This window comes from Sediminivirga luteola (genome assembly GCF_014639315.1).
GTDB classification, from domain to species: Bacteria; Actinomycetota; Actinomycetes; order Actinomycetales; family Brevibacteriaceae; genus Sediminivirga; species Sediminivirga luteola.
The window spans coordinates 115,344-228,092 of sequence record NZ_BMFY01000002.1 but is presented as its reverse complement, the minus strand read 5'-3'; the positions used below and the strand labels follow the sequence as shown (position 1 = coordinate 228,092).

At 69.3% G+C, this 112,749-nt stretch carries 105 protein-coding genes, 1 tRNA gene and 1 riboswitch (1 of these 107 cut by a window edge); of the genes, 69 read left to right on the top strand and 37 right to left on the bottom strand.

All coding sequences use genetic code 11. The features are described 5' to 3' along the window. The 7 genes from IEW13_RS02830 to dctP form a co-directional block, all read right to left on the bottom strand. Positions 1-646: the 5' portion of a diacylglycerol/lipid kinase family protein gene (locus IEW13_RS02830; RefSeq protein WP_188549409.1), read on the bottom strand. The gene continues 497 nt to the left of window position 1, outside the view; the window shows 646 of its 1,143 coding nt (coding positions 1-646); it begins with the start codon at positions 644-646; its stop codon lies beyond the left edge, outside the window. Between the two features lie 135 nt (positions 647-781). Beyond that, positions 782-1,393, bottom strand: a complete 612-nt coding sequence (locus IEW13_RS02825) for a hypothetical protein (protein WP_188549408.1) — start codon at positions 1,391-1,393, stop codon at positions 782-784. Positions 1,394-1,714: 321 nt separating this feature from the next. Continuing rightward, on the bottom strand, positions 1,715-2,482 hold the full coding sequence (locus IEW13_RS02820; RefSeq protein WP_188549407.1) for an HpcH/HpaI aldolase family protein: 768 nt from the start codon (positions 2,480-2,482) through the stop codon (positions 1,715-1,717). Beyond that, entirely contained in the window at positions 2,479-3,864 is a 1,386-nt protein-coding gene (locus IEW13_RS02815) for an FGGY family carbohydrate kinase (RefSeq protein WP_188549406.1), read from the bottom strand. Before IEW13_RS02815 ends, IEW13_RS02820 begins: the two co-directional genes overlap by 4 nt. Further along, on the bottom strand, positions 3,861-5,138 hold the full coding sequence (locus IEW13_RS02810; RefSeq protein ID WP_188549405.1) for a TRAP transporter large permease: 1,278 nt from the start codon (positions 5,136-5,138) through the stop codon (positions 3,861-3,863). Before IEW13_RS02810 ends, IEW13_RS02815 begins: the two co-directional genes overlap by 4 nt. Continuing rightward, the gene (locus tag IEW13_RS02805; RefSeq protein ID WP_188549404.1) at positions 5,135-5,830 is read right to left on the bottom strand and encodes a TRAP transporter small permease; all 696 of its coding nucleotides are present in this window, start codon (positions 5,828-5,830) and stop codon (positions 5,135-5,137) included. The genes IEW13_RS02810 and IEW13_RS02805 overlap by 4 nt, the downstream gene beginning before the upstream one ends. A gap of 23 nt (positions 5,831-5,853) precedes the next feature. Further along, the gene (dctP, locus tag IEW13_RS02800; protein ID WP_188549403.1) at positions 5,854-6,861 is read right to left on the bottom strand and encodes a TRAP transporter substrate-binding protein DctP; all 1,008 of its coding nucleotides are present in this window, start codon (positions 6,859-6,861) and stop codon (positions 5,854-5,856) included. 218 nt (positions 6,862-7,079) lie between these two features. Here dctP and IEW13_RS02795 point away from each other — a divergent pair, with 218 nt between their 5' ends. Both IEW13_RS02795 and IEW13_RS02790 read left to right on the top strand, forming a co-directional pair. Continuing rightward, entirely contained in the window at positions 7,080-7,793 is a 714-nt protein-coding gene (locus tag IEW13_RS02795) for a FadR/GntR family transcriptional regulator (RefSeq protein ID WP_188549402.1), read from the top strand. A 243-nt stretch (positions 7,794-8,036) separates the two neighbouring features. Continuing rightward, the gene (locus IEW13_RS02790) at positions 8,037-9,617 is read left to right on the top strand and encodes an AbgT family transporter (RefSeq protein WP_188549401.1); all 1,581 of its coding nucleotides are present in this window, start codon (positions 8,037-8,039) and stop codon (positions 9,615-9,617) included. A 60-nt stretch (positions 9,618-9,677) separates the two neighbouring features. On the opposite strand, the gene IEW13_RS02785 is transcribed toward IEW13_RS02790, so the two are convergent. The 8 genes from IEW13_RS02785 to IEW13_RS02750 form a co-directional block, all read right to left on the bottom strand. Next, the gene (locus IEW13_RS02785) at positions 9,678-10,559 is read right to left on the bottom strand and encodes a metal ABC transporter permease (RefSeq protein WP_188549400.1); all 882 of its coding nucleotides are present in this window, start codon (positions 10,557-10,559) and stop codon (positions 9,678-9,680) included. Continuing rightward, positions 10,556-11,479 (bottom strand): metal ABC transporter permease, encoded by a 924-nt coding sequence (locus tag IEW13_RS02780; protein WP_188549399.1) that lies wholly within the window; start codon positions 11,477-11,479, stop codon positions 10,556-10,558. The genes IEW13_RS02785 and IEW13_RS02780 overlap by 4 nt, the downstream gene beginning before the upstream one ends. Beyond that, positions 11,476-12,234: a metal ABC transporter ATP-binding protein gene (locus tag IEW13_RS02775; RefSeq protein ID WP_188549398.1), complete on the bottom strand. Its 759-nt coding sequence runs from the start codon at positions 12,232-12,234 to the stop codon at positions 11,476-11,478. The genes IEW13_RS02780 and IEW13_RS02775 overlap by 4 nt, the downstream gene beginning before the upstream one ends. 36 nt (positions 12,235-12,270) lie before the next feature. After that, on the bottom strand, positions 12,271-13,197 hold the full coding sequence (locus tag IEW13_RS02770) for a metal ABC transporter solute-binding protein, Zn/Mn family (protein WP_188549397.1): 927 nt from the start codon (positions 13,195-13,197) through the stop codon (positions 12,271-12,273). Between the two features lie 568 nt (positions 13,198-13,765). Next, the gene (locus IEW13_RS02765) at positions 13,766-14,713 is read right to left on the bottom strand and encodes an arsenic resistance protein (RefSeq protein WP_188549396.1); all 948 of its coding nucleotides are present in this window, start codon (positions 14,711-14,713) and stop codon (positions 13,766-13,768) included. Between the two features lie 43 nt (positions 14,714-14,756). Further along, positions 14,757-15,482, bottom strand: coding sequence for a GntR family transcriptional regulator (locus IEW13_RS02760; protein ID WP_188549395.1), 726 nt, complete (start codon positions 15,480-15,482; stop codon positions 14,757-14,759). Between the two features lie 7 nt (positions 15,483-15,489). Beyond that, the gene (locus IEW13_RS02755) at positions 15,490-16,290 is read right to left on the bottom strand and encodes a carbon-nitrogen hydrolase family protein (RefSeq protein ID WP_188549394.1); all 801 of its coding nucleotides are present in this window, start codon (positions 16,288-16,290) and stop codon (positions 15,490-15,492) included. A 5-nt stretch (positions 16,291-16,295) separates the two neighbouring features. Beyond that, positions 16,296-16,952: an RraA family protein gene (locus IEW13_RS02750; RefSeq protein ID WP_188549393.1), complete on the bottom strand. Its 657-nt coding sequence runs from the start codon at positions 16,950-16,952 to the stop codon at positions 16,296-16,298. 349 nt (positions 16,953-17,301) lie between these two features. Here IEW13_RS02750 and IEW13_RS02745 point away from each other — a divergent pair, with 349 nt between their 5' ends. The 8 genes from IEW13_RS02745 (at position 17,302) to IEW13_RS02710 (ending at position 26,074) form a co-directional block, all read left to right on the top strand. Beyond that, the gene (locus IEW13_RS02745; RefSeq protein ID WP_188549392.1) at positions 17,302-18,357 is read left to right on the top strand and encodes an ABC transporter substrate-binding protein; all 1,056 of its coding nucleotides are present in this window, start codon (positions 17,302-17,304) and stop codon (positions 18,355-18,357) included. An 8-nt stretch (positions 18,358-18,365) separates the two neighbouring features. Next, entirely contained in the window at positions 18,366-19,493 is a 1,128-nt protein-coding gene (locus IEW13_RS02740) for an ABC transporter ATP-binding protein (RefSeq protein ID WP_188549391.1), read from the top strand. After that, a complete protein-coding gene (locus IEW13_RS02735) occupies positions 19,490-20,428 on the top strand; it encodes an ABC transporter permease (RefSeq protein ID WP_188549390.1) in 939 nt (312 codons plus the stop codon). Before IEW13_RS02740 ends, IEW13_RS02735 begins: the two co-directional genes overlap by 4 nt. An 11-nt stretch (positions 20,429-20,439) precedes the next feature. Continuing rightward, positions 20,440-21,222, top strand: a complete 783-nt coding sequence (locus IEW13_RS02730) for an ABC transporter permease (protein WP_188549389.1) — start codon at positions 20,440-20,442, stop codon at positions 21,220-21,222. Positions 21,223-21,502: 280 nt separating this feature from the next. Continuing rightward, positions 21,503-22,570 (top strand): class II glutamine amidotransferase domain-containing protein, encoded by a 1,068-nt coding sequence (locus tag IEW13_RS02725; RefSeq protein ID WP_188549388.1) that lies wholly within the window; start codon positions 21,503-21,505, stop codon positions 22,568-22,570. Beyond that, the gene (locus IEW13_RS02720; RefSeq protein ID WP_229744886.1) at positions 22,567-23,349 is read left to right on the top strand and encodes a GltB/FmdC/FwdC-like GXGXG domain-containing protein; all 783 of its coding nucleotides are present in this window, start codon (positions 22,567-22,569) and stop codon (positions 23,347-23,349) included. The genes IEW13_RS02725 and IEW13_RS02720 overlap by 4 nt, the downstream gene beginning before the upstream one ends. A gap of 114 nt (positions 23,350-23,463) precedes the next feature. Beyond that, positions 23,464-24,810, top strand: coding sequence for an FMN-binding glutamate synthase family protein (locus IEW13_RS02715; RefSeq protein ID WP_188549386.1), 1,347 nt, complete (start codon positions 23,464-23,466; stop codon positions 24,808-24,810). 118 nt (positions 24,811-24,928) lie between these two features. Beyond that, positions 24,929-26,074 carry an FAD-dependent oxidoreductase gene (locus tag IEW13_RS02710; protein WP_188549385.1) on the top strand — a complete coding sequence of 382 codons (1,146 nt, stop codon included), beginning with the start codon at positions 24,929-24,931 and terminating at the stop codon, positions 26,072-26,074. Here the strand turns inward: IEW13_RS02710 and IEW13_RS02705 are convergent. After that, positions 26,071-26,700, bottom strand: coding sequence for a TetR/AcrR family transcriptional regulator (locus IEW13_RS02705; protein WP_188549384.1), 630 nt, complete (start codon positions 26,698-26,700; stop codon positions 26,071-26,073). The genes IEW13_RS02710 and IEW13_RS02705 overlap by 4 nt on opposite strands. 152 nt (positions 26,701-26,852) lie before the next feature. Here IEW13_RS02705 and IEW13_RS02700 point away from each other — a divergent pair, with 152 nt between their 5' ends. Together IEW13_RS02700 and IEW13_RS02695 are read left to right on the top strand one after the other, a co-directional pair. Next, positions 26,853-28,163: an MFS transporter gene (locus IEW13_RS02700; protein ID WP_188549383.1), complete on the top strand. Its 1,311-nt coding sequence runs from the start codon at positions 26,853-26,855 to the stop codon at positions 28,161-28,163. Continuing rightward, positions 28,160-29,251 carry a class II histone deacetylase gene (locus tag IEW13_RS02695; RefSeq protein WP_188549382.1) on the top strand — a complete coding sequence of 364 codons (1,092 nt, stop codon included), beginning with the start codon at positions 28,160-28,162 and terminating at the stop codon, positions 29,249-29,251. Before IEW13_RS02700 ends, IEW13_RS02695 begins: the two co-directional genes overlap by 4 nt. A 40-nt stretch (positions 29,252-29,291) precedes the next feature. Here IEW13_RS02695 and IEW13_RS02690 read toward each other — a convergent pair whose 3' ends face one another. After that, positions 29,292-30,008 (bottom strand): TetR/AcrR family transcriptional regulator, encoded by a 717-nt coding sequence (locus tag IEW13_RS02690; RefSeq protein WP_188549381.1) that lies wholly within the window; start codon positions 30,006-30,008, stop codon positions 29,292-29,294. Between the two features lie 161 nt (positions 30,009-30,169). Between IEW13_RS02690 and IEW13_RS02685 the strand changes: the two genes are divergently transcribed. From IEW13_RS02685 to IEW13_RS02655, 7 genes are all read left to right on the top strand, one after another. After that, positions 30,170-31,210, top strand: a complete 1,041-nt coding sequence (locus tag IEW13_RS02685) for an ABC transporter substrate-binding protein (protein WP_188549380.1) — start codon at positions 30,170-30,172, stop codon at positions 31,208-31,210. Between the two features lie 83 nt (positions 31,211-31,293). Next, positions 31,294-32,136 (top strand): ABC transporter permease, encoded by an 843-nt coding sequence (locus IEW13_RS02680; RefSeq protein ID WP_188549379.1) that lies wholly within the window; start codon positions 31,294-31,296, stop codon positions 32,134-32,136. Then, positions 32,133-32,945: an ABC transporter permease gene (locus IEW13_RS02675; RefSeq protein WP_188549378.1), complete on the top strand. Its 813-nt coding sequence runs from the start codon at positions 32,133-32,135 to the stop codon at positions 32,943-32,945. Before IEW13_RS02680 ends, IEW13_RS02675 begins: the two co-directional genes overlap by 4 nt. Beyond that, entirely contained in the window at positions 32,942-34,027 is a 1,086-nt protein-coding gene (locus tag IEW13_RS02670; protein WP_188549377.1) for an ABC transporter ATP-binding protein, read from the top strand. Before IEW13_RS02675 ends, IEW13_RS02670 begins: the two co-directional genes overlap by 4 nt. A gap of 78 nt (positions 34,028-34,105) precedes the next feature. Continuing rightward, on the top strand, positions 34,106-34,507 hold the full coding sequence (locus IEW13_RS02665; protein WP_188549376.1) for a cupin domain-containing protein: 402 nt from the start codon (positions 34,106-34,108) through the stop codon (positions 34,505-34,507). 7 nt (positions 34,508-34,514) lie between these two features. Continuing rightward, positions 34,515-35,615: an arginase family protein gene (locus IEW13_RS02660; protein WP_188549375.1), complete on the top strand. Its 1,101-nt coding sequence runs from the start codon at positions 34,515-34,517 to the stop codon at positions 35,613-35,615. Between the two features lie 46 nt (positions 35,616-35,661). Further along, positions 35,662-36,816: a M24 family metallopeptidase gene (locus IEW13_RS02655; RefSeq protein ID WP_229744885.1), complete on the top strand. Its 1,155-nt coding sequence runs from the start codon at positions 35,662-35,664 to the stop codon at positions 36,814-36,816. A 140-nt stretch (positions 36,817-36,956) separates the two neighbouring features. Here the strand turns inward: IEW13_RS02655 and IEW13_RS02650 are convergent, their stop codons facing one another. Both IEW13_RS02650 and glnT read right to left on the bottom strand, forming a co-directional pair. After that, positions 36,957-37,613, bottom strand: a complete 657-nt coding sequence (locus tag IEW13_RS02650) for a helix-turn-helix domain-containing protein (protein ID WP_188549374.1) — start codon at positions 37,611-37,613, stop codon at positions 36,957-36,959. Between the two features lie 332 nt (positions 37,614-37,945). Continuing rightward, positions 37,946-39,298 carry a type III glutamate--ammonia ligase gene (glnT, locus tag IEW13_RS02645; RefSeq protein ID WP_188549373.1) on the bottom strand — a complete coding sequence of 451 codons (1,353 nt, stop codon included), beginning with the start codon at positions 39,296-39,298 and terminating at the stop codon, positions 37,946-37,948. A 283-nt stretch (positions 39,299-39,581) separates the two neighbouring features. Here glnT and IEW13_RS02640 point away from each other — a divergent pair, with 283 nt between their 5' ends. The 6 genes from IEW13_RS02640 to IEW13_RS02615 all read left to right on the top strand — a co-directional run bounded on the left by IEW13_RS02640 (position 39,582) and on the right by IEW13_RS02615 (position 45,255). Continuing rightward, on the top strand, positions 39,582-40,271 hold the full coding sequence (locus tag IEW13_RS02640; protein ID WP_188549372.1) for a dimethylamine monooxygenase subunit DmmA family protein: 690 nt from the start codon (positions 39,582-39,584) through the stop codon (positions 40,269-40,271). Then, positions 40,268-41,230, top strand: coding sequence for a PDR/VanB family oxidoreductase (locus tag IEW13_RS02635; RefSeq protein ID WP_229744884.1), 963 nt, complete (start codon positions 40,268-40,270; stop codon positions 41,228-41,230). The genes IEW13_RS02640 and IEW13_RS02635 overlap by 4 nt, the downstream gene beginning before the upstream one ends. Then, the gene (locus IEW13_RS02630; protein ID WP_188549371.1) at positions 41,227-42,237 is read left to right on the top strand and encodes a heme-dependent oxidative N-demethylase family protein; all 1,011 of its coding nucleotides are present in this window, start codon (positions 41,227-41,229) and stop codon (positions 42,235-42,237) included. Before IEW13_RS02635 ends, IEW13_RS02630 begins: the two co-directional genes overlap by 4 nt. A 10-nt stretch (positions 42,238-42,247) precedes the next feature. After that, a complete protein-coding gene (locus tag IEW13_RS02625) occupies positions 42,248-43,156 on the top strand; it encodes an inositol monophosphatase family protein (protein ID WP_188549370.1) in 909 nt (302 codons plus the stop codon). Positions 43,157-43,392: 236 nt separating this feature from the next. Beyond that, complete coding sequence (locus IEW13_RS02620; RefSeq protein ID WP_188549369.1) at positions 43,393-43,986, top strand: short chain dehydrogenase; 594 nt, start codon at positions 43,393-43,395, stop codon at positions 43,984-43,986. An 18-nt stretch (positions 43,987-44,004) separates the two neighbouring features. Continuing rightward, on the top strand, positions 44,005-45,255 hold the full coding sequence (locus tag IEW13_RS02615; protein ID WP_188549368.1) for an NAD(P)/FAD-dependent oxidoreductase: 1,251 nt from the start codon (positions 44,005-44,007) through the stop codon (positions 45,253-45,255). Between the two features lie 85 nt (positions 45,256-45,340). Here the strand turns inward: IEW13_RS02615 and IEW13_RS02610 are convergent, their stop codons facing one another. Continuing rightward, the gene (locus IEW13_RS02610) at positions 45,341-46,399 is read right to left on the bottom strand and encodes a LacI family DNA-binding transcriptional regulator (RefSeq protein ID WP_188549367.1); all 1,059 of its coding nucleotides are present in this window, start codon (positions 46,397-46,399) and stop codon (positions 45,341-45,343) included. A 117-nt stretch (positions 46,400-46,516) separates the two neighbouring features. Here IEW13_RS02610 and IEW13_RS02605 point away from each other — a divergent pair, with 117 nt between their 5' ends. The 4 genes from IEW13_RS02605 to IEW13_RS02590 all read left to right on the top strand — a co-directional run bounded on the left by IEW13_RS02605 (position 46,517) and on the right by IEW13_RS02590 (position 51,642). Next, a complete protein-coding gene (locus IEW13_RS02605) occupies positions 46,517-47,656 on the top strand; it encodes a sugar ABC transporter substrate-binding protein (protein WP_229744883.1) in 1,140 nt (379 codons plus the stop codon). Positions 47,657-47,682: 26 nt separating this feature from the next. Next, complete coding sequence (locus tag IEW13_RS02600) at positions 47,683-49,164, top strand: sugar ABC transporter ATP-binding protein (RefSeq protein WP_188549366.1); 1,482 nt, start codon at positions 47,683-47,685, stop codon at positions 49,162-49,164. Positions 49,165-49,247: 83 nt separating this feature from the next. Beyond that, the gene (locus IEW13_RS02595; protein ID WP_188549365.1) at positions 49,248-50,291 is read left to right on the top strand and encodes an ABC transporter permease; all 1,044 of its coding nucleotides are present in this window, start codon (positions 49,248-49,250) and stop codon (positions 50,289-50,291) included. Positions 50,292-50,523: 232 nt separating this feature from the next. Next, positions 50,524-51,642 (top strand): histone deacetylase-like amidohydrolase, encoded by a 1,119-nt coding sequence (locus IEW13_RS02590; RefSeq protein WP_188549364.1) that lies wholly within the window; start codon positions 50,524-50,526, stop codon positions 51,640-51,642. Between the two features lie 69 nt (positions 51,643-51,711). On the opposite strand, the gene IEW13_RS02585 is transcribed toward IEW13_RS02590, so the two are convergent. Beyond that, the gene (locus IEW13_RS02585) at positions 51,712-52,182 is read right to left on the bottom strand and encodes a PTS sugar transporter subunit IIA (RefSeq protein WP_188549363.1); all 471 of its coding nucleotides are present in this window, start codon (positions 52,180-52,182) and stop codon (positions 51,712-51,714) included. 148 nt (positions 52,183-52,330) lie between these two features. Between IEW13_RS02585 and IEW13_RS02580 the strand changes: the two genes are divergently transcribed. Together IEW13_RS02580 and IEW13_RS02575 are read left to right on the top strand one after the other, a co-directional pair. Then, complete coding sequence (locus tag IEW13_RS02580) at positions 52,331-52,612, top strand: PTS sugar transporter subunit IIB (protein WP_188549362.1); 282 nt, start codon at positions 52,331-52,333, stop codon at positions 52,610-52,612. A gap of 51 nt (positions 52,613-52,663) precedes the next feature. Continuing rightward, complete coding sequence (locus IEW13_RS02575; RefSeq protein WP_188549361.1) at positions 52,664-54,088, top strand: PTS galactitol transporter subunit IIC; 1,425 nt, start codon at positions 52,664-52,666, stop codon at positions 54,086-54,088. 95 nt (positions 54,089-54,183) lie between these two features. On the opposite strand, the gene IEW13_RS02570 is transcribed toward IEW13_RS02575, so the two are convergent. Further along, on the bottom strand, positions 54,184-54,870 hold the full coding sequence (locus IEW13_RS02570) for a GntR family transcriptional regulator (protein WP_188549360.1): 687 nt from the start codon (positions 54,868-54,870) through the stop codon (positions 54,184-54,186). Positions 54,871-54,992: 122 nt separating this feature from the next. On the opposite strand from IEW13_RS02570, the gene IEW13_RS02565 reads away from it, so the two are divergent. From IEW13_RS02565 to IEW13_RS02525, 9 genes are all read left to right on the top strand, one after another. Beyond that, on the top strand, positions 54,993-55,973 hold the full coding sequence (locus IEW13_RS02565) for a flavin reductase family protein (RefSeq protein WP_188549359.1): 981 nt from the start codon (positions 54,993-54,995) through the stop codon (positions 55,971-55,973). A 103-nt stretch (positions 55,974-56,076) separates the two neighbouring features. Beyond that, positions 56,077-57,135, top strand: coding sequence for an LLM class flavin-dependent oxidoreductase (locus IEW13_RS02560; RefSeq protein ID WP_188549358.1), 1,059 nt, complete (start codon positions 56,077-56,079; stop codon positions 57,133-57,135). Then, positions 57,125-57,901, top strand: coding sequence for an alpha/beta fold hydrolase (locus tag IEW13_RS02555; RefSeq protein ID WP_188549357.1), 777 nt, complete (start codon positions 57,125-57,127; stop codon positions 57,899-57,901). The genes IEW13_RS02560 and IEW13_RS02555 overlap by 11 nt, the downstream gene beginning before the upstream one ends. Beyond that, positions 57,885-58,298, top strand: coding sequence for a carboxymuconolactone decarboxylase family protein (locus IEW13_RS02550; protein WP_188549356.1), 414 nt, complete (start codon positions 57,885-57,887; stop codon positions 58,296-58,298). Before IEW13_RS02555 ends, IEW13_RS02550 begins: the two co-directional genes overlap by 17 nt. A gap of 78 nt (positions 58,299-58,376) precedes the next feature. Then, positions 58,377-59,426, top strand: coding sequence for an ABC transporter substrate-binding protein (locus tag IEW13_RS02545; RefSeq protein ID WP_188549355.1), 1,050 nt, complete (start codon positions 58,377-58,379; stop codon positions 59,424-59,426). Then, the gene (locus tag IEW13_RS02540) at positions 59,423-60,307 is read left to right on the top strand and encodes an ABC transporter permease (RefSeq protein ID WP_188549354.1); all 885 of its coding nucleotides are present in this window, start codon (positions 59,423-59,425) and stop codon (positions 60,305-60,307) included. Before IEW13_RS02545 ends, IEW13_RS02540 begins: the two co-directional genes overlap by 4 nt. Before the next feature lie 31 nt (positions 60,308-60,338). Further along, positions 60,339-61,118: an ABC transporter permease gene (locus IEW13_RS02535; protein ID WP_229744911.1), complete on the top strand. Its 780-nt coding sequence runs from the start codon at positions 60,339-60,341 to the stop codon at positions 61,116-61,118. Positions 61,119-61,173: 55 nt separating this feature from the next. Next, on the top strand, positions 61,174-62,274 hold the full coding sequence (locus IEW13_RS02530) for an ABC transporter ATP-binding protein (RefSeq protein WP_188549352.1): 1,101 nt from the start codon (positions 61,174-61,176) through the stop codon (positions 62,272-62,274). 62 nt (positions 62,275-62,336) lie between these two features. Next, positions 62,337-63,818 carry an aldehyde dehydrogenase family protein gene (locus IEW13_RS02525; protein WP_188549351.1) on the top strand — a complete coding sequence of 494 codons (1,482 nt, stop codon included), beginning with the start codon at positions 62,337-62,339 and terminating at the stop codon, positions 63,816-63,818. 44 nt (positions 63,819-63,862) lie between these two features. Here the strand turns inward: IEW13_RS02525 and IEW13_RS02520 are convergent, their stop codons facing one another. Next, positions 63,863-65,029, bottom strand: coding sequence for an ROK family transcriptional regulator (locus IEW13_RS02520; protein WP_188549350.1), 1,167 nt, complete (start codon positions 65,027-65,029; stop codon positions 63,863-63,865). Between the two features lie 130 nt (positions 65,030-65,159). On the opposite strand from IEW13_RS02520, the gene IEW13_RS02515 reads away from it, so the two are divergent. The 6 genes from IEW13_RS02515 to IEW13_RS02490 all read left to right on the top strand — a co-directional run bounded on the left by IEW13_RS02515 (position 65,160) and on the right by IEW13_RS02490 (position 70,039). Beyond that, a complete protein-coding gene (locus IEW13_RS02515) occupies positions 65,160-66,227 on the top strand; it encodes a substrate-binding domain-containing protein (protein WP_188549349.1) in 1,068 nt (355 codons plus the stop codon). Between the two features lie 37 nt (positions 66,228-66,264). Next, positions 66,265-67,263: an ABC transporter permease gene (locus IEW13_RS02510; protein WP_188549348.1), complete on the top strand. Its 999-nt coding sequence runs from the start codon at positions 66,265-66,267 to the stop codon at positions 67,261-67,263. Next, positions 67,260-68,006, top strand: coding sequence for an ATP-binding cassette domain-containing protein (locus tag IEW13_RS02505; protein ID WP_188549347.1), 747 nt, complete (start codon positions 67,260-67,262; stop codon positions 68,004-68,006). The genes IEW13_RS02510 and IEW13_RS02505 overlap by 4 nt, the downstream gene beginning before the upstream one ends. Before the next feature lie 55 nt (positions 68,007-68,061). Beyond that, a complete protein-coding gene (locus IEW13_RS02500; RefSeq protein WP_188549346.1) occupies positions 68,062-68,952 on the top strand; it encodes a sugar phosphate isomerase/epimerase family protein in 891 nt (296 codons plus the stop codon). A 2-nt stretch (positions 68,953-68,954) separates the two neighbouring features. After that, the gene (locus tag IEW13_RS02495; RefSeq protein ID WP_188549526.1) at positions 68,955-69,695 is read left to right on the top strand and encodes a nucleoside/nucleotide kinase family protein; all 741 of its coding nucleotides are present in this window, start codon (positions 68,955-68,957) and stop codon (positions 69,693-69,695) included. A gap of 256 nt (positions 69,696-69,951) precedes the next feature. Continuing rightward, positions 69,952-70,039: transfer RNA gene (locus IEW13_RS02490), tRNA-Ser, on the top strand. Between the two features lie 205 nt (positions 70,040-70,244). Here IEW13_RS02490 and IEW13_RS02485 read toward each other — a convergent pair. The 4 genes from IEW13_RS02485 to ribD all read right to left on the bottom strand — a co-directional run bounded on the left by IEW13_RS02485 (position 70,245) and on the right by ribD (position 74,460). Then, complete coding sequence (locus IEW13_RS02485) at positions 70,245-70,949, bottom strand: ABC transporter ATP-binding protein (RefSeq protein ID WP_188549345.1); 705 nt, start codon at positions 70,947-70,949, stop codon at positions 70,245-70,247. Then, positions 70,946-71,818 (bottom strand): ABC transporter substrate-binding protein, encoded by an 873-nt coding sequence (locus tag IEW13_RS02480; RefSeq protein WP_188549344.1) that lies wholly within the window; start codon positions 71,816-71,818, stop codon positions 70,946-70,948. Before IEW13_RS02480 ends, IEW13_RS02485 begins: the two co-directional genes overlap by 4 nt. Positions 71,819-72,187: 369 nt before the next feature. Further along, positions 72,188-73,000, bottom strand: a complete 813-nt coding sequence (locus tag IEW13_RS02475) for an ABC transporter permease (protein ID WP_188549343.1) — start codon at positions 72,998-73,000, stop codon at positions 72,188-72,190. Between the two features lie 56 nt (positions 73,001-73,056). After that, positions 73,057-73,162, bottom strand: a riboswitch (TPP riboswitch). A gap of 212 nt (positions 73,163-73,374) precedes the next feature. Next, positions 73,375-74,460 (bottom strand): bifunctional diaminohydroxyphosphoribosylaminopyrimidine deaminase/5-amino-6-(5-phosphoribosylamino)uracil reductase RibD, encoded by a 1,086-nt coding sequence (ribD, locus tag IEW13_RS02470; protein ID WP_188549342.1) that lies wholly within the window; start codon positions 74,458-74,460, stop codon positions 73,375-73,377. A gap of 143 nt (positions 74,461-74,603) precedes the next feature. On the opposite strand from ribD, the gene IEW13_RS02465 reads away from it, so the two are divergent. Genes IEW13_RS02465 through IEW13_RS02455 form a run of 3 tightly spaced genes read left to right on the top strand, consistent with a single transcriptional unit; the run spans position 74,604 to position 78,111 of the window. Beyond that, positions 74,604-75,899, top strand: a complete 1,296-nt coding sequence (locus tag IEW13_RS02465; RefSeq protein WP_188549341.1) for a sensor histidine kinase — start codon at positions 74,604-74,606, stop codon at positions 75,897-75,899. Beyond that, on the top strand, positions 75,887-76,531 hold the full coding sequence (locus IEW13_RS02460; protein ID WP_188549340.1) for a response regulator transcription factor: 645 nt from the start codon (positions 75,887-75,889) through the stop codon (positions 76,529-76,531). Before IEW13_RS02465 ends, IEW13_RS02460 begins: the two co-directional genes overlap by 13 nt. 17 nt (positions 76,532-76,548) lie before the next feature. Next, positions 76,549-78,111 (top strand): DUF4097 family beta strand repeat-containing protein, encoded by a 1,563-nt coding sequence (locus IEW13_RS02455; RefSeq protein ID WP_188549339.1) that lies wholly within the window; start codon positions 76,549-76,551, stop codon positions 78,109-78,111. A 35-nt stretch (positions 78,112-78,146) separates the two neighbouring features. Here IEW13_RS02455 and IEW13_RS02450 read toward each other — a convergent pair whose 3' ends face one another. Together IEW13_RS02450 and IEW13_RS02445 are read right to left on the bottom strand one after the other, a co-directional pair. Further along, positions 78,147-79,484 carry an MFS transporter gene (locus IEW13_RS02450; protein WP_188549338.1) on the bottom strand — a complete coding sequence of 446 codons (1,338 nt, stop codon included), beginning with the start codon at positions 79,482-79,484 and terminating at the stop codon, positions 78,147-78,149. A 68-nt stretch (positions 79,485-79,552) separates the two neighbouring features. Beyond that, positions 79,553-80,395, bottom strand: coding sequence for a hypothetical protein (locus IEW13_RS02445; RefSeq protein WP_188549337.1), 843 nt, complete (start codon positions 80,393-80,395; stop codon positions 79,553-79,555). A gap of 282 nt (positions 80,396-80,677) precedes the next feature. On the opposite strand from IEW13_RS02445, the gene IEW13_RS02440 reads away from it, so the two are divergent. Continuing rightward, positions 80,678-81,253 carry a nitroreductase family protein gene (locus tag IEW13_RS02440; RefSeq protein WP_229744882.1) on the top strand — a complete coding sequence of 192 codons (576 nt, stop codon included), beginning with the start codon at positions 80,678-80,680 and terminating at the stop codon, positions 81,251-81,253. A gap of 142 nt (positions 81,254-81,395) precedes the next feature. Here the strand turns inward: IEW13_RS02440 and IEW13_RS02435 are convergent, their stop codons facing one another. The 3 genes from IEW13_RS02435 to IEW13_RS02425 form a co-directional block, all read right to left on the bottom strand. Beyond that, entirely contained in the window at positions 81,396-82,505 is a 1,110-nt protein-coding gene (locus tag IEW13_RS02435; protein WP_188549335.1) for an alcohol dehydrogenase catalytic domain-containing protein, read from the bottom strand. A 27-nt stretch (positions 82,506-82,532) separates the two neighbouring features. Next, positions 82,533-82,772, bottom strand: coding sequence for a hypothetical protein (locus IEW13_RS02430; protein WP_188549334.1), 240 nt, complete (start codon positions 82,770-82,772; stop codon positions 82,533-82,535). Between the two features lie 236 nt (positions 82,773-83,008). After that, positions 83,009-84,478 (bottom strand): helix-turn-helix domain-containing protein, encoded by a 1,470-nt coding sequence (locus tag IEW13_RS02425; RefSeq protein ID WP_188549525.1) that lies wholly within the window; start codon positions 84,476-84,478, stop codon positions 83,009-83,011. Between the two features lie 259 nt (positions 84,479-84,737). Here IEW13_RS02425 and aceA point away from each other — a divergent pair, with 259 nt between their 5' ends. The 5 genes from aceA (at position 84,738) to IEW13_RS17635 (ending at position 91,837) form a co-directional block, all read left to right on the top strand. Next, positions 84,738-86,027: an isocitrate lyase gene (gene aceA / locus IEW13_RS02420; RefSeq protein ID WP_188549333.1), complete on the top strand. Its 1,290-nt coding sequence runs from the start codon at positions 84,738-84,740 to the stop codon at positions 86,025-86,027. A gap of 764 nt (positions 86,028-86,791) precedes the next feature. After that, positions 86,792-87,082: a hypothetical protein gene (locus tag IEW13_RS02415; protein WP_188549332.1), complete on the top strand. Its 291-nt coding sequence runs from the start codon at positions 86,792-86,794 to the stop codon at positions 87,080-87,082. A gap of 54 nt (positions 87,083-87,136) precedes the next feature. Then, complete coding sequence (locus IEW13_RS02410; protein WP_188549331.1) at positions 87,137-87,583, top strand: Dps family protein; 447 nt, start codon at positions 87,137-87,139, stop codon at positions 87,581-87,583. 323 nt (positions 87,584-87,906) lie between these two features. After that, positions 87,907-90,510 (top strand): ATP-dependent chaperone ClpB, encoded by a 2,604-nt coding sequence (gene clpB / locus IEW13_RS02405; protein WP_188549330.1) that lies wholly within the window; start codon positions 87,907-87,909, stop codon positions 90,508-90,510. Positions 90,511-90,772: 262 nt separating this feature from the next. Further along, on the top strand, positions 90,773-91,837 hold the full coding sequence (locus IEW13_RS17635) for a septum formation family protein (RefSeq protein ID WP_188549329.1): 1,065 nt from the start codon (positions 90,773-90,775) through the stop codon (positions 91,835-91,837). Between the two features lie 90 nt (positions 91,838-91,927). On the opposite strand, the gene IEW13_RS02395 is transcribed toward IEW13_RS17635, so the two are convergent. Next, on the bottom strand, positions 91,928-92,944 hold the full coding sequence (locus IEW13_RS02395) for a helix-turn-helix transcriptional regulator (protein WP_188549328.1): 1,017 nt from the start codon (positions 92,942-92,944) through the stop codon (positions 91,928-91,930). A 429-nt stretch (positions 92,945-93,373) separates the two neighbouring features. Between IEW13_RS02395 and IEW13_RS02390 the strand changes: the two genes are divergently transcribed. The 8 genes from IEW13_RS02390 (at position 93,374) to IEW13_RS02355 (ending at position 101,804) form a co-directional block, all read left to right on the top strand. Further along, positions 93,374-95,002, top strand: coding sequence for an ABC transporter substrate-binding protein (locus IEW13_RS02390; RefSeq protein ID WP_188549327.1), 1,629 nt, complete (start codon positions 93,374-93,376; stop codon positions 95,000-95,002). Between the two features lie 6 nt (positions 95,003-95,008). After that, entirely contained in the window at positions 95,009-95,971 is a 963-nt protein-coding gene (locus IEW13_RS02385) for an ABC transporter permease (protein WP_188549326.1), read from the top strand. Continuing rightward, positions 95,968-96,912: an ABC transporter permease gene (locus IEW13_RS02380; protein ID WP_188549325.1), complete on the top strand. Its 945-nt coding sequence runs from the start codon at positions 95,968-95,970 to the stop codon at positions 96,910-96,912. Before IEW13_RS02385 ends, IEW13_RS02380 begins: the two co-directional genes overlap by 4 nt. Before the next feature lie 85 nt (positions 96,913-96,997). Continuing rightward, positions 96,998-97,849 carry an ABC transporter ATP-binding protein gene (locus IEW13_RS02375; protein ID WP_188549324.1) on the top strand — a complete coding sequence of 284 codons (852 nt, stop codon included), beginning with the start codon at positions 96,998-97,000 and terminating at the stop codon, positions 97,847-97,849. Beyond that, on the top strand, positions 97,846-98,649 hold the full coding sequence (locus IEW13_RS02370) for an ATP-binding cassette domain-containing protein (RefSeq protein ID WP_188549323.1): 804 nt from the start codon (positions 97,846-97,848) through the stop codon (positions 98,647-98,649). The genes IEW13_RS02375 and IEW13_RS02370 overlap by 4 nt, the downstream gene beginning before the upstream one ends. 56 nt (positions 98,650-98,705) lie before the next feature. After that, a complete protein-coding gene (locus tag IEW13_RS02365) occupies positions 98,706-100,037 on the top strand; it encodes an amidase (RefSeq protein ID WP_188549322.1) in 1,332 nt (443 codons plus the stop codon). Between the two features lie 143 nt (positions 100,038-100,180). After that, on the top strand, positions 100,181-100,378 hold the full coding sequence (locus IEW13_RS02360) for a hypothetical protein (protein WP_188549321.1): 198 nt from the start codon (positions 100,181-100,183) through the stop codon (positions 100,376-100,378). A 7-nt stretch (positions 100,379-100,385) separates the two neighbouring features. Further along, complete coding sequence (locus tag IEW13_RS02355; protein ID WP_188549320.1) at positions 100,386-101,804, top strand: amidase; 1,419 nt, start codon at positions 100,386-100,388, stop codon at positions 101,802-101,804. A gap of 241 nt (positions 101,805-102,045) precedes the next feature. On the opposite strand, the gene IEW13_RS02350 is transcribed toward IEW13_RS02355, so the two are convergent. Then, positions 102,046-102,837: an exodeoxyribonuclease III gene (locus IEW13_RS02350; RefSeq protein ID WP_188549319.1), complete on the bottom strand. Its 792-nt coding sequence runs from the start codon at positions 102,835-102,837 to the stop codon at positions 102,046-102,048. A 125-nt stretch (positions 102,838-102,962) separates the two neighbouring features. Beyond that, a complete protein-coding gene (locus tag IEW13_RS02345; protein WP_188549318.1) occupies positions 102,963-103,721 on the bottom strand; it encodes an MOSC domain-containing protein in 759 nt (252 codons plus the stop codon). Positions 103,722-103,979: 258 nt separating this feature from the next. Here IEW13_RS02345 and IEW13_RS02340 point away from each other — a divergent pair, with 258 nt between their 5' ends. The 6 genes from IEW13_RS02340 (at position 103,980) to IEW13_RS02315 (ending at position 110,389) form a co-directional block, all read left to right on the top strand. Next, positions 103,980-104,804 (top strand): thioesterase family protein, encoded by an 825-nt coding sequence (locus IEW13_RS02340; RefSeq protein WP_188549317.1) that lies wholly within the window; start codon positions 103,980-103,982, stop codon positions 104,802-104,804. Next, positions 104,801-105,619 carry an SDR family NAD(P)-dependent oxidoreductase gene (locus IEW13_RS02335; protein ID WP_229744881.1) on the top strand — a complete coding sequence of 273 codons (819 nt, stop codon included), beginning with the start codon at positions 104,801-104,803 and terminating at the stop codon, positions 105,617-105,619. Before IEW13_RS02340 ends, IEW13_RS02335 begins: the two co-directional genes overlap by 4 nt. 461 nt (positions 105,620-106,080) lie before the next feature. Next, positions 106,081-106,659, top strand: coding sequence for an orotate phosphoribosyltransferase (gene pyrE / locus IEW13_RS02330; protein ID WP_373283531.1), 579 nt, complete (start codon positions 106,081-106,083; stop codon positions 106,657-106,659). 147 nt (positions 106,660-106,806) lie between these two features. Next, complete coding sequence (locus tag IEW13_RS02325) at positions 106,807-107,703, top strand: ABC transporter ATP-binding protein (RefSeq protein ID WP_188549315.1); 897 nt, start codon at positions 106,807-106,809, stop codon at positions 107,701-107,703. Next, a complete protein-coding gene (locus IEW13_RS02320; protein WP_188549314.1) occupies positions 107,703-109,616 on the top strand; it encodes an ABC transporter permease in 1,914 nt (637 codons plus the stop codon). The genes IEW13_RS02325 and IEW13_RS02320 overlap by 1 nt, the downstream gene beginning before the upstream one ends. Before the next feature lie 143 nt (positions 109,617-109,759). Then, positions 109,760-110,389: a TrmH family RNA methyltransferase gene (locus tag IEW13_RS02315; protein ID WP_188549523.1), complete on the top strand. Its 630-nt coding sequence runs from the start codon at positions 109,760-109,762 to the stop codon at positions 110,387-110,389. Between the two features lie 437 nt (positions 110,390-110,826). Here IEW13_RS02315 and ykgO read toward each other — a convergent pair whose 3' ends face one another. Both ykgO and IEW13_RS02305 read right to left on the bottom strand, forming a co-directional pair. After that, positions 110,827-110,949 (bottom strand): type B 50S ribosomal protein L36, encoded by a 123-nt coding sequence (ykgO, locus tag IEW13_RS02310; protein WP_188549313.1) that lies wholly within the window; start codon positions 110,947-110,949, stop codon positions 110,827-110,829. A 206-nt stretch (positions 110,950-111,155) separates the two neighbouring features. Continuing rightward, complete coding sequence (locus IEW13_RS02305) at positions 111,156-112,550, bottom strand: MFS transporter (protein WP_188549312.1); 1,395 nt, start codon at positions 112,548-112,550, stop codon at positions 111,156-111,158. Between the last annotated feature and the right edge of the window lie 199 nt (positions 112,551-112,749).

Below are 112,749 nucleotides of genomic sequence, written 5' to 3'. Positions count from 1 at the left end.
GCTCGGCGTCGGTGTTGGCCATGACATCGGCGTCGAAACCGAATCCCGCCATCACCAGGAACGCATGCACCTCGTCCGAGTCGTCGAGCGCCAGCTGGGCGATGTCGATCCGGCGGTTGCGCCCCCACAGCGCGGTGCGGATGGACTGGTCGCGACGTAGCCGGTGCTGATCGAGGTTGCGGGCCAGGAGGTTGCCGGTGCCCATGGGGACGATGCCGAGGGGCACGCCCGTGCCGGCCAGGACCTGCGCCGCCGCGCGCACGGTACCGTCGCCGCCGGCCGCGATCACGAGGTCCACGCCGGCGTCCAGGGCGGTCAGCGCCGCGGAGGTCCCGGCATCGTCGGCGTCGGTCTCCAGGACGAGCGGCGCCGCCCACCCCTCCTGACGCATGATCGCCTCTGCATCGGCGGGAAGCGTGCCGGCGCCCTCTTTGGTGGGGTTGACGATGAGCGCGGCGCGCGGCGGCGCAGCGGCTTCGGCCTGCGAGGCGTTGTAATGGCGCGCATCGGCCTGGGCCGCCTGGGTGGCCTCGCTGACCGCGCGCACACGGATGCGGCGGGCCAGCAGCGCGGTCGTGCCGGCGCCGAGACCGAAGACGAGCAGGCCGAGGAGGATGAGAAGGAGAAGATCCAGTTCGACGGCCATATGTCCAGAGTACTGGCCCAGGGCGCGGACGCCGGGGCTGACCTGGCGTGAAGGGGCCGGTGCGCCTGCCGTGCAGCGGGTCGCCTCGCTCAGCCCGGACCTTTGCGCCGCCGGGAGACGGTGCTGTGGCGCGGTTCAGATCTCGAAGTTCGCCAGGGCGCAGCGGATCGAGGAGTCGGTGATCTCCTCGTAGCGCAGCACGCTGTCCGAGCACGCCGCGGTGCGGTGCCGGGCGAAACCCGCCAGCCGCTTGAGCAGCACGGGCCGTTCGGCGCCCGGAGGCACCTCGATCGCGTTGACGTTGAGGTCGAGGGCGAAGTCCGCGGCGGCGTGGCTGCTGAACTGCGCGACGATCCGGTCCAGTGCCCTGCGCACCAGGGCACGGTCGCGGCGCCGGTTGCTGGAGCCGAAGGCGACCAGCAGGACGTTCGAGGGATTCGCCATCCCGGTCAGCAGCGAATCGATCAGCCGGGAGGTGTGCTCGGCGTGCTGCCACCACAGGCCGCGTTCGCAGCCCGGGTCGAAGGTCTCGGCGACGATGGCGCAGCTCACCGGTGCACCGGCCGCGCGGACCGCCTCGCGGATCGCCGACGTCTCCGGCGCCGCTCCGGGGACCCCCGGGGCGAGCCGCGTGGCGGCGCCGCCGTGGTCCTCGATGAAGAGGGCGACGGGTTCGAGCCGCTCGGCGGCGTCCCCCAGTAGCAGGAGGTGGGGATTCTGGATCTCAGTACGTTCGATGGTGTGCATAGGTCCTCGCCGGTCACCGCGTGGGCTCCCGATCCTCAGGTCGGCCGCCGGGTCTCGTCGGCCGCGTGCCAGTGTAGACCCGCTGTGCCGCCGATGCCAGCCCCGCCCTCGGCGCCGCTGCGGCGCACGGGTTGCCGCGGCTCGCGGCGGTTCACTTCAAAAGGTCGGGTTGCCCGTGAATTGACGGTCAACCTGTCCTTTTCGGTGTATCGAGCGGACCCAACCGGGCCCGTTATGCCGAGCGGACCCAGCTGGGCCTGCTGTGTCGAGTGGACTCAGCCGGCTCCGCTGCGTTGAGCGGACCCGGCGCCGGCCCGCGGATCAGGCCGTGCCGAGCTTCCGCTGCAGCGATGACAGCGCCGCACCGGCGCCCTTGATCAGGTGGCCGAGCTCGCTGTCGTAGCTCAGGACCCCCATGCCGAGTTCCGCGCCGCGGGACAGCAGTGCGGCGCTGGAGCTGATCACACCCGACTCCACGCCGGCCGACTGCGCGGCCTGGGCCACCGCTGCCATCGCCCGGTCCAGTACGGGATGGTCCAGCTGGCCCGGCGCGCCCTGGGACTGCAGGAAATCGTTCGGGCCCATGAACAGCCCGTGCACGCCGGGGACGGCGGCGATGGCGGCGGCCTCGGCCACGGCCTCGGCGGTCTCGATCTGGACGTAGAGCTTGGTGCGCGCGTTCGCCTCCTCCAGATACGCGGGAAGGTCACGTACGCCGTAGCCGGAGTGCGCCCGGGTGACCGAGACGCCCCGTTCCCCCAGCGGCCCGTACTTGGCCAGCCGGACCGCCTCGGCGGCCTGCTCGGCGGAGTTCACCATCGGCACCACGATGCCATCGGCGCCGAGGTCCAGGACCCGCCCGATGTGCTCCCGTGCGATGGCCGGAACCCGGACCAGGAGCTCGAAGTCCAGCTGCGCGGAGACCGCCGCCATCGTCGCCAGCTCACTGAAGCCGAAGGCGCCGTGCTCGGTGTCGACGATGCCGAAGCGGAACCCGATCCGATGCAGGACACGGGGCATCCCGGGCCCGGAGAACTCCGAGATCATGGTGCCGATGACCGGCGACGGGTCGGGGGCGGACGAGGTCATGAGGGTTGCCTCCAGGGTGTGCGGGTGGTGATGAGCGAGCGGAGACCCTCCAGCGCGAGGTCCCCATCGGGGATGTCGTCGATGCGCAGGCCCAGCCGCTCGGCCAGCGCGGTACGGAAACTGGCGTTCCGCGCCGCGAACCCCCCGTTGAACTTCAGCCGCGCCGGCGGCGGGACGTCCGGGCCGAACAGGGTGTCCACGCAGTCGCGGTAGACCTCCACGTAGTGCCGCAGGAAAGCCGCGTACATGGTGGTCAGGGCGGCGGAAGGACGGATCCCGGCGAGGGCGAGCGTGCGCTTGCCGTTCGCCGCCTCCGTCACCTCCAGCCGGGTGTCCGCTGCCGGCGGCGGCACCGTCTCGGCCAGGGTGCTCCAGACCGCCCCGATGTCGATGTGCCGGCTGCCCAGCGTGCCGGCGATCTCGGCGAGCATCCCGGCGAACTCGGCGGCGAGCGCCCCGCCGGGCTGGCGGCTCATTGCCAGCAGGTACCGTCCGCCGAAGTACGGCCGCGAGTCCACCCGGGGATCGTCGCTGGGGGCATCCGCCAGCCGGGCGGCGATCCCGGCGGTTCCCAGCGAGATCGCCAGATCGTCCGGTTCGAGGCCGCCGGAACCCAGCACCGATGCCTGATGATCACCCAGGTCGCCATGCCATTCCAGCTCCCGGCCGGCGATGCGGACGGTGCCGGCGGGGCCGGGCTCCGGGAGGACCCGGGGGAGATCGCAGGCGTCGAGCCCGTGCAGCCGTGCCAGCGGCGCGGACCAGTGGTAGCCGCCACCGGCGTGGACGTCGCAGACGTCGAGGATGCCCAGCGACGCCGCGTTGGAGGCTCCCGTCGCGTAGGGCCCGTCCCAGGCCGTGGCCAGGAAGCTGCCGAGGGTGTGCACCCGCAGGCCCTGTTCCCCGGTGCCCTGCTCGCGCAGCCACGTCCCGAGGTTCCCCGCGCCGAAACCGGGGCGGACGGCCATCCCGGAGCGGCGCCAGAGGCCCGGCTCGATGGAACCGGCGAGCCGGTCCAGCTCGCGCCGGCCGTCCGCGCCGGCCTCCAGCAGGCGATTGTCCTGCCAGGTGATGACGGGGCTGACCTGCCGGCCGGCGGCATCCGTCAGCAGGCACGAGTGCATCTGGGTGCTCATGATGGCCGCGCGCGGTGCGACGCCGGGCGCGGAGAGCAGCCGGGCGGCGACCTCGTTCACCGCGGCGAGCACCGCGGACGGATCCAGTTCGTGCCGGGTGTCCGGGCCGGGAAGGGGGGCCGGCATCGGCGCGGAGTCCTGCGCGAGCAGCGCCCCGTCCTGCCGGTCGACCAGCGCGGCCTTGACCGAGGTGCTGCCGACGTCCAGGAGCAGCGCCTGCCCGGCTGTCGCGTCGGCGGCGCTCACTGCGCGATCCCCGGCAGCCACAGCGCGATCTGCGGGACCAGGATGAGCAGGATCGCAAAGCCGATGAACACGGCGACGTACGGCAGAACGCCCCGGATGATCTCGGAGTTCCGCAGCGTGCTGACCGATTCCAGCACGAACAGCACGAGCCCGACAGGCGGCGTGAACAGGCCGATCAGCAGGGTGAACACCAGGACGACGCCGAAGTGCACCGGGTCGACGTTCAGCTGCTGGGAGATCGGGAACAGCACCGGCGTGGTGATCAGCACCGCGGAGGTGGGCTCCATGACCATGCCGATCAGCAGCAGCACGACCATCATCATCAGCAGGAAGACGGTCGGGCTGTCGGTCATCGAGAGGATCAGATCGGCCAGCGCGTGCGGCACCCGCTCCACGGTGAGGACCCAGCCGAACATCGCGGAGGACGCCACGATGAAGAGGATCGTCACCGAGGTGGAGAAGGTCTCCCGCAGGGCGCCGATGAGCTTGCGCAGCGACAGCGACCGGTAGACCAGGAAGGCCAGCACCAGCAGGTACGCCACGGTGGTGGCGGCCGCCTCGGTGGGCGTGAAGATCCCGCCGAGGATGCCGCCCAGCACGATGACCGGGGCGAAGGCCACCGGCAGGGCGGTCAGGACCGCCCGGCGGCGGCTTCCGGAGACCTGTCCCGATTCGATCAGGCCGGGATGCCGGCGGGTGTAGAGGAACACCGAGAGGATCAGCACGAGGGTCAGCAGCAGCGCCGGGACGACGGAGGCCAGGAACATGGCGCCGATCGACACGCCACTGGCGACGCCGAACATGATCGCCGGGATGCTCGGCGGCATCATCGGCGCCACCAGCGAGGACGCAGACGTCAGACCGGCGACGAAGCGGCGCGGGTAGCCCCGGCTGAGCATCTGCGGCGTGGTGATCTTGCCCAGCACGGCGACGTCGGAGGCGGCGGAGCCGCTCATCCAGGAGAAACCGAGCGAGGCCAGGATGTTGACGTATCCCAGGCCGCCGCGGACGCGGCCGACGAGGGCCTGCGCGGCGGTGAAGATGCGGTCGGAGAGGCCGGCGGCGTTGGCCAGGGAGCCCACCAGGATGAACAGGGGCACGGCCAGCAGCGGGAAGCTGTTGAGCGAGGCGGTCATCCGCTCGACGGCGGCGGTGAGCGACTGACTGGAGTAGAACAGGATGTACCCGGCCGAGGGGATTAGCAGCGCGAAGCCGACCGGGACGCGGGCCAGGATGAGCGCGAGCGCGACGAGCGTGACGATGAGCGCGATCATGCGGTATTCCCCCGCGAGTCGGTGCCGAAGCCGTCAGTGCCGTCAGCGCCATTGGTGCCGTCGGTGCTGCCTGGCGCCGGGGCACCCGGTCCATCGGGTTCGGCAGGGGTGCTCAGCGCGCCGGCGGCCGGGTCGGCGGTCTCGCGGAGCGGGCCGATCAGCAGGACCAGGACGGCATGGACGGCGGCCAGGCCGTAACCGGTCGCGCTGGCCAGGAAGTACACGCTCCGCGGGATCGCGCTGGAGCTGGCGGCGACCCCGCCGATGCTGTCCATCAGCTGCAGGGAGCTGCCGCACAGCAGGATCCCGACGGCGACGATGAGCAGCAGGGAGACACGCTGGAACCAGGGGCGGACCGCTGGGGGAGCGTAGTCGGTGATCGCGGTGACGGTCAGGTGCGTGCCCCGTCCCACGGCGTAGGCGACGCCGAGCATGGTCATCCAGATCAGCGCCAGCCGGGCGACCTCCTCGGCCCAGAAGAAGGAGAACGGCAGCAGGTTGCGTGCGGCCACCTGCGCGATCAGCAGTGCGGCCATGATGGCCACGACCAGGACGCCGAGGCCGCCTTCCGCGGCGAGCAGCACGCGGGCCACCGGCCGGAGCCGGGAGCGGCCACGCGGCCCCAGAAGAGGGCGGTCGGCGCCGCCCTCTTCCGGGGCGCGTCCGGGACGCGGGTGGGATGCGGAGGACATGCGCCGGCTCCTGAGCTCTCGTCCTACTGCTGGTCCTGCAGCGCGCGGTAGGTCTCGCCCCACGCGTCCTCGTACTTGGGGAAGAGGACCTCTTCGGCGTTCGCGCGGAAGGCGTCGAGGTCGACGTCCTCGTTGACGGTGATGTCAGCACCGCCGGCGCTCCACTCGGAGAGCAGTTCCTCCTCTTCGGTGAGCGTGCAGTCGGTGACGCCCGTGCCGAGGGTCTCACCGGCGGCCAGGACGGCCTCCTGCTGCTCGCCGGAGAGGCCCTGCCAGGTGTCCTCGGAGATGACGACGGCCATCATCGCCACGACGTGCCCGGTCAGATGCACGTAGTCCTGCACCTCGTCGAAGCCCTGCGCCTGGATCACCGGCAGCGGGTTCTCCTGCGCGTCCACGACGCCCTGCTGCAGTGCCAGGTAGAGCTCGCTGAACGCCACCGGGGTGGGCTGGGCGCCCAGCGCGGCGCCGTTGTCCAGCCACAGCGGGGCGTCCAGGACGCGCAGCTGCTGGCCGGCCATGTCCTCCGGGGTGCTGACGAGGTTGTTCGAGGTCAGGTGGCGGGTGCCGTAGTAGCCGGTGCCGATCACGCGCATCCCGTGCTCATCGCGCAGTTCGTCCCAGAGTTCCTGCGCCGGCTCGGACTGCACGGCGGCGGTCATGTGGTCGACGTCCTCGAACAGGTAGGCCGCGTCGAACACCTCGAGGGTGCTCAGGCGGGTGCCGAGCTGCGCGGGCGTGGCCCAGGTGATGTCCAGGTTCCCGGAGTCGATCGCGTCGAGCTGCTCGAGGGTGTCGTTGTGCGTCTGGGCCGCCGGGAAGAGGTCGACGCTCAGGCCGGTGCCCGAGTCGTTCACCTGTTCCTCGAAGGGCAGCGCGCCGCATTCGTGCCAGGGCTGGGACTCGGCCAGGACGTGGGCGAACGAGAGCGTGGTCGCGCCGTCGCCGCTGTCCCCGTTCCCGCAGGCGGTCAGGGTGAGCGCACCGGCCGCGGCGAGCGCTGCGGCGGACTTGGGCAGGTGTCGAGTCATGATCTGCTCCTTTGCAAGACTCAGGACGAAGCGCACGGCGCCTTCGGCGTGTGAGCGTTGATGCGGGTTTTCACGTGTGGCTGTGCGGGCGGCGCCTCGGGCGCCTCACCACACCATAGGGATGCGCTGTCATGCTGTCAAACAGCTTGGCAGCATTTGCTACAGTCTGGATCTAGGTGCGTGGGGGCGTCCCCATTCGGTCGGACCGGGAGGCATGCATGGTGAGGCACTACGCGGCCCGTGTCGACCTCCTCGTCGAGCAGATGGAGGAGCGCCTGGAAGCCGGGCAGTATGCCGTCGGGGAGAAGCTCCCGAGTGAGATGGAGCTGGCCGCTGACCTCGGCGTGAGCCGGCCGCTGATCCGGGAGATGCTCGCCCGCCTGCGCGAACGCGGCTACATCGAGACGCTCAACGGCCGTGGTTCGTTCGTGCGGCCCCGCCGCTCGGCCCCGATGCTGGAGATGATGCTGGAGCACATCTCGGTGGGGGCCCAGGGTGACTACTCCGCCGACGATCTGTACGCGGTCCGCCGCATGGTCGAGCGCGAGACGGCGCGCATCGCCGCGAGCAAAGCCACACCGGAGGATCTGCGCGCGCTCCGGGATCTGGTGCAGCGGATGACCGAGGCGGAGGAGGACCCGGAGAACTACACCGTCGCGGACGCCAACTTCCACCTGGCCATCGCCCGCGCCACCGGGAACCCCTTGTTCCCGGCGATGCTCTCCCCCCTCATCGACGTCGTGGTCCGCGGCATCTACGACTCCGTGACCACCTTCCGCGAAGGCATGCGCGGCGGCAACAGGGGGCACAAGGCCATTCTCGCGGCGCTGGAGGCACGCGATCCGGCTGCGGCCGCGGCGGCGATGGCCGATCACCTGGCCTACTCCAGGACCACCTTCCCCGAGGGGTCGCTGCATCGCGCCGACCCCTGACCGAGGCGGATGGCCGGGCTGCGGAAACCGTCGGCGCGCCAGGGTGGCTTGTAAAGCTTGGGTAACATCCCTCACAGTCAACGCTCAGATTCGCCCTGTGGCACATAGTGTTCTTTCCCGGAAGTTCAGCGACGCCGCGCACTGCCGGGGCGTCGTGTGCACGGCCGTCAGCGGCACCGACCCGTCCGTGCCTCTCGGACCCCGATCGGGTGAGGCACGGACACGACCACGAGGGAGACACCCTTGAGCGCCACCGCCACCGAGACGACCCCGGGACCGAACCCTGAGCCGAAGCCCCGGGGAGGTGTCCTCCAGCGGTTCCTGGACGGGATCGAGTTCCTCGGGAACAAACTGCCCCACCCGGCAACGCTGTTCGCCCTCCTCGCCGCCCTGGTGGTCCTCCTCTCCGCCCTGCTGTCCGGACTCGGAGTGGAAGCGGAATCGCCCGTGGACGGCGAACCGGTGCAGGTGTTCAACCTGCTCTCGGCGGAGGGCATCGAGTGGATGTTCACCTCCGCGGTGGAGAACTTCATCACCTTCGCGCCGCTGGGCGTGGTGCTGGCGACGATGATCGGCATCGGCATGGCGGAGCAGACCGGCCTGATCGGGGTGGCGCTGCGCAGCTTCATCCTCTCCATCCCGAAGTTCCTGGTCACCTTCGGGATCGTCTTCGCCGGCATCATGTCCTCCGTGGCCTCCGACGCCGGCTACGTGGTGCTGCCGCCGCTGGCCGCGATCCTCTTCATCGCCCTGGGCCGCCATCCGCTGGCCGGCATCGCCGCCGCCTTCGCCGGTGTCTCCGCCGGCTTCAGCGCGAACCTGCTGCTCTCGGCCACGGACGTCATGCTCGGCGAACTCACCATCGAGGCGGCCGCCACGATCGACCCGGCCTACGCCGATCAGATGAACCTCGCGATGAACTACTGGTTCATCATCGCCTCCACCGCCCTCCTGGCCGTCGTCGGCACCCTCGTCAGCCAGTTCATCGTAGAGCCGCGCCTGGGCGCCTGGAGCGGCGAGGGCGTGCTCAAGGGCGAGGACCGCGAGAGCCTCAAGATCACCGCGGTGGAGAAGAAGGGCATGATCTGGGCCGCGGTCTCCCTGCTGGTCACCCTCGGCCTGATGCTCCTGCTGATCGTGCCGGAGAACGGCGTGCTGCGCGGGGAGGACGGCGCCGTCGTGCAGTCGCCGTTCATGAGCTCGCTCGTGGTCGTCATCATCATCGCGTTCTTCGTGCCGGGCCTGGTCTACGGCATCGTGACCCGCAGCGTCCGCAATGACACCGATGTGGTCAACCACCTGAGCAAGACCCTCGCCGGCATGGCGATGTTCCTGGTCCTCGCCTTCACCGCCGGCCAGTTCATCGCCTACTTCAACCACTCCAACCTGGGCCTGCTGGTCTCCGTGTACGGTGCCGGGCTGCTGGACTCCATCAACCTGACGGGCATCCCGCTGGTGCTGGCGTTCATGCTGTTCGTGGCGATCGTGAACCTGTTCGTCGGAAGCGCCTCGGCCAAATGGGCGATGCTGGCGCCGATCATGGTCCCGATCATGATGCTGCAGGGCATCTCCCCGGAGTTCACGCAGGCCGCCTACCGGGTCTCCGACTCCGCGACCAACATCCTCAGCCCGCTCATGACCTACTTCGCCATCGTGATCGCCGTGGCGCAGAAGTACGACAAGCGGATCGGCATCGGCTCCCTGGTGGCGGTGATGCTGCCGTACTCGCTCGCCTTCATGCTCGCGTGGGCGCTGATGACCATCATCTGGATGCTGACCGGACTGGAGCTCGGCCCGAACGCCCCGATCTACTACGAGGGCTGAGCCCCGGCCGCCGCGGATACGCGGCGTGCCGGCGGAAGCCACCCGGTGGGCCGGCAGCGCTCATGCGGCGGCTGCGGGCGCGGACTCACGACGTGCCCGCAGCCGCTGCCGGAGCCTGGTGGCGGTGAAGACCGCGGCGAACACCAGGCCGTAGAACACCGCCATGCCCGCGCTGGTGGCGGCGTCGGCCAGATAGGCCAGCCAGAACCCGGCCAGGGCACCCCCGGCGGCGATGGCGAGGGTCAGCCCGATCATCATCGGCAGCCGGCCGGTCAGCAGGTACGCGGTCGCCGGCGGCACCACGACCAGCGCGATCACCAGGATGGCGCCGGCGGCATGGAACGCGGCCGTCACGGTCACCGAGACCAGGAACATGAAGGCGGTGTTCAGGGCGCCCGGCCGCAGGCCCAGGGAACGGGCGAACCCGGGGTCGAACGTGCTGATCTTCAGCCGCCGGTAGCAGACCGCAAGGAAGACGCCGTTGACGACCAGGACGGCGAGCATCACGTAGAGGTAGGACGGGCCGGCCAGGACCCCGCCGATCTGCAGTTGATGGAACGCGGCCAGATTCAGATCCCCGACCAGCACGGCGTGCGTGTCCAGGTGCACATTGGCGAAGTTCAGCGTCACCATGATGACGCCGGCGCTGAAGAGGGCGGGGAAGATCAGCCCCTGCGGCGCGTCCCCGGTCAGCAGGCCCGTGCGGGAGAGGTACTCGCTGCCGAGGACCACGACCAGGCCGGCCAGCGCGGCGCCCAGGATCAGCAGCGGGGAGTCCAGGCTGCGGGTGAAGAAATAGCCCACGACGATGCCCGGCAGCACGGCGTGGCTGATCGCGTCCACCAGCATCGAGTTCCTGCGCAGCACGACGAACACCCCCGGCAGCGCGCAGGCCATCGCCGTCACCACGGCCAGCAGGACCGTCCCGAGCAGGAAGCTCATGGCGCGCTCAGCTCCGCCTTGAGCCGGCGCCTGGCCCGGGCCCGTTCCAGGGCGCGGGTGACGATGCTCCGGCCCGGCGCCAGCAGGACGGACAGGACGAAGAAGCCGAAGAGCGTCAGCACGATCAGCGGGCCGGTGGGCACATCGCCCAGGACGATGGACAGATAGGCGCCGATGCCGCTCCCCGCCGCGCCGATCAGGCCCGAGAGCGTCACCATCCCGGGAAGGGTGCGGGTCCACTGCCGGGCGGCGGCCGGCGGCGTCACCACGAAGGCGACCATGAGGACGAGACCGACGGCCTTCAGGCCGATGATGGTGGCGATCACGATGGTGCCGAACATGAGCGCGTCGATGGTGCGCGCGCCGAAGCCGAGGACGCTGGCGTGGTCGGCGTCGAAGGTGCGCAGCGCGAACTCCTTCCAGAACACGACCATCAGCACGAGCGCCAGCCCGCCGACGCCGATGCTGGTGACCAGATCGGCGTAGGTGATGACGGAGGCGTTGCCGAACAGGTAGTCCTGGATGCCGCCCTTGCCGGGGAACGGGCGGTCCGTGATGATCCGCATCAGCAGCATGCCGGCGCCGAAGAAGATCGTCAGGGTGATCGCCATGGCGGTGTCGATCCGGATCTTGGAGACCCGCGCGACGTGGTTGGCGAACAGCACAGAGATCGTCCCGACCAGGACGGCGCCGGTGAGCAGCGCGATCATGCTGCGGCCATCGGCCCCCAGCACCAGCACGGTGAACAGGAACGCGCCGAGCGTGCCCGGCAGCGCCGCATGGGAGATGACGTCGCTGATGAGGGACTGCTTGCGCAGATAGGCGAAGGAACCCAGGGCGCCCGCGACGAGCCCGATCACGCTGGTTCCGAAGAGCACCATGCGGAAGGTGTGGTCCGCAAAGAACTCCGCCGGGGTCATGCCGTGAACTCCAGGAAGTCGTCTCCGGCGGCGACCTCGTAGGCGCTGCGGATGTGTTCCTTGGTGAAGGCCTCGGCCACCGGCCCGGAGGCGATGACCCGCTGGTTGAGCAGCGTCACGTGATCGCAGTAGTCCCGCACGGTGGCCAGGTCATGGTGCACGATCACGACGGTCCGGCCCTGTTCCCGCAGCAGATGCAGCACGGCGACGATGGCCTGCTGGCTCTTGGCGTCGACGCCCTGGAACGGCTCGTCCATGAAGTACAGGTCCGGAGCCTGGACCAGGGCCCGGGCCAGGAAGACGCGCTGCCGCTGACCCCCGGACAGCTCGCCGATCTGCCGCCCGGCCAGAGCGTCGATGCCGGTCTGCGCCATCGCTTCCTCGGCACGTTCGTGTTCGGGCCGGCCGGGGCGCCTGAACCAGCCGAGCCCGCCGTAGGTGCCCATCGTGACCACATCGCGCACCGTGGTGGGGAAATCCCAGTCCACGGTGGCCGACTGCGGCATGTACCCGACGCGCCGCCTGACCTTCGCCAGTGGCCGGCCGAAGAACTCGACCTCGCCGGCCAGTGGCGGGACCAGCCCGAGCATCGCTTTGATCAGGGAGGACTTCCCCGCGCCGTTGGGTCCGACGACGCCCATCACGACGCCGCGCGGGACGTCCAGGTCGACGCGGCGCAGCACCGGCGTCGTGCGGTAGGCGACGCTGAGGTTGGTCACGCGGGCGGCCGGGCCGCCGTCATCGGCGAGGGGCATGGCTCCAGTCTCACATTCCGTGCATCGTTCGTCCGGTCATGACAGCGCCTCGGCGACGGCTCTGGCGTTGTGGGAGAAGGCGCCGAGGTAAGTGTCGACGCCGGGCTCCGCGCCGAGCGAGTCCGCGTAGAGCTCCTCGCCGGAGATCTCCACCTGCCAGCCGCGGGCGGCGACGGCCTGCTGCAGGCTGGTGATGGCCTGCGGATTGGCCTGGTTGTCCTGGAAGACGACCGGTACTTCGCGCTCGGCGATCAGATCGGCCAGCGCGCTCAGGTCGCCCGGGCTCAGCTGCGCCTCGGTGGAGATGAAGTCCGTGGCGTGGACCTCGAAGCGGTAGGTCTGGCCGAAGTACGCGAACGCGTCGTGCCCGGTGATCAGGATCCGGTCTTCCTCCGGGATCGCCGCGAGCAGCTCCTCGGCCTCCGCTGCGGCGGCGTCGATCTGCTCGGCGTAGGCCTGCGCGTTCTGCCGGTACTGCTCGGCGCCATCCGGATCGGCCTGTGCCAGCGTCTCCGCGATGTGGCCGACGACGAGGGTCCAGATCTCGGGACTGTTCCAGATGTGGGGGTCGTAGAGCGGCTCACCGGCGTCGCCGGCCTCCGGCCAGTCCAGCAGCAGGTCTTCCGGGATGAGCTCGCCGAGGGCCACCTGACGGTCACCGAGGCTCTCGAGCTGGCTGGTCATCTGAGCTTCCAGGTGAAGGCCGTTCCAGAAGACGACATCGGCGGACTGCAGGGTCTGGATGTCGCGGGTCGAGGGCTGGTAGGTGTGCGGATCGCCTCCGGGGCCGACCATCGTCGTGACGTCCGCCTCGGGCGCGACGTTCGCCGCGGCGTCGGCCAGGTATCCGGTGGTGGCGTAGATGCTGAGGGCGCCGTCCTCATCCCCGGCCTGGGCGGCGCATCCGGTGAGCAGGAGCGCGGACAGGGCGGCGATGGCGGGGATGCGGTGATCGGCGGGCATCGGCGTTCCCTCTCGGTGTGAGCGGCGGCTCCGGCGGCGTCGCCGGAGCTTTCCAGTCCGGTCCCGGCGGTGCGCCGGGGATGCGATCACTATAAGTTCGGTTGGCCGAACTTTTCAACACGCCTCGACGTATTCTCGTTCGCGCATGCGCCCAGTGCCCACTCGCGCATGCCCGCCGGACAACCGCGGCCCGGCTGCGTATGGCGCAGTCCGGGACGGTTCGGGACTGTGGCTCACGAGGTGCATCGGCACCGGATCGCGGGGTCACACGGAATGCGGGCCGGCGTCCGGTTGCGGGTGGCGACCCCGCGGCGCAGGGTCGGTTGCGTATGGCGCAGTCCGGGGACGGTTCTGGTACGCAGCCGCGGCTCACGGGGTGCATCAGCCCGGATCGCGAGGCAGGGTCACACGGAATGCGGGCCGGCGTCCGGTTGCAGGTGCCGACCCCGCGGCCGAGGGGCCCGCATGCCTCGCAGACACCCAGCCCGGTGCCGTGTTCCAAGACTCCGCCCGTGCCGGGGGCGGCGATGAAGGGTCCCCGGTGCCGGGAACGGTCACCGTCTGCCGGTCAGCCCGGGGACGTTCGGGGCGGCGCGACCCGTACCAGCTGGGCGAGCAGCGCCAGGATCGGCAGCTCGATGAGCGGGCCCACGACGAGGGCGAGGGCGATCAGCGGCCGGTCGGGGAACGCCGTCACCGCCAGGCCCAGGGCGATGGGGGAATTGCGGGCCGTGGTGACCATGATCAGCGTGACGCGGCGGTCGGCCGGCAGCCGCAGCAGACGCGCCGCGAGAGCCGCCAGCACCGGAAGCACCAGGAAGAAGGCCAGCAGGGCGGGCAGCAGCATCAGGATCTCGACGCCGTGGGCCGTCACGGTACGGGCATGCGCGGCGAACATCGCCGCCACCGCTAGGCACAGCAGCAGCGGCGTCGCGGTGCCGATGGCCGGCGCGTAGCGCTCCGCGGCCCCGGTCCGCCGCAGGACGAAAGCGGCCGCCAAGGGCACCAGCAGCACCAGCAGGACCGCCTCGGCCAGGGTCCGGGCGTCCACCATCGCCGCCTGGCCGCCCAGCAACAGGACGTAGACCGGCAGCAGTACGAGCTGCAGGCCGAGGTTGAGCGGCAGGAGGGCGGCGCCGATGCCGGTGTGGCCGCGGGCGGCGGCGGTGAACACCAGGTACCAGTCCGTGCAGGGCGTGACCAGCAGCAGCAACAGGCCGATCCGCAGATCCGGCTGGCCGCCCAGCAGCCCGGCCCCCAGGGCCCAGGCCAGGGCCGGCGTGAAGACGAAGTTGAGCACCAGGCTCGCTGCCAGCAAGCCGCGCGCGTCCCGGATGGCGCCGAGCCGGCCAGGGCTGAGCTGGCTGAAGACGCCGACCAGCATGATCAGCAGGGCGGGAAGCACGAGGCCTCCGGCAGCGGCGGCGGCACCCGGGGCCAGGAGAAGGCCCGCGCCGAACCCGAGGGCGGCGGCACCGGCCACCAGCAGGCCCTGTAACCGTTCCACCACGCTCATCGTCGTTCGCCTCCACGAGTCCGGCCCGCCGGCGGGAATCGTATCAGCTGGTGAAGACGCCGGAGAGCTGTGCCTGGCTGTGGATCAGGTGGGTCTCGAGCTTCATCAGCGCGTCCTGCTCGTCGAAGGAGGCGATGGCCTCGGCGATCTCGCCGTGGTGGCAGACGGCGCTGTGCGGCCGGTCCGGCACCGCGCGGAACATGGCGATGCCGGTCCGGACCTGGCGGTCGTGCAGCGAGTTGTACAGCTGGGCGAAATCGGTGTTGCCGGTGGCCTTGACCAGGGTCCAGTGGAACTCCTTGTCGATCAGGACCATCTCCAGGATCCGGTTCGGATCCGATTCGAGGACCTCGCGCTGACGGCGGACGAGTTCGTGCAGCTCGTCGGCCACCGGGATGCGCTCCCGGCAGATCACCTGGATGCCGTATCCCTCCATGACCAGCCGCGTCTGGGCCTGCTCCTGGATGTTGCGCAGAGTGATCTCGGGGACCAGGGCGCCGCGGCGGGGGAGGATCTCCAGCAGCCGCTCGCCCTGGAGCTTGACGAAGGCCTCCCGCACGGGCGTGCGGGACACGCCCGTCGCGGTGGCCACGTCTTTCTCGGTGATGATGGTGCGCGGGGGGAGCTCGAGGGTGACGATGAGGTTCTTCAAGTACGAGTAGGCGTAGTCCGCCGCCCTCATGGACATGTCCCGGCGCCCGGGCGGCAGGCCGGCTGGTTCACTCCACCCGCCGAACCGGGACCGGGACGTGTCTTCCAGTTGTGTCATGTACTCACTACAGGCCTTTCGGAACCACGGCGAACTTCCTGTTCGCAAGGCTCGGGTTCTTCTCCCGCACGGTCTCGACGCGCTCCGTGCGGACCGAGCCGTAGGCGATCGCCTCGGGCTCTTCCCCCGCGGAGGCGACGGTCGCCCCCATGGGGTCAATTATGATACTGGCGCCCGTGCAGTGGGGAAGGGTCTGGCCGCAACCGGCGAAGTACAGCGTGTTCTCGATCGCGCGGGCACGGATGAGCGTCTCCCAGTGCAGCTCTTTCGCCGGTCCCGTGGCCCAGGCCGCGGGCAGTGCGATGACGTGCACATCGTGATCGGCGAGCCACCGGCTGGCCTCCGGGAACCGGAGGTCGTAGCAGGTCAGCGCGCCGACGCGCACGCCGTCGATCTCGAAGACGAGGGGATCGCCGATGGGTGCCGGTTCGACCCGGTCGGACTCCTTGAAGCCGAACGCGTCGTAGAGATGGATCTTGCGGTACACGCCGCCGATCTCTCCGTCCTTCTGCACGAAGACCAGCGTGTTGTAGGGCCGCGGCGTCTGGGAGGTCTCGGTGAAGCCCACCAGGACGTTGACGCCGGCGGTGCGGGCGGCTTCCCGGATCCGGGTGATGAAGGGCCCGTCGAGCGGTTCACTGTAGCCGTCGCCCTCCTTGAGCGGATCGGAGTACATGGCGTTCTCCGGCAGGACGGTGAGCCCAGCGCGCCCGGCGGTGGCGGCGATCAGCCGCGCGCAGGCATCGGCGTTGGCTCCGGTGTCCCGTCCGGCGGTGAACTGGGCGACGGCGAGAGTGAGCTCTGCCATGGCGGTCAGGCTCCTTTCTTCTCGAAGAGCGCCGCGGCGCCGGACCATTCCGAGAGGAAGGTGCCGCCGGCGATCGCGTTCTTCACATCGGGCTCGGCCTGCTCCTTCTTCTGGAGCACGGCCACGACCTCCTCCACCTCGGACGGGTCCAGGACGGCGATCCCGTCGGAGTCGGCCAGGATCGCCGCACCGGGTTCGATCACGACGTCGCCGACGGTGACGGGCACGTTGATCGAGCCCTCGACGCCCAGCAGCCGGGTGGTGCGCGCGGAGACCCCGCGGGAGTAGACCGGCAGGCCGAGTTCGAGGATCTCGTCGAAGTCGTTCATGGCGCCGGCGAGGATGGCGCCCTCGGCGCCGCGGGTCTTGGCGGTGAAGGCGACCATTCCGCCGAAGCTGGAGCGGTCGTCGCCGGACTGCTCGACCACGAGCACGTCACCGGGGCGGAGCCGGTCCGCGGCGTAGTGCAGCGCGGTGGAATCCAGATGCGGCAGGCGCACGGTGACGGCGGTTCCGGCGAAGCGCAGCGGCCGGGAGTTGGGCTGCAGGCCGCGCGGGAAGCCGTAATCGCGCAGATGGCCCAGGGTGGAGGTCTGGACGGTCAGCAGCGCTCGCCGCTGATCCTCGCTGATCTGGGCGGGCATGGGATTGGCTGTGAACATGAGGTCCCTTCGTGAGTGAGAGCGCCGGTGCGGTGCGCGCATGAAGAGCGCGGGGGACGCCGGTGGAGCGGGTGACCAGGAGCCGCGACACTCGGCGAGGTAACGCATACGCAATGTATACGTTAGGTGTACACAGTAGCCCACCCGGGGAGTGATGTGAACAGGGTCACAGCAGTTTTTTCACGCTCGTAACCTCATGGGGAGCCGCCGGGAAGCCGTTCGTGTCCGGCGGCGGGAAATCGCGGCTCAGCTCTTGTGGTGTGACGCAGGCCACTGGTACGGTCATTCGCAACCAGGAGCCGCGACGCTCGGCAGAACCACCCCTGACCTTCATCAAGGAGTTCTGCTCATGTCGCGCACACACATTCCCGTTCTCGGCGCCGGCGCGTCGATCCTCATGCTCGCCACCGCCTGCGGTGGCGGCGGCGGTGCCGCGGACGAGGCCAATGGCGAGGTCAACATCCTCGGCTATGCCGCCGCGTTCGAAGACAACTACACCGCCGCGGTGCTCGATGCCTTCGAGGAGGAGACGGGCATCACCGCCAATTTCGTGCCCGCGCAGAACAGCGCCGAGATGCTCGGCCAGCTGCGCAGCGAGTCCGGCAACCCCACCATCGACGTCGTCATCATGGACACGTCCGTGGCCAACACCGCCATCGCCGAAGGGCTGCTGGCGGAGCTGGACCCGGCGGAGGTGCCCAACGTCGAGAACGTCGTCGAGATGGGCCAGAACCCGGACGGCTACGGTCCGGCGGTGACCTTCGACAACCTCACCATCATCTACAACACCGAGAGCGTGACCGAGCCGCCCGCCAGCTTCTCCGATCTGTGGGAGGTGCCGGACAACTCGGTCGCCATCCCGGCCCCGCCGGACATCCAGGGCATCGCCCTGACCGTCCTGACCGCCGACGAGATCGGCGCGGACTACCAGCAGGACATCCAGCCGGCCATCGACCGGCTCGCCGAGCTGGCGCCCAAGGTGCAGACTTGGGATCCGCAGCCCGACTCGTACCAGCTGGTCACCAACGACTCCGCCCAGTACGCCATCGCCTGGAACGCCCGCTCCCAGTTCTTCTCCGACGAGTCCGGCGGCACCCTGGGCGCGGTGAGCCCGGAGGACGGGATCGCTTTCCAGGTGAACACCATCAACGCCATCGAGAACAGCCCGAACCCGGAGGCGGCCACGCAGTTCATCGACTACGCCCTCTCGCCCGAGGCGCAGGAGGCGTTCGCGGCGCAGATGTTCTACGCCCCGACCATCAGCAATGTGGAGCTGCCGGCAGAGGTCGCCGAGCGCGTCTCCAGCCCCGAGGATCCCTCCATCGTGGAGATCGACTGGGCATGGATGGCCGATGAGCGCGATGGCTGGACCGAGCTCTGGCGTCGTCACGTGATCGGAGGGTGAGCCCGGAGATGAGCAGCGCACAGGCGCATCTGGAACTGCGGGGCCTGAACAAGACCTACCCCAACACGGAAAGCCCCGCGGTCGACTCGATCGATCTGAACGTCGCCGAAGGCGAGCTCGTGGCACTGCTGGGGCCCTCGGGCTGCGGTAAGACCACCACGCTGCGGATGGTCGCGGGTCTGCTGGACCCCAGCGCCGGTGAGATCGTCGTCAACGGCAAAGACCTGGTCGGCACCCCGGTGCACAAGCGCGGCATGGGCATGGTGTTCCAGTCCTACGCCCTCTTCCCCCATATGACCGTCGCGGAGAACGTCGGCTTCGGCCTGCAGATGCGCAAGCTCCCCCGGAAGGAGGTCAAGGACCGCGTGCAGGAGGCGCTGGCGATGGTGCAGCTGGACCATCTGGCCCAGCGGCGGCCGGCGGCGCTTTCGGGCGGGCAGCAGCAGCGCGTGGCGCTGGCCCGGGCGCTCGTCGTCGAGCCCACCCTGCTGCTGCTGGATGAACCGCTGTCGAACCTCGACGCCAAGCTGCGCGAGGCGATGCGCCGGGAGATCAAGCAGATCCAGCAGCGGCTGGGCACCACGACCCTGTTCGTCACGCACGACCAGGACGAGGCCCTCGACATGGCGGACAAGATCGCGATCATGCACAACGGCGTGATCGCGCAGTACGCCCCGCCGGAGGAGATCTTCGACCGGCCCGCCACGCGGTTCGTGGCGACCTTCGTCGGCAAGGCGAACTTCATCGAGGCCACCGAGGTGGTCGGCCGCGGCGGAGGACGCTACCGCGTGTCCTCCGATCTGCTGGGCACGCTGGAGGTCGAGGGCGTCGAAGGGATCGAGGCGGCCGAAGACGCGGCCCTCGTGGTCCGGCCGCACCGGCTGGGCGTCCGCCGCCGGGGGGAGTCCTCGGCGCCGCAGATCGGCGGGGAGATCGTGCCCGGCGGTCCGGTGGTGCCCGGCCGGGTGGTGGACTCCGCGTACACCGGCAATGTACGCAGCCTCGTGGTCGATGTGCCCGACGGTCAGCAGATCATGATCGACGAGCTCACCGTCCGGGACCGCGCCCTGGCGATCGGTGACGAGGTGGAGATCGCCTTCGACCCGGATGACGCCTTCCTGGTGGGCAGCCGATGAGTGCGGCCAAGACGACACAGGGAACCCCGGGCGCGGCACCGGGGGACACCTCGCGTCCTGCGCCGCTGCTGCCGGGCAGGGGGAACCGCTCGCGTACGCGCTGGGAGCTCCTGGCGCTGCTGATCCCGGGTCTGATCGGCCTGCTGCTGGCCTTCATCCTGCCGGTGCTGGCGATGTTCCGCATGTCGCTCAACGAGCACGGCACGGCCGGCGCCCTGGTGGAGACCATCAGCATCGCCTCCTATCAGGCGGTGCTCTCGGATCCGTTCTACTGGCAGGTCATCTGGAACACCCTCGTGATGGGGTTCGGCTGCGCGCTGGCCGCGGTGGTGCTGTCGTATCCGCTGGCGTTGTTCCTGGTGCGGACCACCTCGAAGTGGAAGGGTGTGCTGATCGCCCTGGCGATCGCGCCCCTGCTGACCTCGGCGGTGGCGAGAACGTTCGGGTGGATCGCGATCCTGGGCGATCAGGGGATGATCAACTCCGTGCTCCTGGCGCTGGGGGTGGTGGAGACGCCGCTGCGGATGAACAACAACATGTTCGGCTCGACCGTGGCCCTGGTGGAGATCCTGATGCCGTACTCGATCCTGGCGATGATCTCCGGTTTCGGCCGGCTGAACCCGGCCCTGGAAGAAGCGGCCGGGTCCCTGGGGGCCTCGAAGTTCAAGGTCTTCACGAAGGTCACGCTGCCGCTGACGCTGCCGGGGATCTTCACCGGGTTCCTGCTGGTGTTCGTGCTGGCGATCAGCGCTTTCGTCACGCCCCGGCTGATGGGCGGTGGCCGCGTGTTCATCCTGGCCACCGAGATCTACAACGAGGCGACGCAGACGCTGAACTGGCCGCTGGCCTCGGCGCTGGCGATGATCCTGCTGGTGGTCTTCGGGTTGTTCATTCTGCTCTACCAGCGGGCCGTCAAGCGGATCGATCAGGGGTGAAGGGGGAGACCATGCTCAAAGTGCTGCACCGGGCGATGATCGTCGCCATCTACCTGTTCCTGCTGGCGCCGATCATCGTCGTCTTCTTCATCTCCTTCAACTCCTCGAACCGGCTGGCCCTGGCGTTCGAGCCGCCGTCCCTGCAGTGGTACGCCAATCTGCTCTCCAATCAGGGGTTCATCGAGGGTGCGCGGGTCAGCTTCATCACCGCCTCCATCACCGCGATCGTCGTGCTGCTGATCGGCGTGCCGGTCTCGCTGGCGGTGGCCAGGTACCGGTTCAAGTTCAAGGGCGCGGTGGAGGCGCTGTTCATCTCACCCCTGGTGGTTCCTTCAGTGGTGCTGGGGCTGGGTCTGCTGCTGGTCTTCCAGCCGATCGGCCTGACCGGCACCTTCGCGGGCATCGTGATCGCCCATACCGGCATCACCATCCCGTACGTCATCCGTACGACGCTGATGAGCCTGACCACCGCGGATGTCTCGTGTGAGGAGGCGGCGAAGGTCCTGGGCGCGAACAGCTGGACCACGTTCCGCCGGATCACCCTGCCGATCATCTTCCCCGGGCTGATCGCCGGTGCCGTGATGGCGTTCATCATCTCCTTCGACGAGGCGGTCATCTCGCTGTTCATCGCCGGGTCCGGCCGGGTCACCCTGCCGGTGGAGATGTTCCGGTACCTCCAGTACCGCTCCGATCCGGAGATCGCCGCGCTGTCGGTCGTGTTGATCCTGATCTCGGTGATCATCGTGCTGGTGGTCGAGCGGGCGATGGGCCTGAGGAAGGTGATGAACGGCTGATACTCCCGATCTGTGGCCGCGTGGTCCGGGATGCACCCTGAATCACGCGCGGACCTTCGGCGCCCTCCCTTCCGCTCCGGCGGACGGGAGGGCGCTGTGTTGTTGTAGGAGCCGCGCTGTTGTAGGGGCACTGTGCTTTCCCGCGTGCCGGCGCTGCCGCCGCCTGAGCCTGCCAGCTCTCGGGCCTCGGAGCCTGCGCGGGAAAACCGTAACCTCGGCGTAACGAGTCATGACAGTGGCCGGTGTATCGTGACATGAAACATGAGAGAGAGGGGGAGCGATGTGCGGGATCGCGGGACTGCATCTGCGGGACAGCAGTCTGGAACCACGACTGGGAGAACTGCTCGAGGGCATGATGTGCACCGCCGCCGGGCGAGGCGCGGACGCCGCCGGGGTCGGCATCTACGGTGACCCGGCGGTGACGCCGCCGGGTCAGTCCACGGTGTGCGTGATCGGCTCGCCGCTGCCTGCCCGGGAGGCCGCCGGCCTCATCGGCAGCCTGCTCGCCGAGCGGTCCGCCTCGCTGCCAGGCGAGCCACCGGTTCCCGTGCCTGCTGCGGCACCGGCATCGGTACGGCATGAGGTCGCGGCCCAGGCTCCGGCGCGGGCTGGGCTGACAGCCGGCGACTCCGGCGCAGGCCCTTCAGGCGGCCTCACCGGCACTCTCGTCAGAGACGAGGCGACCGTACACGGCCGCGACGCCGGCCAGACGAGCATCTTCACCGCCGCGGTCGAGGCACAGGAACTCGCGCGCGCCGTCCGCGAGGCGCTGCCTGAGGCCGTGCTGACCAGCCGCGGCACGGCGCTCGGCGTGATGAAGGGCACGGGGGAGCCGGCCACGCTGGCGGAGACCTTCGGGCTGGCGGGCATGAGCGGCTACCAGGGCGTGGCCCACACCCGTATGGCCACCGAATCGGCCGTCACCCCCGGGGGCAGTCACCCGTACTCGGTCGGTCCCGACCAGTGCATGGTGCACAACGGCTCGTTCTCCAATCACGCCACCATCCGCCGCGAACTCCAGGCCGAGGGCATCGAGTTCGACTCCGAGAACGACACCGAGGTGGGCGCCCGGTTCGTCGCCCGGGAACTCGCCCGCGGTGCGAGCGTCGAGGAGTCGCTGATGGCGCTGTGCCGCCGGTTCGACGGCTTCTACACCCTGCTGGTGGCCACGGCGGACTCCTTCGCCGTCGTCCGTGACGCCATCGCCTGCAAGCCCGCGGTGATCGCCGAAACCGACCGCTGGGTGGCGATGGCCAGCGAGTACCGCTATCTGACCGGCCTGCCCGGGGTGGAATCCGCACGCGTCTTCGAGCCCGAACCGGAGGTTGTCTACACATGGCAGCGTTGAACGCGAAGAATGGGATAGCCGCGGGGAACGAGCCGGACGCGCCGACCGCGACGGTGGCGGACGTCCCGCTGGGCGCCTCGGCTGCGCGGCACTCCGGCACCGTCACGGTCGATCTGGCCGAGGTCACCGTCCGGCAGCTGAACGCCGCCCTGCACGCCGAGCCCGCCGGGTCACGGACCCGCTACCGGGTGCTCAACCCGGCCGGGGAGCATGCGCTCGCGGCCGGCATCGGCGCTCCCCTGGACGTGCGCATCGACGGCCATGCGGGCTACTACGCCGCCGGGATGAACATGCGGGCCGCCGTGGAGATCCACGGCAACGCCGGGACCGGGGTGGCGGAGAACATGATGTCCGGTCGCGTGCATGTGCGCGGCGATGCCTCCCAGTCGGCCGGGGCGACGGCCCACGGCGGCCTGCTCGTGATCGACGGCAACGCCGGCGCCCGGTGCGGGATCTCGCTCAAGGGCGCGGACATCGTCGTCGGCGGCGACGCCGGGCATATGAGCGCGTTCATGGCGCAGGCCGGCCGCCTGGTGATCTGCGGCGATGCCGGCGACGCCCTCGGCGACTCGCTTTACGAGGCCCGCATCTACGTGCGGGGACGGGTGGCCTCGCTCGGCGCGGACTGCGTGGAGAAGGAGATGCGGCCCGAACACCGCCAGGAGCTCAGCGAACTGCTGACCGCCGCGGGACGGGACGACGACCCGTCCGCCTTCCGTCGCTACGGCTCCGCGCGCACCCTGTACCACTTCCACGTCGACAACGCGCGCGCCTACTGACCCGCGCCCGCTCACCGTGCCGACGCTGCGCCCACCCCGCCGGCCCTGCCGCCTGACCCGCGGCGCACCAGGCAGTGACCGACCATGAGGCACCTGTGAAGGAATGAGACCAGCATGACCATCGAGGACCACAGCCGCGCGGAATCGCCTGCGGCCAGCGGCCTGCGGGAGTCCGCCACCTTCGACCGCGCGACCATCGCCGCGATCCAGAACGCCGCGCGCACCGGCATCTACGACATCCGCGGCGGTGGAGCCAAGCGGAAGCTGCCCCATCTGGACGATCTGCTGTTCCTGGGCGCCAGCATGTCCCGGTACCCGCTGGAGGGGTACCGGGAGCGCTGCGACACCGATGTCGTCCTGGGCGGCAAGCACGCCTCCAAGCCGCTGCGGCTGAGCACGCCGGTGACCATCGCCGGGATGAGCTTCGGGGCGCTGTCCGGCCGCGCCAAGGAGTCGCTCGGCCGCGGCGCCAGCGAGGTCGGCACCTCCACCACGACCGGCGACGGCGGGATGACCGAGGAGGAGCGCGGCCATTCGAAGCATCTGGTGTACCAGTACCTGCCCTCGCGCTACGGGATGAACCCGGACCACCTGCGCGCCGCCGATGCCATCGAGGTGGTGCTCGGCCAGGGCGCCAAACCCGGAGGCGGCGGGATGCTGCTGGGGCAGAAGATCACCGAGCGCGTCGCCGGCATGCGCACCCTCCCGGCCGGGATCGACCAGCGTTCGGCCTGCCGGCACCCCGACTGGACCGGGCCGGACGATCTGGCGATCAAGATCACCGAGCTGCGCGAGATCACCGACTGGGAGAAGCCCATCTACGTCAAGATCGGCGCCTCCCGGCCGTATTACGACGTCAAGCTGGCGGTGAAGTCCGGCGCCGATGTGGTGGTCCTGGACGGCATGCAGGGCGGGACCGCCGCCACCCAGGACGTGTTCATCGAGCATGTGGGCATCCCCACCCTCGCGGCGCTGCCGGAGGCGGTGCGCGCCCTGCAGGAAATGGGAGAGCACCGGCGCGTGCAGCTGATCGTCTCCGGGGGCATCCGGAACGGCGCCGATGTCGCCAAATGCCTGGCGCTCGGTGCCGACGCCGTCGCCATCGGCACCGCCGCGCTGATCGCCCTGGGTGACAACGACCCGGCCCTGGAGGAGGAGTACCGCAGGCTCGGCTCGGCCGCCGGCTATTACGACGACTGGCAGGACGGCCGGGATCCGGCGGGCATCACCACCCAGGACCCGGACCTGCAGCAGCGCCTGGACCCGGTCGAGGGCGGCACCCGGGTGGCCAACTTCCTGCGCGTGCTCACGATGGAGGCGCAGATCATCGCGCGGGCCTGCGGGAAGGCGCATCTGCTGCACCTGGAGCCGGAGGACCTGGTCGCCCTTACCATCGAGGCGGCCGCCATGAGCCGCCGGCCGCTGGCGGGGACCTCCTGGGTCCCGGGTGCGGGAGCATGAGCCAGGTGAGTTGGATGAGCTCCCTGCGGCGGACCACCGGTACATCGCCCTGGCCCCGGGCTTTCCCCCGATGCGTGAGCCGTGTGCGGCGGTTCACCGGCGTCGCCGGGACCGGCGCATGAGCGCGCGGGAGGCTTCCCGGTTCGTCGTCATCGGTGCTGGTCTCGCCGGTGCCTCGGCGGCGTGGCGGCTGGCGCAGCGCGGGCACGAGGTGGTGCTCCTGGAGCGTCGCGTGCCGGCGAGCCCGGACGGCAGTTCACACGGTTCGGCGCGGATCTTCCGGTACGCCTACGAGAAGCCGCTCTACGTGCGGCTCGTGCAGCAGGCAGCCCGGGGCTGGGCGGAAATCGAGGCACTGAAGGCGGGCCGCGACGGGCCGCTGCTCACCCGGACCGGCGCGGTGGACTTCGGAACGGACCGGGACGTGCCCGGCCTGGCCGCAGTGCTGGCGGCGGAAGGCGTCGACCATGAGGTCCTCACCGCCGCGCAGGCCCGGGAACGCTGGCCGCAGATCGCCTTCGACAGCCCGGTGCTGCACCATCCGCAGGCTGGTGTGCTCGACCCCCTGGCCACGGTGCTGGCGATGCTCGATGCCGCGCGGAGCGAGGGCGCCCGGGTGCTCACCGGCTGGCCGGTGGCGCGGGTGGAGCGGCGCGGTGCGGGCTTCCTCGTGCGTGCCGCCGATGGACGGCGGGTGGAGGCCGAGCGGGTGATCGTCGCCGCCGGGGGCTGGCTGCCCGCCCTGCTGGGGGAGCTGGGACTGCCGGAGCCCTTCCTGCGCGCGTTCCCGCCGCTTCAGGTGCGGCAGGAGAACGCCTTCCACTTCCCGTACCGGCAGGAGGTCGCGGCGGCGGAGGATTGGCCGACGGTGGTGCACAAAGGCGGTGGGATGCCGGTCTATGCGCTGCCCGGCGGGCGGGATGCGGCATACCGAGGACACAAAGTCGCCGAGTTCAACGGCGGCCGCAGGCTTGCCTCCGCCGCCACGCAGGACGGGATCGTGGACCCGGCCAACCGTGCCCGGGTGACGGACTTCGTCGCCCGGGCGTTCCCGGGGCTGGCGCCGGACCCCTACGCGGAGGCGACCTGCCTGTTCACGAACACGCCGGGGGAGGATTTCCTCGTCGACGAAGCCGAAGGCGTGACGATCGTCTCGGCGTGCTCGGGGCACGGGGCCAAGTTCGCGCCGCTGCTGGGAGAGCTCGCCGCTGAAGCAGCGCTCGGAGGTGCCGGCGTGCCGGGCGAGTTCAGGGTGAGCGTCTAGCCGGCGAGCGAGTCGGCGTCGACGCCGCACAACGCCGCCGCGGTGGCGCGCAGCCGATGCAGGCACTCGTCGTATCCGAGCGCGGGGTGGCCGTTGAGGATGTAGTAGGACAGCGAGTCCTCGACCGCCACCAGGGACTGCCCGATGGCCAGCGGCTCCATGGCGGGCCGGAAGACGCCCGCCGCGGCGCCCCCGGCGATGACCTCCTGGTAGAGCGTGGCCTGCTTGTCGAACAGATCCTGCATCAGCCGGGCGTAGTCGTCGTCGCGCACCGAGAGTCCCTCCAGCTCGCACAGCAGGCGGACGGAGGCGTCGTCGGGGGAGGAAGGCATGCCGGTCTCGATCAGCAGCCGCAGCCCGCCGAGGGGTCCTGGCACGTCATCGAGGCGGCGCCGCCGGTACTCGTACCAGCGCTCGCACGATTCCTCGTAAATATCGCGGATCAGATCGTCGATCTGGGGGTAGTGGTAGAGGATGGCGGCCGGGGTCACCTCGGCTTCGCTGGCGATGTCCTTCAAGCGCAGCGCGCGCGGACCGCTGGCCACCAGCGTCCGGTACGCCGCCTCGAGCAACTGCCTGCGACGGTCCGCCGGCCTGGAACGAGTCGGCACATCGGCTCCGTTCATGGGACATTCCTTCCGGACAGGGACATTCTAGGGCGGTTTCGGGGACGTTACGTTTTCCGGTAAACCGGCCGATGCTCTGTCAATTCAGTTAAATCAAGTTTAGATTGTTGAGCCAAGACCCTGTCCAGGTTCTCGAGCAGAAAGGCCCTCCTATGTCCGAGGCGAGCCCCACCACCCGACAGCGGCTGCGTCCGGCAGCAGGCCTGGCCACCTTCTTCATCGCGGTGGTCGGGCTGCTGGCGGCGAATCTGGTTCCGCTCATGCTGATCGCGCTGGAGGCCGAAGGGTTCAGCCCGACCGGCGCCGGCGCCGTGATGACCAGCAACCTCCTGGCCACGGCGCTCGCAGCCCTGCTCACCATGCGCGGCGTGGCCGGTTCCCGGCGTCTCCTGGTGGGCCGGGCCGGACTGATCCTGGCGTTCGCCGGCTATGCGCTGGCCGCCCTGGTCCCCGCGGGCGGGGTCTTCCTGGTCCTGGTGATCACCGCCGCCGGGCTCGGCAGCGGTGCCGCGCTGTCCGCCGGGGGCGCCGCGCTGGCGTCGTTCGACGGATCGAACCGCGTGGTGGGACTGAACGTTCTCTTCAACCGGGGGCTCAATGCCGTTCTCCTCGCTCTGGTGCCGGCCATTGGCCTGAGCACGCTCAGCGTGTTCGGCTCGGTCGCAGCCGTCTGCCTCATCTCCCTCGCCCTCGTCCACCTGCTGCCCCGCGCCGTCCCGCAACCCGGCGCCGTCCCGCAACCCGGCGCCGTCCCGCAACCCGGCGCCGTCCCGCCGCCCCGGGACGACGCGCCCACCGCACCGGGGCCGGCCGCCCCGCCGGCACCGGGATCATCGAAGGCCGGGTCGTCTGCGGCCGTCACCGTCGCCGGTTTCGCCCTGCTGGCCTGCTTCGCCGTCTGGGCGCTGAGCGAGGATGCGCTCTGGGCCATCGCCGGCACGATGGGCGCCGAGCAGGCGGCCCTGGACGATGCGCTCCTGGGTCTCGTCCTGAGCCTGTCCACCGTCGGCGGCCTGGCCGGCGCGCTGCTCGTCGTGGTGACCGGTGCGCGCTTCGGCAGGGCGATCCCGCTGGCCGCCATGCTGGTCCTCGGTGGCGCGCTCAAGCTCGGCTCCACGCTGACCACGGACGCGATGCTCTACGCGATCCTCCTGATCCTGTGGAACTTCATCTACGGCATCGCCTACACCTACTTCGTGGCCACCGCGGCGGGGCTCGATGCCTCCGGCCGGTGGTCCGGGCCGATCCTGGGGGTCTACCTGATCGGCTCCAGCTTCGCGCCGGTGTTCGCCACCTCGGTGGCGGCGGGCGCGGGATACGCCGGATTCGGCTGGGTCATCGGTGCGATCAGCATCGCGCTCATCGTCCCGATGGTCGTGATCGCGCGGCTGTCCGTGCGGGAGGAGAGCCGCACTGCGCAGAGCGTACCCGCCCCGGCCGGCGTGGAGGGGGCGGCGTCATGACCTGCGGATTCGTATGCGACGAACGGTACTTCTGGCATGACGCCCGGGACACCGGCGGGCCGTATGTGGAGGCCGGGGCGGAGATGGAGACCCCGGTGTCCCGTCGCCGGATGCTCAATCTGCTCTCCGTCACGGGGCTGCGCCGGCAGCTCACGACGATCGAGCCGGTGCCGCTGGGCCGTGAGGACCTGCTGCGGGTGCACCCGGCCGGGTACCTCGACAGCTTCAAGGCACAGTCGGACGCCGGCGGGGGCACGATGGGCGACTACGCCGATTTCGGGCCGGGCTCCTATGAGATCGCGGCCCTCGCCGCCGGTGGCGTGCACGCGGCCCTCGATGCGGTGGTGACCGGCGCCGTGGACACGGCGTACGCGCTCGTCCGGCCGCCGGGCCATCACGCCGAACGCGACCGGGGCCGCGGCTACTGCCTGCTGGCGAACATCCCGCTCGCCCTGGAGAAGCTCCGCGCCGAGCGCGGCACGGACCGGGTCGCCGTGATCGACTGGGACGTCCACCACGGCAACGGCACGCAGGCGATCTACTGGGACGATCCGGCGACGCTGGCGATCTCGCTGCATCAGCGTCAGCTGTTCCCCTACGAGTCGGGCACCGTGGAGGAGGCCGGGGGCGCGCCTGCGCTGGGGCGTACGGTGAACGTGCCGCTGCCGGCCGGCTCCGGCGCGGGCGCGTACTCGTACGCGTTCGAGCGGATCGTCGAACCGGCGGTGCGAGCCTTCCGTCCCGAGCTCATCGTGGTCGCCTCGGGGTTCGACGCCTCCTGCCTGGACCCGATGGGGCGCATGCTGCTCACCCCGGCCGGATACGCCGCGCTGACCCGCCGCGTCGTGGAGCTCGGCCGGGAGGTCTCCGCCCCGGTGGCCTTCGCGCACGAGGGCGGCTACTCCCCGGTCGCGGTGCCGTTCTGCGGCGTGCACGTCCTGGCGGAGCTGCTGGCGGCCGATGCGCCGGTGGGCTTCGGCGACTTTGGCTATATGGACGCCCTGGAGGACCAGCAGCTGAACGTGCACCAGCGCGGCATGGTGGATCAGGCGCAGGCCGCGGCGGCACGTCACGGCGCCTTCGGCTGATCGCGGTTCCGGGGGGCGCCGTGCAGTGCGGTGCTGCCGGTTACTCCAGCACGGCCGCGATCAGCTCCGGGGTGAGCGGCTCGGCGAAGGCACGCTCCTGCACCAGCGCGACCGCTCGCTCCGCGGCGTCGCGCGCCGTGTCGCCGTCGATCGCCAGCAGCGTCGCCGCCCCCTCCACGAGGCGCTGATACATGTCTTCGAGCCCGAGCGCCTCGGCATCGGCAAGGGAGCGGACCGCGAGTCCGTCGATGACGGCCATGACGATCAGCGCGGTGGTGGGCACGCTCAGCTGCGGCGCGGCCTGGCCGGTGCGCACGAGTTCGCGGATCGCGTTCTCGAACGGTTCGGTCCAGCGGTCATAGACCTCGTGTGAGATGCGCGCCACCGAGGGGTCCCGGCGGGCCGCGGCCCACAGTTCCATCCAGAAGCCCCACCGGTCGGTGAACACCACGGAGCCGGAGACGTGCAGCCGCAGGCCCGCGAAGAGCTCCAGCAGGGGCCCCGGTTCGGCCGCCGACAGCCGCTGCCACGCGTTCATGCTGACGGTCATCATCACCAGGAAGGTCTGCTCCATCAGCTCCTGGCGCGCGCCGAAGTAGTGCTGGACCAGGCCGAGGCTGACTCCGGCCTCCTTGGCGATGTCCTTCAGGCGGGCTTTGTCCGCGCCGTCCCGGGCGACGACGTGGATGGAGGCGCAGAGGATCTGCGCGCGGCGGTACCGGGAGAGCGCGACGGCGTCGTCGTCGGGAAGGGGCATGCGGCGATTGTATGCGGCGCCGGCGGGGAGGCGAGGGGGCACGGGGGAGGCTCCTGGCGATCGAGGAAGGGCGGACGGCCCTCTTGAAGTGTGTCTCACGCCACAATAATGTAGTATTATTGTCACCGCATCCCGCGGAGGCTCCGACCTGAGAGGCAATCATGCGATCCACCACGAAGATCCTGGCGTTGAGCGCCACCGCGGCGCTCGCGCTCTCCGGTTGCGGTGGAGGAGGCGGCGAGTCCGGTGACGGATCTCAGCTGACCTTCGCCAGCTACGGCAGCGAATACCAGGACGCGCAGAACGACTCGCTGCTCACGCCCTGGGCCGAGGAAGCCGGCGTGACGGTGACGAACGACTCCCCGACCTCCTACCCGCGCATCGCCCAGATGGTGGATGCGGGTCAGGTGACCTGGGACGTCGTCGACACGGAACCGTTCTACCCGGTCGCCAACTGTGGCACCTACGTCGAGGAGCTCGACTTCAGCAACATCGACACCAGCCAGTTCCCCGAGGGAACGTGGTCCGACTGCTCCATCCCGTTCGCGCAGTACGCCACGATCATGGTCTACGACGCCGAGCAGTTCGCCCAGGCGCCACAGGACTTCGAGGCGTTCTTCGACGTCGAGGCCTACCCCGGCACCCGGCTCGTTCCCAACTGGGCCGGCGGCGGTGCGCTGGAGGTCGCCCTCCTCGCCGACGGCGTGGCGCCGGAGGAGCTGTACCCGCTCGATCTGGACCGGGCCTTCGCAAAGCTCGACACCATCCGCGATCACCTCCAGTTCTGGGACACCAGCTCCGAGAGCCAGCAGGCGCTCGAAGACGGCACCGTGGACCTGGCGCTCGTCTGGTCCGGCCGGGCGTACGAGGCCGAGCTCAACGGCTCCACCTTCGAGCCGGTCTGGCAGGACGCGCTGCTGGCGTGGGCCAGCCTGAGCATCATCAAGGACAGCCCGAACCTGGAGGCGGCGCAGTCCCTCATCGAGTACGCCGCGCAGGCCGAGCCGCAGGCGCGGTTCGCCGAGCGGCAGCCCTACTCCCCGGCCAACCTCGAGGCGCAGCCCGAGCTGGACGAGGTGCAGGAGAAGTACAACGTCGCCGCTCCCGAGGTGCAGGACCAGGCGATCGTGACGGACGTGCAGTACTGGGCCGATCACAACGACGAGGCCAACGAGGCTTGGACCGCGTGGTCCACCTCCTGACCCCTCCGGCGACGTCCGGCGAGGCTCGCGCGCTATCGGCCGCGTGCCTCGCCGGGCGCTGACGGGACGCGAGGTACCCCCTGATGCACACCAGTGCCCGATGGTCCGCCCTGCTGCTGGCCCCGGCCGTCCTCCTCGTCGCCATCTGCTTCGTGGTGCCCATCGGCAGCATCGTGCTGCGCTCGTTCACCGAGCCGGAACTCGGTCTGGCCACCTATGAGCGGCTCTTCGCCGACCCCACCACGCTGCGCGTCCTGGGGCGGACGCTGCTGGTGGCGCTCGGCGCGGTCGGCCTGTGCCTGCTCTTCGGGTACCCGTACGCCTACCTGATGACCCTCGTCGGGCCGGATATGCGCGCCGTGCTCATGGTCCTGGTCCTGGTGCCGTTCTGGACCAGCCTCATGGCCCGGACGTTCGCCTGGGTCAGCCTGCTGCAACGAGACGGCCCCGTCTCCGCGCTGCTGGCCTTCGCCGGGGTCCCCGGGGTCACGCTGCTGGGCACCGCGGCAGGCGTCATGATCGGCATGGTCCAGATCCTGCTGCCCTATATGGTGCTGACCCTCTCGACCACGCTCAGCCGGATCGACCGCGGCCTGCTGACCGCCGCGCAGAGCCTGGGCGCCAACCGGTACCGGACGTTCTTCCAGGTGTACCTGCCACTGTCCCTGCCCGGCGTGTTCGCCGGCAGTGCCCTGGTGTTCATCCTGGCGCTGGGCTTCTACATCACCCCGCAGCTGCTGGGCAGCCCGCGTGAATCGCTCATCGCCCAGGTGATCGGCGTCCGGGTGGAACGCCTGGTGGACTTCGCCGGAGCGGGCGGGCTGTCCCTGATCGTCCTGCTCACCACGGCTCTGTGCTTGGCCGCGGCGGTCCTCGCCTTCCGGCCGGTGCGCGCCATGCTCGGCCAGGGAGGGGACCGCCGATGAATCAGAGAACTCCCGTCCGGCTCCCCCTGGCGCTGTGGGCCGGCGTCACCGCCCTGCTCCTGGTCGCGCCGACCCTGGTGGTCATCCCGCTGTCCTTCACCGAGCGGCGCAGCTTCTCCTTTCCCATCGAGGGTTGGTCGCTGCAGTGGTACGAGCGGTTCTTCACCGATCCGCGCTGGTACGGCGCACTCGGCACCAGCATCGCCGTCGCCATCGGCGCCGCCCTGGTGGCGACCGTCGCCGGGACGCTGGCCGCCATCGCGCTGGACCGGGCCCGCCTGCGCTACGGCTGGCTGATCCGCGCGCTGCTCCTCCTGCCGGTCGTGGTGCCCCAGATCGTCGCCGCCGTGGCGATCTTCGGCACCTATCTGGGCTGGGGCATCAGCGGCACGCCGCTGGGGCTGCTGCTGGCGCACATCGTCCTGGCCATCCCGTTCGTGGTGATCCCGGTCAGCACGGCGCTGCAATCCTTCGACCCCACCCTGGAACGCGCCGCGGCCGTGCTGGGCGCCGGCGGCTGGGGACGCTTCTGGCAGGTGCAGCTGCCCCTGATCAGCCCCGGCGTCATCACCGGCTTCGTCTTCGCCTTCGTCACCAGCCTGGACGAAGTCGTGATCGCGTACTTCCTGCAGACCCCGACACTGCGGTCCCTGCCGGTGCAGATGTACAGCTCCGTCACGGTGGAGACCGACCCGACCATCGCGGTCGCCTCCAGCCTGATGCTGGTCTTCTCCACCATCGTCATCCTGCTGCCGAGGTTCTTCGCCGCCCGGCGCCGCCGCCTGCTCAAAGCCAAGGAGACCCCATGAGCAAGACGAACCAGAGCCCCGGCGCGCCGGCGGCGACGCTGCAGCAGACCGGGCGGTCGGTGCGGCTGTCGGGCCTGAGCAAGCACTACGGCGACTTCGCCGCGGTCGACGGCATCGACATGGACATCCGCGCCGGCGAACTCCTCACCCTGCTGGGGGCCAGTGGATCGGGGAAGACCACCACCCTGTCCATGATCGCCGGCTTCACCACGCCCACCGAGGGCACCGTGCTGATCGACGGCGAGGAGATCACCCGCGTGCCGCCGCACAAGCGGAACCTGGGCATGGTCTTCCAGCACTACTCCCTGTTCCCGCACATGAACGTGCGCACGAACGTGGAGTTCCCGCTCAAGCAGCGCGGGGTGCCCAAGGCCGAGCGGCGCCGGCGCGCCATGGAGGCACTCGAGGTGGTCGAGCTGGCCCACCGTGCCCAGGCCCGGGTCACCGAGCTCAGCGGAGGTCAGCAGCAGCGCATCGCCCTGGCGCGCGCCCTCGTGTTCTCCCCCAGCGTGCTGCTGATGGACGAGCCGTTCGGTGCGCTCGACCGCGCGCTGCGGGAGAAGATGCAGATGGAGGTGCGCCGCATTCACCGCGAGCTGGGCGTCACCGTGGTCTTCGTGACGCACGACCAGCAGGAGGCGCTCACGCTCTCAGACCGGATCGCGGTGTTCGAACGCGGCCGGATCGAGCAGGTGGGCACCCCGGAGGACCTGTACGAGCGTCCCGCCAGCCTGCACGTGGCCACGTTCCTGGGCGAATCCAATCTGCTGCCCGGAACCGTCGACGGCGGCGTCTTCGTGACCCGTTCCGGGAGCCGGCTGTCCGCCGGGAGCGCGGAGAACGGCCCGGCCACCCTGGTGGTCCGCCCGGAGCACGTCCGGGTCCAGCCGGCCACCGGGACCGGTGCGGGGATCGCCGCCACCGTCGGCGAGGTCGTCTACCTGGGAGCCGACAAGCGGCTGGTGGCGGTGACCGCGGACGGCGAGATCACCGCGCGGATCGCGGCTGCCGAGGGCTACCGGCCCGGCGATGACGTCCGGCTCGGATGGGAACCGGGCGCGGCCGCCGTGTTCCCGGGGTGAGGACGGCATGAGAGCACAGCAGCCGGGCCGGCCGGGCAACAACGGTGCCCGGGCCGGCGGAGCGATGAGGAGAACACCATGACGAAGCATCCCAGACCCGTCGTCGTCCCCCTGGCGGACGTCGCCCCGGTCCCGGCCGGCGAAGCGCCCACCAAGGTGCGGATCCGCCGGATCGTCACCCGGGCCGAGCACGGTTCGGAGCTGACCCAGGGGGTGTGCTGGATGGACCCCGGCGAGCAGACCAACACCTGGTCCAGCCACGAGACCGACGACACCGCACCCGGCGAGCACTGGTACGGGCCGGTGCACGAGACCTACTACATCGTGACCGGAACCCTGAGGCTGAGCTGGGACGACGATGCGGCCGTCCTGCGCGCCGGGGACACCGTCTACCTCGCTCCGGGCTGGCGCTACCACCTGGAGAACATCGGCGAGGAACAGGCCTTCTTCGTCTACAACATGACCCCCGCGCAGGAATGAGGAGCACGTGCAGCAGCTGACAGTCTTCTGGGACGACCGCGTCCTCCGGCACGACACCGGAACGGCGCTCCACGAGGCTCCCGAGAGCCCCTGGATCGGCTCGCCCCTTCCCCACACCGAAGGCCCGGAGCGGCTGGTCGCGATGCACGATGTGCTGCGCAACGGGCCCCTGGGCGAGGCCGTGCACTGGGCCGGCGGGCGGCTGGCCACCGAGGAGGAGCTGCGCTGGGCGCACTCGCCGCGCTACATCGAGCAGGTCCGCGCGCTGTGCGAGACCGGGGGCTGGGTGACCGGGACGACCCGCGCCGGTGCCGGTTCCTATGAGCCGCTGCTGGCCGCCGCCGGCACCGCCCTGGAAGCCGCCGCCGCGGTGGTGGAAGGCCGCAGCAGGTTCGGTTACGCGCTGATCCGCCCGCCGGGGCACCACGCGCAACCGGAGCAGGCCGACGGTTACTGCTTCTTCAACCACGGCGCGCTGGCGGCGGAGTACGCGCTACGCTCGGGCATGGAGCGGATCCTGATCGTGGACTGGGACGTGCACCACGGCAACGGCACCCAGGAGATCTTCTACGATCGCGCCGATGTGCTGACCGTGAGCCTGCACATGAACCACGGGCCCTGGGGCCCGGCACACCCCCAGACCGGGTACGCGGACGAGACCGGGACGGCGGCGGGCGCCGGCCACAACGTGAATATCCCGCTGCCGCTGGGCGCCGGCGACGCCGGATACACCGGCGCCTTCGACCGCATCGTGGCGCCGCTGGCCCAGGAGTACCGGCCGGACCTCATCATCGCCTCCAGCGGCCAGGACGCCAGCGCCTTCGATCCCAACGGCCGGCACAACCTGACGATGGCGGGCTTCCGGGGCCTCGGGGAACGGGTGGCGGCGCTCGCCGCGGAGCTGTGCGGCGGCCGGGCGGTGCTGGTGCAGGAGGGCGGATACAACCCGTCCTATGCGCCGTACTGCCTGCTGGCCACCCTCGAAGGGCTGCTCGGCGCGCCGGCCACCGCCGATCCCCTCGCCTACGTCCCCGATCAGACGCTCGGCCTGGAAGAGGCGTTCGACGCGGTCCGGGAGGCACAACGTCCCTGGTGGCCCGCGCTCTGAGCGGTTTTGCACCTCACCCCATCACAACGAGGAAAAGAGAGCACAGATGCTGAACCTTCCCTTCCCCCTGGTGACCTACCGGGAGCGCCTGAGCGATGTGCAGACGCGCATGCGGGCCACCGGCATCGACGTCATGGTGGTGACCATGCCCGACTCGGTGCACTGGCTCTCCGGGGTCGACTCGGTCGGATACCTCTGGCCGCAGGGGCTGATCGTCTCCGCCCAGGACGGCGTCGAACCGGTCTACGTGACCCGGACGACCGAGCAGCCGGGCGTGGACGCCTGCTCCTGGCTGAGCGAACGCCGGTTCTACGACATCTCCGTCACGGACCCGGTCGACGCGCTCATCGCCGCCCTGCGCGAGTACGCGCCCCAGGGCGGGAAGCTCGGCCTGGAGACGGACGCCTTCACGATGCTCCCGTCCACCTACCGGCGCATCACCGAGGCGTTCCCCGGGGTGGAGACCGCCGACTGCAGCTACATCGTCCCGGAGGCGCGGCTGATCAAGACCGAGCCCGAGCTGGCGTACCAGCGCCAGGCCGCCGCCATCGCCGACTACGCGATGCAGCAGGTCCTCGATGCCGTGCGCCCCGGCATCTCGGAACTGGAACTGGCCGGCATCGGCGCACGTGCCCTGGGGGAGGCCGGGGGCGAGCACGCGGCCATCCCGCCGATGGTGGTCTCCGGTGAGCGCAGCGCACTGGTGCACTGCATGGCCGGCAGACGGACCCTCGGCAAAGGCGATGTGGTGTGCATCGAGCTGGCCGGCGTGGTGCACCGCTACCACGCGGTCCTGATGCGCACCGCGGTCATCGGCGAGCCGGCTCCCCGGATCCGGGAGGTGGCCGAACTGCAGAAGGAGGCCCATCTGGCGGCCGTGGCGGCCTCAGCGCCGGGCACGCCGGTACCCGAGCCCGAGGCTGCGGCGCGGGCGGTGCTGGAGCCGGCCGGGCTGCACGGGAACCGCTGCCACCGCATCGGCTACAGCCTGGGCGTCGCCTACCCTCCGGGCTGGCTGGAGCCGATGACGATGGTGGACGGCGACGAGCACGTGTTCGCACCGGGCATGTCCTACACGGTGGAGCCGAACCTGCACCTTCCGGCGGAGGGCTTCGGCCTCAAGCTCGGCGAGACCGTGGAGTGCACGGCCGGAGGGCCGAAGACCATGACGGCGCTGGGACACGACCTGTTCGTCGTGTGACGGCCGCCGGCGGGTGGCCGTGGCGGTAGGACACCACGCTAGTGACAGAACACCACCGTAGACGGTGTGGTCCTGTCACTAGCGTGGTGTTCTGTGAAAGGAGTCCGCACGGAGCCCGTGCGGCATCGCGGCGTGGGGCCTCAGTGCGGGGTGTGCTCCCCGTATGCGGTGACCGCCAGGAAGCGGCACGGCAGCGCGAGGAGTTCCTCCGGGCCGTGCGGCCCCTCGCCGTCGAACTGCAGGGCGTCGCCCGGCCGCAGCCGGTAACGGCTCTCCCCGTGCCCGTAGACCATCTCGCCTTCGAGCATGTACAACAGCTCCGTCCCGGGATGCTGGAACAGCGGGAAGACCTCGGACGCTTCGTCGAGCGTCACGAGCACCGCTTCCATGCGCTTATGGGGTCCGCGCAGGCCGCCAAGGAGCTCGTAGAGGTGCCCCTGCTTGGAACCGCGCCGGACGATCCGCGCCCCGTGCCCGGCGGGTACGTAGACCGCCTCGCGTTCGGCGTCCACGCCGCGGAACAGCGCCGTGACCGGGACTTCCAGCCCTTCGGCGAGGCGTGCCAGCGTCGTCAGGCTGCAGGAGGTCTGCGCGTTCTCGATCTTGGAGAGCATCGCCTTGGAGATTCCCACCCGCGCCGCCATCTCCGAGACCGAGAGCCCCGCGGTCTGCCGATAGAAACGCACCTGGGCGGCGATGCTGCGCTCCAGCGCCCCCTCGTCGATGCGGCCGCGCGGGATCTCTCGTTCGGGCGAGCCGGTGCTGATGCCAGGTGCGTCCTCGGGGCCGGTGCTCATGCCACCATCATGCCGCACGCCCCCTGTCACAGGGCAGGCCCGCCGATGCCGCCGGGAAGCAGTTGCTGCCGGGCTCGCCGATGCGGCCAGGCCCGCAGTTGCTGCCGGGGTCGCTGGTGCCGCCGGAAGGCGGCCGTCGGCGGGTGTGCCGGGGATGTCCGACGTGTAGGAGGTGCCGGTGCTGCCGGAGGGGGGCCGTCGCCGGGCCTCCCGGTACAGCCGGGGTGCCCGGGGCCGCCGGCACGTGCCACGCCCGCCGAGGCCGCCGGGAGACGGTTGCTGCTGGGCTCGCCGGTGCCGTCGGAAAGCGCCCGTCGCTGCACGGCAGGGTCTCACACCGCCGTCAGGTACTGCCGGAGCTCCCAGTCCGTCACCTGCGCGTGCCAGTCGTAGAACTCGTTGCGCTTGAGTTCCGCGTAGTACGCAGAGACCTTCCCCGACGGGTCCGCCGAGTCCAGCACGGCCCGCATCACCGGGTCCCGGTCCAGTTCGCTGACCGCGTCCAGCAGGGTGCGCGGCAGCAGCGGCGCACCCTCGGGGCGCGCTCCCGGGGCCCCGGGGTCGAGGCCGCGCTCGACGCCGTCCAGCCCGGCCCCCAGTGCGGCTGCGATCGCCAGATGGGAGGACGCCGCGCCGTCTCCGGCGCGCAGTTCGATCCGGTGCTCGTCCGGCACGCGGATCAGATGGGTCCGGTCGTTGCCGCCGTAGGTCGCGGCCCTCGGTGCCCAGGACGCCCCCGAAGAGGTCGACGCGGCCCGGGTCCGCTTGTAGGAGTTGACCGTCGGGGCGATCAGCGCCTGCAGCGCGGGGGCGTGCTCCACCAGGCCGGCCACGAAGCCGTAGCCGAGCGTGGACAGGCCCAGCCCGTGAACGTCATCGGCGCCGGGAGAGGGGAAGCGCGGGCCCTCATCGCCCCAGAGGGACATGTGGAAGTGCAGGCCGGAGCCGGTGCGGTCCGCGAACGGCTTGGGCATGAACGTGGCCGTCATGCCCCGCGCCTCGGCGAGCATCTGGATGATGTAGCGCAGCGTGGTGACCCGGTCCGCGGTGATCATCGCATCGGCGTAGTGGAAGTTCTGCTCGAACTGCCCGTTGCCGTCTTCGTGGTCGCTCGCGTACGGGCCCCAGCCCAACTGCTCCATCGCCTCGGAGACTGCGGACAGGTGGTCGTACATCCGCGTCACGCCGCGAGCGTCGTAGCAGGGCTGGGTGGCGTTGTCCGCCTCGTCGGCCGGGCAGATGGACCCGTCGGGGTTCTTCTGCACGAGGAAGTACTCCACCTCCGCCCCCACCGAGAGGGTCATCCCCAGAGCGGCGAGCCGGTCCAGCTGGCGACGCAGGATGACCCGGGGCGCATACGGGTACGGCTCGCCGTTCACGTGCGGATCGCAGTGCACCATGGCCAGGCCCGGCCGGATGAAGGGCAGCGGGGTGAACGAACCCGGGTCCGGGAGCGCCACGATATCGGGATCGGCGGGCACCTGACCCATCGCCCCGGCGGCGTAGCCGGCGAACCCGCAGCCTTCGGTCTGGAAGTCCTCGACCGCCGATGCCGGGATCAGCTTGGCGCACGGCTTGCCGGTCAGCGTCGTGAAGGTGGCGAGGATGAACTGCGTGCCGTGGGCGGCAACGAGCGAGGCCAGGGTCGTCTGCCCGGCCGGTGCGAGATCGGCGGCTGCGGTCATGGTGGTGGGACCCCCCAGGGTGTCTCATGCTGAATTACATTGTCCACTACCAGTAAACGTGCTGCGTGTTGCGTGCGGGTTTCAGCGATGTGAAAACAGCGTGTGCCGTTCCGCTCCCAGTCCGCAGGCCGCTGCGAACCGGCGCGATTTCACCGGCGCGAAACGTGGATCCGGAACAATGGGTGCATCGGGCGCCGCGCCGTCCAGTGATCCGGCGCGGACCGGGACGCGGGCGCGGACCGGAAGGCCCGGCACGGTATGACGACGTACGCGAGGAGCGACGATGACCTCCACCCTGACCGGAACCGGCTCCGGTCCCGGGACTTCCCCAGCGCACCGGCACGGTGACCGCAGTGCGCCGATCGACCGCACGGGTTCGCGCACCGCTGCCACCGTGCCGCCGCATGCCAGCATCCCGGCGCCGGGAGAACAGGACACCGCTGCCGGCGGCGGGCGGCTGGCACTGATCCGCTGCGGTGCAGCGGCCGAGGCCGCCGGCGCCTGGCCGGAAGCGGTGTGGGACGTCGTCGTTGACGGCAGCTACGAGGCACTGGACGCGCTCCTGGCCGAGGCCCGGGTGGGCATGAGGTTCCTGGTGACCGGTCCCGAGGCCGAGGTCTACGCGGTCCGCGCCAGGCTGCGCGAGGCCGGCGCCATCGACGAGGAGATCTCCCTTCTGGTGACCGACCGCAGCCGCATCCGGGTCTACTGCGCCCACTGTCAGCACACCCATCTGCACGAGGCCCGCGTCAACGAGACCGTGTTCTGCCCCGGCTGCCGCCGCCGGCTGATCGTCCACTACCACTTCTCCCGGCAGCGCGCCGCCTACCTCGGTTATATGGTCGATGCCGAGGTGGGCGACGGTGCGGCAGGCGACGCCGATGCTGTCGAGAATCGCCCCCGCCACGCAGTGGCCGCGGGGCCCGCCGATGCTCCGGCGGGCACGGCCGGTCCTCCTGGGACGCCGCGGTGACAGCTCTGCCGCCGGCCCTGCGCGACGGGCTGGACCTCATGGTGACGGAGGTGTGCCGGTACTCGGAACGCCTCGTCTCCCTCCGGATGCGGGCCGCCGATGAGCGGCCGCTGCCCTCCTATGTGCCCGGTAGCCACCTCGCCGTCGCCTGCGGAGACGGGATCAACGCCTATTCGCTCACCGGCTCCGGCCTGTACCCCGAGCGCTACGCCGTCTCGGTGCGGCTGGACGCCGCCGGGGCCGGTGGCAGCGTGGCGATGCACCGCCTGCGACCCGGCGATGTGCTGCGCAGCTCACGGCCGCGCAGCCAGTTCGCCCCGGTCGCCCAGGCGCGGCGTCATCTGCTGCTGGCCGGCGGCATCGGGGTCACCCCGATCCTCTCCCACGCCCGCGCGGCGCACGAGTGGGGAACGAGCGCCGATGTGCTCTACGTCCATCGCCCGGGCGAGGGTATCCACGCCGCCGAGCTGCGCGAACTGGCGGGGCCGCAGCTGTCCGTCGCCTGCCTCACCTCGCGGGAGGCGTTCGGCCGCGCCCTGCGTGGCCGGCTGGCCGGCAGCCCGCTGGGGACGCACCTCTACGCCTGCGGGCCGGAGCCCTTCATGGAAGCGGTACTGCGAGCGGCCAGGGAGCACGGCTGGCCGGAGGGGCGCCTGCACGCCGAGTCCTTCGGCGCCGCATCGCTGGACCCGGGCGAGCCGTTCGGCGTGAAGCTGCCGGACGGCACGCGCATCCCGGTGCCGGCCGGGGTCTCCCTCCTCGAAGCGCTGGAGAGCGCCGGGCGCGCTGTGCCCAACATGTGCCGCCAGGGTGTCTGTGGTCAATGCGCGCTGACGGTGACCGCGGGACGTCCCCTGCACCGCGACCACTACCTCACGGAAGCGGAGAAGGAGGAGAATCGGCTCATCATGAGCTGCGTCTCCCGCAGCCTGGACCGCGAACTGGAGGTGCGGCCATGACCGCCGTGACCGGCGCCGATGCCGCCCGTCCCGTGCCGGAGGGCCTGGAGCGCTTCCCCTTTCCCCTCACCGAGGACGCATACCGGTACTCCACGAACGTCGAGCCGGCCAGGAAGCCGGTCCGCACCGCCGCCGGCGGCTGGGGAACGCGGATCATCGACATCGACGGCCACTACGACGGCGAGCTGCGCGAGCGGGCCGCCATCCTTCAGCGGGACCCCTCGCGGATGGCCCTGGCACCCCATATGGGACCGGCGGCGTGGGACGCGCTGATGTACTGCCTCGAATGCCTGGCGCGGGAGTACCCGGACCGGATGGGCCTGGTCCGCGAGGGGAGGCGCTTCGCCTGGTCGAACCGGCTTCAGGACCTCCGCGTCGACGGGGTCATCGGTGACGACGATTCGGTGCCCGGCGGCCCGCTGACGTTCCTGGCCGGGCAGATCCAGGAGGACATCGCCCTGCTGGACAAGCGGGAGGGCGCGCTGTGGCTGGATGGCGGCGTTGTCACCTTCGCCTCGAACTGGTCGATGGCCTTCGACGTCGGCATGCGCTTCCTGGAGATCCACGGGCCCGTGCCCCGCGTGCACGAGGAGCGGGTCATCACGCGGGCGCACGACTTCCTCATGCGGATGCAGCCGGGGGAGGCCTACCGGCGCACCAACTGGAGCATGACCGTCGACCGGCGGCTGGACGTCTCCACGGAGACCTACCCGGAGTGGGGTTCCAGCCGCACCGAGGTCCTGGAGGACCCGCGCCTGCCGCAGCGACTGCATCTGCGCGTCGAGGTGCAGCACCTGATCGCCCTGCCGCACACCGGCGCCGTGCTGTTCCTGATCCGCACCTACCTGGAACCGTTCGAGCGGCTGGCGCAGATCCCGCAGTGGCGGGCGCGCCTGCACGCGGTGCTCAGCGAACTGCCCCAGGACATGGCGGACTACAAGGGGTTGGCCCGTTATCGTCCCCGTCTGGTGCAGTGGCTGGCCGGGGAGGACACGGTCCGGCGCTAGGCTGGAGCCTATGAGCGTGCCCTTCTCCGACGCCCCTGTGCCCGCAGACGCCCCGTTGTCCCGCGAAGAGCTCGACGCCCTCGTGCCGACGGTGGAAGACGCCGTGCTGCTCGCTGCCGACCGCGCCCGGCAGATCCAGCAGGACCCGGTGATCAGCACCAAGAGCTCGGCCTCTGATCTGGTCACGAACGCCGACACCGCCGTGGAGGAGATCCTGCGCCGGGAACTGGGCCGCGTGCTCCCGGCCGCGGCGTTCATCGGCGAGGAATCGGCAGGCACCGTGGTCCCCGCGCCAGCCGGGGAATCCGCTCCCGGGGCGGCCGGGCAGACCGGGGCGGGTGGTCTGGCGTGGATCGTTGATCCCATCGACGGGACCACCAACTTCGTCTACGGGCTGCCCTACGCCGTCTGCGTCGCGCTGTCCGCCGGCGGACGGCCCGTCCTGGGCGTGGTCGCCGAGGTGACCGCCGGGCGGCTCTACACGGCGACCGCCGGAACCGGTCAGGTGTGGATCCGCAGCGAGGAGAGCCGGGAGCAGATGCGGCCCGTGGTCCGGGGACACGGGCTGAGCGAAGCACTGATCGCCACCGGCTTCCCCTACGATCTGGCCCAGGCACCCACGGCGTTCGCGCTCGGTCAGCAGATCCACGAACGGGGCCGGGACCTGCGCCGGATCGGTGCGGCCTCCCTTGACGTCGTCTACACGGCGCTCGGGCGCGTCGACGGTTACGCGGAGCTGAACCTGCGGGCGTGGGACATCGCCGCCGCGCAGGTGATCGCGCAGGAATCCGGCGTCGTCGTCACCGACTGGACCGGCGAGGAACTGCTGCTCACCGATCCTGCGGCGGCCTTACAGGTGGTAGCCGCCCGGCAGCCGCTGCACGCCGAGCTCCTGGAGCTGATCCGCCGGGTGCGCTGACCCCGTGGCCGGCTGAGCCCCGTCGCGCCGTCGGCCCCTCACTGCCGGGCCCGCCCAGCCGGGGCAGGGCCGGTGGACGCTCACCGTCGGACGTTCGAGAGCGGACTCCGAGAGCGGGCAAGACGCTCTGGCCGCATATCACTGGGCCCGCCTGTGACGCGCATCATATCCGGCGGTAGCGTGGGAGGCGAGGCTGCCCCGGTCCCGCGGGGCGCACGTCATCGAGGAGGGCAAGGATGCGGATCGTGCTCGTGGGTGCCGGCGGCAACGTCGGACGAGTGGCAGCGGCGGCACTGAACGGCAGACATGAGGTGATCGGGCTCTCCCGCAGTACCGAACCAGCCGTCGATCTGGGTGAGCCGGGGACCATTGAGCGCGCCCTTGACGACATCGGGCAGATCGACGCGCTCGTGGTCGCTGCCGGCTCGGTGCCGTTCAAGCCGCTCGCCGAGCTGCGCCGCGCCGACTACGAGGCGGCGCTGGGCAGCAAGGTCCTCGGCCAGCTCGAGGTCGTCCAGCGCGGTCTGGCACGGCTGGCCGATCACGGATCCATCACCCTGACGAGCGGCATCATCGGCCGGGCGCAGATCGCCACCGGCGCAGCCGCCGCCCTGGCCAACGGCGCCGTCGAGTCGTTCGTGCGCGCCGCGGCCACGGAGCTGCCGCGGGGCATCCGCATCAATGCCGTGAGCCCCACCGTGCTGGCGAACTCGCCGCACTACCACGAGGCCTTCCCCGGTTTCCTCCCGGCCGGGGACGACGCGGTCGGCGCAGCGTATGTCCGTTCCGTCGAGGGCGTGGAGACCGGCCAGATCTTCGCCGTGGAATGAGCACGGAATGAGCACGGAATGAGCACGGTCATCGTCGGCGGCGGCCTCATCGGCCTCATGCTCGCCGAACGGCTGACGCGCGAGGGCCGCGAGGTGACGGTCGTCGATGCCCGGCATGCGCCCGGTGGCGCGAGCGAGGTGAACGCCGGATGGATCGTCCCGGCGCTGTCCGTGCCGGTGCCCGGCCCCGGTGCGGTGCGGCAGGCTCTGGGCTGGATGCTGCGTCCGGACAGGCCGCTCTACATCAGGCCCTCGGTGGAGCCGGAGTTCCTGCGGTTCATGCTCCACATGTGGCGGCACAGCACCGCCCACGCGCAGCGCCTGGGCCTGGAGGCGCACCTCGGCCTCATGGGTGCCTCCATGGCCGCGTTCGACGAGTACCGGAAGCAGGGCATGGAGTTCGAGATGCATGCCGCTGGTCTGCTGCTGACGTTCACCGATCCCGCGCATCTGGAAGAACAGCTGGCCTACCGGGACGTCTTCGAGGCCGCCGGCCTGGAACCTCGCGTGCTTCGCGGCGACGAGGTCCGGATGCACGAGCCCCTGCTGAGCGATGCCGTCGCCGGGGGCGTCTACTTCCCGCACGAACGGCACCTGGACCCGGGTGCGCTCATGCGGGCGCTGCGCTCCGCCGTCGCCGCCCGCGGAGTGCGGATGCTCACCGGCTGCCGCGTCACCGGCGCCGATGTCCGCGGCGACCGGGTGACCGCCGTCCACACCGCTGACGCCACCGGCGCCGCCGGCGGAACGAGCCTGCGCGCGGAGACGGTGGTCCTGGCGGCCGGCGCGCACACCGGCGTGCTGGCCAGGGAGTTCGGCGTGCGCCTTCCGGTCCGCCCGGGCAAGGGCTACATGCTTCAGACGGATCCGCTGCCGCTGCGCGGCGCGACCTACCTCGGGGACGCCAAAGTCGCCGTGACACCGTTCCGCGAGCGGCTGCGGCTGGCCGGGACGATGGAGTTCGGCGGCCTCGACGAGAACTTCAGCCCGGTGCGTTCCGAGGCGGTGCTGCGGGCGCCGGGCCGGTACTTTCGCGACTGGACGCCTCCTGCCACGGCGCCGGCACCGGCGGCCGGGCTGCGGCCGATGACGCCGGACGGGCTGCCGGTCATCGGGCGCCTGGGCGGGCTGTCCAACGCCTTCGTCACGAGCGGTCACAGCATGCTCGGCGTGACGCTCGGTCCCGCCTCGGCCGAAGCGCTCTCGGAGTTCATGCGCGAAGGGGCTATGCCTGACGCGCTGCGGCCGTTCGACCCGGCGAGGTTCTGAGCCCGCTCGTTGTCCTGCGGGACCGGGGCCGGCAGCGGGGCATGCGCGGGAACAGGCCCGAGGCCGGGGCGCGCGGCGGGAACCTTCAGGCGCGGAGCCGGCGCAACCGTCCCGTCGCCGAGTCGAGTTCCCGCACCTCACCGGCCAGGTGCAGATGCGGGTTGAACCACCGGTGGGTGAAGGCGGTTTCGCCGTCGCGCTCCAGCCGTGCCAGTTGTTCCAGCAGAAGATCCGCGGTCGCGACGGCGAACTCCTTGGCCCGCGTGTGCAGGGCGGCATCGTGCTCCACGAGGCTGGTCTCCATCGGATTGGTGGTCAGCACCACCGAGCGTGGCGGCCCGGCGGGGAAGAGCCCCTCGTAGCGGGGGTGTGAACGCGCCGTCAGCGCCAGCACGGTGCCGGTGAAGATGAGCAGGTCGGCATCGGCGTGGGCGCGGATCAGCTCGACCGCCTCGTCGACGCCCTTGAGCTCCGAGGACAGATCGACGGTGCGCAGGAGCGGCTGCACGCCGTGGCGTTCACACCACTCGCGGTACCCGTCGATCAGCTGGCGGGACCAGGAGTAGGCATCGGCGGGGGCGTAGCTGATCATGACCGGCCGCCGCACCGGAGTGTCCGCGTGCAGTTGGTCCAGTGCTTGCCGGATGAGAGCGCGGTAGTCGGCTTCGATGATCCCCAGCAGCGCCGATTCCGGCACTCCCTCGATCCGGCCGGCGGTGACCAGGCGGGGCTGCTGACTGAGATTGTCCGCGAAACGGGTGTCCTCCAGTGTGGCGTCGATGACGATGACCCCGGCGTGCTGGAGCCAGTCGTCGCGGCGACCCGTGCTGGGCTGGCTGCTGAGCAGCGTCAGATCGTAGCCGCTGCTGCCGAGGTGATCGGCCGCGGCGAGCGCGAAGGTGAGGTAGAACTCCATGCCGATGACGCGCTGGGGCACGAACAAGCCGACCGTCGTGCTGCGCCTGTGGCGCAGGTTCTGCGCGGCGCGGTTGGGGATGTAGCCGAGTTCGGCGGCGGCCTGGCGGACGCGCGTCCGGGTGGACTCCGCCACGCGCCCGGTGTCGTGCAGCGCATCGGAGACGGTGGTGACCGAGAGGCCGACGTGCGCGGCCAGATCGGTGAGCGTGACGCGGGGGGAAGGCATACCGGCAGGCTACCAACCGTGCCGTGCGCCTCGGATACCGGCAAGTCACATCGGGTGGAGCTGCGGATTCCGCATGTTAGCAGCGTGTAAAAACTCGGCTTCAGGGTCTTGACGGTGATGCCGGCCACATCCAAGATGGACTTCACGACACTGCCGGAACGTTCCGGCACCTTCACGGCACTGCCTTCCGGATCGGTGTACCACCGGCCCGGTTTCGGCAGGGAACCCGCCGGGGGCCGCCCCGAGGCCACGACGAAAGAGGACACCATGGCACGCACCAGCAGATTCACGGGCCGGCTCCTGGCCGGGGCCGCCCTCACCGCAGCATCCGCGCTGCTCCTGTCCGCCTGCGCCGACGGCGGCACAGGCGGGGAGGGGAGCGGAGAGAAGGGCGCGGTCGCGATGAGCTTCGCCGGCCTGGACATCCAGATCTGGAACGACATGCTCCCGTTCATGGAGGAGTCCGTTCAGGCGGCCGGCTACGAGTTCATCACCGACAATCCCGAGTGGAACGCCCAGACCCAGGTCGCCAACTGGGAATCCTGGATCGCCCGCGGCGATGTGCGCGCCATCATGGGCTACCCGGTCCAGTCCGACGCGATGGTCGCGGTGACCAGCCAGGCCGCCGGCGCGGGCATCCCGGTGCTCGGCTACGGCAGCGAGTGGGAAGGTGTGGAGGCGGCCGTCGTCTTCGACCATCTGGCCGACGGCCAGGTGCTCGGGGAGCAGGCCGCCGAGTGGATCGCCGAGACCTATCCCGATGAGGAGGTCGACGTCGCGCTCCTGGGCTACCCCGACACCGATCTGGGTCGTCTGCGCGGCGAGGGCATCCGCGCCGCGCTGGACGCCGCCGATCTGGATCTGAACATCAACGAGCACTCCGTGCTCAACCTCGACGACGGCTACTCGGCCGTGCAGAACCAGCTCAACGCCTTCCCGGACACCAAGGTGTGGCTGGCAGTGGCGAACGACCCGGCCCTGGGCGCGTACCAGGCACTGACTGACGCGGGCGTCTCCCCGACCGACGAGTCGATCCTGCTGGGCAACATCGACGGCACCGACGCCGAACTCGCCGTCGTGGGCGAAGAGGACAGCTTCTGGCGCCTGCTGTTCCTCACGCCTGCGCGGGAGATCGCCGAGGCCAATGCCGAGATGCTCGTCGCCGCGGCCGAGGGCGAGCCGGTGGAGGACGTCACCCTGGAGCAGACCCAGGTGACCAGCGAGAACGCCGAGTCGTTCCTGCTGGAGAACCAGTAGGCCCAGGCAGCAGCGGAAGGAACCCGATGACACCGCCCCAGGAACCGCCCAGGCTCGAGTACGAGAGCGTCACCGTCGACTTCGGCGCCACCCGCGCCCTGTCCGAGATCAGCTTCTCGGTCCGGCCCGGCGAGATCGTCGGCCTGCTGGGGCACAACGGCGCCGGGAAGAGCACGCTGTTCAACGTGACCAGCGGCGTCATCGGGGCCACCAGCGGCTCGTTCCGGGTCGACGGGGTCAATGTCGGCGGTGACCTCAGCCCACGGCAGGCTGCCGAGCTGGGCATCACGATCATCCATCAGGAGCCCGCGCTGGCGCAGAACCTGACGGTGCTGGACAACCTGTTCCTCGCCCGCCCCGCGGGCGCGGGCGCCGACCGGAAGAAGAAGGCGAGAGCCGCGCTGGAAGCGGTCGGCGCGGACATCCCGCTCGATATGCCCGTCGACGCCCTCGGGCTCGGGCAGCGGCAGCTGGTCGACCTGGCCCGCGGGATGCTCGCCGGGGAGATGAAGGTGCTCCTGCTGGATGAGCCGACGGCGGCGTTGGGGAAAGCGGAGACCGATGCCCTGCACGCTCTCATCAGGAACTTCGCCGAGCGCGGCGTGGCTGTCGTGTACGTCTCCCACCGCCTGCCGGACATCATGGAGGTCTGCACCAGGATCGTCGTGTTGCGCGGCGGTGAACTCGTCGTGGACGATGCGGCCGCCGGTTTCACTGCGGACCGGCTCGCGCGGGCGCTCGTGCCGGAGTTGCGTGACGCCGAGTTCATCGAGACCGTCCCCGGGGCAGAGGCCTTCCGGATCGACACGCCCGGCGGACCCGTCACCGCCCGTGAAGGCGAGGTCGTCGGCCTGTTCGGGATGGCCGGCGGCGAGCAGTTCGCGCTCGCGGCCAGCCTGGCGGGCGTCGACGGCGCCGCGGAGTACGAGTTGCGCGGCACCCGGGTGCGGGTGGCCAGCCCGCGCCAGGCCATCAAGCGGGGTGTGTTCTACGTGCCGCCGGACCGGGACACCGAAGGACTGATCGCCTCGGAGACCGCCAAGGACAACGTCATGCTGCCCTGGTTCGGTGCCACCGGCGGACGCGGCTGGTGGATATCGGACCAGACCGGCGCAGAGGTCTATCGCAAGGCCAGGCGCGCCCTCGACATCCGCGGGCCGGCCGGGGACGCGGAGGTCTCGCAGTTCTCCGGCGGCAACCGGCAGAAGCATCTGCTCGCGCGGTGGCTCTACCCCGCCCGTCCGGGCCTCCTCGTCCTGGCGCAGCCCACCCAGGGCGTCGACGTCGGCGCGAAGCTGGACATCGTCGACGCGGCCCGCACCGCGGCCAGGGACGGCGCGACCGTGCTGGTGGTCTCCAGCGAATCGGACGAGATCGCCAGCATGTGCGATCGCGCCTACTGCCTCCTCGGCGGGCGCATCCGCGAGGTCGGCCGCGCGGGAGACTTCAACGCCGCCCTGCTGGCCGGGCTCCTGGCCCTCGCCGAACCCGTACCCGAATCCGCCTGACCCGCCGGCTCGCCGCCAGGTGCCGGCCCGCCTGCGCGTGCCAGCACCGAGCACATGCGTCCCGCCCCGAAGAGAGAAGCCAGATGAACACCGAGAGACTCAAGATCTTCCTGGCCAGGAACGGCATCTTCATGGCGCTGATCGCCCTGATCGCCGTCTTCTCCGTCCTGCGCCCCAACTTCTTCAGCCTGGCCAACGGGCAGAGTATCCTCCTCCAGGCGGCCGAGCTGGGCCTGATCGCCATCCCCCTGGCCTTCCTGATCATGTCGGGGACGATCGACCTGTCGGTGGGATCGGTCGCCTCTGCAGCAGCCGTCGCCGGCGGCATGGTCATGAGCGGCACGGGATCGACCACGACCGGCATCCTGGCCGGCATCGCGCTGGGCGCCCTGGCCGGGGCGCTGAACGGCTTTCTGGTCTCCTACCTGGGCCTGAACTCCTTCGTCGTCACCCTCGGCGGCCTGAGCGTCTGGGGCGGATTCGCCCTGTTCCTCTCCGGCGGCAAGACGATCCCGCGGGCCGAGCTGCCGGAGGCGTTCCGGGCCATCGGCACCCTCAAAGTGGGGCCGGTGCCGATCCAGATCGTGCTGCTGATCCTCGTGGTCGCCGCCGGCTGGTACGTGCTCAACCGGACCCAGTTCGGCAAGAACGTCAAGGCGATCGGCGGCAATGAGCGGGCGGCGCGCCTGATGGGCGTGAACGTCAAAGGCACCCGGTTCCTGCTCTTCGTGACCAGCGGCGGCTTCGCGGCGGCGGCCGGGCTCCTGCTGTCGGCCAAAGTGCAGTCGGCCAATCCGAACATCGGCTCCGGCCTGGAACTCGAAGCGCTCACCGTCGTGCTGCTCGGCGGAGTCGCCTTCCAGGGCGGGATCGGCCGGATCAGCGGGGTTGTCGCGGGCCTGCTGTTCTTCCGCGTCCTGCGTGCCGGCCTGGTGTTCATGCAGGCCTCACCGTTCCTGCAGACCATCCTGGTCGGCCTCACCCTGATCGTCGCCGTCGCGCTCGACAGCTCGATCCAGAAGGTCATCCGCAGTTCCTGGGCCAAGCTCGGCAAGGACGCTACCGAGGAAGCCGAAGACGACAACAGATCCGGACCGGCGGAACGAGAACGCGCCGGAACCTCTTAGGCGGGGCTGCCGGAGCGCTTCCGGCCTGGGCGGCGGGAGCGCTTCCGGCTCGGGCGGGCCGGCATGCCGCCGGATGCGCGCCGATGCGAAGGCGCGGCCGTGTCATGCCTGTCCGCCCGGCTTGCCCCGGTGATGAAAGAACCCTGACCGCACAGCTGAGTGTTTTCGAGGACGACGCGGCTGCCCGCCTCGGACTGTCCCGGAAGCCGACGAGGAAGAGAAGAGTAGAGAAGTGACACGACCCGCACGGACCGGATACGTCTGGCACGAACGCTTCGCCTGGCACGACACCTCCACGCACGTGGGGTTCCTCCCCGCTGGAGGCCTGCTCCAGCCCCATCACCACTACGAGAGCACCGAGTCGAAGGCCCGAATGGCCGGCCTCATCGAGGTCAGCGGCGCCTCGGAACTGATGACCAGGCTGCCGTTCGAACCGGTCGCGGAGGAACAGATCACCGCCGTGCACGATGCGCAGTACGTCGCCCGGATCAAACGGGAGAGCGCCGAGCGCGGCGGCGATGCCGGTGACGGTGCCTCGCCCTTCGGGCCGGGGTCCTACGACATCGCCCGGATGGCCGCTGGCGGCACGCTGGCCGCGCTCGACGCGGTCCTGGACGGTCAGGTGCAGAACGCCTACGCCCTGGTCCGCCCGCCCGGGCACCACGCCGAACCGCAGTCAGGGATGGGCTTCTGCCTGTTCTCCAACGTGGGCATCGCGATCCAGGCGGCACGGGCAGCGGGCAAGATCTCCCGAGTGGCGATCGTCGACATCGACGTCCACCACGGCAACGGAGCCCAGCGGATCTTCTGGGACGACCCGGACGTGCTCACCGTCTCCCTTCACCAGGACCGCCTGTTCCCGCTCGACTCCGGCATGCGGGAGGAGACCGGTGGCGAGAACGCGCCCTATTCATCGCTGAATGTGCCTCTCCCGGCCGGTTCCGGCGACGGTGCCTACGAGCTGGCGATCGCCGAGGTCGCCGTGCCCGCGGTGCGCGCGTTCCAGCCGGACGTGGTCATCGTCAGCTGCGGTTTCGATGCCTCCATGGCCGATCCGCTGGGGCGTATGTGCGTCACAGCCGGCGGCTACGCGCGGATGACGCGCCAGCTCGTGGACCTCGCCGAGGAGACGAGCGGAGGCAAGCTGGTGTTCTCGCACGAGGGCGGGTACTCGCCGGAGTACGTGCCGTTCTGCGGTTTGGCGGTGGTGGAGACCCTGGCGGGCAAAGAGGAGCTGACACCCGACCCGTTCGGCTGGGCCTACGGGGCGTACCCGGTGCACGAGGTGACCGATGCGCAGCGCGAGGCTGTGGATGCCGCTGCCGCCGTGCTCGCGGCCAGGCCGTGGTGAGCGAGGCGAACGTGAGCGGGCGCCGTCAGCCTGGAATCAGCGCATTCATCTGGATGCGCGCGGCCGGCGTCATTCCAGCACCCGGCCCAGCTCCGCGGCGAGCGTTCCCGCATCGGCTGCCTGGAGCAGCCCATCTGCCCAGCCGGGTCGCTGAAACGCCTCGACCAGCCGGGACAGCAGTGCGACCTGCGTGTGCGGCCGGTCAACCAGGAGCAGGACGATGACCCGCGCGTCGATGCTCTGGCCTGGGGTGCCCATGAGCCCGAAGCGCACCGGAGTGGCGAGGGTCGCCACCCCCAGACCTGGCCGGAGGACGTGTTCGGCGTCGGCGTGCGGGATCGCCACCGGCACCTCGGTCGGCAGTCCGGTGGGGTAGTGCCGTTCGCGCTCCAGCAGCGCCGCCGGGAAGCTCGGCCGTACGAACCCTGCCTCCAGGGCCAGGCCCGCCAGCGCTCGCAGCGCTGATTCGGCATCGGGTGCCTCCATCCGCGCCAGTGCGAGCTGTGGGTGCACGGCCGGGCCGTCGATTTCCTGCTCCATCGCAGACTCCTTGCCTGGCCATATAGCGGCCACGTTCACACGAATGTGCGAATGTAGTGCACACATGTCACTTAACGGAGTATAATCCAGCCATCGACTGATGCGCGGCCTACGTCAGACCGTTGCAGTCCGATACAAGGGAGTATCGATGGCTCGCAAGCATGTCCTCGTCATCTGCGGAACCGGTGTGGCGACCTCCACCGTCGTCAGCCAGAAGATCCGCGCCTTCCTCGATGAGAACGGCCTGGATGCGACGATCTCGCAAGGGGCCGTGGCGGATCTGCTGGGCGGTGGCGTCTCGGCAGATTTCGTCGTCAGCACCACCACCGTTCCCGACTCCGTAGGCGTTCCCGTGATCCAGGGCATGCCCTTCCTGACCGGCATGGGCGTCGACGGGGTCTACGAGCAGATCAGGGCGCAGTTCGACTGACGCTCTAGCGGCCGCGTCTCGGTCGCATCGTCCCGGGCAAAGGAGCTCTCCATGGACGTCTTCACCGATGTGCTGGTCGCCGTCAGCGCTTACCTCAGCGATCTGGGCGCGGCGATCACCCTTCCGTTCCTCATCGCCGTCTTCGGGCTCATCCTCGGTCAGAGACTCCCGCAGGCGATCCGTGCCGGCCTGCTGATCGGCATCGGCTTCATCGGCATCAACCTCATCATCACGCTCATGGCCGAGCAGGTCGGTCCCGCCGCAGAGGGGATCGTCCAGAACCTCGGTGTGGACCTGCGGACCATCGACGTCGGCTGGCCGTCATCTGCGGCAATCGCCTTCGGCTCCACCATCGGCGCCGTCATCATCCCGCTGGGCCTCCTGGTCAACATCGTGCTGCTGTCCACCGGACTGACCCGCACGTTCAACATCGACCTGTGGAACTTCTGGCACTTCGCACTGGTCGGTGCGCTTGTCGCCGCGGTGACCGACAGCTTCTGGCTGGGCGTGGCGGCCGCGGCGATTCACATCGTGGTGGTGCTCGCGCTCGCGGATCTCTCCGCACCCTGGGTGCAGAAGTACTTCGGCTTCCCCGAGATCTCCTTCCCGCACGGCACCTCGGCGCCCTATATCGCGCTGGCCGCGCCGATGAACTGGGTCTTCGACCGCATCCCGGGGTTCAACCGCCTGGAGGCCGACCCCGCAGCGATTCAGAAGCGGTTCGGCGTCTTCGGCGAGGCAATCATCCTGGGGTTCGTGCTCGGGCTGCTCTTGGGGATCTTCGGATTCGGCTTCGACGATCCGCGCGGGGACTCCATCGCGATCCTCACGCTCGCGGTGAGTCTGGCAGCCGTGATGCTGCTGCTGCCGCGAATGGTCTCGGTGCTCATGGAGGGACTGATCCCGATCTCGGAATCCGCCCAGGCCTTCGTGAAGAAGCGCTTCCCCGGCCGCAAGTTCTACATCGGCCTGGATTCCGCCGTTGCCGTGGGACAGCCCGCCGTGCTGGCCACCTCGCTGGTGCTGGTGCCCGTGACGGTGCTCGTGGCGATCGCCTTGGCGCCGATGGGCAATACGGTGCTCCCCCTGGTGGACCTCGCCACCATCCCGTTCATCGTGGCGATCATGGTGCCGATCTTCCGGGGCAACATCGTCCGTTCGGTGATCGGCGGCGCCATCGTCATCGGCCTGGGCCTGTTCATCGCGACCGCGACCGCCGCGCAGTTCACCTCCATCGCCGCCGGCGCGGGCTTTGAACTGCCGGAGGGCGCCAGCCAGATCTCCTCGCTCGTGGACGGGGCCAACCCGCTGACCGGTCTGTTCTTCGGCGCGGCGGGGCTGGGCGGCTGGACCATCGCGGTGCTCGGCGTGCTCGCGCTCGCGTTCGCCTGGTGGGTGAGTCGGGTGGAGAAGCGGCGCGATGCCGCCCGGCTCGCCGCGGAGAGGAGCGAGTCGGAAGCCGCCGGGCAGACGTGAGACCCGTCCCTACGCGGTGAACCCGCCATCCACCGGCAGCACCACGCCGCTGAGATGACTGGCGCGGTCGGCATGGCACTCTTCTGTATTTCGCGTTAGAGGAAGCGTGCTTCCGGTGAGCTCAGCAGCGTGGTGGCCGCTGCCTGGATGTGTTCGACGCACAGTTTTTCGGCTCGAGGGCCATCGCCGTCCTCGATTGCGGCGACGATTCCTTGGATCTCCGCGAGGGACTGCGCGGGGCGGCCGGGGACCGCGAGAGAGTTCGCCTGCACGAGGGTGATCCGCCGCCGGAGTCCCTGAAGAATACGCGTGAGCTCGCTGTTGCCGGCTCCTGCGAAGAGCACCGCGTAGAACCGGGTCTTCTCCTTCAGCATCAGCGTCGGATCGTCGACGGCGTGTGCCATCGCTTCGACGGCTTCCCGCAGAGCCTCAAGTTGTTCCGTGCTCCTGTTTCGGACGAAGAGCCGGCAGGCAAGACCTTCGAGTTGCGCGCGGATCGCGTACATGTCCTCCACCTCCTTGCGGGTGAAGGTCTTCACGAATGTCCCTCTACCAGGCTCGGATTCGACGAGCCCTTCGCTCTGCAGCTGCCGTAGAGCCTCACGAACGGTGGCCCGGCTCGCAGTGGTGACCGCGCAGATCTCCCGTTCTACCAGAGGGGCGCCGGCCGGCAGCTGAAGGCTTGTGATGGTATCCCGCAGGTAGTCCGCCACCTGATCGCGGATGAGCGCCGGTGCTCGCAGGATCGGTGATTCCGGGAGAGGAGAGGGCAGAGAAGCCATGGTCGAATCCTAACGTACCTATTGTGCTGACTGCTAATAGACAGTAGCCTGTCTGACAACCGACAGCGGAATGTGTCATAGGCCACATTGACGGAGCATGTCACTGGCATGCGGCAGAGAGGATGCGTCGTCCCGTGAGTACAGAAATTGACAGCGCTACGTTCAGAAGGGTCCTCGGCTCCTTCCTCACAGGGGTCACGATCATCACCACCAGAGACGCGACGGGTGAGCTGCGGGGGATCACGGCAAACTCCTTCACTTCGGTATCCCTCGATCCGCCGCTTGTGTTGTTTTGCGTGGGGAAGTCTTCCTCCAGTTGCGAGGCGTTCTCCGCCGCCGAGGGATACAACGTTCACATCCTTGGCTCAGAGAACCAGGCGCTCGCCAAAGCATTCGCCACTCGCGGTGTCGATAGGTTCGCCGGCGTGCCGGTGACCGAAACCCGCACCGGGGCTCCTCTGCTGGACGAAGTCGGCACCTGGCTGGCCTGCGAGACGCACCAGATCGTCGATGCCGGAGACCACCTGGTGGTCATCGGCAGGGTGTACGACTGCGCTGTCCAGGACGCGAGACCGCTGGGCTTCTATCAGAGCCAGTTCCAGTCGTTCCGCGCGGAAGAGGAATTGGCCAGGGGCCTGGCCCACGACGCCAGCGGCGTCCGAGTGGGCTGGGTCGTGGAGACACCTGCTGGCGCACTATTGCTGAGGGAAGAGCAGCCGGACGTCTACGGTCTGCCCTCGACCGTGATGGACTCCAGCGCCCTTTCGGAGGACCGACTGAGCGCAGCGGCCGAGGAAGCGCTCGGCGTGCCGGTCAGCATCGACTTCCTTTACTCCCTTTATGAGACGTCCGACGGACGACTCTCCCTCATTTATCGCGGGACGGCAGAGGATGCCGTTCTTGGCGACCCGCGTGTGCGGGCCGTGGACCCGGCTGTGTTCGACGTCTCCGCCGTCGCCGGCCGTCCAGAACGAGCAGTCGTCCGGCGCTACCTGGATGAGCGGAACGAGTCCCGTTTCGGCATCTACGCCGGCACGCAGCGCCATGGCGCAGTGGCGACGATCAGCGGAGTCAACCGGGGTGAACCCAGCGCCCACGCATAGCAGGCTGCATCGAGCGTAGCTGCAGAAAATCACGGATCCGCTCGTACGCGCTTTGCGGGCGAGAAGACGAGGCGAGGCGACTCGCGAAGAAAGGAACCAAGCGATGAGATTTGCGCTCATGGTCGATCTCGGCAGGACGACACCGGAGCTCTCGATGGAGGAGAACCTCGCTCAGATCCTAGAAATCGTGCAGACTGCCGAGGACTGCGGGTTCGAGATGATCTTCGTCGGCGAACATCACGGGCACGAGATGACCATCGCGCCAGGGCCGTTCACCCTGCTGACCTATCTGTCCCAGCACACCCGGCACGTACGTCTGGGCACCGCAGTACTCTGCGCGCCGTACTGGCACCCGGTCCGGCTCGCCGGAGAGGCAGCGCTCTTCGACCTCATCTCCGGGGGCCGGCTTGAACTCGGGCTGGGCCGCGGCGCATATCCCTACGAGTTCAGCCGCATGGCTGGCGGAATTCCCCCGGAAGTCGCACGCGAACAGCTCGGGGAACTCGTTCCGGCCCTGCGCGGTCTCTGGCGGGGAGACTATGCCCATGACGGGACCATGTGGAAGTTCCCCGAGACCACATCGACGCCGCGGCCGCGGACGCCGGAGGGACCCCCGCTGTGGATCGCCGCACGGCACCCCGACGGATTCCGCATGGCTGTGGAGAACAGAGCGCACCTCATGGTGAATCCGCTCGGTCAGGGGATCGAGGAGGTGCGCTCTCTGCAGGAACGCAGACTGGTGGCGCTCCGCGAGTCGGACAGCGCGTTCGAACCCCAGATGATGGTGCTTCGCAGCACGTTCGCCGCGGCTTCCGCCGCAGCGGTAGATGTGGCGGTCGACGCGTATATCCACGATTCGGGTTACTTCGACAACCTCTTCGCCACCGACGGCGAAGTCAAGAACGGCTGGGTCGCTTTCCGCGATCCCCGAGTGCACGGTGCTCCGGAGAAATCCGACCGCGAACTGATCAAGCGGAACCAGATGTTCGGAACAGTTGAAGAGATTCTGCCGCGACTGCGCGAATACGAAGAGACCGGCACCGATGTCTATCTGTACAAGGTGATGGACGGTTTGCCACACGCGGCGAGCCTGGAGTCGGTGCGGCGCTTCGGCGAGGACGTGATCCCGCGGTACCGGAACGAGTACAGCGATGCGGCCTGAAGTACGGCACAACGTCCATGTCCGTCAGGTGCTGGGGGAGGGCGTGCCGATCGTCCTCATTCACGGGGTGAGCTCGAGCGCGGATGTCTGGGCCGGAGTCCTCCCGGCGCTGCCTCCGGATCGTCCCATCGTCTCGTACGACCTGCGCGGGCACGGCCGATCACCTCATCCGCCTCCGCCATGGAGCATCGACGACTTCGTCGCCGACCATCTCGCGATCCTGGACGCGCTAGGGATCAAGGCTGCGGACACAGTGGGGTTCTCCCTGGGCGGTCTGATCGCGCAGGCAATCGCCATTGAACACCCGGAGCGGGTCCGCCGGTTGGTCGTCGCCGGCTCGATTGCGGGGCGCACCGAAGAGGAGAAGGAACGTGTGCTCGCCCGGCTGGACCGGATCGAACGGCTGGGGCCGTACGAGGTCGCCAAGGAGAGCGTCGAACGGTGGTTCACACCCGAATACGTCGCCGCTCATCCAGGGGTCCATGACCAGGTGCTGTCCCGGATGAAGGAACTCGACCCGGTCAGCTACGCGGCGGCGTACAGGGTTCTGGCCACCACTGATCTGGCTGCGGAGCTGCATCGGATCTCCGCGCCCACCTTGGCGGTCACCGGGAGCGGAGACGTCGGGTCGCCGCCGCATATGTCCGAGCGCATCGCGGCCACTGTGCAGCAGGGCCGGAGCGTGATCATCGACGGAGCCAAACACAGCGTGCTGCAGGAAGCACCAGAGAGGATTGCCGAGGTCATCTATGAGCACATCAACTGAGGGATCAGTCGAACGGCCGCTGGTCGAAGCGGGTATGAGAGTGCGGCGGCAGGTGCTCGGCGACGAATACGTCGACGCTGCATTGGCCTCTTCAGACGCGCTGACAGAAGCGTTCCAGCCGTTCATGACGAACTACTGCTGGGGGGAGATCTGGACGGACCAGACGCTCCCGTTGCGCGAACGGAGCCTGCTGGTACTCGCTGTCACGGGTGCGCTGGGACGTATGGCGGAGTTCCGGATCCATACCCGCGGTGCGCTCAGGAACGGTATCACTCCCGAGGAGCTGCTGGCTGTGCTGAAGCAGCTCACGGTTTACGGCGGCGTGCCCGCCGGAGTCAGCGCGCTCAAAGTCATGCGCGAGGTCATCGCGGAGTTCCAAACGGAGGCCGCGAACTAACGAAGGCCGGCCGGAGATTTCGGTACTGCCGGGGGGAGTTGGGAGAGGAACATGCCAAAGACCACACAGAGGACAGCGATGAGCGTGCTGGCGGCCGCTGCAGCCAGCACGTTGCTCTTCGGCTGCGCGGGCGGGTCCGCCGGGACGGACTCGGATGTGAGCCTGACGGTGGTGACCTGGGGCGGGACAACCGAGGAAGGCATCGCCCAGTCCGTCGCCGAGCCGTTTACCGACCGCACCGGCATACCGGTGCAGCTGGTCAATCCGGTCGACTACGGCCAGTACGCCGCCCAGATACAGCAGGACCAGGTCACCTGGGACATCGTCGACACCGAGGGCTGGTTCAACGAGCAGAACCCTGACTGGTGGGCACCGATCGACCGGGACATCGTGCAGTACGACGATGCGGATGTCATTCCGATCCCCGGGATGGAGCTTGAAGACCGGAACCTGGAGTACCGGGTGCCGACGTCGTCGTATTCGTTCACCATCGCATACCGCACCGATCACGACGGTCCGCACCCGACCACATGGGAGGAGTTCTTCGACACGGAGGCGATCCCGGGTGCCAGGGCGGTCTACAACTGGCCCTACGGCATGCTTGAAGTCGCGCTCCTCGGTGATGGGGTGCCCTTCGAGGAGCTCTACCCCCTCGATGTGGACCGTGCCTTCGAGAAGCTCGACAGCGTGCGAGACGATCTCGTCTTCTGGAACTCCGGCGCGGAACTGCAACAGATGATGACGACGGGCGAAGCACCCTTCGCCTATGCCTGGAACAACCGGATCACCGTGCTGGAGAAGGACGGGGTTCCGGTGACCAATGAGTGGAACGAGAACCTTCAGGACGCGGGGGGCCGGGTGGTGCCCCACAACGCCCCGCACCTGAACGAGAGCATGGAGTTCCTGGGCGTATACATGGAACCGGAACCGAATGCCCAGATGGCACAGACCACCGGATACAGTCCGGGCCTCCAGAGCGCTTTCGATCTCATACCGGATGAGGAAAAGCCGTATTACAACGTCTATCCGGAGAACCTCGAACAGGCCGTAGGCGCAATCGACCACGAATGGTGGGGCGAGAACTACGACGAGGTCACCCAGCGTTGGCAGGAGTGGGCCGGGCAGTGACTGCCACGATGACTCCCGCGCCGCCCACGACCTCGCAGGAGAACCACCGGGTGCCCTGGCGTCACCGTCAGGGCGCCTGGTGGGCGTCGCCAGCCCTGCTGTACGTCCCGGCGCTGGCGCTCATGGTCCCGGTCTTCGTGATCCCCACCCTGGTGATGCTCTCCTTGAGCTTCACGAGTGAACCGGGTGGGTTGCACTGGTACGTCCAGGCGTTCCAGTCCGACCTGGTGCGTGCGGTATTGATCAGGAGCTTCGCCATCGCGTTCACCGTTACGGCGATCTCACTCCTGATCGGGCTGCCGTACGCTGCCATAGCGCGCCGGGCGCCTCGCCCGATCGCCAACGTCCTTTACGGGGCCATCGCAGCTTCGCTGTTCTTCAGCGTCATCGTCCGCGCCTACGCCTGGCTCTCTATCCTGGGACACGGCGGGCCGGTGCAACTAGCGCTTCAGTGGCTGGGTATCGACACGGACGGCTTGAGACTGGTGAACAGTCCCTTCGGCGTGGTGGTCGGCATGGTCCAGTACGGCGTGCCGTTCATGGTGCTGGCAATCGCCGACGTCATGCGGCGCACCGATGACAACCTCGAACGAGCGGCTGCCACGCTCGGCTCCGGTCCTGTCCATCGGTGGATTCATGTGAAACTGCCGATGCTCAAACCGGGCATCGTCGCCGGCGTCACCATCGTCTTCGTGACGACCCTGGGCTACTACATCATCCCGGCGATCCTCGGATCCCCGCGGGAAATGATGATCGGTGAACTGATTGGCTCCCAGGTCGGTACCACGCTCAACTGGGGATACGGTTCCGCCCTGGCCAGCATTCTGCTGGTGCTCACCGGACTGGCGCTATGGCTGCTGAACCTGTTGGGTCGGAAGTGAGAGGCCGCCGATGAAACCACGCCCAGTGACCATGGCGATCGGCATCGTGTTCGGATTGCTGGTCGCCGCCTACCTGATCGTCCCTACGCTGACCGTCATCCCGATGGCGTTCAGCACGAGCCGGTTCCTCGAGTTCCCGCCTCCTGGCTATTCCACGGAATGGCTGACCAGGTTCTTTCAGGACAGCTCCTGGACTGATGCGCTCGTGCGCAGTTTGGTCGTGGCTGGCAGTGCTGCCGCGATCGCGACTCCGTTGGGCACCTTGGCCGCCTATGCAATTGTGACCGCGGCGCGCCGGGCTAACCGGCTGGCCGAACCGATCCTGATGATGCCGATGATGGTGCCTGTCGTCATCTCCGGTTTCGGGCTGTATCTTGTGACGCTCCTCTTACGTACCCCCGGCAATCTCGGGGTGGTGGTGCTCGCGCACGCGGGACTGGCGATTCCATTCGTCGTCATCACCGTGACGGCTTCGTTGCGGTCCTTCGATTTCCGTCTGGTTCGGGCCGCACGCGTCCACGGGGCGAGCGCTGCCGGTGCCTTCTTCCGGGTCGTCCTTCCCGTGATCGGCCCAGGCGTCGGGGCCGGCGCCCTCATGGCGCTCATGGTGTCCCTCGATGAGCCCGTCGTGTCCATGTTCATCGCCGGCGACACCGCTCCCACGCTGCCGGTGCGAATGTTCGGCAGCATCACCTACGAACTGAACCCGCTCGTACCGGTGGCAGCTTCCGTACTCACAGTGGTCACCCTGACCCTGCTGGTCGGATCTCTGCTGTTGACTCGGCTGACGCGTCGCAGAACCGCGGTATGACGTTGGTCAACCCACTTCATCCGCTTGCGTTCCCCTGCTCAGAGAGGAAAATGCCATGACAGCGACTGCCACCCACGCGGCTCGTCTAGAGCTGAGCGATCTGAAGAAGCTCTACGGCGACATCGCGGCCGTGGAACAGATCGATTTGACCGTCGAACCCGGCGAGTTCGTCACCCTGCTAGGGCCAAGCGGCTCTGGCAAAAGCACCACCCTGGGCATGGTGGCCGGATTCGAGACGCCTACCTCCGGCACGATTCGTCTCGGGGAAAGGGACATCACGCGCCTGGTCACGCACAAACGCAATCTGGGCATGGTCTTCCAGGGATACGCGCTATTCCCCCACATGACGGTCTTCGAGAATGTCGCTTTCCCGATGAAGCTGCGCAAGGCGTCCAAACACCAGACCCGCACGGCAGTAGGTGAAGCGCTCGAAGCTGTCTCGCTGGGACATCTGGCCGACCGCAAACCCAGTCAGCTCTCGGGTGGTCAGCAGCAGCGCGTTGCTTTGGCGCGGGCTTTTGTCCACCGTCCGCCGATCCTCCTGATGGACGAGCCGCTCAGCGCACTCGACAAGGCATTACGGACGCAGATGCGTGACGAGATCCGCCGGTTGCACCGGGAACTCGGCACCACCGTGCTGTTCGTCACGCACGATCAGGAGGAGGCGCTGAGTCTGAGCGATCGCATCGTGGTGATGTGTGACGGCCGGATATCTCAGGTCGGTACTCCGACCGAGATGTACGAGAGCCCGCAGAACGAGTTCGTGTCCGGTTTTCTGGGAGCAGCGAACTTCCTCAGCGGCACGCCCGAACATGTGGCCGCAGGGACAGTCGGTGGAGTCCGGCTGGGCAACGGGCAGAGGGTGTGCGGCCGTGCCACCGTGGATGTTCCCTCCGGATGCACGGCACGGATCGTGCTGCGGCCGGAGGACGGACAGCTTGGTGGCGCACCTTCGCCGGACTGGAACGAATTCCGTGTGACGCTGACCGAACTGGTCTATCTCGGTGAACGCATCAAGGCGACCGGCAAGCTGGAGAGCGGGGAAGAGTTGAGCTTCTGGGTGTCCCATCACCAGGCCGGCCAGGTGGCGATCGGGAGGCAGCTTGTGCTGTCCTGGCCGCATCGGCGCACCGTCCTGATCGAGTCACCGGCCTGAACCCATTGATCGTGCACAGGCTGTCCCTCTGAGCGGCCGGCCGCGAACCGAAGGAGCGCACCATGCCATTGCTTCCCGACACCCACCTCCATGCGCCCGAGCCGCCTGTTCGCGACTGGCACATGATTATCGACGGCCAGCCCGTGGCTGCGGAGGGCAGTCGCGACATCATCGACCCCGGTACCGGACGGCCGATCGCGAGAGTGCCGGAAGGGAATGCCACAGACGCTGACCATGCCGTCGAGGCGGCCAGGCGGAGCTTCGACGAGGGAGCGTGGCATCGTCAGCCGGCTGACGTCCGCGGGCGTGTGCTCTGGCGGATCGCGGATCTACTGGAAGAGCGGGCGGACGATTTCGCCCTCGTTGAAGCGATGAACCAGGGTGCTCCCCACCGCGTCGTCCGCGGTGGCTTCATCGCCGAAGCCGCACGCGTGTTCCGCTACTATGCGGGGTGGGCGGACAAGGTCGGCGGACGCTCACTCGATCTGCAGCGACGCGGACTGGACCTGCACGCTTACACGCACAAGAAGCCCGTCGGGGTGGTCGCGCTGATCACTCCATGGAACTCGCCCTTGGGAATGGCGGCATGGAAGGTCGCGCCGGCGCTCGCGGCGGGGTGCAGCTGCATCGTCAAGCCCGCCGAACTCACTCCGTTGACGACGATCATGCTCGCCGAACTCGCCCGCGAAGCCGGACTTCCCGACGGTGTGCTGAACGTCGTCACCGGGGATGGGGCGGTCATCGGCGCCCGCCTGGCGGAACACCCCCAGGTCGACAAGGTGGCCTTCACCGGCTCCACCGACGTGGGTAGGGCCATTGTGCGCGCGGCTACCGGAAATCTGAAGAAGGTGTCCCTGGAGCTTGGCGGTAAATCGCCGGTCCTGGTCTTCGGCGATGCCGATGTCGATGAGGCCGTTGCCGGTGCCTCCGCCGCCATCTTCTCCAACGCCGGCCAGGTGTGCACGGCCGGTTCCCGGCTCTTCGTGCACGACTCTCTCTATGAGGAAGTCGTCGCCGGAGTCGCGCGCCGGGCGGAGGAACTCAAGGTCGGCTACACCTTCGATCCTGAGTCCGAGATGGGGCCGCTCATTTCCCAGTCTCAGCGTGACACCGTGATGGGGTACATCGAATCCGGGGTGGCAGAAGGCGCCACGATTGCGGCCGGCGGCCGTCAGGGCGGGCCTGGCTTCTTCGTCGAACCGACCGTCCTGGCCGACAGTCGTCCGTCGATGAAGGCGGTGCGGGAGGAGATCTTCGGACCGGTGGTCGCGGCGCTCCGGTTCTCCACCCTCGACGAGGTGCTTCACGCGGCCAACGACAGCCCGTACGGACTGGCTGCCTCGGTGTGGACACGGAACGTCAAGACCGCGCACCATGTGGCCTCACGGCTCCGCGTGGGCCGGGTCGGCATCAACGTTCATGGCCTCCCTGATGTGACGATGCCCACCGGCGGGTTCAAGGAGTCTGGTTGGGGCCGCGAACTCGGGCCGGAAGGACTGGAGCTCTTCCTGGAGACCACTTCGGTGTTCACCAACCTCAGCTGATCCGTCCCCGGCCCCTGCAACCGCCCCCCCACCGGCTCCCCGCCTCAGCCGCCGGCCCGTTCCAGCACCTCGCCCAGACGTTCGGGTTCCAGCGCCCACCGGATCGCCTGATCGGCCAGCCCGGTCACGCCCACCTCATTGGGTCGTTCGCTCGTGCGGATGGACAGGGATCTGGTCGCCAGCGGGAGGGACCGGGCGGCGACGTGCTCGCGGATCCCGGACAGCAGGTGCTCGCCGGCGACGGCGAGCTGCCCGGCCACGACGATCTCGGAGGGGTTGAGCAGGCTCACGGTCTGCGCCAGGCTGGCCCCGAGCACTCGCCCGGCAGCGCGCACCCGGGCGATCGCGCGGGGTTCGCCGGCGGTCAGGAGGGCGGTGACGTCGCCCACGGACTCCACGTCGAGGCCCTCGGCCGTGAGGTCCCGCGCGATCGCCCAGCCGCCGGCGTAGGCCTCCACGCAGCCGGCCTTCCCGCAGCGGCACAGCGGGACATCGGCCTCATCGGCCGGCGCGTAGGTGTGCCCCAGGTCCCCCGCGGCGCCGCGTGCGCCGCGCAGGATCGAGCCGTTGGCGACGATGCCGGCGCCGACGCCGGTTCCCACCTTCACCAGGACCAGGTCGGCGTAGCCACTGACGGTGTGCTCGCCCCAGGCCATCGCATTGGCGTCGTTCTCCACCAGAAGCGGGACGCCCAGGCGCGGACCCAGGACGGCGGGCACTTCCAGGCCGTCCCAGCCGGTCATGATGGGCGGCGAGACGATCCTCCCGTTCGGCTGCTCGACGGGTCCGGGCAGGCTGATCGCCGCCGCCCAGGGGCGCGCCGCCGCTGCGCGGCTGGGGAGCGTGTCGAGTGCCTCCGTGACGGCGTCCAGCACGGGTTCGGGGCCGGCGCCGATGACAACGGGCACCTGGGACTGCGCCAGGATCCGTCCGCCCAGATCGCACTGGGCCAGGCGCGCGGCGGAAGCGCCGACGTCGGCGATCAGCAGCGTGCCCGCATCGGACCGGAACTCGAACCGCGCGGCGGGCCGCCCGCGGGCTCCGTTCTCACTGCCGGCCTCCGCGACCAGCCGGTGCTCGAGCACCTCGTCCAGCCGGCTGTTGACGGTGGCCCGCGCCCAGCCGGTCCGCACACCGATCTCCGCACGTGTCAGGGGCCCGGCGGCACGCAGTAGTCGGACAAGATCGGCAGCGCCGTCACTCAACCGCATGCCGTCTTCTCCTTCCGCTGCTTTTGCTAGAGACTAGTGGCCGCCCTGATCAGAAACAACTCCCATTATGCCTATTGACGAGACAAGATCGGAAGATTAATGTCTAGCTGAAGTCAAAAAGGGAGGCGCAATGAAGCGTTCAGTTCGCAGCATCCAGGCTGCCGGTACTCGTAGGACCGCACGGACCGCCGCACGCACCGCGGTCGCGGTCCTGGCACTCTCACCCCTCGCCCTGGTCCAGGCCTGCGGCGGCGGAGGGCAAGACGGTGATCCGGGCGACGGTCAGGGCAGCGACCAGGTGGCCGCCGTCATCAAGGGCCTGGACAACCCGTTCTTCCAGACCATGCGCGACGGCATCCAGGAACAGGCCGAAGCCGATGGCCTCACCGCGGAGATCCAGGCGGCGCAGGACATCACCGACACCACGGGTCAGGCCGAGCGCCTGAGCGCCCTCTCGCAGCAGGACTTCGGCTGCTTCATCGTCAACCCGATCTCCGGGAACAACCTGGTGCAGGGCCTGGCGCCCGTCTCCGCGCAGGACATCCCGGTGGTCAACATCGACCAGCCGGTGGACGCCGATGCCGCCGCGGCGGCCGAGGTGGACATCGCCACCTATGTCGGCACCGACAACGTCGACGCCGGCCGACTCGGCGGCGAGCACATGGTCGACGTCCTCGACGGTGAAGGCACGGTGGCCATCATCGGCGGCATCGCAGGCGACCAGACCAGCAACGACCGCATCGCGGGCTTCACCGAAGCCGCCGAGGGCGATCTCGACCTCCTGCCCGTCGTCGCCGCCGACTGGGACCGGCAGGAAGCACTCACCCGCGCCACCGACCTCCTCAACGCCAACCCCGATCTGGCCGGCTTCTTCGCCGCGAACGACGATATGGGCCTCGGGATCGCCCGCGCCGTCGCCAATGCCGGCAAGACCGGTGAGGTGAAGGTCATCAGCGTTGACGGCAACCCGGAGGCGCTGGACGCTGTGGAGGCCGGCGATCTGGAGGCCACCGTCGCCCAGTACCCCTACACCGTCGGCCAGCTCGGCGTCCAGGCGTGCGAGGCGCTCATGAACGGCGAGGACGTGCCCGAGACGGTCGTCTCACCCGTGGCGGTCGTCTCCGCGGACGTCGCAGGCGAAGCCAAGGAGGCGTTCCCGGCGCCGTTCGAGGACTTCGACAACCCGTTCGGCTCGTGACAGCCTGCCCGGATCGTAAGGAGCGAAAACGGCACCCATGACCGCAGCGACGCGGCAGGCCACCGCCAACCAGGCCCCCGACACCCCCGCATCCCCCGGCTGGAAGCGCTTCCTGCCGGAGTCCGGCCGCTGGGCCGAGTGGGCGGCGCCGACGGGCCTGGTGGCCCTCGTGATCGTCTTCACCGCCCTGAACCCCGGGTTCCTGGGCTACGGCAACGTCCAGGCGATGCTCGCGGCCTCGGCCATCCTGATCATCCTCTCGGTGGGACAGACCTTCACGGTCGCCACCGGAGGCATCGATCTCTCGGTGGCCTCCACCATGACCTTCAGCGCCATCATGTTCGGCGTCGGTTTCGGGGCGGGCTGGCACATCGCGCTGTGCTGCCTGCTGGCGGTGGCCTCCGGTCTGGCCTTCGGCGCCCTGCAGGGAGCCATCATCGGCTACGGGCGGATCACCGACTTCATCGTCACCCTCGGCGGCCTGTCGATGGCCTCCGGTCTGGCGCTCGTGGTGTCCGACGGTCAGCCGCAGACGGTCGTGGACCGCTTCATGCTCCGGCTCTCCACCGGCAGCATCGGGCCGGTCGGGTACATGGTGCTCGCGGCCCTGGTGATCGCCGTCCTCGCCCATGTGCTGCTCTTCCACACCAGGTTCGGCACCCACGTCCTCGCGGCCGGGGGATCGGCGGAGGCCGCCACCGCCACCGGCATCGACGTCCGCCGGATCAAACTCGCGGTGTACACCCTCAGCGGCACCCTCGCGGGCATGGCGGCGATCCTGCTGGTGGCACGCATCGGCGCGGCCGAACCCGCCGCCAATACGCAGTTCCTGCTCAACGCGGTCGCTGCAGTGGTGCTCGGCGGGGTGGCGCTCGCGGGTGGACGCGCCACCATCGCCGGCCCGGTGTTCGGCGCGCTGCTGCTGACCGCCCTGACCAACGGCCTCACCTCGCTGGGCGTCTCGCAGTACTACCAGCCCGTCGCGGTGGGCGCCGTCGTCGTCCTCGCCGCCTTCGTCTCGAGGTATCAGAAATGACCAGTGAACTGGTGACCGTACGCGGTCTGAACCTGTCTTTCGGCAATGTCCGTGCCCTGCGCGATGTGGACATGAGCCTGGCGGAGGGCGAGATCACCGCCATCGTCGGGGACAACGGCGCAGGCAAGTCCACGCTGGTGCGGTGCCTGTGCGGCGTGCACCGAGCCGACTCCGGCGAGATCGTCTTCGATGGCCGGACCGTGTCCTTCTCCTCCCCGGAAGAGGCCCGCCACGCCGGCATCGAGACCGTCCACCAGAACCTCGCTCTGGTGGAGGATCTCACCGTCTGGCAGAACCTCTTCCTCAACCGCGAGCTGACCAAGGGGTTCGGCCCGTTGCAGGTTCTGGACCGCAAGGGCATGCGTCGTCAGGCGGAGGAGATGGTCTCCGCGCTCGCGGTGAACGTGCCCGCCGTCGGGGCCAGGGTACGCCGGCTTTCCGGCGGGCAGCGGCAGGCGGTTGCGATCTGCCGTGCCGCGGGTTTCAGCTCGCGCCTGGTGATCATGGACGAGCCCACCGCCGCGCTCGGCGTTCAGGAGACCGAGCGGGTGGAGACGCTGATCCGTTCCCTGCGCGAGGACGGCCACGCCGTCCTGCTCATCAGCCACAACTTCGATCAGGTGATGCGCCTGGCCGATCAGGTCTGGGTGATGCGCTCGGGCCGCTGCGTGGCCGGCCGCCGCACTGCGGAGACCAGCGCCGCGGAGATCGTCAGCCTCATCACCGGGGCTCTGGCCGCCTGAAGGGCTCGATTGCTGTGACATTCTGTGAACCACGAACGACTAGGAGCACCACGCGATGACGTCCATCCCCATGCGCAATCCCCTCGGCATTCACGCGCTCGTCTGGGAGGGCGGTACCAGCCCGGAGGAAGTCCGCCGCGCCGTGACCGCCACGCGCGACGCCGGCTACGACCTGCTGGAGCTCTCCCTGCACGATGCCGTCTCGCTGGACGCCGCCGATGCCCGGGCCGCGCTGGACGAGGCCGGCCTGCAGGTGGCCTGCTCGCGGGGTCTGGCATTCGACGCCGATGTCTCCAGCGAGGATCCCGCCGTCGTGGAGCGCGGGGCAGCCCTGCTGCGTCAGTCGCTGGACATCGTGGAGGCGCTCGGCGGACGGTATCTCACGGGCGCGCTCTACTCCGCGCTGGGCAAGTACCCCACGCCGCTGAGTGCGCGCGGCCGGGCCAACGCCGTCGGCGTCCTGCGCGAGCTCGCTGCGGAGGCCGCTGGCCGGCACGGCGGAGAGGGCATCGCCCTGGGACTGGAGATCTGCAACCGGTATGAGACGAACGTGGTGAACACCGCCCGCCAGGCACTCGCCCTGGCCGACGACATCGGCGCCCCGAACGTCGTGATCCACCTCGACACGTACCACATGAACATCGAGGAGGACGATCTGGTGCGGCCCGTCCACGAGGTCGGCGACCGGCTGGGATACGTGCACATCGGAGAGAACCATCGCGGCTACCTGGGCTCGGGATCGCTGGACTTCACCGCGTTCTTCCATGCGCTCGCGGACATCGGCTACACCGGGCCGATCACCTTCGAGTCGTTCTCCTCCGCCGTCGTGGCCGAGGGGCTGTCCAATGATCTGGCCGTCTGGCGCGACCTCTGGGACGACGGCATGGACCTGGCCCGTCACGCTCAGGGGTTCATGCGGGCGGGCTTGCAGGCGGCCGGCCGGTGACGATGCAGTATCCGGGCTCCGTCGCAGGAGGCGGTGAGTCTGGAGGCGAAGAGCTGCCCGGACGCGCTGCTGGGTTTGACGCACTCGTCGCCCGGGCGGCTGCTCTGATCGCCGACGCGGGCCACAGCAGGGTAGTCCTGGGAATCTGCGGTCCGCCCGGCTCCGGTAAGACCACGCTGGTCCTGGCGCTCGCGGCGGCACTGTCCGCCGATGGGCGGCTCGGCGCCGAGGCGGTGGCGCATGTGCCGATGGACGGTTTTCACCTGGCCGATGCGGAGCTGCGGCGGCTGGGTCTGCTGGAACGCAAAGGCGCCGCGGCCACCTTCGACCCCGCCGGTTACGCCGCTCTGCTGCGGAGGCTGCGCGGCGGCGAGGACGGGATCGTTTATGCCCCGGCGTTCGAGCGGGACCTGGAGCAGCCGCTGGCCGGCGCGATCCCGGTGCTCCCGTCTGCCAGGCTGATCCTCACCGAGGGGAACTACCTGCTGCGGGATGAAGGGCCGTGGCGCGCTGTGCGCACGCAGCTGGACGAGACGTGGTTCTGCTCCGTCGACCAGCAGGCGCGCCGGGCCCGGCTGGTCGAGCGGCACGAACGGTTCGGCAAGTCCCCGGCCCAGGCGCGCGCCTGGGTGCGCGAGGTGGACGAGGCCAACGCCCGGGAGATCGACGCCACGGCAGGCACGGCCGATCTCGTCGTGCCCGAGCATGCCATCGACGAGGCGTATCGGGTTCTCGCCGGGTGACGGAGGGCGAGAGGGACTGACTAGACATTCCGCCGGTCAGGAGATCGGAGCAAGACGCGTTGCCGTCCGGTCCGTGGTTGGCGAGCTCATGGCCGGTGCCTCACATGGACCGGCGGACGTGCCACGGTCGTGGGAGCAGCTACGGGCATTCAGATGCGCCAGGAGCGCGACATGCTCGATTCGGGATCGGACGCCGCTCCGGAAGGGGCGGTGCTCTGGTTCGAAATGTCGCGGGATGCGCGGTAGGATTACCGGCGGTGGCGTGTCCGAGCGGCCGAAGGTGCAACACTCGAAATGTTGTGTACGGTAACCCCGTACCGTGGGTTCAAATCCCACCGCCACCGCGTTGTGAAAGTCCCGGGACGTCGTGTGATCGATGTCCTGGGACTTTCGCATCTCCGGTCACGGGGGTGCTGAGCCCCTGAAGATCCCGAAAACTCACGGCTGTTCCACTTTCCCACCGCGGATCTCCAGGGGGTTTTCGAAACAGTCCTGGGTTTTGCTTGGCAGGGTGCGCCGGTATTGCGGCACGGGCCTGTGTCCGCCGCGCTACGGGCCGGCGGGCACTCCCAGCCGCTCCAGCAGGATGCGGCTCAGCTCGGCCTCGCCGGGGAAACCGATCGGCCGCGGACGCCTTCCCGGAACCGGGACCTGCATCGCGACCCGTCCCTCATCCAGCACGACGACGCGGTCTGCCAGTCGCAGCGCCTCGCCGACGTCGTGGGTCACCATCACCACCGTCCAGCCGGACTCCGCGGCCAGCCGCGCCACCAGCGACTGCATCTCCAGGCGGGTCAGCGCATCGAGCGCTCCGAACGGTTCGTCCAGGAGCACGAGTTCGGGCCGGCGGACCAGCGCCCGCGCCAGCGATGCTCGCTGCGCTTGACCGCCGGACAGCGTGAGCGGCCAGGCCTTCGCCCACCCCGCCAGATCCACATCGGCCAGCGCCCCGGCCACAGCCTGGGCACGGCCCTTCTTCGGCAGACCGAGCCCGACGTTCTGCTCCACCGTGACCCACGGAAGCAAGTGGGGTGCCTGGAACGCCATGGCACATCGGCCGCCGGCCTCGATCCGCCCGGCATCGGGGCGGTCCAGCTGAGCCAGCAGCCGGAGCAGCGTCGACTTACCCGTCCCGGACCGGCCGATGACCGCCAGGAACTCCCCGGCGTCGATGTCCAGGTCCAGCCCGCGCAGCACCTGCCGCCCACCGAACGCTCGATGCGCACCGCGCACGACGATTCGTGCCGGGCTCATGACTCCGCGCCCGCATCGAACAGGTGCTCGCTCAGATCCGGTACCGACTCGATGAAGCCGTACCGCACGAGCTGCTCGGCGAGCTCCTCCAGCTCGGCGGCATTGGCGGGGTTCAGCGGCTCGATCCGCGGCACGGAGTACCCGCCGATGATCTCGATCTGCTCGGGCGCGGCGCCCAGCTGCTCATAGGCCGAGGTGATGACCGATGGATCGGCTTGCGCCCGCTCCGACTCCGTCGCTAGAGCCCGGTAGGCCTCACCGACGATCTCGGGGTGCTGCCTGGCGAAACCGGTGGAGGCGAAATGGATGGACCAGTTGAGCGAGCCGATCTCGTCCCCGGCCGCCAGCACCGTCGACCCGGGGGAGGCCTGAGCCGCCGCGAAATACTGGTCGTAGGTGGCCCAGGCGTCCACCCGGCCGCTGCTGAACGCTGCCGCCGACTCCCCCGCTGCGATATGCACGATCTCCACCTCGTCGATGTCCAGGCCGGCGTCCTCGAAGGCGCGATGCAGCAGGTAGTCGCCCGTACCGCCGGCTGAGCCGACGTTCACCGTCCGGCCGCGCAGATCGGCCAGGGACTCGATGCCGCTGCCGGGAGCGGCGACGATTCCCTGGCTGTCCCCGGAGTAACGCTCCAGCGCGAAGGCGGTGAAATCGCTGCCGGATGCCACCATCGTGACGAAGTGCGCGGTGCCGGTGGAGCTGGCATCGGCCCGGCCGGCCTGCACCGCGGCGTAGGCGTCGGCCGGGACGAAGGGCCCGAGGTACTCCGCTCCCGCCTCTCCGCCGGACGCTTCGTCAAGAGCGGCGCCGAGCCGGTCGTCGTCGGCGGCGATGGTGAGGTAATTCGCGGTGGACAGCTCAGCCACTCGCAGGGTTGGTGCCTCTGCGTTCGTGCTGCTTGCCTGGCACGCGGCCAGCGCGAGGCTGAGCGCAGCGACCACTGCGAGCGCACGGACCCGGCGTATCCGAACCCGGGGCGTCCGGTGTGACTCGAATCTGCCGCCATCTGCACGGCGAGGAGCTTCACCCGCGCGGCGGCGACGAGCGTCGACGGGATCCGCGCCAGGGGCCGTGGCCTTTGGCGGGATGCAGATGCGGTGGCCACGGCGGAGAGGATCTGCGGTGCCCATGTGAGGGTCCTTCCGGATGAGATGCGGGAATCGGATGAGATGCGGGAATCGGATGAGATGCGGGAGTCGCATGAGGCGCGAGGATCGGCGGGACGTTGAGCGGGATCAACCGCCGGAATACGCGTTGCGCCAGCGCAGCAGCCGCCGTTCGAGCAGTTTCACGAGCGAATCCGTGAGCGCGCCCAGCACGCCGTAGACGACGATGACCAGCAGTACCGTCTCCGGCCGCGCGTACTGCTGCCCCTGTTCCAGCAGGAAGCCCAGGCCCGTCCGGGTGCCGATCACCTCCACCGTCACGAGCGCCACCCAGGCGATACCGAGGGAGAACCTGAGGCCGGTGAGCACCTGGGGCAGCGCGCCCAGCAGCAGCACCTGCCCGGCGATCCGGGCGCGCGAGAGCCGGTACACCCGCGCTACATCGACCAGATTCCGGTCGACATCGCGGATGCCGGCGAATGTGTTGATGTACAGCGGGATGGCCACGGCGTAGGCGATGACGATGATCTTCATCGGCTCGCCCACACCCAGGGCCAGGACGAAGAGCGGCGTCAGCGCGGTGAACGGCACGACCCGCAGCATTTGCATCGGCCGGTCGACGAGGGCCTCGCCGTAACGGGACAGCCCCGCGCCGACGCCGAGCAGCAGACCGGTGAAGGTGCCCAGCGCCACGCCCGCGGCGACCCGGCCGAGACTCGCCAGGAGAGCGGCACCCAGTGCGCCGGAACGGAACAGCGCCTCGCCGCGAGCCCAGACCGCGGTGGGGGAGGGCAGCGCTGCCGGAGCTAGGCCCAGCGCCGTGACGGCCGTCCATGCGGCAAAGACCGTCGCGATGACGGTCCAGGACAACAGCAGGAACAGACCAGGCCCGATGCCGGTGTGCCCCGGCACCGAACGACGTGACGGCGTCGCCTGTGACATGCGCTCCTCCCTGCACCTGTACGGGTGCACGGCGAACGCCCCATGCCGCGCCTGCGACGACGCGGTCCGGTGACTTCCTGCGCTGGCATGACCCAGATCAGGTTCGACGGTCGGAATTCTCCCTCTCAGCCCGGCCGTAACCGGGCTCCCGTGCACTGCGAGCCATCCTAGCAACCACGAGATGCGCAGCCATCCGGCGGCTGCGCCGGCCGGTGTGCCCACCCCCGTCTGCGCTCTTCAGGGATACGCGGCGGAGTGCTGGGGCGGTGCCGGAATCGTCGATGACGAGCGGCACCAGGCTTGCCGATGCGCACGAGGACCGCCGGCACGTGCGGCGCTTGAGTGAGGCTCCGGGCCGTGAGGTGCTGATGTCCTCACCCTGGCTGCAGATGCCACCACAGATCGTCACCGAGCTGACGGACCGGTCCACCGCCGGCGGGATCCGGGGAGAACCGCAGCCCGTCTGCGAGGGTGCCGATGCCGAGGTCCGCCAGTGCCGGCAGACCCCGGCCCAGTAGCAGCGGCGCCTGGTGCAGGGAGAACTCGTCGACGAGGTCCTCCCGCAGGAACGCCGCCGCTACCTGGGCGCCGCCTTCGACCATCACGTGCCTGACGCCACGGGAGTAGAGCACGTCGAGCGCCTCCCGGGGGTCACGGGTGCGCAGCAGCACCGCCGCCGGAGCCTCCTGGCCAGCGCCGCGCAGCACGGCCGCCCCGGCAGGCACCGGCCGCAGCCCCATCACGGCGCGCAGCGGCTGCCCGGGCAGCAGCGTCCCGGCCGGGTCCCGTGCGGTCAGGCTCGGATCGTCGGCCAGGACGGTGCCGGTGCCGACCAGCACCGCATCGGCCCGGGCCCGCAGCTCGTGGGCGTGCCTGCGTGCCTCCGGCCCGGTGATCCACTGGCTCGTGCCGTCGGCGGCGGCGATGCAGCCATCGGCCGACTGGGCCAGTTTCAGGGTCACGAACGGCCGGGGCTCACGCACCGCCGCCTGCCACCTCCGGTTGAGCGCGCGAGACTCCTCGGTCAGCACTCCGCTGCGGACCTGCACCCCGGCGTCCCGCAGCGTGCGCGCACCACCGGCAGCGACGGCATGGGGGTCATCGGCGGCGTACACCACCCGGCGGATGCCGGCGTCGATGATCGCCTGCGTGCACGGTCCCCGCCTGCCGGTGTGATCGCAGGGTTCCAGGGTCACCACCAGGGTGAGCGAGGCGATCTCGGCTGCTCCGGCGAGCTCCGGCAGCCGCGCCAGAAGCGCCGCCTCGGCGTGGGCGGTTCCCGCCCCCCGGTGGTGGTCCGTGCCCAGGAGGGCGCCATCGGCGGTCAGAAGAGCCGCGCCCACCAGCGGGTTGGCACCACGCGGGCCGAGCCCGGCCGCCGCGAGGGCGGCGCGCATGGCGGCGTCCAGCGCGGCTTCCGCTGGGAACCCCGCGGGGGACGGTGCAGTGGTCTCCGGCATCGCTCCTCCTGGCACAGATCGTCTCGGGGCCCGATGCGCGCCCGGTACGTGCGACCCCCGCAGCCGGGCGGGGGATTACCCCACCTCAACTCTACGGTCAGCAGTCTCGTTGCCGGCGGCCGTAGGCGAATAGCGTGAGAGGCATGATGACGACAAGGCCCTCACGACCCGGGTTCATGGGCGTGTTCAATGTGATCACCAGCGGTGTGCTGGCGGTCGTCTGGCTGTGGCTGCCGGTGGGTCTGCTCACCGGCGGGTTCTCCAGCCTCTTCTTCGGCCTCGGCGTGCTGCTGCTGGTCGCCTGGGTCTACGTGATGCGGGGTGCCATCTGGTTCGAACGCCACCGCGCCCAGGCCGTCTACGGCGGCGAACTGCGCGTGCCGGCTCCCCGCCGCAGCCGCCGCGAAGGATTCGTCGCCTGGCTGCACGAGCTCTGGCTGACGGTCTCCAGCGGGGACTTCTGGCGCGGCGTCGCCTACCACCACCTCACGCAGCTCCTGGGCCTGCTCATGCTCGCCCTGCTGATCTGCGGCGTGGCGGTCGGCGCCGCCTGCATCGTGGTCTTCCTCAACCCCTCCTTCGACCTCGTCACCCAGTTCGGCTTCGACATCGGCACTGCCGCGCTCGGCTGGGCCCTCCTCGGGCTTGGCGTGATCCTGCTCCCCGTGGCGCTGGTCCTGCTGTGGTTCTCCGCCTACCTGGACCGCTGGATGGCGCTCTCAATGCTGGGCACCACCAAGGCCGAGGAACTGGCCAAGGAGGTCACCAGCCTGGACCAGGCGCGGGTCGGCGCCGTCGACGCCGCCGCCGCCGAGCGCAAACGGATCGAACGCGATCTGCACGACGGGGCACAGCCGCGCCTGGTCGCGCTCAGCATGACCCTGGGCCTGGCCAAGACCAAGCTGGACACGGAACCGGAGCGCGCTCGCGAACTGATCGAGGAGGCGCACTCCGAATCCAAGGCGGTCGTCTCCGAGCTGCGCCGCCTGGCCCGTGGAATCCACCCGGCCGTACTGACCGACCTGGGCCTGGACGCGGCGCTGTCCGCCGTGGCCGCCCACTCCCGGGTGCCGGTCGACCTCCAGGTGAACCTCAGCGAACGTCCCGGCCGGGAAGCGGAGTCCATCGCCTACTTCGTCGTCTCGGAGGCGCTGACGAACATCAACAAGCATGCCGGTGCCAGCACGGCACGGGTGCGCATCCACGCCGCCGGTGACCCGGGCGACCCCGACGACGCCGGAGGCTCTGTGACCGGACGCCGGCTGGTCGTCAGCGTGAGCGATGATGGCATCGGCGGTGCGCGGATCGTCCGGGACGGCGCCAGCACCGGCCTGGCCGGACTGCAAGCCCGCGCGCTCGCCGCCCGCGGCACGTTCACCCTGACCTCGCCTGCGGGCGGCCCGACGACACTGGTGGTGGAAATCCCATGCGAATCCTGATTGCCGAAGACGCCGCCGTGCTCCGCGCCGGCCTGGAACGCCTGCTCGTCGACGCCGGCCACGAGGTGGTGGAGGCGGTCTCCGACGCCACCGGCCTGCTGGACAAGGTGAACGAACACCAGCCGGACCTGGCCATCATCGACGTCCGGATGCCGCCGACCTACACCGACGAGGGCATCCGCGCGGCGGTCCTGATCCGCAAGCAGAACCCGGAGGTCGGCGTGCTGGTGTTCTCCCAGTACGTGGAGGAGCGTTACGCCGCGGAGCTGATCTCGGAGAACACCGGCGGCTTCGGGTACCTGCTCAAGGACCGCGTCGCCGATGTCGAGGAGTTCCTCAAGGCCGTCGACTCCGTCGGGAACGCCGGCACCGTCCTGGACCCGGAGGTCGTCACCCAGATCCTGGTGCGCTCGCGCCAGCAGCGGGACCTGAGCGCGCTCAGCGGCCGGGAGCGCGAGGTGCTGCAGCTGATGGCGGAGGGCCGCTCCAACCACGCCATCTCCGAGGCGCTGTTCATCAGCCCCGGCTCCGTGGAGAAGCACATCAGCTCGATTTTCACCAAGTTCGATCTTTCGCCCGAGGACTCCAGCAACCGGCGCGTGCTCGCCGTGCTGAAGTTCCTCGAGGCATGACGCGAGAGGCCCCTGCCATGAACGAGAACGAGACGGCCCAGACCACGCCGCAGCACCGCCCTGCCGGTCCTGCGGCGCTGCCTGCTCCGCCCCGCTATGCGCCGGAGCCCGCCGGGACGGGAGCCACGCGAGTGCTGGATCCCGCCGGCGTGCCGCATTCCGGTCTCGCCACGACCCCGACCCAGGCGCTCACCGGCCAGACGCAGGAGCTCACCGGTCAGACCCAGGTGCTGGACGCCGATGCAGGCCTGCCCGATCCGGTCCTCGCACCGGCCGCCGCCCCCGGCGCGCCGATGCGGGCGGCCGCCGCTGAAGAAGGCCCGGGCACCCCGGCCCCTGGAACCGGCCACCCGGGCGCCTCCGGACCGGCTCTCGCCGGCGCGCCCGGGCCGCACGGTCCGGGCACACCCGGCCAGGCGCCGCTCGGCCACACCCCGGCCAACCCCATCGCCGGTCAGCTCCCCGGTGCGCCTGGCGGCTCGGGCGGATCCGGCGTGCCCGGTGGCACCGGCGGCTTCGGCGGACCCGGCGGCCCGCAGCACCCCGGCGGTCCAGGCGGTCCAGGCGGCCCGCAGGGACCCGCGGCAGGACCACCGCCCGGCGACCGGGAGCCGCCCTACACGCAGGGCCGTCCCACCGTGCTGGAGCAGAGCTCCGGGGGTCGCGCCGGTATGCGTGCCCTGGTGGCGACTATCTCCGTGCTGACGGTGCTCATCATCCTGGCCGTCACGGCGGTCGCCACGACCATCGCGCTGATGATCCGCGCGGACACGGCCCGTGAGGTGCTCCCGACGGGGACCGAGAGCCTGAGCGTCGACGCCGGCACCGCGCAGGTCATCGTGACGCAGGGCCAGGGCTCCCAGCCGGTGGCGGAACTGCGTTCGGTCGGGTTCGCGCGCTCCACGGCGACCATGGCCGTCCAGGCGGACGGACCGGTCACCCGGGTCGTCATCGACGGCCCGGACGTCAGCGACCCCGCCGGGCGGCACTCGGAGCGCATCCTGTGGCTGCGCCTGCCGGAGGACTTCCGCAACGGCCTGGATCTGGACATCACCGGTGAGCGCGGCGCCATCGGCATCGCCGGAACCGGCTTCGGCGATGTCCGGGTGGAGGGCAGCGGTGCGCATATCGGCCTGCACGAGGGCAGCGCCGCGAACGTCGAGCTCAGCAACGAGACCGGGCCGGTCACGGTGAACCGCTTCGAGCTCACCGGCTCGCTCACGGTCTCCGCCGGCCGCGACATCGACGTCGAGCTCGATCCGACCATCCTGCCGACCGGACCGATCGAGCTGACGGCCGACGGGGACGTGACCCTGCTGGTGCCCGACTTCGGCGATCCGGCGCTCTACCGCATCGACGCCGAGGTCGCCTCCGGGGAGTTGCGCAACCGGCTGAGCGAGCGTGGCGGCGGCGGAGCCGAGCCGCCCGAAGGCGCGGAACCCGTCCGGATCGTCATCGACGCCTACAACGCGATCGTCAGCTACACCGGCGACGAGGATCCCTGGGCCGATGACTACTGGGACGGCGCCTGGGAGGACGACGAGTCCTGGGACGAGCAGGGCTCGGCCCGCTGGGGCTGAGCGCCCCTGCCCGCGGTCCCCGGCACCGTACCGGTTCAGGGCTGGGGATCGCGGGCGTCGTAAGCGGCGAAGGACCGCTGGGTGCGCATGAGCACGATCACCAGCGCCGTAATCACGAGCGCGCCCAGCAGCGGAGGCGCCCAGATGGCCAGCACCGTGGCCAGTACGCCCGCGTAGAGATCGCCCACCCGGGGCCCGCCGGTGACCACCACGATGAACACCCCCTGCAGACGGCCGCGCATATTGTCCGGCGCGGCCGTCTGCAGGATGGACTGCCGGAAGATCGCCGAGATGTTGTCCGCGGCTCCGGCTCCGGCCAGGGCGAGCAGGCCGGCTCCCAGGAGCAGCAGCCCGGCAAGGTCGATCCGTTCGCCCGCCGCCGGCAGCACCTCGGATTCGCGCAGCCACCAGGCCGCCAGCAGCGCGATCCCGAACACGCCGATGAAGGCGCCATAGGCATGCACGGCGCGCGCGGTCGCCCGTCCCTGCAGCCGGACGCCGGTGACCCGGCCGGAGAACAGGCTGCTGAGGACCGTGCCGACGGCGAACGCCGCCGTGAGCGCGCCCACCGTCACGGCGCCGCCGCCGAACGCCAGCGCGCCGGCGGCGGGGAAGACGACACGCGGCTGGCCGAAGGTCATGGCGATGATGTCGATCACGAACGACGCCCGTACGTTCGGGGCGCGCCGCAGGAACCGTGCCCCGTCGATCAGGGAGGCCAGGCCGGGGCGCATGACCTCGCCCTGGGGCGGCAGCTTGGGCAGTGAGAGGATCCCGATGAACGCGGCGCTGTAGAGCAGCACGTCGACGGTGTAGGTCCAGGCCAGGCCGATGCCGGCCACCAGCACGCCGGCCAGGGCGGGCCCAACCGTGATCGCCAGGCCCATCGCCAGTCCGTTCAGGGCTGCCGCCGCGGGGATCCGCGGGGCCGAGAGCAGCCGGGGGTACGCGGAGGTGCGCGTGGTCCCGACGATGGTGGTGCCCACGGCGTTCAGGACGGTCAGGCCGTACAGCCAGGTGATCGCGGCGGTGTCCTCCGCCGCCAGCCACGCCACCAGCGCGATCCCCGCGGTGGACAGCCAGGACAGCACAGCGAAGATGAGCAGGATGGCGCGGCGGTCGAAGGCGTCGGCGAGCATCCCGCCCCACAGCCCGGCCACGACGGTCGGGATCAGGGCGAACGCCGCCACGAGGGAGACGGCGAACGTGGATCCGGTCAGCTGATAGATGTGCAGGGACACGGCAACGATCGTCATCTGGCCACCGATGGCCGCGATGGAGTTGCCGATCCACAACCGGGCGAAGGCGGGGCTCTCCCTCAGCGGTGAGAGATCGACCAGCCGCGAGCGCCGCTCGGGGGCAGGTTCGGGCATGGACCCACTCTATGTCCGCTCTCCGGGGACGCCGCGCTCAGAGCGCCGTGCTGCTCAGAGAATCGTGCTCAGGGCGCCCGGGAACCATCGGGCCGGCGCAGCGGCAGCCCTGGTGCTCCGCCGCTCACCGTCAGCCGCAGGGCCACGGCGATGAGCAGGCTGGTGGCGAGCATCTCCCCGCCATCCTCGGCGATCGCCATGTAGTTCCGGATCCGCGGCACGTAGGTGATCGCCATCATGTGCAGCTGATCGAGCACGACGCCGGCGAAGAACAGCAGCGCGGTGGGGACCAGGAACGCCCAGTAGATCCACTTGGTGCGCCGGGTGCCCCAGAAGAAGCCCGCCACGAGTGGCACTCCCAGTACCAGTCCCGCGACCGCCAGGTAGACCAGTTCGCCGAAGTCCTGTCCGCGCAGGCCGAAGGCCGACTCCAGGCCGAGCGCATCGGCGATCCGGCCGCCCTGCATCTCGTGCCAGCGGAGCATGTCGGTGACCAGGAAGAACACGAAGAGGAACAGCCACATGGCGACCTGCCAGCACCGTTGCTCCACGGCGTAGTACGCGGTGAGGACGAACAGGAAGAGGAACTTGATGTACTGGAAGAACTCGGCGTGCCCTCGGTCCGTGTGCACCAGATACATGTGGTTGTCGTCGTTGTAATGCGCCCACACGTGCAGCCCCATGAAAGCGACATCCGCGGTGAGAGTCATCAGGAGCAGGAGGATGACGGCTCGCTGGCCCCGGAACAGCCAGCCGGGCAGGTCCCGCAGCCGAGCCGGCACGCCGGGGTCCGCGTCTGTTCCGGCGCCGGTGAGCGCATCGGTACCGGCGCGGTCCGTGGCGGAGGCGTGCTGACCGGTGTGCGTGGTCCGGTGCAGTCTGCCGTGCGCTGTCGCGCCGTCGTGTTCCATATCCGGGGCCTTCCTCGTCTCCCTGCGGGTGTGCAGGGCCTTGCATGCGCTGATCCTCCCGGAACGATACCCAGCCGTGATAAGGCGTTCATAAGAAGTTCTCTCAGACATCACCCGGTGGTAGTGCCGGTGTGATGTCCGTGACGGACCGTGACGCGGGGGATGAAACCGTGTGACGCGGAGGTTGTGCCTTTTCGTGCCGGGGGTGCAGGCTCGACCCGGCCTCGTAGGCAGTTCAGCCGAGCCGAGAGACGAAGGGACACACCAGTGACAGAAGCCGCCGTGACCTCACGCACCGCACCTGCGGACCACCCGATCCTCGACGTCCTTGCCGGACGCTGGAGCCCGCGCGCCTTCGACGAGACCGCGCCGGTGGATCCCGCCAAGCTCGATGCGGCGCTGGAAGCCGCGCGCTGGAGCCCGAGCGCGTTCAACGCGCAGCCGTGGCGTTTCATCGTCGGGCAGCGCGGGACGGAGACCTTCGAGAAGATCTTCGGCACGCTCGTCCAGTTCAACCAGGACTGGGCCAAGCGGGTCGGCGCGCTCATCCTCACGGCGGCGGAAGTCGGCGACGACCCCCGGACCCCGAACCTCATCGCCTACTACGACCTCGGGCAGTCTGTCGCCCATCTGAGCGTCCAGGCCCACGCCGACGGCCTCTACGTGCACCAGATGACCGGATTCGACGCGAATGCCGCTTCCGAGGCCTTCGAACTCCCCGCTGGCTTCGTGCCGGTGTCGGTGGTTGCTCTCGGTGAGGCTGGCAGCCCCGAGGTGCTGGACGGCGCCCTGCGCGAGCGTGAGAGCGCCCCGCGCGAGCGCAAGCCGCAGAGCGAGATAGTCCTGCGCCGGGAGTGAAGGCTGCGACGGCCGGTACCGCGCCACGGACACGGACGGGCCGCAGGCGCGCCTGAGGGTGTGATCGGCGCCGGAGCCCGGGGCTCCCGAGGAGAGCACTGGGCTCCGGCGACCGGTTGCGGGCGGAAAGGCTACGGAAATGCTACGGCCGGATGATCTGCCGCACCGCCTCGCCCCGGGCGAGGGTGTCCATCGCCTCGTTGATCTCTTCTAGGGGCATCTCCGCGGTGATGAGCTTCTCCACTGGCAGCCGGCCTTCGCGCCAGGCCTGCGCATAGCGCGGGATGTCCCGCTCCGGCACGCTGGAGCCCAGGTAGCAGCCGATGATCGTGCGTGCCTCGCCGGTGATCGTCGTCGGGCTGATCGCGGAGCGGGCATCGGGATGCGGCAGGCCGATGGTCACGGTCCTTCCACCGACGGCGGTGGCCTCGAACGCGGTCTCGAAGGCCTTCGGGTGGCCGGCGCACTCGATCACGACAGGTGCGCGGACGCCCTGCTCGGCCAGTTCCTGCGGCGTGTACGTCTGATGCGCTCCGAGTTCGCGTGCCCGCTGGAGCTTCTCCGGGTTGGCGTCCACGCCGATGACGCTGCCGCTGCCCTCGCTCAGGGCTACCAGCAGCGCTGCCATGCCGACCCCGCCGAGGCCGACGATCATGATGTCCTCTCCGGGACCGGGCTGGGCGGCGTTGATCACCGCGCCGCCGCCGGTCAGCACGGCGCAGCCGAGCACGGCCGCGGAGGCGGCGGGGACATCGGCGCTCACCGGGACGAGGGATTTGCGGTGCATCACGGCATGCGTCGCAAAGCAGGACACGCCGATGTGGTGGTAGACGGGGCGGTCGCCCTCGTGGATGCGGGTGGTGGTCCCCGCGCCGAGGAGGTAGCCGGCGTTGTTGCTCTCGGTGCCGGGAATGCACGGAAGCTTGCCGTCGGTGCGGCAGTGGGCGCATTCACCGCAGCGCGGCAGGAACACGGCGACCACTTGCTCGCCCGGCTCCAGGTCCGTCACGTTCCCGCCGGTGGCCTCGACGACGCCGGCTGCCTCGTGGCCGAGCAGCATGGGCGTAGGCCGGGGCCGGTTGCCGTCGATGACGGACAGATCGGAATGGCATACGCCGGCGGCGGTGATGCGCACCAGCACCTCGTCCGGGCCGGGATCGTCGAGCTGAAGCTCGGTGATCCGCAGCGGTCTCGATTCGGCGTAGGGCGCTTCGGCGCCCCGCTCGTCCAGGACTGCGCCGCGGATCAGCATGGTGCCACCTGGCCGGCGGTGCGGGGGTCACTCATCGTCGGCCTCCTGTGCGCGGAGCCATGCCAGGGCGGCCCAGGAACTGCCGCCGACGATCACACACAGGCCGGCGATGGTGGCGAAGACGCCGGGCTCGGCCAGGGCGTGAAGCGGAGTGTCATTCCCGACCACGGTCGCGACCACGCCCAGGACGGCGAGGATCGCGCCGACGGCGACCACACGGACGCTCGGCGTGGTGTCCGGGATGACGATCATGCTGCGTTGGATCATCGTCGATCACCTCCAGTGCGGTCATTGTAGACCCGCCCCACCTCGGCTGATAAGGGTTCAGCGATGTTCATCGGCGCGTTCTGCGACACAGAGACCGGCGGCAGCACGCCCAATGACAGAACGACACCCCACGCACCGGCGGCAGCATGACCCTTGTGACAGAACAGCACCCCGGGCACAACGGCAGCGCAGCGTTTCGCGGACTGTCTTGTTTCGCGGGCTGGGCCGACCGCCGCTCAGGCCGAGTGGCGTTCCAGGAACTCGTACACCTCGGTCGTGTCCACGCCGGGGAAGGCGCCCGGCGGCACGGCGGCCAGGAGCGAGGCGTGGGTCTTGGCCGCCGGCCAGGACGCCTGGGCCCAGCGCCCGGCCAGCTCGGCCGGAGCGGCTCGACAGCAGGTGCGCTCCGGGCACCGGGAAGTGGACCGGTGCGGGGTCTCCCGGCCCATGAACCACTTCACGTAGCCGAACGGCACTCCCATGCTCACGGAGAAGTCGCCGCTGCCGGGCAGGACGCGCGCGGTGCACCAGAACGTCCCGCCGGGGGTGTCGGTGTACTGGTAGTACGGGCTGAACCGGTCGCTGACCCCGAACACCGTCCGCGAGGTGAACCGCTTGCAGGCGTACTGGCCCTCCACCGAGCCAAGCGGATCGGTGGGGAAGGGCAGGCCGTCGTTCGAGTAGACCTTGTGGATGGTGCCGGAGGAGTGCACCTTCATGAAGTGCACCGGAATGCCCAGGTGCTCGGTGGCCAGATTCGTGAAACGGTGCGCGGCGGTCTCATAGGAGACGGCGAACCGGTCCCGCAGCTGCTCGATCGACAGCGCGCGCTCGGCCTTGGCGCTGCTGAGCAGGTGGACCGCCGCGGCCTGCGGCAGCAGCATGGCGGCGGCCAGATAGTTCGCCTCCACCCGCTGGGCCAGGAACTCGCGGTAGTCCTGCGGCGTCGCATGCCCCAGGACATGCGAGGCGAGGGCCTTGAGCACCACGGCCCGGGGGTCGGAACCCGGCGCGGATTCATTGCCCAGGTAGATCCTGCCGTTGCGCTGATCGGTCACCGAGCGGGTGGTCTTGGGCAGATCCGGCACATAATGCAGGCTGAAGCCCAGGCTCCTGGCGATCTCCGCCGTCTGCAGCTGTGAGAGTGGCCCGTCGGCGTACCCGATGCGGCCCAGCAGCTCCTCCGCCTGCGCCTCCAGATCCGCGGAGTAGTTGTGATCGCGGCTCATCTGATCGCGTAGCTCCCGGTTCGCCCGACGGGCCTCTTCCGGGGTCGCCGCGCGGCGCTCCAGGGCGCTGCGCAGCTGGCGCTGCAGGGCGACGATCGCGGCCAGCGCCTCATGCGAGAGTGCCTTGCTGCGCACGGTGGGAAGGCCCAGGGAGGAATAGAGGCTACCGGTCTGCGTGCGCTCAAGCTCCAGTTCGAGCGCCTGCCGCTCGTCCACGGGGGAGGGGTCGAGCAGTTCGCCGATCTCGGTCCCCAGCGCTTCGGCGATCCTGCGCAGCAGGGGCAGGCTCGGTTCGCGGCGTCCGTTCTCGATGGTGGACAGCTGGGAGGGGGCGGCGTCCACGCGGCCACCCAGCTGAGTGAGGGTCATCTCACGCTGCTGACGAAAATGACGGATCTTTCGGCCGATGCTGAGCGCATCGGTCTGCGGCTCCTGTGCCGGCTGGACTGGCCCGGTGCTGAGCAGGGCGCTGTTCATATGCGATCCGGCTTCGTCCGGCGCGAGTTCCGGCCAATGGATTCGCTGGTCAGAGTCGGGTGCGAGGGTCTCATCGACAGCCATCGGCGGGTCTCCCTCCCTATCGGGGTGATGTAGTCCCTCCAGCATGGCAAGGGGGAGTATTCACCTCAAGAGAATTTTCTCGATTCTTCACCCGGATTCCCTCTCCCCAGGCCCTTGCGTGCGAACCATGCTGGTAAGCACATCGAGCGATCGAACCGATGAAGAGGAGACAGCGATGAGCGAGACGACCGGAACGACCGACGCCACCAATGAGATCCGCGGCGACTGGGCGACCAGCCCTCGCTGGCAGGGCGTCACGCGCGACTACTCCGCCGACGACGTGGTCCGGCTGCGGGGGGCGGTGCAGGAAGAGCACACTCTCGCCCGGCGCGGAGCCGAGCGGCTGTGGCAGAAGCTGCACGACGAGGAGTTCATCAACGCCCTCGGGGCGCTCACCGGCAACCAGGCGGTACAGCAGGTGAAGGCCGGCCTGCAGGCCATCTACCTCTCCGGCTGGCAGGTCGCCGCCGATGCGAACCTGGCCGGTCATACCTATCCCGACCAGTCCATCTACCCGGCGAACTCGGTGCCGCAGGTCGTGCGCCGGATCAACAACGCGCTGCTGCGGGCGGACCAGATCGAGCACGCCGAGGGCATCCGCACGGTGGAGGACTGGCTGGTCCCCATCGTCGCCGATGCCGAGGCCGGCTTCGGCGGCCCGCTCAACGCCTACGAGCTCATGAAGGCGATGATCGCCGCAGGCGCCGCCGGCGTGCACTGGGAGGACCAGCTGGCCAGCGAGAAGAAGTGCGGTCACCTGGGCGGGAAGGTCCTGGTGCCGACTGCCCAGCACATCCGCACCCTCAACGCCGCGCGGCTGGCCGCCGACGTCGCCGGTGTACCCAGCGTCATCATCGCCCGCACCGACGCCGAGGCGGCCACGCTGATCACCGCCGATGTGGACGAGCGGGACCGGCAGTTCATCACCGGCGAGCGCACGGCGGAGGGCTACTACAAGGTGCGCAACGGCCTTGAGGCGTGCATCGCGCGCGGCAACGCCTACGCCCCCTACGCGGATCTGCTCTGGATGGAGACCGGCACACCGGATCTGGAGCTGGCGCGTGCCTTCGCCGAGGGCATCCACAAGGAGCATCCGGGACAGCTGCTGGCCTACAACTGCTCGCCGTCGTTCAACTGGAAGAAGCACCTGGACGACGCGACCATCGCGAAGTTCCAGCGCGAGCTGTCGGCCATGGGGTACAGGTTCCAGTTCATCACGCTGGCGGGCTTCCACGCCCTGAACTACTCCATGTTCGACCTGGCGCACGGCTACGCGCGGAACCAGATGTCCGCCTACGTGGACCTGCAGGAGCGCGAGTTCGCCGCCGAGGAGCGCGGCTACACCGCTACGCGCCATCAGCGGGAGGTCGGCACCGGGTACTTCGACCTGATCTCCACCGCGGTCAACCCGGACGCCTCCACTTTGGCGATGTCGGAGTCTACCGAGACCGCCCAGTTCCACTGATCGGGTGAGGACGCCGGAGCCGCACGCGGCACGGCCCGTCCTCCCGCGCCGGCCGCCGGACGCTGTGCGGCGCGGGCGGGCGGGTCTGGCGCCGGTCCCGGGGCTCGCATCCGATCAGGTGATTCCGTCGGCTGGTCCTGCCGCGGGTACTTCTCTCCTCCCGCTGCGGCATCGCTGACGGAAGACTCCCTCGTGGCGAGGGGGCGCATACGCGGCCGGCCCGTATCCCAGCACGGGCCGGCCGCTCCGCGTGCCCGAAGGACCCGAAGCCGGCCGGCGCCGGCGTGCCCTGGCCTGTCGCGCGCGGGTGCGGGCATGTGGTGAGCTTGTGGGTGAGCGGGGATCAGGCCCTGGCTGTCGCGCGCGGGTGCGGGACGGGAGCGCATCGCTGCCGCTGCGACGGTTCCGCCCGCCACGGTGAACGCAGCGACGCCGCGGTGGCTCTGCCGGCCGCGGCGGTCCGGCCACGGGAACATCCACGGCGCGTGTCTGGGGTGACTGCCGCGCAGGAATCCCGTCGCGGTTCCAAGATCCCCTGCCCATGGATTCCCGCTGCTCATAAGGGGTGGGATTCCGGAACCGCAGTGGTGTGTGCCCGCCAGACGTCCATGTCTGCGGTGCCGGCGCCCATCCTCCGGCATGCGCGTTCCCGCTCACCGGTTCTCACCGGTTCTCACCGTGCCGGCGGGCCGGGGCCGCTCTGTGCGGTGGATACCCGCCGCGATAGTGTGGCAGTACAGTGCCACTGACATTGAGGAGTGAGCATGCCTGACAAGCCCGAGCAGACCGAGCAGCCGATGGATCAGAACAGCGGGGAGAGCCGCGAGCCGCGTTCGAAGCTCGACGCCCTCAACGACAAGGTGTCCAAAGTGCTCGGCCCGGCGGACATCGAATCCGCGGGCAAGGGCCCGCACCCCGATTCCCGCTCCGAGGAGGAGTTCTCGGAGGCGCACGGCGTGGAGGTCCGTCGCGAGGGCGGCCAGACCTATGCCGTCCCGCGGGAGGGAAAGGACGCCGACGGCAGGGACGAGAGCGATGAGGACGTCGCGGACTGACTCGCGCTTCCTTTCCCATGAACCGTTCGCCCATCACTCAAGGAGGAATGCGAAATGCCCGCAGCCAGTGAGACCCTTTCGGCGAATCTGCAACGTGTCCTGGTGAACCTCGTCGACCTGCAGCTCCTGGGCAAGCAGGCGCACTGGAACATCACCGGGAAGAACTTCCGCGACATCCACCTGCAGCTGGACGAGATCATCGAGCTGGCGCGCAGCCACGGCGACCTGATCGCCGAGCGTCTGCGTGCCCTGGAGGCCGAGCCAGACGGCCGCGCCGCGACTGTTTCCCGTGACTCCGATCTGCCCGACTACCCGGACGGCCTGGTGGACGTTGGCAAGACGGTGGCACTGGTCGTCGAAGCTCTCGACGCCGCGGCCGGTTCCGTCCGCTCCATCCGTGATCAGGTGGACGAGGAAGACCCCGCGACCACCGATCTTCTGCACGCCATCATCCTCGACCTGGAGAAGCAGCGGTGGATGCTCTCGATGGAAGCCGTCTGAGCTGGACCGATCCCGCCTGAGCGGTGCTCGCGTCGGCCGTGAACTGAAGCGCCGCCCGCTCACAGGCAAGGCCGGGTGCGACCCTGAGGGGTTCGCACCCGGCCTTTGTCGTCCCTGCGGTTTCCGCTTCCCATTGCCCTACCGCTTCGATGCTTCGGTGCCCGGCTCCCGTACCACGGCGACGGGCTCCCCGCCGTCCGCCGGCACTCGCCTATGCGGACTGCGGATCTGAATTGAGCGGAATAGACTCAACTTAAATGCTGTTGGCACGATCAGAGACGTCGAGGCATGTCATCAGGCATATCGAGTACGAGGAGTCGCATATGGCACCGCAGTTCACCACCAAATCCCAGGAGGCGCTCGCCTCCGCCATCCAGGACGCCACCACGCGCGGGAACAGCCAGGTCGAGCCGGGACACATCGTCGCCGGTCTGCTCGCGCAGCCGGACGGCATCGGCCCCGCCCTCCTGGAGCAGACCGGGACGGACGTCGCCGCGCTGAGGAAGGACATCGACGGCCAGCTCGCCGCGCTGCCCAGCGTGTCGGGCCAGACGGTCGCGCAGCCGAGCCTGTCCCGGAACGCGCTGCAACTGATCAACTCCGCCAACGAGGAGATGAGCGCACTCGGCGATCAGTACATCTCCGCTGAGCATCTGCTGCTGGCCGCCGCCGGCGCCGATGACGCCCTGGGCCGGCTGCTGCAGCGCCGCGGAGCCACCCGTAAAGTCCTCGAAGAGGCGCTGCCCGCCGTCCGGGGCCAGGCGAAGGTCACCAGCCCGGATCCGGAAGGCAGCTACAACGCGTTGGAGAAGTACGGCCAGGACCTCACCGCTGCCGCGCGGGAGGGCAAGCTCGACCCGGTCATCGGACGCGACTCCGAGATCCGGCGGGTGGTGCAGGTGCTCTCCCGCCGCACCAAGAACAACCCGGTGCTGATTGGCGAGCCCGGCGTCGGCAAGACCGCCGTCGTGGAGGGCCTGGCCCAGCGGATCGTGGCCGGCGACGTGCCGGAGTCACTGCGGCAGAAGACGCTCATCAGCCTGGACCTGGCCGCGATGGTCGCCGGCGCGAAATACCGCGGCGAGTTCGAGGAGCGGCTCAAAGCGGTGCTGGAGGAGATCAAGGCCTCCGACGGCCAGGTGATCACCTTCATCGACGAGCTGCACACCGTCGTCGGCGCCGGTGCCGGCGGCGAGGGCGCCATGGACGCCGGGAACATGCTCAAGCCCATGCTGGCCCGCGGCGAGCTTCGCATGGTCGGCGCCACGACTCTGGACGAGTACCGCGAGCACATCGAGAAGGACCCCGCCCTGGAGCGGCGCTTCCAGCAGGTGTTCGTGGGCGAGCCCAGCGTGGAGGACACCATCGCGATCCTGCGCGGCTTGAAGGAACGCTACGAGGCCCACCACAAGGTGACCATCTCCGACGCCGCGCTGGTGGCGGCCGCGTCTCTGTCCGACCGGTACATCTCCGGGCGGCAGTTGCCGGACAAGGCGATCGACCTGGTCGACGAGTCGGCCTCCCGGCTGCGGATGGAGATCGACTCCGCGCCGGTGGAGATCGACGAGCTCCGCCGTGCCGTGGACCGGCTGAAGATGGAGGAGCTGGCGCTGTCCAAGGAGTCCGACCCGGCCTCTCAGGAGCGCCTGGCCGCGCTGCGCAAGGATCTGGCCGACCGGCAGGAGGAGCTCTCCGCCCTGACCGCCCGCTGGGAGCGTGAGCGCGCCGGGCTGAACCGGCTCGGTGAGCTGAAGCAGAAGCTCGACGACCTGCGCAACCAGGCTGAGATCGCCCGGCGCGAGACGGACCTGGAGACCGCCTCGCGCTTGCTCTACGGCGAGATCCCCGCGATCGAGAAGGAGATCGCCGAGGCCGAGGCCGCCGAGAACACCGACGCCGGCAGCGGGGAGTCGCGGGCCATGGTGGCCGACCAGGTCGGTCCCGACGACATTGCCGAGGTCGTCTCGTCCTGGACCGGCATCCCCGCCGGCCGGCTGCTGCAGGGAGAGATGGAGAAGCTGCTGCACGCGGAGGAGGTGCTGGGCCGCCGGCTGATCGGTCAGCACCGGGCGGTGGCCGCCGTCGCCGATGCGATCCGGCGCTCGCGTGCCGGCATCGCCGATCCGGACCGGCCCACCGGCTCGTTCCTGTTCCTGGGTCCCACCGGCGTGGGTAAGACGGAGCTGGCGAAGTCGCTGGCGGACTTCCTCTTCGACGACGAACGTGCCCTGGTGCGGATCGATATGAGCGAATACGGGGAGAAGCACTCGGTGGCCCGCCTGGTGGGCGCCCCTCCGGGGTACGTCGGCTACGAGGAGGGCGGCCAGCTGACCGAGGCGGTGCGCCGCAGGCCCTATTCGGTGGTCCTGCTGGACGAGGTGGAGAAGGCTCACGCCGATGTCTTCGACATTCTGCTGCAGGTGCTCGATGACGGCCGGCTCACCGACGGCCAGGGCCGCACGGTGGACTTCCGGAACACCATCCTGATCCTCACCTCGAACCTGGGATCGCAGTTCCTGGTGGATCAGAGCCTCCCGGAGGCGGAGCAGCGCGAAGCCGTCATGAAGGTGGTCAACGCGACCTTCAAGCCGGAGTTCCTCAACCGGCTGGATGACATCGTCGTCTTCGACGCGCTGAGCATGGACGAGCTCAGCCGCATCGTGAAGCTGCAGATCGACGGGCTGGCGGAACGGCTGCGTGCCCGGCGGCTCAGCCTGGAGGTCACGCCCGCCGCCGCGGAGTGGCTGGCGCTGGAGGGGTACGACCCCGCCTACGGTGCCCGTCCGCTGCGCCGGCTGGTGCAGCGGAACATCGGCGACCAGCTGGCGAAGAAGCTGCTCTCGGGTGAGATCGCCGATGGTGACACCGTCCGGGTTGACCGCGGAGAGGATCTCTCCCAGGAGGGATTGACGGTCACCCGCGCCTGATGACGGCCACCCGCGCCTGATGACGGTCATCGGTGCCTGAGGCGCGAACGTCCGATCGCCGGGCCGTCCGCCAGCACGGCGGGCGGCCCGGCGTCACGTCGGCCCGGCGGTGCCGTCCCGGCCTCGTCCCGGCGAGGTCCGGTGCCGGCGCACCCGGCGGGAGCAGCCTGTTCCAGCGCAGCTGCGGCCGGTGATGTGACAGCTTGGACATACCCCCGCTGGTCACCGCCGGCGCCGCGCGGCCGTGCCGTAGGCTGAGGGCATGTCGTATCCACACGACCCCTACGGCCGCCCTCAACCGCCTCGTGTCGAAGGCGGTGCCGGCCAGCCGTACGGCGGGCAGCAGCACGGGAACCCCGGTGGGACATCCGCCTCCTCACATGGGCCGGCCGGAGGGCAGCAGCCTCCCCACGGCCAGCCCGGTCCCTACGGTCCCAGTGGCCCGAGCAACGCTCCGTACGGCCAGAACTCCCCCTACCCCCATCCCCAGCAGCCCGGCCAGGCCCCGCCGGGCGCCGGGTATCCCCCGCAGGGGGCCGATCCCTATGGCGCGGCTCCCACCCGCGCCTACCCGGCGCAGCCCGGATACTCCCAGAGCGCCCCGGGACAGCCTGGCGGGCAGGGATACCCGGGCCAGGCCGGCGGGCCCGGTTACCCGGGCGGCCCGGGTTATCCGGGTGGTCCGGGTTACCCGGGCGGCCCCGGTTACCCGGGCGGCCAGGAACCCCGGAAAAGCAAAACCGGCATCATCGCCGGGTCGATCATCGGCGGCGTCGCCGTGCTGGTGATCATCGGCCTGGTGCTGTTCTTCGCCCTGCGTCCTTCCGATCCGGAGCCCGTGGCCGAGAGCACCGCGACCGCCACGGAACAGCAGGAACAGCAGAACCAGGAGACCGAGGCCACGGAGGGCACGGCACCGCCGAGTCCCTCCCCCGCGGAGACCGAGGAATCCCGGCGCGATACCGATGGCTTCGCCCATGTGAACGTGGGCGACTGCATCATGGAGCCCCGCCCGGGCGTCGACTCCTCGGTGGAGGTCGTCGAATGCGATGCCCCGCACTGGGGTCAGGTCTTCTACCAGCACGAGATGGGCGAGAACAGCTACCCGGGCGAGGACGGCGTCACGAGCGTGGCCGAGACCGAGTGCAACAGCCGCACGAGCGCAGTTGACGGCAGCCGGGCGAGCGTCGACCCGGAGTCCCTTCAGCTGTACTTCTTCGGCCCCACCCAGCTGTCCTGGGACCTGCAGGACGACCGCACGATCCATTGCATGGTCATCGCCGAGGGCGGTTCCCTGTTCCAGGGCGATCTGATGCAGCGTTCCTGAAGGCACGAGGCTCAGGACAGTGGTCGCGGCCCTGTGCCAATCTCAGTCGTGCTCTGGTGGTGCAGGGCGGCCCGTTAGGCTTAGGGGGCCTCACGAATGGAGCGCGGCGGCTATGTCGTCGCGGCCTAGTAGTCGGTGATCCAGCAGATAGATGCCCTCGATCATCGCCTGGCGGGTGATGGCGCTGCGGTTGGCAACGCCGAGCTTGAGCAGGATGTGCTCGATGTGCTTGGAGACGGTGCGGGGGCTAGTGAACAGGCGCGCACCGATGTCATTGTTGTTCAGCCCTTCGACGATCCCGGTCACCACCTCGGCCTGGCGCCGGGACAGGCCTGAGGGCAGCGGCGTCTGACGCCAGGACACGTAGAAACCTCCGTCGGTGTGTCGGGCACGGTCGACGCGCACGCGCAACGGCAGGCGTGCGTCCTCAGGCCACAGAGCAAACCGGTTCACAGGGCCACGAGCAGGCCAGGTCTGCCGTATCACCGCGCAGATCGCTTCCGTAATTGGACGGGACTTTTCTGGCTCGAAGCTGAGTATCTCCAGCCGGGTGTCGAGCAGGATCCCGCCGTCGGCGTCACCCGTGGTACGGCGAGCCCGCGTCCGGTAGAGGAACTCCCCGAGGACGGGGGCGAGCGCAGAGAGCGCCTCCTTCTCCTCGCCACCCGGCGGGCGCGGTGCATCAGTGTTCCCGGTGACCATGCCCACATACCGATCGTGGTGGAACAGCGGAAGATAGATTCCCTCCCGGTATCCCAGCGGCACGATGAACTGCTGATAGAGGCTGGAATCGCGTCGGTCCACCGCGTGGTCGGTGTCCGCCCAGCCTTTCGGCCGTTTGTCCTGGTGGAGAACGGGCCAGCACAGGTCCTCAAGGAACACCTCCCCATTGAGAGCCTCCAGCAGCCGGGGCGGGAAACTCTCCGCGTGCAGCGGCTCGTGCCGCCCCTTTTCAGGATCCCACTCGGCGATCTCCAATGACGGGTAGGAGACGAAACGATTGAGCTCGGTTAGCGCGGCGCGCGCCGCGTAGCTCGTGGGCAGCGAGTCGCCCTGAAGGACGCTGACGGTTTTCACCGTGGCGTCGAAGATCGTCTTGGTTTTCATGGCCGCATCACCGTTGGGTCGTGAGGTTCGGGACGAGTTGCACCGGTTCTGGGGAAGGCGTGAGTACTCTGCTCCTTTTCCAGACGGACGCCTGAGGGATTCTTGCCAGCGTGTTCCTGGCAGGCTGACGGCCAGCCGTCCCTTCCAGTGTGTCGCCTGCAGTGTTGCGTGGGGGTAAAACCGCAATGTGCGGTGTGTAAACGGGTGCCGGCCAGCCATATTTCGCGCAGGTAAAAAATCGCCGTCAGACCTTGGAAAAGCGGGGAATACGTCACTTGACGTATTCCCCGCTCGTCACCCGCTTCCTAGGCTCGTCAATCACCAGAGCGCACGATTGGCGCGGTGCTGAGCCGGTGACCTCCCGGTGTCCAGGCCTCGCGCTCGACGTATTGGCAATCGCCATCGGACACAGGAGAGGACGGCGAACTCATGGCGCCAGGATTGAACGTCACTGGCCGGAGGGCAACGCTCAGTGCGCTGGCCGGGGTGCTCACCGCAGTGTTCGCGCTGAGTGCCTGCGGAGCGAACAGCGCCCAGGGCGACGCGGATGAGGTGCTCATCATCGGGATCGAATCCGAGGCGGACGTGCTCGACCCGCAGGTTGCCGGTGGGTGGGTGACCTGGCGGATCAATTCACAGATGTACGAGCCGCTGGTGACCCACGATCTGCGCACGCCGTCGGAAGAAGCGCCTGTGCCGGAACTGAAGCCCGGACTCGCGGAATCGTGGGAGGTGTCCGAGGACGGAAAGGAATACACCTTCAACATCCGTCAGGGCGTGACATTCCACGATGGAACGGACCTTAACGCCGAAGCCGTGGAATACAACATCAGAAGGATGTGGGACGAGGACTCACCTCAGTACAGCGCCGCCGCGGCAGGCCAGACGAACTTCGTGTGGCAGTTCGTTGAGGACGTCACCGCCACTGACGAGTACACCGTGGTCGTACGCATGAGCCAGCCCTTCTCGCCCTTCCTGCGCATGCTGGCCCAAGGAGGCAACGGATCGACCGGAATCATCAGTCCGGCGGCGCTGGAAGAACACGGCGAAGACATTGCCGAGCACCCGGCCGGAACCGGTCCGTTCAGGTTCGATGATCGGGTGCGCGGGGAGCGGATCAGCTTGGTCCGCAACAACGATTACTGGGGTGAGGCCCCGGCGCTGGACGGGGTGATCTTCCGGCCCATTCCAGACCCGGCGGGACGGACCTCAGCCCTGCGTAACGGGGAAGTCGATGTGATCGCGGTGCCCTCGCCGGACAGTGTTCAGGCGCTCGTGGACGAGGGCTACCAGCTTTCCGACGGGCAGCCGCCGCACGTGTGGTACCTGTCCTTCAACATGCGTGACGAGTACATGAGCATTCCCGAGGTGCGGCAGGCAATCAACCTTGCCATCGACCGTGAAGGCATATCCGACAATCTCCTCCAGGGCACGACTGAGCCGGCCTACGACATCCAAGCGCCGGCGAACGACGCCTATGTCGAAAGGGCCGACGCCTATGGCCGGGACCTGGACAGGGCTCGTGAGTTACTTGCCGAAGCCGGCTTCGAAGATGGCTTCACGACCTCGCTGATGACGTCCGTAGACGGGTCCGGTCAGATCGTTCCGGCTCCCATGGCGGAGTTCATCCAGCAGAATCTCGCTGAGATCGGGATTACGGTCGAGATCGAGACGATGGAATGGATCTCGTACCTGGGTCGCTGGGCGGAAGGCGCCGGCGACGTGGGAATGATGCAGATGTCGTGGGGCATGGATACGCCCTACTGGCTGTACATCGTGACCTCCAGCGACATGATCGCCCCATCCGGCCCCAACGTTGGCTACTACAGCAATCCTGAGCTGGACGAAGTGATGGACAAAGCGATCACCGCGGCCACGGAGGACGAAGCGACAGAGTACTGGCAGCGGGCCAACGAGATTGCCACCGACGATGCCGCGCTGGCTCCCATCGTCAATGACCGGGCCCCCTACATCCTCGCTCCGGGGGTGGAGGGCTGGGTCTCGGCGAGCCAGGAATGGTACGACCTGACCGGCGTCACCGTGAACCCGGAGGGATGAGCACACATGATCGCGATGATAGGGCGTCGCGTGATGTCGACGCTGATGGTTCTCTTCGGGGTGAGCCTGGTCATCTTCCTCCTGCTCCAGCTCGTCCCGGGAGATCCTGCTCGTACGATCCTGGGCGCTGGAGCAACAGAGGACGCGGTCGCGGCGGTCCGAGCCGAACTTGGCCTGGATCAGCCGCTCCCGGTTCAGTTCCTCGGATACCTTCAGGGACTGATTACCGGGGATCTAGGACGCTCGTTGACGATCAACCAGCCGGTCACTGAGATTATTATCCCGCGCTTCCAGAACACTATGGTGCTCTCCGCTGCAGCGCTGGTGATCTGCGTCGTGGTCGGCATCCCGCTAGGGATCCTCGCCGCACGCCGGCAGTATGGGATCTTCGATCGGATCGCGATGTTCACCTCCCTCGCCGGGGCCAGCGTTCCGGTGTACTGGCTGGGGCTGATGCTGATCGGCGTGTTCGCGCTGAATCTTGGCTGGTTCCCCACCTCCGGGATGTCCAATCCACGCAACCCAGAGGGCGGCTTTGGCGATCTGCTCAGCCATCTGGTCTTGCCGGCCTTCGCTGCTGCGTTGGTGCCCCTGGCGGTGATTGCCCGGATGACCCGATCGGTCATGGTCGACACCATGGAGCAGGACTACATACGCACGCTCCGTGCCGCGGGGGTTCCCGAGCGTTCCATCATCTGGAAGCACTGCCTGCGCAATGCGATGCCCCCGATCGTCACGGTTGTCGGGCTTCAGATCGGGTACCTGCTCGGCGGAGTCATCTTCGTCGAGGTCGTCTTCTCCTGGCCAGGCCTGGGATATCAGCTCTACACCGCTATCACCCAGAACGACATGCCGCTGGTGCAAGCCGGTGTGCTGTTCATCGCCCTGGTCTTCGTGTTGGTGAACCTGCTGGCGGACACCACGGTGGGGCTTCTGGACCCGCGTACCCGAAGGAAGGTGACAGCATGAACACGGTAGTGGAGGTCTCCTCGACCCCCGGTCAGGTCTCCGTCGACCCGCGTTTCGGGGCGTCGTCCAGAAAAGCGAAGGCCGGTAGACGCCCATCGCGTCTGATCCTGGGCTTGCGGGCGTTCGGCCGGGACAAGATGGCTGTGGCCGCTGCAGCGGTTCTGATCATCGTGGTCGCCGCGGCGGCGCTGGCCCCCGTCCTGAGCCCGTACGATCCAGTCGTCGGAGATTCCGCCCGGCGGCTGGAAGGCATCGGCAGCGAAGGTCACCCGCTGGGGCTCGACGGTCAGGGCCGCGACATCCTCTCCCGGCTGATCTGGGGGGCGCGCTATTCCCTGACGGTCGCCATCGTGCCGGTGCTGGCGGTGCTTCCGATCGCGCTGCTGATCGGGCTCTTCGCCGGCTATGTGCAGGGCCGTGTCGGCGGAGTCTTAATGCGCGTGCTGGACGTGTTGTTCGCCTTTCCGCTGGTGCTACTGGCAATCGCGCTGGCTGCCGTCCTGGGGGCCGGTCTAGGGAACGTGATGCTCGCGATCGGCATCAGCCTGGTCCCTTATATGGCGCGCGTTGCGTACACCTCCACGGTGCAGGAGTCCTCGCGCGAGTATGTGGAGGCCGCGCGCGCCGGTGGTGCCCGCACCGGCGAGATTCTCCTGAAAGAGCTTCTGCCCAATGTGGTCTCCCCGCTGCTGGTGTACGCCACCACCCTGTGCGGGCTGATGGTCGTTCTCGCCGCAGGCCTGAGCTTCCTGGGTGTGGGCATCGTTCCGCCCACCCCGGACTGGGGGATCATGACCGCGGATGGCTCCAGCGTGCTGCTGGAGGGACGTGCCCATGTGGCGACGATCCCCGGCCTGGCCATCCTCGTGGTGGCGCTGGCGTTCAATCTGCTCGGAGATGGCCTGCGCGACGCCCTTGACCCGCGCAAGCAGACCACATGAAGGGCCCTGACTGGCTCGGTCGCCGCTGTCATGCAGGCCGCTGAACCCGCGGAATCCACACGAATGGTGATGAAAGAGGAACGCCATGCTTGAGATCAAGAACCTGAGTGTCGAGTTTCACACCGACGGGGGCGTCGTTCATGCCGTCCGGCACGTCGATCTGACGATGGGTGAAGGAGAGATCCGAGGTCTTGTCGGCGAATCCGGCTCCGGGAAATCCGTCACCGCGATGACCATCTTGGGCTTGCTCGGAACCCGCCGTGCCCGGATCTCCTCCGGGCAGATCCTCGTGAACGGCCGCAACCTCCTGGAACTCTCACCGGCGGAACTGGCAAAGGTCCGAGGCCGCCAGCTCGGGCTGGTCTCCCAGAACGCGCTGAGTGCGCTGGATCCCTCCTTCACCATCGGCTCACAACTGATGGAAGTGATCATGTGGCACCGGAAGCTCTCTCGGTCCGAGGCCAGGAAAGAAGCACTGGAGGCGCTGAGAACGGTTTCCATGCCGGACCCGGAACACAAGCTGCGTGCCTATCAGCACCAGCTTTCCGGTGGGCAGCGGCAGCGTGTGGTGATCGCGATGGCATTGGCTGCGCGTCCGCAGATCCTGCTGGCCGATGAACCCACCACGGCACTGGACGCGACCGTGCAGAAGCAGATCTTAGACCTGTTGTTGCAGATCAACCAGGAGTTCGGCACGGCCATTCTCATGGTGACGCACGACTTCGGCGTGGTCGCGCATATGTGCCACACGGTGACGGTGATGCGCCGGGGCGAGGTGCTCGAAGAGGGCACGGCGAAGCATGTCCTAGAATCCCCCACGCATCCGTACACGCAAGCGCTGATCGCGGCGGTCCCGCGGCTCCATGCGCATGACCAGGCTGCAGCCGTCCCGCGTGCCGAGCGTCGGTTGCATGTATTCCAGGAGGCTGCGCTGTGAACCGTGATGACGTGTTGCTGGAGGTCACCGATCTGCGGAAAGTCTTCTCCGTCCCGTCCGGGTGGGGGAAGAGGAACCGCGAGGTGACCGCTGTGGACGGGATCTCGTTCCGGGTCCGGCGGGGGGAGACTTGGGGGCTGATCGGAGAGTCAGGATCGGGGAAGACCACTACCGGGCGGATGATCCTCGGCTTGGAGACGCCGACCTCGGGAAGTATCCGCTTTAACGGTGAGGAACTCACCGGCGTGAGCCGGGAACGACTACGTCAGCTGCGTCAGAAGATCCAGGTGGTGTTCCAGGACTCCGGTTCCGCGTTCAACCCCCGTCTGCCGGTCGGGGCACAGGTCGGTGCGCCATTGCGCAGGTTCGGTCTGTGCACCGGCGCCGAGGCGAAGGACAAAGCCGTGGATTTGATGGAGAAGGTGGGGCTGGAGTCCAGTCATTACGACCGGTACATCCACGAGTTCTCTGGTGGGCAACGGCAACGGCTCGGAATTGCCCGGGCGCTGACTACCGATCCGGAGTTCCTCGTCCTGGATGAGCCTACAGCCGCGCTGGACGTCTCGGTTCAGGCGCAGGTGCTGAATCTGCTCAAGGATCTCCAGGACGAACGCGGCTTGACCATGCTGCTCATCACGCACCATCTCGCGCTGGTCGAGCACATGTGCGACAGCGCCGGGGTGCTCCATCATGGCAGCTTCGCCGAGCAGGGCCCGGTGGACGTCCTGCTGCGCACTCCCGAATCCGCAATCACCAGCGCGCTGCTCGAAGCAGTGCTCGAACCCCAGGCGGCGTCATGACCTGGAACGTCCAGCAGGCGGTGAGTTCTCCTGCATCCCCCGGCGGTACCTCTCAGGTGGCCGCGGCACTGAAGCGGCTTGCCGAGGTGGAGACCCGCATCCGAGCCTTCGTAGACGTCTTCCCAGGCGAAGTGTTGCAGGCGCAGGCGCAACGGCATCGGCCGCGGCAGGCATCCGCCGGTTCCGGGCCCCTGTGCGGGGTGCCGTTCGCGGTGAAGGATCTTTACGATGTCGCTGGCCGCGCGACCCGCAGCGGCTCCGCCGCTTCGGACCCAGAGCCGGTCGCGGCGGACGCCACGGCTGTTGCCGCGTTGCGTGCCGCAGGTGCCATCCTGATCGGTAAGACGGTCACCCATGAGTATGCTTTCGGCGCCATGTCGCCGCCCGCGCGAAACCCCTGGGACCTGAGCCGCGTGCCATCCGGTTCCAGTGGCGGGTCCGCTGCAGCGGTCGCCGCCGGAGTCGTGCCCGTGGCGCTGGGGACGGACACTGGAGGTTCCATCCGGATGCCCGCCGCGGCATGTGGCGTGGTCGGATTCAAACCAACCTTCGGCTTGATCGGCCGGACGGGGATTTTCCCGCTCAGCAGCACCCTGGACCATGCCGGGCCGATCACCGCCACGGTGGCGCTGGCCGCGGCCGTCGTCGACGCCCTGGCAGGCGCGGATCCAGCGGATCCTGGCAGCAAAAGTTCCCCGGCTCCTGGTGCGACAGAAGGACTGGACCGGGGCGTCAAGGGGATCCGGCTGGGGATCCCGGAACCGTTCTTTTTCGAGAACGCCGATGCTGATGTCGCCGATGCGGTGATGGCCGCGGCGGTTACCCTGGAAGCCGCCGGTGCGCAGCTGGTTCCGGTCACGTTTCCCGGCGCCCGGAATTGCGGGGACGCGGTACTGGCCATTGCCGCCGCTGAGGCAGCGCACGTTCATCGGGAACGTTTCGCCGCGCGGCCCGGTGACTATGGCGAGGACGTCGCGGAGGCATTGCGCATGGGCGCCAGCTTGAGTGCGATGGACCTTGTTGATGCCTACCGGTTCCAGGAGGCGTTGCTGAGCGAGGCAGCCGGGCTCTTCGAGCAGGTCGATGCGGTGCTGACTCCGACGATGGGAACTGCTCCTCCCGAGCTGGGCGCCGAGTCCATGGTGCTCGCCGGTCAACGCGTGCCGACCCTGACAGGTATGAACGCTATGACCGTTCACGCCAATCTGTTGGGTGCGCCGGCGCTGGCGGTTCCGGCCGGGTTCAGCACCCGCCGGCTACCGATCAGCGCGCAGATCATCGCCGCACCCGGTCAAGACGCCTTGGCTTTGGCGATCGGGCATGCCTACGAATCGCTGACTGAATGGCATACCGCCACACCACCGGTGCACGCCTTATCCACCGCCTAGGACATTCACCGGCAGGGAGGCCCTGCCGGTGTCCGGGCGGCATGGCGATGCCGTCCAGCGTTCCGATCTCACGGCGATCTCGGACGCATATCTGGCTCTGACCCGCACCACGAGACCCTGACCCGCACCACGAGGAGGAAACCATGCCCGATCCCGCGCCGGCCCTCACCGAGGACATCGTCGCCACAGTGCTCGGCTTCGCCCGCAGCAATGTGGACCCGGAACGCATCGCAGACAAGATCGATCAGTACCGGCCGTTGCTTGAGATGAGCCGGAGCGACGTGTTCAGGCCCCTGGGTGAGATCCCGCCCGCCACCGCTTTCAACGCACGATGGGAGTGAAACGACCATGGAACCGTACGAACTGAGTTTCTCCGAGGCCGCCGAGAAGATCCGCACCCGTGAGTTGTCACCGGTGGAACTGGTCGAATCGTCTCTGGGCCGCATCAAAGAGACTGAACCGGCGATCAATGCCTTTGCCACCGTCACCGAAGAGAGCGCGCTGCGTCAGGCTGCCGCTGCTGCGCAGGAGATCGCGAACGGGCATTATCGAGGACCCCTCCACGGCATCCCGCTCGGTGTCAAGGATCTTTACGATACGGCCGGAGTACTCACCACCTCCAGTTCCCGGGTCCGCGCCGACTACGTCCCGGATGCCGACAGCGTCGCCGTCGCCAAGCTCACTGCCGCCGGGATGATCGTGGTGGGCAAAACGCACACCCATGAGTTCGCTTTCGGCGCCACCACGCCGACGACACGCAATCCATGGGATACCTCGAAGGTTCCCGGCGGCTCTAGCGGCGGTTCCGGTGCCGCGGTGGCGTCAGGGTCGGTGACGGTCGCCCTCGGCAGTGATACCGGTGGCTCTATCCGGATTCCCGCCTCGGTCTGTGGAACCGTCGGCTTGAAACCCACTTACGGCCGTGCGCCCCGATGCGGGGTCGCGTCATTGTCATGGTCCCTGGACCATGTGGGCCCGCTGACCCGGAATGTCCGCGAAGCGGCACTGGTCATGGCAGCGATGTCCGGGTACGACCGCCGTGATCCAGCGAGCGTCGACCTTCCGGCGCCCGATTGGAGCGCGGACCTGGACGGCTCAGTCGCCGGTGTCCGGATTGGGATCCCCGTCAATTTCTATAACGAGCGGGTCCAACCGGAAGCATGGTCGGCGGCGATGTCCGCGGCCGATGTCGTTGCCAGCTTGGGCGCGGAGCTGGTGAAGGTGGAGATCCCCATGGCGGAGACGATCATGGCCGCGGAATGGACGATCATGCTTGCCGAAGCCAGCTCCTACCATCAGGAAGCCCTGCGGGACACGCCGGAGCTGTTCACTGACGAGGTCCGAGTGCTCCTCGAAGCAGGCGAGGCAGTGCTGGCGACCAGCTACATCAACGCGCTACGCAGCCGGACGTTGATGCAGGCCGGGTGGAAGGACATGTTCCGGGACATCGACGTGCTTCTTGCCCCAACGGTTCCCGGCCCGGGCGTCGATGCTGAGAATCCGGTCTTCGCGTGGGCGGCCGATGATGTCGAGGCGGCGACGAGTGCTTACAGCCGGGTCTGCGCGCCGGCGAATCTGACCGGATTGCCGGCGATCTCCGTCCCAGTCGCTTTCACCGCGGAAGGAGGACTGCCGCTGGGGGCTCAGGTCATCGGCAAACCCTTCTGCGAGGGCGACGTCATCCGGATCGCAGCCGCCTATGAGGCCGCCACGGATCACGTCGGGAGGGTGGCGCCGATGTCGATGCGTGTCTCCAGCGTGTCCTGATCTGTCGGCACAAGACCGTCAGTATCCATACCGCCCCCGGCGCCGCATCTGCCAGCGCCAGGCCAGGATGATCGAGGACCCGGATCGTCCTGGCCTGGTGCACCGGCCGTTGTCCGTGCCGCGGCAGGGCCAGCTCTGTAGAGCGGGCGCAGAACGTCCGTTACGGCGTTACGGATCGTTGCGTGCAGCCGTACCATCCGCTGAGCCCGGCGGGAGGGGCTTTAGCTCAGAGCGTGAACCCTCAGAGATCGAAGTCGGCGATCACCGGCGCGTGATCCGATGCGCCCTTGCCCTTGCGTTCCTCGCGGTCGATGCGTGCGCCGCTGACGGCGCGCTGGAGCGCGGGACTGCCCAGGACGAAGTCGATGCGCATGCCTTTCTTCTTGGGGAAGCTCAGGTTCTGGTAGTCCCAGAACGTGTAGACACCGGGGCCAGGGGTGAACTGGCGCGTCACGTCCCGGAATCCGGCCTCTTCGAGGCGCGCGAACGCTTCGCGCTCCGCAGCCGAGACATGCGTGGCGCCTTCGAACTCGGCCATGTCCCAGACGTCCTCGTCCTCGGGGGCGATGTTGAAGTCACCGCACAGGGCGATCGGGGCTTCCGGTTCTGCGTCGAGCTGCTGCCGCGCATCCAGCCTGAGGTTCTCCAGCCATTCGAGCTTGTACGTGTAATGCGGGTGATTGAGTTCGCGTCCGTTGGGCACATAGAGCGAGTAGACCTTCACGCCGCCGGTGAGCGCGGAGATGGCACGCGCTTCCACCGCAGGCTCATCGCCGAAGCCCGGGACGTTCTCGAAACCGAGCTGAACGTCCTCAAGCCCCACCCGAGACGCAATGGCCACGCCGTTCCACTGGTTCAGGCCGTGGAAGGCGACCTCGTACCCGCGGGACTCGAAGACCTCCCGGGGGAACTGCTCGTCCTTGCACTTGAGTTCCTGGATGGCCAGGACATCCACGTCCGAGCGGTCCAGGAAGCCCCCGACGCGCTCAGCGCGGGCACGGATGGAGTTCACGTTCCAGGTAGCGATGCGCACGCGATTAATCCTAAGGGGTTGCCGGGGTGACGCGCAGAGGCGAGCGCACTGCGATGCGCGGCGGGGCGAGGCGTCTCACCGGGTCACCGGCCGTTTCCCTCCCCGAGGCGGCGGGCCACGCCACCTCACGGGTGCGCACCGGGCGCGGCGCGCACCGTGCCGGGAACACGCACGGATGCGTACACGCCGAACACCGGCTCCCGCCGCCCCGGTCTGGCGGACAGTGTGCCGAGCAGGCTCCGGCCTCGCCCGCCGGTCTCCGGATCGATGTCGATCACGGCGCACCGCGGCACGGGTTCTCCCACATGCACCACCGCGTTGCCGAGCTTCAGATCGCGGCCTGCCCAGCACTCCTCTTCGAACGGTTCCTCGGTCCTCACGACGAGCGTGGGTCGGTACCGGCGCCAGTCGCCCGCCTCACTACGCCCGGACGCGGCCACCACCGCATGCAGGGAAGCCGTCCCTACGAGCGTCACCTGATCCCCGTAGACGACCCCGCCCCGGAGTGCGCGGGCCAGCTGCACGGGACGGTTCAGATACCGGGAGAACGCGGCGGCGAACGGGCCGCCGACCAGTTCCAGGGTGAGGGTGCGTCCCCAGTACTCTGCTTCGATCTGCCCGCCGGCCGGCTCCGGGGAAGCGGAGATCGGCGGTTGACCCGGGACCGTCGCCTCCAGCTGCCCGCCCGACCACCGCACCACCACGGCCAGGAGCGCTGGGTGCTGCACCGTGCGCAGGACGGTTCCGGCTTCGGCGTCGACCAGGCAGAACTCCCGGTCTCCCGCCGGTCCGCCCTGATCCAGGATCACCTGAGGCCGGGACAGATGCCGGGTGCCCTTCATGGGTGAGAGCCCGGCCGCCACGACATCGAGCGCCGCCACCATGCTGCCTCCTCGCGAAGTCCCGGTTCCTTCCTCTCAGCCTACGTGCGCCACCCGACCGGCGGGCTGCGTGTCGCCGCGCCCGCACCCGGCTTGTCAGGGGTACGCGCCCGCACCGGCTTGCCAGGGGGACGCGGCCGCCCGCGGTTTCCCAAGGGGACCGGGAACGCGCCGGCACGCGGTGTCCCAGGGGAGCGGAACGCGCCGAGGGTCGGGGGCGCTGGCACCGCGGGTTGGCGGACGTTCGTATAGCATTCCGGCATGGGATCCACGCACCTCGGACTGGACGGCGAGCCCGTCCCCGACGCCTACTTCGTCCGCACCGCTGAGGGCTCGGATTCCTCGGAGTTCCACTCGACGCTCCACTCGCAGGGGGCGTGGCAGCCGGGTGAACAGCACATGGCGGCGGCCAGCGGCCTGCTGATCCACGAGATCGAGCGCCGCCATCCGCGGGAGGACGTCGCGATCTCCCGGATCTCCTTCGACATCCTGGGTGTCATCCACGGCGGCCGGTTCACCATCGAGACAGCTGTTCTCCGGCCCGGCAGGACCATCGAGCTGATCGAGGCGACCCTCGCCCATGACGGCCGGGCGGCCATCCGGGCCCGGGTCTGGCGGCTCGTCCTCGGGGATACCGCCCATCTGGCCGACGCCGATCTACCGGCCCTCCCGCCGCCTACGGAGAGCCGGCCGAGCGATGTCATGACCTCCGTGTGGGCCGGGGGCTTCATCGCCTCCCTGGATGCCCTGCCGGCCGGGGACGGGGAGCCGGGCGTCGGCCGGATCTGGCTGCGGCACCGCCATCCGCTTGTACTGGACGAACCCAGCCCGGGCATCGCGCCCGTCATGGGCCTGGTGGACGTCGCCAACGGGATCGCGCTCAAGCTCGATCCGCACCAATACCTCTACCCCAACGTCGATCTGGACGTGCATCTCTTCCGCACCCCCGCAGCCGGAATGCTCGGCATCGAGGCACGCGTGTCGATCGGCCCGGACGGCCGCGGGCTGACCTCCTCCGTGCTCCACGACCAGGACGGCCCCTTCGGCACGGCTGCTCAGTCGCTGACCGTGAGGAACCGCGCGTGACCTCCGACGGACGGCACTGGGACTTCCGTCCGGGAACAGGGCGCGGGCCTGTGCCCACGGCGCTCGTCACGGGCGCCACGAGCGGCATCGGCCTGGCGTTCGCGCGCCGGCTCGCCGGTGAGGGCTACGGAGTGATCGCCGTCGCGCGCGACCGGGAGCGGCTTTCCCGGGTCGGCCGGGAACTCGCCGCGCTGCACCACGTGCCGGCCGAGACGCTGCCGGCCGATCTTGCCACCGGAGAGGGCATCGCCGCGGTGGCCGCCCGGCTGGAGGACCCCCGGTGCCCCGTGGATGTGCTGGTGAACAACGCGGGTTCCGGGCTGCGCGCCACATTCCTGGACAGCCGGCCGGAGGAGGCAGCGGACCTGGACACCCTGCTCTACCGCAGTGTGAGCGAACTGTCGTGGCGCGCGGCCCACGCCATGCGCAGTCGTGGCCGGGGCGGCATCGTCAACGTCACATCGCTGGCCGCGCTGTTCACGTCCGGCCCCTACTCCGCGAGCAAGGCCGCCGCGACGGTGATCACCGAAGCCCTCGCCGCCGAGCTGCGCGGCACCCCGGTCACAGCAACCGCCGTGATGGCGGGCTTCGTGATCACCGAGTTCCATGCCCGCGCGGGCATGTCTCTGGCGGGCGTGCCCGGGTTCCTGCGCCTGGATGCCGATGCGGTGGCGCGGCAGGCGCTCAGGGACGCCCGCGCCGGCCGTGTGCTGTCCGTGCCGGGCGCCTTCTACCGTGCTCTCGCGCCGGTCCTCAGAGCGGCGCCCCGAGGGTTCGTTCGGGAAATAAGCAGGAACTTTCAAAGCGCGCGATGATTCGCTTCCGACGGACGTGAGAGCAACTCCGTGAGAGGCCGCTTGCCCAGCAATGGCGCGGCAGATCACGATTTGGAAACGTTCGCGGCGGAGTACCAGGATAGGCCCGCGACCGGGTTTACAAAGCGCCGGCAAGCGGGTTGAATAGTGAGCGTATTCATCCAGTGGGGACTGGTGAATGCTGAAACGGACGTATGGGGATGCGTCCGGGTACTCGAGGGGAGTGCAGGAGAAAGCCCCGGTTCGTAGCGGTTTCGCTCGCCGGGGCTTTCTTCTGCCCGGACACCGGTCCCGGGCTCTGCGGGTTGAACAGGCAGGCGTCGGTCGGAGCGGGCGTCGCCCCGGTTCCGGCCTGCTGCGGCCACCCGCCCCCTCCGGCACCGGTTCCGAGCCCGGGTCCGCCGGCAGTACGGGGAGCCTGATCTCCAGGCTGCCGCAGAGCCGCCGGAGCGCACTCTAGGATGGACCCCATGACGACTTCCTATGCCGACGACCGCGCTGCCCTGATCGAACTCATCAAGGAACGCGCCGTCATCCACGAGCATGTGGTGCTCTCCTCCGGCCTGGAGGCCGACTACTACCTTGACCTGCGCCGCGTCACCCTGGACGCGGAGGTCGCCCCGCTCATCGGACGGGTGATGCTCGGACTGGTGGAATCCGCCGGCGTGCTCGAAGGAGTCCAGGCCGCGGGCGGGCTGACGATGGGCGCGGACCCGGTCGGTACCGCGATGCTGCACCAGGCCGCCGCGCAGGGCCGGAAGCTTGACGCCTTCGTGGTCCGCAAAGAAGCCAAGAAGCACGCCCTGGCCCGCCGCATCGAGGGCCCGGAGGTCTCCGGCCGCACCGTCGTGGCCGTGGAAGACACCTCGACCACGGGGAACTCCGTGCTCAGCGCGGTCGAGGCGCTCCGGGAAGCGGGTGCCACGGTCGCGGCAGTCGCCGTCATCGTCGATCGGGACACCGGTGCCAGGGAACGAGTCGAGGCAGCCGGTCTGCCCTACCTCGCAGCCATCACCACCGAGGACCTCGGCCTGGCCTGAGGGGAGCTCGCCGTCCGGCAAACGGGGCCTCATGCGCTGCGAATGCGCTGAAAAACCGGGCGGCTCGTCCATCCGACGTTTGCCCCGGACCCCGCCGGGGGCCAGACTGTACTTCGGTAACCGTCCCGACTCAGGAGGACAACGCACGTGCTCAGTGTGAACGGCATCACGCAGAAGATCGGCAGCCGCACGGTGCTGGACGACGTCAGCTTCGATGCCGCGCCCGGCCGGATCACCGGCGTGCTGGGCCCCCGCGGAAGCGGCAAGACGGTCCTCGCGCACATCCTGATGGGACTCGTCGACGCCGATGAAGGTTCCATCGAGCTGGAACGGAACGAGCTGACCGGCGGCGACCGGCAGAACTTCGGCTATCTGCCCGCCGAGCGCGGCCAGTACCCCGGTATGCGGGTGCTGGAGCAGATCGTCTACTTCGCCCGGCTCCACGGCATGACGCTGGGTGCCGCGGAGAAGAACGGCGTGACCCTCCTCTCCAGGCTGGACCTGGCCGACCGCGCCTATGCCACGCTGAACCAGCTCTCCGGCAGCGAGGTCGCCCGAGTGGAGATCGCCTCCGTGCTCGCCGCCGACCCGGATGTGGTGATCCTGGACGAGCCCTTCGCCGGACTGGACGCCAAGAGCGCGGACCTCGTCTTCGAGCTGCTACGGGACCACGCCGACTCGGGCGTTCCGGTCCTCTTCCTCTCCAGCAACTGGGAGATGACCCAGGCCGCCGCCGATGACGTCATCGTCCTCGAGCACGGACGCATCCTGGCAGCCGGACCCGTCAGGGAACTCATCGCCGCCGGCGACGACTACCTGGTCCGCCTGCGCGACGCCGGTGACGTCCCGCAGGCGCTGGACGTCCTCGCCTCGGTGGGCGCGGAGGGGCTGGAGGCGGACGACGCGGAGATCACCTTCGCCGCACGTTCCCCGGAGGCGGCTTCCACCGCACTGGCAGCGCTGCTGGCGGTGGCGCCGTCGAGCGTGGCGTCCTTCTCACCCCGAACCAAATCACTCGCCGAGCAGTACCGGGAGGTGCTCTGATGGTCAGCCGTTCCACGCCCAGCCCCCAGGAGCCGGAGCGCGACGATCAGTCCCCCACCGGTAGCGACGCCGAGGAGACCACGACGACGGGCGCGCCCTCCGCCGAGAGAACGGATCAGGAAGACGCCCTCCTGGACGAGGACGCGCTGATCGTCGACGAGGACGAGACCCTCGACGTCGAAGACGACTTCATCGCCGATGAGACGGCGGACGACGACGTCGATGAAGCATCGGAAGCTGCACCCGCCGATGCTGACAGCGCCGACAGCCCTGACAGCGCCGGCAGAGGCGATTCCGGGCGCGATGACGACGCCGGAGCGGCCGAAGACGGTGCGCCCGACGACGCTGACAGCGCCGATGGCCAGGACGACGATGCGCCCGCCGATGACGCCGGCGGGGCCGGTAGCGGCGGCATCGACGACGCGATTCCCTTCGAACTGAAGGAGGATCTCCCGGATCCGGAGGACGAGCCAAAGACCGGCCTGGTCTCGGAACTGCGCGAACTCACCTTCAACCAGGCCGCCTGGCTGGTCTCGAACCGGGAGGCGGGAGCCGCCGCCCGCAGCCCGCTGTACCTCATCCCGACCCTGCTGATCATCCTGGGCGTGATGGCGGGCCTGGCCATCGGCATCGCCCGTGACCAGGGCGCCGGCGACGCCGGTGATTCCACCCTCGCCGTCGTGGGCATCTCGGACGAGGCGCAGATCGCGCAGTTCGAACAGGCCTACGGGTTCTCGGTGCTGGCGGTGGAGAGCCCGGAAGCCGCCGAGCAGGCCGTGCGCGCCGGTGACGCCGACGCCGCCCTGCTGCCTGACACCACCGGCATGGGGGCGCCGCAGATCATCGCCCTGAACGAGGAGCCGACCGCGATCCTGGAGGCGATCAACCCGCCTCAGGAGGTCATCTACCTGGAGACGCCGGCCATCGGCGAGCCCCTGTCCACCGCGTTCGCCTGGGGCCTCGCGCTGCTTCTGGTGCTCTCCGCGACGGGCCTGGGCACGGCGATGTTCGCCAATCTGCTGGTTGAACGCCGCAACCGCATCGGCGAGGTCCTCGCCGCGGCGGTCCCGCCGCGGGCCGCGGCATGGGGCCGGGTCTACGGCGCCACCGCACTGTCGCTGAGCCATCTGGCGATCGGCTACGTGCTCCTGGTGCTGGGGCTGTCCATCGCCGGTCGCACGGAGATCGTGATGGCTGCGCTGCCGACCCTGGGCTGGTTCGCTGCGCTGTTCGCACTCACGGTCTTCCTGTACGTTTCGCTGCTGCTGGCCTCCGCCTCCGCGGTGGGGCAGCGCGCCCGCAAGATCGGTTATGGCATCGTCACCGGCCTGCTGGTCCTGGCCTCGCTCGCACCGCTGCTGCTGGAGCGCTTCACCGAGGTGCTGTACTGGCTGTCCTTCGCGCCGCTGACCTCGCCGGTGGCGATGTCGCTCCGGCTGATGGGCGGCAGTGCCGAGTGGTGGGAGCCGCTCATCGCGGTCGGCGTGACCCTCGTGGTGGGCATCATCGCCTATCTGATCGGGCAGCGCGGCTACCTGGCGAACATGCTCCGCGGAGCCGGGCGGGGAGGCCGCGTCGCCGTCGCCAAGCGGGACCGCAAGGCCGCCAAAGCGCAGAAGGGCAAGAGCGGCGTGAAGACCGCTGCCGGTACCGCCGCCGGCGCCTCGGCAGCGGCAGGCGTGGCGTTGTCGGCTGAGGACGACGGCGAAACGGACTCCGCCGCGGACTCCGCTGCCGGGCAGCCCGGCACTGAGGACGAGCCGGACGCCGATGACCCCCAGGACGCTGCGGACGAAGCCAAGGATGACGCCGGCGACGACGACCCCGGCACCGGCGGGGACATCGACGACGACAGCACCGACGACGGTACCGACGACGAGCCGGGCGACGAGGACGAGACGATCTCACGGTGAGCCTGCCGCCGCGGGAGCGCGACGGGGACCGGCACGCGCTGTCGCCCGCCGCCGGGTCCCCGGAGGACACCACCGTGACGGGATCACGCATCGGCGCCCGGGAAGTGCAGCCGGGACCGCACACCCCGGCCGGGCCTGAGGTCATGACTCCGGCGGAGGGGATCGCCCAGCCCGGTGTCGGGCCGTGGCAGGGTCCGCTGCCCGAGGGACAGCACTGGGACCCGGAGCTGCTGGCTCACGGCGACCGGCGCAACGTCGTGGACCGCTACCGGTACTGGCGGCATGAGGCCATCGTCGCCGACCTCGACCGGGACCGCCACGGCCTGCACATCGCGGTGGAGAACTGGCAGCACGACCTGAACATCGGCTCGGTGGTGCGCACCGCCAACGCCTTCAACGTCGCCGCCGTCCACATCGTCGGGCGGCGGCGGTGGAACAGGCGCGGCGCGATGGTGACCGACCGCTATCAGCACGTGCACCATCACCCCGAGATCGGCGATCTGCTGGCCTTCGGCCGGCACGAGGGACTGCCGCTCATCGGGGTGGACAACTTCCCCGAATCGGTGCCGCTGGAGACCTACCGGTTCCCGGAACGCTGCATCCTGGTCTTCGGGCAGGAAGGGCCGGGACTGTCCGAGCCCATGCGGCAGGCCTGCGAGGCGGTGCTGTCCATCGCGCAGTTCGGCTCGACTCGCTCCATCAACGCGGCGGCGGCCGCCGCCATCGCGATGCACGGCTGGGTCCGCCAGCACGTCTTCGATCAGCGCCCCTGAGCCGACTACGAGCCGGGCCAGCCCCGAGCCAACCCCGGGCCGAGGACCACGCGCCACCGGGACAAGCGCGCCACGGCTGCCCCCGGCGTCGGCGGCGTGCGAGAAATCCCACGGCTGTTTCACAAGACCGCCGGAGATCAGCCGTGGGAATTCGAAACAGGGGAGGCATTTTCAATGCCGACGTCAGCAGAAGTGGGGCTAAGCCAAGGTCGGCGCCACCGGTGGGTTGCAGCGTCCTCAATCCGGTCGATGCCGTCGTGCTGCCAGGCCAGTGTGGCCAGGCGCGCTGCGGTACTCGGGCCCGCCGATCACCGAAGCGCAGACCGGCACTAGTGTGGCCATGCGCGCTGCGGTACCTGGCTGCGCCCGGACGCACGAAGGCCCCGCGACCGGCGATCCGGTGCGGGGCCTTCGAAGCGGCGTACGCGCAGGCGCTGTCAGCCCTGGCGCGCCTTCAGACGGGGGTTCTTCTTGTTGATCACGTAGGTGCGGCCGCGGCGGCGGACGATCTGCGAACCGGGCTGGTTCTTCAGCGACCGCAGGGAGTTGCGTACCTTCATCTCTCGCTCCGTTTCCTCTTGGGTGCCTTGGGGCTCGTCGTTCACGGCGCAGAGCGCCGAATAAGAGTCCTCACTCATGCTGCGCCCAATGCCAAACAGTGCTACTTTACAGGTTCTGCCCGTACGGGGCCACTTCGAGCACCAGGACCAGCCCGGACCCCGCCTGGTCGCCGCTGACGAACTGCCGCTGACGAGCTGCGATCCGCTCAGGGCACTTGCACGCCGTCCCGGGACGGAGGGCGGATGGGCAGCACGATCAGCAGTCCCACCAGCAGGACGAGGGCGATGCCGAGCGCCCCGGCGCGCTGGAACCCCAGCAGCGAGATGGCTGCCGCGAACATGAAGGGCCCCAGGAAGCTCACCGCGCGGCCGGTCGTCGCGTAGAGGCCGAAGTTCTCGCCCTCCCGTCCCGGTACGGTGATCCGGGCCAGGAAGGTGCGCGACGACGCCTGCACCGGTCCGACGAAGAAGGACAGCACCATCGCGCAGGCCCAGAACACGGCATGCGAATCCGAGAACGCGATCGGCAGCGCCATCACGATCAGCGCCACCAGACCCACCACGATGACCGTCTTGGAGCCCAGCCGGTCATCCACCCACCCGGCCAGGATCGAGCCGATGCCGGCGACGACATTGGCCGCGACGCCCAGCACGATCACCTCGCTGCTGCTGAAGCCATAGGATCCGGCCGCCAGCACGCCCGCGAACGCGAAGATGGCTGCCAGGCCGTCGCGGTAGATCGCCGCTGCCAGGAAGAAGTGCAGCGTACGGCGCTCGGTGCGGAACATCTGCACCAGCCGCGCGATCAGCCGCTTGTAATCGGACAGGAAGGCGCGCACGCCCGCCACGATCCCGGTGGCACGCGCCGCGTGCGCTGCCGGAAGCCGGGGCGGGGCCTTGGGACCCCAGATCAGGACCGGCACCGCGAAGACGGCGAACCAGACCGCGGCCAGCAGCGCAACCATCCGGTAGCGGGCGCCGTCCTCGTCCGTGACGCCGAACAGCCCGACCTCCGGGGAGATCACCGTCACCAGCAGCAGGACCAGCAGCACCAGGCCGCCGATGTATCCCATGCCCCAGCCGAAACCGGAGACCTTGCCGAAGTCCTTCGCCGTCGTCAGCCGCACCAGCATGCCGTTGTAGGAGACCTCGGCGAACTCGAAGAAGACACTGCCCACGCCCATCAGGATCAGTCCCAGCAGCAGGTACTCGGGGGAATCCTGCACGAAGAACATGCCGGCCATGCAGGCGGCGATCACGACGGTGTGGAAGCCGAGCCAGAAACGGTGCCGGCCGGCGACGTCGGCGCGGGTTCCCACCGCCGGTGCCACCACGGCGATGACGAACCCGGCGATGGACAGCGCGTAACCGAGCTGCTCGCTGCCGGTGGTCTCGTCGGCGGCGACCCCGCTGACCAGGTACGGGGAGAACACGAAGGTCACGATGACTGCGTTGAACGCCGCCGAGCCCCAGTCCCACAGCGCCCAGGAGGTCACCGCGCGGCGGCGCTCCCACCGCGAGGAGAACACCGGTCCGCCAGGCGCCGCACCCGGGGCGGCACCGTCATCGGCGGAGGGAACCGGGTCCGCGCTGCTCGTCATGTCCGAAGACTATCCAAACGAAGATGAACGGCCGGTGACATCGTTTCGTTCGCCGTAGCGAGTCGTCCGGGTCCGGTCTCTTCGCCGGCTGGCCCGCGGCGGTGTCTTTCCACGGTGTCTTTCCACGCGGCCACCAGCGCCGATGAGCCGGCGATGCACCCGCGACCAGGCGTGCGCGAAGGGCCGTCCGCAACGCGCC

Bases quoted from the DNA above. Each gene is read 5' to 3' on its own strand.
- IEW13_RS02825 (WP_188549408.1), bottom strand. From the start codon at position 1,393: ATGCACACCATCGAACGTACTGAGATCCAGAATCCCCACCTCCTGCTA.
- IEW13_RS02820 (WP_188549407.1), bottom strand. From the start codon at position 2,482: ATGACCTCGTCCGCCCCCGACCCGTCGCCGGTCATCGGCACCATGATC.
- IEW13_RS02810 (WP_188549405.1), bottom strand. From the start codon at position 5,138: ATGATCGCGCTCATCGTCACGCTCGTCGCGCTCGCGCTCATCCTGGCC.
- IEW13_RS02805 (WP_188549404.1), bottom strand. From the start codon at position 5,830: ATGTCCTCCGCATCCCACCCGCGTCCCGGACGCGCCCCGGAAGAGGGC.
- dctP (WP_188549403.1), bottom strand. From the start codon at position 6,861: ATGACTCGACACCTGCCCAAGTCCGCCGCAGCGCTCGCCGCGGCCGGT.
- IEW13_RS02795 (WP_188549402.1), top strand. From the start codon at position 7,080: ATGGTGAGGCACTACGCGGCCCGTGTCGACCTCCTCGTCGAGCAGATG.
- IEW13_RS02785 (WP_188549400.1), bottom strand. From the start codon at position 10,559: ATGAGCTTCCTGCTCGGGACGGTCCTGCTGGCCGTGGTGACGGCGATG.
- IEW13_RS02780 (WP_188549399.1), bottom strand. From the start codon at position 11,479: ATGACCCCGGCGGAGTTCTTTGCGGACCACACCTTCCGCATGGTGCTC.
- IEW13_RS02775 (WP_188549398.1), bottom strand. From the start codon at position 12,234: ATGCCCCTCGCCGATGACGGCGGCCCGGCCGCCCGCGTGACCAACCTC.
- IEW13_RS02770 (WP_188549397.1), bottom strand. From the start codon at position 13,197: ATGCCCGCCGATCACCGCATCCCCGCCATCGCCGCCCTGTCCGCGCTC.
- IEW13_RS02765 (WP_188549396.1), bottom strand. From the start codon at position 14,713: ATGAGCGTGGTGGAACGGTTACAGGGCCTGCTGGTGGCCGGTGCCGCC.
- IEW13_RS02760 (WP_188549395.1), bottom strand. From the start codon at position 15,482: ATGACACAACTGGAAGACACGTCCCGGTCCCGGTTCGGCGGGTGGAGT.
- IEW13_RS02755 (WP_188549394.1), bottom strand. From the start codon at position 16,290: ATGGCAGAGCTCACTCTCGCCGTCGCCCAGTTCACCGCCGGACGGGAC.
- IEW13_RS02750 (WP_188549393.1), bottom strand. From the start codon at position 16,952: ATGTTCACAGCCAATCCCATGCCCGCCCAGATCAGCGAGGATCAGCGG.
- IEW13_RS02745 (WP_188549392.1), top strand. From the start codon at position 17,302: ATGTCGCGCACACACATTCCCGTTCTCGGCGCCGGCGCGTCGATCCTC.
- IEW13_RS02740 (WP_188549391.1), top strand. From the start codon at position 18,366: ATGAGCAGCGCACAGGCGCATCTGGAACTGCGGGGCCTGAACAAGACC.
- IEW13_RS02735 (WP_188549390.1), top strand. From the start codon at position 19,490: ATGAGTGCGGCCAAGACGACACAGGGAACCCCGGGCGCGGCACCGGGG.
- IEW13_RS02730 (WP_188549389.1), top strand. From the start codon at position 20,440: ATGCTCAAAGTGCTGCACCGGGCGATGATCGTCGCCATCTACCTGTTC.
- IEW13_RS02725 (WP_188549388.1), top strand. From the start codon at position 21,503: ATGTGCGGGATCGCGGGACTGCATCTGCGGGACAGCAGTCTGGAACCA.
- IEW13_RS02715 (WP_188549386.1), top strand. From the start codon at position 23,464: ATGACCATCGAGGACCACAGCCGCGCGGAATCGCCTGCGGCCAGCGGC.
- IEW13_RS02710 (WP_188549385.1), top strand. From the start codon at position 24,929: ATGAGCGCGCGGGAGGCTTCCCGGTTCGTCGTCATCGGTGCTGGTCTC.
- IEW13_RS02705 (WP_188549384.1), bottom strand. From the start codon at position 26,700: ATGAACGGAGCCGATGTGCCGACTCGTTCCAGGCCGGCGGACCGTCGC.
- IEW13_RS02700 (WP_188549383.1), top strand. From the start codon at position 26,853: ATGTCCGAGGCGAGCCCCACCACCCGACAGCGGCTGCGTCCGGCAGCA.
- IEW13_RS02695 (WP_188549382.1), top strand. From the start codon at position 28,160: ATGACCTGCGGATTCGTATGCGACGAACGGTACTTCTGGCATGACGCC.
- IEW13_RS02690 (WP_188549381.1), bottom strand. From the start codon at position 30,008: ATGCCCCTTCCCGACGACGACGCCGTCGCGCTCTCCCGGTACCGCCGC.
- IEW13_RS02685 (WP_188549380.1), top strand. From the start codon at position 30,170: ATGCGATCCACCACGAAGATCCTGGCGTTGAGCGCCACCGCGGCGCTC.
- IEW13_RS02680 (WP_188549379.1), top strand. From the start codon at position 31,294: ATGCACACCAGTGCCCGATGGTCCGCCCTGCTGCTGGCCCCGGCCGTC.
- IEW13_RS02675 (WP_188549378.1), top strand. From the start codon at position 32,133: ATGAATCAGAGAACTCCCGTCCGGCTCCCCCTGGCGCTGTGGGCCGGC.
- IEW13_RS02670 (WP_188549377.1), top strand. From the start codon at position 32,942: ATGAGCAAGACGAACCAGAGCCCCGGCGCGCCGGCGGCGACGCTGCAG.
- IEW13_RS02665 (WP_188549376.1), top strand. From the start codon at position 34,106: ATGACGAAGCATCCCAGACCCGTCGTCGTCCCCCTGGCGGACGTCGCC.
- IEW13_RS02655 (WP_229744885.1), top strand. From the start codon at position 35,662: ATGCTGAACCTTCCCTTCCCCCTGGTGACCTACCGGGAGCGCCTGAGC.
- IEW13_RS02650 (WP_188549374.1), bottom strand. From the start codon at position 37,613: ATGAGCACCGGCCCCGAGGACGCACCTGGCATCAGCACCGGCTCGCCC.
- glnT (WP_188549373.1), bottom strand. From the start codon at position 39,298: ATGACCGCAGCCGCCGATCTCGCACCGGCCGGGCAGACGACCCTGGCC.
- IEW13_RS02640 (WP_188549372.1), top strand. From the start codon at position 39,582: ATGACCTCCACCCTGACCGGAACCGGCTCCGGTCCCGGGACTTCCCCA.
- IEW13_RS02630 (WP_188549371.1), top strand. From the start codon at position 41,227: ATGACCGCCGTGACCGGCGCCGATGCCGCCCGTCCCGTGCCGGAGGGC.
- IEW13_RS02625 (WP_188549370.1), top strand. From the start codon at position 42,248: ATGAGCGTGCCCTTCTCCGACGCCCCTGTGCCCGCAGACGCCCCGTTG.
- IEW13_RS02620 (WP_188549369.1), top strand. From the start codon at position 43,393: ATGCGGATCGTGCTCGTGGGTGCCGGCGGCAACGTCGGACGAGTGGCA.
- IEW13_RS02615 (WP_188549368.1), top strand. From the start codon at position 44,005: ATGAGCACGGTCATCGTCGGCGGCGGCCTCATCGGCCTCATGCTCGCC.
- IEW13_RS02610 (WP_188549367.1), bottom strand. From the start codon at position 46,399: ATGCCTTCCCCCCGCGTCACGCTCACCGATCTGGCCGCGCACGTCGGC.
- IEW13_RS02605 (WP_229744883.1), top strand. From the start codon at position 46,517: ATGCCGGCCACATCCAAGATGGACTTCACGACACTGCCGGAACGTTCC.
- IEW13_RS02600 (WP_188549366.1), top strand. From the start codon at position 47,683: ATGACACCGCCCCAGGAACCGCCCAGGCTCGAGTACGAGAGCGTCACC.
- IEW13_RS02595 (WP_188549365.1), top strand. From the start codon at position 49,248: ATGAACACCGAGAGACTCAAGATCTTCCTGGCCAGGAACGGCATCTTC.
- IEW13_RS02585 (WP_188549363.1), bottom strand. From the start codon at position 52,182: ATGGAGCAGGAAATCGACGGCCCGGCCGTGCACCCACAGCTCGCACTG.
- IEW13_RS02580 (WP_188549362.1), top strand. From the start codon at position 52,331: ATGGCTCGCAAGCATGTCCTCGTCATCTGCGGAACCGGTGTGGCGACC.
- IEW13_RS02575 (WP_188549361.1), top strand. From the start codon at position 52,664: ATGGACGTCTTCACCGATGTGCTGGTCGCCGTCAGCGCTTACCTCAGC.
- IEW13_RS02570 (WP_188549360.1), bottom strand. From the start codon at position 54,870: ATGGCTTCTCTGCCCTCTCCTCTCCCGGAATCACCGATCCTGCGAGCA.
- IEW13_RS02565 (WP_188549359.1), top strand. From the start codon at position 54,993: ATGCGTCGTCCCGTGAGTACAGAAATTGACAGCGCTACGTTCAGAAGG.
- IEW13_RS02560 (WP_188549358.1), top strand. From the start codon at position 56,077: ATGAGATTTGCGCTCATGGTCGATCTCGGCAGGACGACACCGGAGCTC.
- IEW13_RS02555 (WP_188549357.1), top strand. From the start codon at position 57,125: ATGCGGCCTGAAGTACGGCACAACGTCCATGTCCGTCAGGTGCTGGGG.
- IEW13_RS02550 (WP_188549356.1), top strand. From the start codon at position 57,885: ATGAGCACATCAACTGAGGGATCAGTCGAACGGCCGCTGGTCGAAGCG.
- IEW13_RS02545 (WP_188549355.1), top strand. From the start codon at position 58,377: ATGAGCGTGCTGGCGGCCGCTGCAGCCAGCACGTTGCTCTTCGGCTGC.
- IEW13_RS02535 (WP_229744911.1), top strand. From the start codon at position 60,339: ATGGCGATCGGCATCGTGTTCGGATTGCTGGTCGCCGCCTACCTGATC.
- IEW13_RS02530 (WP_188549352.1), top strand. From the start codon at position 61,174: ATGACAGCGACTGCCACCCACGCGGCTCGTCTAGAGCTGAGCGATCTG.
- IEW13_RS02525 (WP_188549351.1), top strand. From the start codon at position 62,337: ATGCCATTGCTTCCCGACACCCACCTCCATGCGCCCGAGCCGCCTGTT.
- IEW13_RS02520 (WP_188549350.1), bottom strand. From the start codon at position 65,029: ATGCGGTTGAGTGACGGCGCTGCCGATCTTGTCCGACTACTGCGTGCC.
- IEW13_RS02515 (WP_188549349.1), top strand. From the start codon at position 65,160: ATGAAGCGTTCAGTTCGCAGCATCCAGGCTGCCGGTACTCGTAGGACC.
- IEW13_RS02510 (WP_188549348.1), top strand. From the start codon at position 66,265: ATGACCGCAGCGACGCGGCAGGCCACCGCCAACCAGGCCCCCGACACC.
- IEW13_RS02505 (WP_188549347.1), top strand. From the start codon at position 67,260: ATGACCAGTGAACTGGTGACCGTACGCGGTCTGAACCTGTCTTTCGGC.
- IEW13_RS02500 (WP_188549346.1), top strand. From the start codon at position 68,062: ATGACGTCCATCCCCATGCGCAATCCCCTCGGCATTCACGCGCTCGTC.
- IEW13_RS02495 (WP_188549526.1), top strand. From the start codon at position 68,955: ATGCAGTATCCGGGCTCCGTCGCAGGAGGCGGTGAGTCTGGAGGCGAA.
- IEW13_RS02485 (WP_188549345.1), bottom strand. From the start codon at position 70,949: ATGAGCCCGGCACGAATCGTCGTGCGCGGTGCGCATCGAGCGTTCGGT.
- IEW13_RS02475 (WP_188549343.1), bottom strand. From the start codon at position 73,000: ATGTCACAGGCGACGCCGTCACGTCGTTCGGTGCCGGGGCACACCGGC.
- ribD (WP_188549342.1), bottom strand. From the start codon at position 74,460: ATGCCGGAGACCACTGCACCGTCCCCCGCGGGGTTCCCAGCGGAAGCC.
- IEW13_RS02465 (WP_188549341.1), top strand. From the start codon at position 74,604: ATGATGACGACAAGGCCCTCACGACCCGGGTTCATGGGCGTGTTCAAT.
- IEW13_RS02460 (WP_188549340.1), top strand. From the start codon at position 75,887: ATGCGAATCCTGATTGCCGAAGACGCCGCCGTGCTCCGCGCCGGCCTG.
- IEW13_RS02455 (WP_188549339.1), top strand. From the start codon at position 76,549: ATGAACGAGAACGAGACGGCCCAGACCACGCCGCAGCACCGCCCTGCC.
- IEW13_RS02450 (WP_188549338.1), bottom strand. From the start codon at position 79,484: ATGCCCGAACCTGCCCCCGAGCGGCGCTCGCGGCTGGTCGATCTCTCA.
- IEW13_RS02445 (WP_188549337.1), bottom strand. From the start codon at position 80,395: ATGGAACACGACGGCGCGACAGCGCACGGCAGACTGCACCGGACCACG.
- IEW13_RS02435 (WP_188549335.1), bottom strand. From the start codon at position 82,505: ATGCTGATCCGCGGCGCAGTCCTGGACGAGCGGGGCGCCGAAGCGCCC.
- IEW13_RS02430 (WP_188549334.1), bottom strand. From the start codon at position 82,772: ATGATCCAACGCAGCATGATCGTCATCCCGGACACCACGCCGAGCGTC.
- IEW13_RS02425 (WP_188549525.1), bottom strand. From the start codon at position 84,478: ATGAACAGCGCCCTGCTCAGCACCGGGCCAGTCCAGCCGGCACAGGAG.
- aceA (WP_188549333.1), top strand. From the start codon at position 84,738: ATGAGCGAGACGACCGGAACGACCGACGCCACCAATGAGATCCGCGGC.
- IEW13_RS02415 (WP_188549332.1), top strand. From the start codon at position 86,792: ATGCCTGACAAGCCCGAGCAGACCGAGCAGCCGATGGATCAGAACAGC.
- IEW13_RS02410 (WP_188549331.1), top strand. From the start codon at position 87,137: ATGCCCGCAGCCAGTGAGACCCTTTCGGCGAATCTGCAACGTGTCCTG.
- clpB (WP_188549330.1), top strand. From the start codon at position 87,907: ATGGCACCGCAGTTCACCACCAAATCCCAGGAGGCGCTCGCCTCCGCC.
- IEW13_RS17635 (WP_188549329.1), top strand. From the start codon at position 90,773: ATGTCGTATCCACACGACCCCTACGGCCGCCCTCAACCGCCTCGTGTC.
- IEW13_RS02395 (WP_188549328.1), bottom strand. From the start codon at position 92,944: ATGAAAACCAAGACGATCTTCGACGCCACGGTGAAAACCGTCAGCGTC.
- IEW13_RS02390 (WP_188549327.1), top strand. From the start codon at position 93,374: ATGGCGCCAGGATTGAACGTCACTGGCCGGAGGGCAACGCTCAGTGCG.
- IEW13_RS02385 (WP_188549326.1), top strand. From the start codon at position 95,009: ATGATCGCGATGATAGGGCGTCGCGTGATGTCGACGCTGATGGTTCTC.
- IEW13_RS02380 (WP_188549325.1), top strand. From the start codon at position 95,968: ATGAACACGGTAGTGGAGGTCTCCTCGACCCCCGGTCAGGTCTCCGTC.
- IEW13_RS02375 (WP_188549324.1), top strand. From the start codon at position 96,998: ATGCTTGAGATCAAGAACCTGAGTGTCGAGTTTCACACCGACGGGGGC.
- IEW13_RS02360 (WP_188549321.1), top strand. From the start codon at position 100,181: ATGCCCGATCCCGCGCCGGCCCTCACCGAGGACATCGTCGCCACAGTG.
- IEW13_RS02355 (WP_188549320.1), top strand. From the start codon at position 100,386: ATGGAACCGTACGAACTGAGTTTCTCCGAGGCCGCCGAGAAGATCCGC.
- IEW13_RS02345 (WP_188549318.1), bottom strand. From the start codon at position 103,721: ATGGTGGCGGCGCTCGATGTCGTGGCGGCCGGGCTCTCACCCATGAAG.
- IEW13_RS02340 (WP_188549317.1), top strand. From the start codon at position 103,980: ATGGGATCCACGCACCTCGGACTGGACGGCGAGCCCGTCCCCGACGCC.
- pyrE (WP_373283531.1), top strand. From the start codon at position 106,081: ATGGACCCCATGACGACTTCCTATGCCGACGACCGCGCTGCCCTGATC.
- IEW13_RS02320 (WP_188549314.1), top strand. From the start codon at position 107,703: ATGGTCAGCCGTTCCACGCCCAGCCCCCAGGAGCCGGAGCGCGACGAT.
- IEW13_RS02315 (WP_188549523.1), top strand. From the start codon at position 109,760: ATGACTCCGGCGGAGGGGATCGCCCAGCCCGGTGTCGGGCCGTGGCAG.
- ykgO (WP_188549313.1), bottom strand. From the start codon at position 110,949: ATGAAGGTACGCAACTCCCTGCGGTCGCTGAAGAACCAGCCCGGTTCG.
- IEW13_RS02305 (WP_188549312.1), bottom strand. From the start codon at position 112,550: ATGACGAGCAGCGCGGACCCGGTTCCCTCCGCCGATGACGGTGCCGCC.